At 59.8% G+C, this 115,343-nt stretch carries 109 protein-coding genes (2 of these 109 cut by a window edge); 57 read left to right on the plus strand and 52 right to left on the minus strand.

Annotation, left to right across the window (positions count from 1 at the left end; all coding sequences use genetic code 11):
• Positions 1 to 866 carry the 3' portion of a hypothetical protein gene (locus WC529_01705; GenBank protein MFA5112990.1) on the plus strand. It extends 124 nt beyond the left edge of the window, so 866 of the gene's 990 nt are visible here — the last part of the coding sequence; the start codon falls outside the window, past its left edge; its stop codon occupies positions 864 to 866.
• Here the strand turns inward: WC529_01705 and lnt are convergent.
• The 23 genes from lnt to WC529_01820 form a co-directional block, all read right to left on the minus strand.
• Positions 831 to 2,222 carry an apolipoprotein N-acyltransferase gene (gene lnt, locus WC529_01710; protein MFA5112991.1) on the minus strand — a complete coding sequence of 464 codons (1,392 nt, stop codon included), beginning with the start codon at positions 2,220 to 2,222 and terminating at the stop codon, positions 831 to 833. The two genes, WC529_01705 and lnt, sit on opposite strands and share 36 nt — an antisense overlap.
• Positions 2,201 to 2,812, minus strand: coding sequence for a hypothetical protein (locus WC529_01715; GenBank protein ID MFA5112992.1), 612 nt, complete (start codon positions 2,810 to 2,812; stop codon positions 2,201 to 2,203). The genes lnt and WC529_01715 overlap by 22 nt, the downstream gene beginning before the upstream one ends.
• Positions 2,813 to 2,856: 44 nt before the next feature.
• Positions 2,857 to 5,145, minus strand: coding sequence for a hypothetical protein (locus WC529_01720; GenBank protein MFA5112993.1), 2,289 nt, complete (start codon positions 5,143 to 5,145; stop codon positions 2,857 to 2,859).
• A complete protein-coding gene (locus WC529_01725) occupies positions 5,142 to 7,484 on the minus strand; it encodes a tetratricopeptide repeat protein (protein ID MFA5112994.1) in 2,343 nt (780 codons plus the stop codon). The genes WC529_01720 and WC529_01725 overlap by 4 nt, the downstream gene beginning before the upstream one ends.
• Positions 7,481 to 8,557 (minus strand): LptF/LptG family permease, encoded by a 1,077-nt coding sequence (locus tag WC529_01730; GenBank protein MFA5112995.1) that lies wholly within the window; start codon positions 8,555 to 8,557, stop codon positions 7,481 to 7,483. Before WC529_01730 ends, WC529_01725 begins: the two co-directional genes overlap by 4 nt.
• Positions 8,554 to 8,748 carry a 30S ribosomal protein S21 gene (rpsU, locus tag WC529_01735; GenBank protein ID MFA5112996.1) on the minus strand — a complete coding sequence of 65 codons (195 nt, stop codon included), beginning with the start codon at positions 8,746 to 8,748 and terminating at the stop codon, positions 8,554 to 8,556. The genes WC529_01730 and rpsU overlap by 4 nt, the downstream gene beginning before the upstream one ends.
• 18 nt (positions 8,749 to 8,766) lie before the next feature.
• On the minus strand, positions 8,767 to 9,426 hold the full coding sequence (gene ricT / locus WC529_01740) for a regulatory iron-sulfur-containing complex subunit RicT (protein MFA5112997.1): 660 nt from the start codon (positions 9,424 to 9,426) through the stop codon (positions 8,767 to 8,769).
• Positions 9,423 to 10,118 carry a hypothetical protein gene (locus WC529_01745; GenBank protein MFA5112998.1) on the minus strand — a complete coding sequence of 232 codons (696 nt, stop codon included), beginning with the start codon at positions 10,116 to 10,118 and terminating at the stop codon, positions 9,423 to 9,425. The genes ricT and WC529_01745 overlap by 4 nt, the downstream gene beginning before the upstream one ends.
• Before the next feature lie 12 nt (positions 10,119 to 10,130).
• A complete protein-coding gene (locus WC529_01750) occupies positions 10,131 to 12,083 on the minus strand; it encodes a bifunctional (p)ppGpp synthetase/guanosine-3',5'-bis(diphosphate) 3'-pyrophosphohydrolase (GenBank protein MFA5112999.1) in 1,953 nt (650 codons plus the stop codon).
• A complete protein-coding gene (locus WC529_01755) occupies positions 12,083 to 12,757 on the minus strand; it encodes a class II aldolase/adducin family protein (protein ID MFA5113000.1) in 675 nt (224 codons plus the stop codon). Before WC529_01755 ends, WC529_01750 begins: the two co-directional genes overlap by 1 nt.
• Before the next feature lie 21 nt (positions 12,758 to 12,778).
• The gene (locus WC529_01760) at positions 12,779 to 13,690 is read right to left on the minus strand and encodes a PfkB family carbohydrate kinase (protein MFA5113001.1); all 912 of its coding nucleotides are present in this window, start codon (positions 13,688 to 13,690) and stop codon (positions 12,779 to 12,781) included.
• A 1-nt stretch (position 13,691) separates the two neighbouring features.
• Positions 13,692 to 13,955, minus strand: coding sequence for a YggT family protein (locus WC529_01765; GenBank protein MFA5113002.1), 264 nt, complete (start codon positions 13,953 to 13,955; stop codon positions 13,692 to 13,694).
• Positions 13,943 to 14,764, minus strand: coding sequence for a pyrroline-5-carboxylate reductase (gene proC, locus WC529_01770; protein ID MFA5113003.1), 822 nt, complete (start codon positions 14,762 to 14,764; stop codon positions 13,943 to 13,945). Before proC ends, WC529_01765 begins: the two co-directional genes overlap by 13 nt.
• A complete protein-coding gene (locus tag WC529_01775) occupies positions 14,745 to 16,580 on the minus strand; it encodes an S-layer homology domain-containing protein (protein ID MFA5113004.1) in 1,836 nt (611 codons plus the stop codon). Before WC529_01775 ends, proC begins: the two co-directional genes overlap by 20 nt.
• 57 nt (positions 16,581 to 16,637) lie before the next feature.
• Positions 16,638 to 19,427, minus strand: coding sequence for a tail fiber domain-containing protein (locus tag WC529_01780; GenBank protein ID MFA5113005.1), 2,790 nt, complete (start codon positions 19,425 to 19,427; stop codon positions 16,638 to 16,640).
• A 25-nt stretch (positions 19,428 to 19,452) separates the two neighbouring features.
• Complete coding sequence (locus WC529_01785; GenBank protein MFA5113006.1) at positions 19,453 to 21,357, minus strand: S-layer homology domain-containing protein; 1,905 nt, start codon at positions 21,355 to 21,357, stop codon at positions 19,453 to 19,455.
• 23 nt (positions 21,358 to 21,380) lie between these two features.
• Positions 21,381 to 22,316, minus strand: a complete 936-nt coding sequence (locus tag WC529_01790; GenBank protein MFA5113007.1) for a FlgD immunoglobulin-like domain containing protein — start codon at positions 22,314 to 22,316, stop codon at positions 21,381 to 21,383.
• A 108-nt stretch (positions 22,317 to 22,424) separates the two neighbouring features.
• Complete coding sequence (locus WC529_01795) at positions 22,425 to 27,497, minus strand: DUF1565 domain-containing protein (protein MFA5113008.1); 5,073 nt, start codon at positions 27,495 to 27,497, stop codon at positions 22,425 to 22,427.
• A gap of 63 nt (positions 27,498 to 27,560) precedes the next feature.
• Positions 27,561 to 28,628: a hypothetical protein gene (locus WC529_01800; GenBank protein MFA5113009.1), complete on the minus strand. Its 1,068-nt coding sequence runs from the start codon at positions 28,626 to 28,628 to the stop codon at positions 27,561 to 27,563.
• Positions 28,629 to 28,668: 40 nt separating this feature from the next.
• On the minus strand, positions 28,669 to 29,808 hold the full coding sequence (locus tag WC529_01805) for a hypothetical protein (protein MFA5113010.1): 1,140 nt from the start codon (positions 29,806 to 29,808) through the stop codon (positions 28,669 to 28,671).
• 13 nt (positions 29,809 to 29,821) lie between these two features.
• The gene (locus WC529_01810; protein ID MFA5113011.1) at positions 29,822 to 32,605 is read right to left on the minus strand and encodes a carboxypeptidase-like regulatory domain-containing protein; all 2,784 of its coding nucleotides are present in this window, start codon (positions 32,603 to 32,605) and stop codon (positions 29,822 to 29,824) included.
• Between the two features lie 30 nt (positions 32,606 to 32,635).
• Entirely contained in the window at positions 32,636 to 33,073 is a 438-nt protein-coding gene (locus WC529_01815; protein MFA5113012.1) for a cell division protein SepF, read from the minus strand.
• A complete protein-coding gene (locus WC529_01820; protein ID MFA5113013.1) occupies positions 33,063 to 33,749 on the minus strand; it encodes a YggS family pyridoxal phosphate-dependent enzyme in 687 nt (228 codons plus the stop codon). The genes WC529_01815 and WC529_01820 overlap by 11 nt, the downstream gene beginning before the upstream one ends.
• Before the next feature lie 29 nt (positions 33,750 to 33,778).
• Here WC529_01820 and WC529_01825 point away from each other — a divergent pair, with 29 nt between their 5' ends.
• Genes WC529_01825 through polA form a run of 5 tightly spaced genes read left to right on the plus strand, consistent with a single transcriptional unit; the run spans position 33,779 to position 39,114 of the window.
• On the plus strand, positions 33,779 to 34,114 hold the full coding sequence (locus tag WC529_01825; GenBank protein MFA5113014.1) for a hypothetical protein: 336 nt from the start codon (positions 33,779 to 33,781) through the stop codon (positions 34,112 to 34,114).
• Positions 34,096 to 35,007 (plus strand): hypothetical protein, encoded by a 912-nt coding sequence (locus tag WC529_01830; GenBank protein ID MFA5113015.1) that lies wholly within the window; start codon positions 34,096 to 34,098, stop codon positions 35,005 to 35,007. The genes WC529_01825 and WC529_01830 overlap by 19 nt, the downstream gene beginning before the upstream one ends.
• A 51-nt stretch (positions 35,008 to 35,058) precedes the next feature.
• Entirely contained in the window at positions 35,059 to 35,892 is an 834-nt protein-coding gene (gene rpsB, locus WC529_01835; GenBank protein ID MFA5113016.1) for a 30S ribosomal protein S2, read from the plus strand.
• Positions 35,892 to 36,494 (plus strand): translation elongation factor Ts, encoded by a 603-nt coding sequence (tsf, locus tag WC529_01840; GenBank protein MFA5113017.1) that lies wholly within the window; start codon positions 35,892 to 35,894, stop codon positions 36,492 to 36,494. Before rpsB ends, tsf begins: the two co-directional genes overlap by 1 nt.
• Positions 36,478 to 39,114 (plus strand): DNA polymerase I, encoded by a 2,637-nt coding sequence (gene polA / locus WC529_01845; GenBank protein ID MFA5113018.1) that lies wholly within the window; start codon positions 36,478 to 36,480, stop codon positions 39,112 to 39,114. Before tsf ends, polA begins: the two co-directional genes overlap by 17 nt.
• Here the strand turns inward: polA and WC529_01850 are convergent, their stop codons facing one another.
• From WC529_01850 to trpD, 6 genes are read right to left on the minus strand one after another with little or no spacing between them, the layout of a single operon-like run.
• Entirely contained in the window at positions 39,115 to 41,346 is a 2,232-nt protein-coding gene (locus tag WC529_01850) for an HD domain-containing protein (protein ID MFA5113019.1), read from the minus strand.
• Positions 41,347 to 41,382: 36 nt separating this feature from the next.
• Positions 41,383 to 41,760: a resolvase gene (locus WC529_01855; protein MFA5113020.1), complete on the minus strand. Its 378-nt coding sequence runs from the start codon at positions 41,758 to 41,760 to the stop codon at positions 41,383 to 41,385.
• Positions 41,757 to 42,770: a DUF3084 domain-containing protein gene (locus tag WC529_01860; GenBank protein ID MFA5113021.1), complete on the minus strand. Its 1,014-nt coding sequence runs from the start codon at positions 42,768 to 42,770 to the stop codon at positions 41,757 to 41,759. The genes WC529_01855 and WC529_01860 overlap by 4 nt, the downstream gene beginning before the upstream one ends.
• Positions 42,770 to 43,861: an LptF/LptG family permease gene (locus tag WC529_01865; protein MFA5113022.1), complete on the minus strand. Its 1,092-nt coding sequence runs from the start codon at positions 43,859 to 43,861 to the stop codon at positions 42,770 to 42,772. The genes WC529_01860 and WC529_01865 overlap by 1 nt, the downstream gene beginning before the upstream one ends.
• Positions 43,858 to 44,580 carry an LPS export ABC transporter ATP-binding protein gene (gene lptB, locus WC529_01870; GenBank protein MFA5113023.1) on the minus strand — a complete coding sequence of 241 codons (723 nt, stop codon included), beginning with the start codon at positions 44,578 to 44,580 and terminating at the stop codon, positions 43,858 to 43,860. The genes WC529_01865 and lptB overlap by 4 nt, the downstream gene beginning before the upstream one ends.
• Entirely contained in the window at positions 44,556 to 45,575 is a 1,020-nt protein-coding gene (gene trpD, locus WC529_01875; protein ID MFA5113024.1) for an anthranilate phosphoribosyltransferase, read from the minus strand. The genes lptB and trpD overlap by 25 nt, the downstream gene beginning before the upstream one ends.
• Before the next feature lie 117 nt (positions 45,576 to 45,692).
• Here trpD and WC529_01880 point away from each other — a divergent pair, with 117 nt between their 5' ends.
• Positions 45,693 to 47,822, plus strand: a complete 2,130-nt coding sequence (locus WC529_01880) for a hypothetical protein (GenBank protein MFA5113025.1) — start codon at positions 45,693 to 45,695, stop codon at positions 47,820 to 47,822.
• 35 nt (positions 47,823 to 47,857) lie between these two features.
• Here WC529_01880 and WC529_01885 read toward each other — a convergent pair whose 3' ends face one another.
• Entirely contained in the window at positions 47,858 to 48,274 is a 417-nt protein-coding gene (locus tag WC529_01885) for a hypothetical protein (protein MFA5113026.1), read from the minus strand.
• 78 nt (positions 48,275 to 48,352) lie between these two features.
• Here WC529_01885 and WC529_01890 point away from each other — a divergent pair, with 78 nt between their 5' ends.
• The 10 genes from WC529_01890 to WC529_01935 are packed head-to-tail and all read left to right on the plus strand — an operon-like array spanning position 48,353 to position 53,573.
• Positions 48,353 to 48,565 carry a DUF167 domain-containing protein gene (locus WC529_01890; protein ID MFA5113027.1) on the plus strand — a complete coding sequence of 71 codons (213 nt, stop codon included), beginning with the start codon at positions 48,353 to 48,355 and terminating at the stop codon, positions 48,563 to 48,565.
• A gap of 10 nt (positions 48,566 to 48,575) precedes the next feature.
• A complete protein-coding gene (locus tag WC529_01895) occupies positions 48,576 to 48,989 on the plus strand; it encodes a peptide chain release factor-like protein (GenBank protein MFA5113028.1) in 414 nt (137 codons plus the stop codon).
• 14 nt (positions 48,990 to 49,003) lie between these two features.
• Positions 49,004 to 49,774, plus strand: coding sequence for a hypothetical protein (locus tag WC529_01900; GenBank protein MFA5113029.1), 771 nt, complete (start codon positions 49,004 to 49,006; stop codon positions 49,772 to 49,774).
• Positions 49,775 to 49,793: 19 nt separating this feature from the next.
• Positions 49,794 to 50,189 (plus strand): FMN-binding protein, encoded by a 396-nt coding sequence (locus WC529_01905; protein ID MFA5113030.1) that lies wholly within the window; start codon positions 49,794 to 49,796, stop codon positions 50,187 to 50,189.
• A 3-nt stretch (positions 50,190 to 50,192) separates the two neighbouring features.
• The gene (locus WC529_01910; protein MFA5113031.1) at positions 50,193 to 51,326 is read left to right on the plus strand and encodes a serine hydrolase domain-containing protein; all 1,134 of its coding nucleotides are present in this window, start codon (positions 50,193 to 50,195) and stop codon (positions 51,324 to 51,326) included.
• Positions 51,327 to 51,351: 25 nt separating this feature from the next.
• Positions 51,352 to 51,720, plus strand: a complete 369-nt coding sequence (locus WC529_01915) for a hypothetical protein (protein ID MFA5113032.1) — start codon at positions 51,352 to 51,354, stop codon at positions 51,718 to 51,720.
• A 3-nt stretch (positions 51,721 to 51,723) separates the two neighbouring features.
• Positions 51,724 to 51,867, plus strand: a complete 144-nt coding sequence (locus tag WC529_01920; protein ID MFA5113033.1) for a hypothetical protein — start codon at positions 51,724 to 51,726, stop codon at positions 51,865 to 51,867.
• A gap of 3 nt (positions 51,868 to 51,870) precedes the next feature.
• Positions 51,871 to 52,158, plus strand: coding sequence for a helix-hairpin-helix domain-containing protein (locus tag WC529_01925; GenBank protein ID MFA5113034.1), 288 nt, complete (start codon positions 51,871 to 51,873; stop codon positions 52,156 to 52,158).
• Positions 52,152 to 52,538, plus strand: a complete 387-nt coding sequence (locus WC529_01930; GenBank protein MFA5113035.1) for a DUF3795 domain-containing protein — start codon at positions 52,152 to 52,154, stop codon at positions 52,536 to 52,538. Before WC529_01925 ends, WC529_01930 begins: the two co-directional genes overlap by 7 nt.
• Positions 52,539 to 52,580: 42 nt before the next feature.
• Entirely contained in the window at positions 52,581 to 53,573 is a 993-nt protein-coding gene (locus tag WC529_01935) for a bifunctional methionine sulfoxide reductase B/A protein (protein ID MFA5113036.1), read from the plus strand.
• Positions 53,574 to 53,602: 29 nt separating this feature from the next.
• Here WC529_01935 and WC529_01940 read toward each other — a convergent pair whose 3' ends face one another.
• Positions 53,603 to 53,995: a hypothetical protein gene (locus tag WC529_01940; protein MFA5113037.1), complete on the minus strand. Its 393-nt coding sequence runs from the start codon at positions 53,993 to 53,995 to the stop codon at positions 53,603 to 53,605.
• A gap of 99 nt (positions 53,996 to 54,094) precedes the next feature.
• Here WC529_01940 and WC529_01945 point away from each other — a divergent pair, with 99 nt between their 5' ends.
• The 3 genes from WC529_01945 to WC529_01955 all read left to right on the plus strand — a co-directional run bounded on the left by WC529_01945 (position 54,095) and on the right by WC529_01955 (position 55,830).
• Positions 54,095 to 54,745, plus strand: a complete 651-nt coding sequence (locus WC529_01945; GenBank protein ID MFA5113038.1) for a dihydrofolate reductase family protein — start codon at positions 54,095 to 54,097, stop codon at positions 54,743 to 54,745.
• A 99-nt stretch (positions 54,746 to 54,844) separates the two neighbouring features.
• Positions 54,845 to 55,396, plus strand: a complete 552-nt coding sequence (locus WC529_01950) for a hypothetical protein (protein MFA5113039.1) — start codon at positions 54,845 to 54,847, stop codon at positions 55,394 to 55,396.
• Between the two features lie 38 nt (positions 55,397 to 55,434).
• The gene (locus WC529_01955) at positions 55,435 to 55,830 is read left to right on the plus strand and encodes a pyrimidine dimer DNA glycosylase/endonuclease V (GenBank protein ID MFA5113040.1); all 396 of its coding nucleotides are present in this window, start codon (positions 55,435 to 55,437) and stop codon (positions 55,828 to 55,830) included.
• 28 nt (positions 55,831 to 55,858) lie between these two features.
• Here the strand turns inward: WC529_01955 and WC529_01960 are convergent, their stop codons facing one another.
• The 5 genes from WC529_01960 to WC529_01980 all read right to left on the minus strand — a co-directional run bounded on the left by WC529_01960 (position 55,859) and on the right by WC529_01980 (position 59,491).
• Positions 55,859 to 57,112, minus strand: coding sequence for a metallophosphoesterase (locus tag WC529_01960; protein MFA5113041.1), 1,254 nt, complete (start codon positions 57,110 to 57,112; stop codon positions 55,859 to 55,861).
• An 87-nt stretch (positions 57,113 to 57,199) separates the two neighbouring features.
• On the minus strand, positions 57,200 to 58,042 hold the full coding sequence (locus WC529_01965) for a hypothetical protein (GenBank protein ID MFA5113042.1): 843 nt from the start codon (positions 58,040 to 58,042) through the stop codon (positions 57,200 to 57,202).
• A 78-nt stretch (positions 58,043 to 58,120) separates the two neighbouring features.
• Positions 58,121 to 58,303, minus strand: a complete 183-nt coding sequence (locus WC529_01970) for a hypothetical protein (GenBank protein MFA5113043.1) — start codon at positions 58,301 to 58,303, stop codon at positions 58,121 to 58,123.
• Positions 58,304 to 58,357: 54 nt separating this feature from the next.
• Entirely contained in the window at positions 58,358 to 58,690 is a 333-nt protein-coding gene (locus WC529_01975; protein MFA5113044.1) for a hypothetical protein, read from the minus strand.
• A 15-nt stretch (positions 58,691 to 58,705) separates the two neighbouring features.
• Complete coding sequence (locus tag WC529_01980) at positions 58,706 to 59,491, minus strand: hypothetical protein (GenBank protein ID MFA5113045.1); 786 nt, start codon at positions 59,489 to 59,491, stop codon at positions 58,706 to 58,708.
• 103 nt (positions 59,492 to 59,594) lie between these two features.
• Between WC529_01980 and WC529_01985 the strand changes: the two genes are divergently transcribed.
• Genes WC529_01985 through WC529_02005 form a run of 5 tightly spaced genes read left to right on the plus strand, consistent with a single transcriptional unit; the run spans position 59,595 to position 65,643 of the window.
• Positions 59,595 to 60,446: a glycine--tRNA ligase subunit alpha gene (locus WC529_01985; GenBank protein ID MFA5113046.1), complete on the plus strand. Its 852-nt coding sequence runs from the start codon at positions 59,595 to 59,597 to the stop codon at positions 60,444 to 60,446.
• Positions 60,427 to 62,520 carry a glycine--tRNA ligase subunit beta gene (glyS, locus tag WC529_01990; GenBank protein MFA5113047.1) on the plus strand — a complete coding sequence of 698 codons (2,094 nt, stop codon included), beginning with the start codon at positions 60,427 to 60,429 and terminating at the stop codon, positions 62,518 to 62,520. Before WC529_01985 ends, glyS begins: the two co-directional genes overlap by 20 nt.
• Complete coding sequence (locus WC529_01995; protein MFA5113048.1) at positions 62,517 to 63,299, plus strand: hypothetical protein; 783 nt, start codon at positions 62,517 to 62,519, stop codon at positions 63,297 to 63,299. Before glyS ends, WC529_01995 begins: the two co-directional genes overlap by 4 nt.
• The gene (locus WC529_02000) at positions 63,296 to 64,255 is read left to right on the plus strand and encodes a lysylphosphatidylglycerol synthase transmembrane domain-containing protein (protein ID MFA5113049.1); all 960 of its coding nucleotides are present in this window, start codon (positions 63,296 to 63,298) and stop codon (positions 64,253 to 64,255) included. The genes WC529_01995 and WC529_02000 overlap by 4 nt, the downstream gene beginning before the upstream one ends.
• Positions 64,255 to 65,643: a hypothetical protein gene (locus tag WC529_02005; protein MFA5113050.1), complete on the plus strand. Its 1,389-nt coding sequence runs from the start codon at positions 64,255 to 64,257 to the stop codon at positions 65,641 to 65,643. The genes WC529_02000 and WC529_02005 overlap by 1 nt, the downstream gene beginning before the upstream one ends.
• On the opposite strand, the gene WC529_02010 is transcribed toward WC529_02005, so the two are convergent.
• Positions 65,636 to 66,751 carry a glycosyltransferase family 9 protein gene (locus tag WC529_02010; protein MFA5113051.1) on the minus strand — a complete coding sequence of 372 codons (1,116 nt, stop codon included), beginning with the start codon at positions 66,749 to 66,751 and terminating at the stop codon, positions 65,636 to 65,638. The two genes, WC529_02005 and WC529_02010, sit on opposite strands and share 8 nt — an antisense overlap.
• Positions 66,751 to 69,333 (minus strand): hypothetical protein, encoded by a 2,583-nt coding sequence (locus tag WC529_02015; protein MFA5113052.1) that lies wholly within the window; start codon positions 69,331 to 69,333, stop codon positions 66,751 to 66,753. Before WC529_02015 ends, WC529_02010 begins: the two co-directional genes overlap by 1 nt.
• Positions 69,334 to 69,371: 38 nt before the next feature.
• On the opposite strand from WC529_02015, the gene WC529_02020 reads away from it, so the two are divergent.
• The 6 genes from WC529_02020 to WC529_02045 are packed head-to-tail and all read left to right on the plus strand — an operon-like array spanning position 69,372 to position 74,706.
• Complete coding sequence (locus WC529_02020; GenBank protein MFA5113053.1) at positions 69,372 to 70,805, plus strand: glycosyltransferase family 39 protein; 1,434 nt, start codon at positions 69,372 to 69,374, stop codon at positions 70,803 to 70,805.
• Complete coding sequence (locus WC529_02025) at positions 70,802 to 71,506, plus strand: glycosyltransferase family 2 protein (protein MFA5113054.1); 705 nt, start codon at positions 70,802 to 70,804, stop codon at positions 71,504 to 71,506. The genes WC529_02020 and WC529_02025 overlap by 4 nt, the downstream gene beginning before the upstream one ends.
• A gap of 12 nt (positions 71,507 to 71,518) precedes the next feature.
• Positions 71,519 to 72,523 carry a chitobiase/beta-hexosaminidase C-terminal domain-containing protein gene (locus WC529_02030; protein MFA5113055.1) on the plus strand — a complete coding sequence of 335 codons (1,005 nt, stop codon included), beginning with the start codon at positions 71,519 to 71,521 and terminating at the stop codon, positions 72,521 to 72,523.
• The gene (locus WC529_02035) at positions 72,520 to 72,945 is read left to right on the plus strand and encodes a hypothetical protein (GenBank protein MFA5113056.1); all 426 of its coding nucleotides are present in this window, start codon (positions 72,520 to 72,522) and stop codon (positions 72,943 to 72,945) included. Before WC529_02030 ends, WC529_02035 begins: the two co-directional genes overlap by 4 nt.
• Positions 72,932 to 73,420 (plus strand): prepilin-type N-terminal cleavage/methylation domain-containing protein, encoded by a 489-nt coding sequence (locus WC529_02040; GenBank protein ID MFA5113057.1) that lies wholly within the window; start codon positions 72,932 to 72,934, stop codon positions 73,418 to 73,420. The genes WC529_02035 and WC529_02040 overlap by 14 nt, the downstream gene beginning before the upstream one ends.
• Before the next feature lie 2 nt (positions 73,421 to 73,422).
• Complete coding sequence (locus tag WC529_02045; protein ID MFA5113058.1) at positions 73,423 to 74,706, plus strand: hypothetical protein; 1,284 nt, start codon at positions 73,423 to 73,425, stop codon at positions 74,704 to 74,706.
• Here WC529_02045 and WC529_02050 read toward each other — a convergent pair whose 3' ends face one another.
• Positions 74,707 to 76,008, minus strand: coding sequence for a hypothetical protein (locus WC529_02050; protein ID MFA5113059.1), 1,302 nt, complete (start codon positions 76,006 to 76,008; stop codon positions 74,707 to 74,709). It abuts the gene before it with no gap.
• Between the two features lie 61 nt (positions 76,009 to 76,069).
• On the opposite strand from WC529_02050, the gene WC529_02055 reads away from it, so the two are divergent.
• The 9 genes from WC529_02055 to WC529_02095 are packed head-to-tail and all read left to right on the plus strand — an operon-like array spanning position 76,070 to position 88,726.
• On the plus strand, positions 76,070 to 81,151 hold the full coding sequence (locus tag WC529_02055) for an Ig-like domain-containing protein (GenBank protein MFA5113060.1): 5,082 nt from the start codon (positions 76,070 to 76,072) through the stop codon (positions 81,149 to 81,151).
• A complete protein-coding gene (locus WC529_02060) occupies positions 81,148 to 81,492 on the plus strand; it encodes a T9SS type A sorting domain-containing protein (protein MFA5113061.1) in 345 nt (114 codons plus the stop codon). The genes WC529_02055 and WC529_02060 overlap by 4 nt, the downstream gene beginning before the upstream one ends.
• 4 nt (positions 81,493 to 81,496) lie before the next feature.
• Positions 81,497 to 82,951 carry a PorV/PorQ family protein gene (locus WC529_02065; GenBank protein ID MFA5113062.1) on the plus strand — a complete coding sequence of 485 codons (1,455 nt, stop codon included), beginning with the start codon at positions 81,497 to 81,499 and terminating at the stop codon, positions 82,949 to 82,951.
• Between the two features lie 12 nt (positions 82,952 to 82,963).
• On the plus strand, positions 82,964 to 84,433 hold the full coding sequence (locus WC529_02070; GenBank protein ID MFA5113063.1) for an AAA family ATPase: 1,470 nt from the start codon (positions 82,964 to 82,966) through the stop codon (positions 84,431 to 84,433).
• Complete coding sequence (locus WC529_02075) at positions 84,430 to 84,804, plus strand: response regulator (protein ID MFA5113064.1); 375 nt, start codon at positions 84,430 to 84,432, stop codon at positions 84,802 to 84,804. The genes WC529_02070 and WC529_02075 overlap by 4 nt, the downstream gene beginning before the upstream one ends.
• Positions 84,805 to 84,837: 33 nt before the next feature.
• Positions 84,838 to 86,433 carry a pilus assembly protein PilM gene (gene pilM / locus WC529_02080; protein MFA5113065.1) on the plus strand — a complete coding sequence of 532 codons (1,596 nt, stop codon included), beginning with the start codon at positions 84,838 to 84,840 and terminating at the stop codon, positions 86,431 to 86,433.
• Positions 86,434 to 86,435: 2 nt separating this feature from the next.
• On the plus strand, positions 86,436 to 86,948 hold the full coding sequence (locus tag WC529_02085) for a hypothetical protein (GenBank protein MFA5113066.1): 513 nt from the start codon (positions 86,436 to 86,438) through the stop codon (positions 86,946 to 86,948).
• A gap of 31 nt (positions 86,949 to 86,979) precedes the next feature.
• Positions 86,980 to 87,459 (plus strand): hypothetical protein, encoded by a 480-nt coding sequence (locus WC529_02090; protein MFA5113067.1) that lies wholly within the window; start codon positions 86,980 to 86,982, stop codon positions 87,457 to 87,459.
• Position 87,460: 1 nt separating this feature from the next.
• Complete coding sequence (locus WC529_02095; GenBank protein ID MFA5113068.1) at positions 87,461 to 88,726, plus strand: secretin N-terminal domain-containing protein; 1,266 nt, start codon at positions 87,461 to 87,463, stop codon at positions 88,724 to 88,726.
• On the opposite strand, the gene WC529_02100 is transcribed toward WC529_02095, so the two are convergent.
• Positions 88,716 to 89,702 (minus strand): NAD(P)H-dependent glycerol-3-phosphate dehydrogenase, encoded by a 987-nt coding sequence (locus WC529_02100; GenBank protein MFA5113069.1) that lies wholly within the window; start codon positions 89,700 to 89,702, stop codon positions 88,716 to 88,718. The two genes, WC529_02095 and WC529_02100, sit on opposite strands and share 11 nt — an antisense overlap.
• Positions 89,699 to 90,283, minus strand: a complete 585-nt coding sequence (gene plsY, locus WC529_02105) for a glycerol-3-phosphate 1-O-acyltransferase PlsY (protein ID MFA5113070.1) — start codon at positions 90,281 to 90,283, stop codon at positions 89,699 to 89,701. The genes WC529_02100 and plsY overlap by 4 nt, the downstream gene beginning before the upstream one ends.
• A 55-nt stretch (positions 90,284 to 90,338) precedes the next feature.
• Here plsY and efp point away from each other — a divergent pair, with 55 nt between their 5' ends.
• From efp to WC529_02125, 4 genes are read left to right on the plus strand one after another with little or no spacing between them, the layout of a single operon-like run.
• On the plus strand, positions 90,339 to 90,893 hold the full coding sequence (efp, locus tag WC529_02110; protein MFA5113071.1) for an elongation factor P: 555 nt from the start codon (positions 90,339 to 90,341) through the stop codon (positions 90,891 to 90,893).
• A 6-nt stretch (positions 90,894 to 90,899) separates the two neighbouring features.
• Positions 90,900 to 91,337, plus strand: a complete 438-nt coding sequence (gene accB, locus WC529_02115; protein ID MFA5113072.1) for an acetyl-CoA carboxylase biotin carboxyl carrier protein — start codon at positions 90,900 to 90,902, stop codon at positions 91,335 to 91,337.
• Positions 91,337 to 92,206: a decaprenyl-phosphate phosphoribosyltransferase gene (locus tag WC529_02120; GenBank protein ID MFA5113073.1), complete on the plus strand. Its 870-nt coding sequence runs from the start codon at positions 91,337 to 91,339 to the stop codon at positions 92,204 to 92,206. Before accB ends, WC529_02120 begins: the two co-directional genes overlap by 1 nt.
• On the plus strand, positions 92,203 to 93,240 hold the full coding sequence (locus WC529_02125) for an NAD-dependent epimerase/dehydratase family protein (protein MFA5113074.1): 1,038 nt from the start codon (positions 92,203 to 92,205) through the stop codon (positions 93,238 to 93,240). The genes WC529_02120 and WC529_02125 overlap by 4 nt, the downstream gene beginning before the upstream one ends.
• Here WC529_02125 and WC529_02130 read toward each other — a convergent pair.
• From WC529_02130 to WC529_02140, 3 genes are read right to left on the minus strand one after another with little or no spacing between them, the layout of a single operon-like run.
• Positions 93,232 to 93,594: a sulfite exporter TauE/SafE family protein gene (locus tag WC529_02130; protein ID MFA5113075.1), complete on the minus strand. Its 363-nt coding sequence runs from the start codon at positions 93,592 to 93,594 to the stop codon at positions 93,232 to 93,234. The genes WC529_02125 and WC529_02130 overlap by 9 nt on opposite strands.
• Positions 93,594 to 94,028: a GatB/YqeY domain-containing protein gene (locus WC529_02135; protein MFA5113076.1), complete on the minus strand. Its 435-nt coding sequence runs from the start codon at positions 94,026 to 94,028 to the stop codon at positions 93,594 to 93,596. Before WC529_02135 ends, WC529_02130 begins: the two co-directional genes overlap by 1 nt.
• Before the next feature lies 1 nt (position 94,029).
• Entirely contained in the window at positions 94,030 to 94,209 is a 180-nt protein-coding gene (locus WC529_02140; protein MFA5113077.1) for a 2-hydroxymuconate tautomerase, read from the minus strand.
• A 33-nt stretch (positions 94,210 to 94,242) separates the two neighbouring features.
• Here WC529_02140 and WC529_02145 point away from each other — a divergent pair, with 33 nt between their 5' ends.
• On the plus strand, positions 94,243 to 95,190 hold the full coding sequence (locus tag WC529_02145; GenBank protein ID MFA5113078.1) for a serine hydrolase: 948 nt from the start codon (positions 94,243 to 94,245) through the stop codon (positions 95,188 to 95,190).
• Here the strand turns inward: WC529_02145 and WC529_02150 are convergent.
• Positions 95,084 to 96,163 (minus strand): isocitrate/isopropylmalate dehydrogenase family protein, encoded by a 1,080-nt coding sequence (locus tag WC529_02150; GenBank protein MFA5113079.1) that lies wholly within the window; start codon positions 96,161 to 96,163, stop codon positions 95,084 to 95,086. The two genes, WC529_02145 and WC529_02150, sit on opposite strands and share 107 nt — an antisense overlap.
• A 42-nt stretch (positions 96,164 to 96,205) precedes the next feature.
• On the opposite strand from WC529_02150, the gene WC529_02155 reads away from it, so the two are divergent.
• The 10 genes from WC529_02155 to WC529_02200 all read left to right on the plus strand — a co-directional run bounded on the left by WC529_02155 (position 96,206) and on the right by WC529_02200 (position 105,423).
• Positions 96,206 to 97,141 (plus strand): D-alanine--D-alanine ligase, encoded by a 936-nt coding sequence (locus tag WC529_02155; protein MFA5113080.1) that lies wholly within the window; start codon positions 96,206 to 96,208, stop codon positions 97,139 to 97,141.
• Complete coding sequence (locus WC529_02160) at positions 97,125 to 97,880, plus strand: FtsQ-type POTRA domain-containing protein (protein MFA5113081.1); 756 nt, start codon at positions 97,125 to 97,127, stop codon at positions 97,878 to 97,880. The genes WC529_02155 and WC529_02160 overlap by 17 nt, the downstream gene beginning before the upstream one ends.
• 73 nt (positions 97,881 to 97,953) lie before the next feature.
• Positions 97,954 to 99,027 (plus strand): cell division protein FtsZ, encoded by a 1,074-nt coding sequence (ftsZ, locus tag WC529_02165; GenBank protein ID MFA5113082.1) that lies wholly within the window; start codon positions 97,954 to 97,956, stop codon positions 99,025 to 99,027.
• Positions 99,028 to 99,621, plus strand: a complete 594-nt coding sequence (locus WC529_02170; GenBank protein ID MFA5113083.1) for a MarC family protein — start codon at positions 99,028 to 99,030, stop codon at positions 99,619 to 99,621.
• 154 nt (positions 99,622 to 99,775) lie between these two features.
• A complete protein-coding gene (locus WC529_02175; GenBank protein MFA5113084.1) occupies positions 99,776 to 101,113 on the plus strand; it encodes a sigma-54 dependent transcriptional regulator in 1,338 nt (445 codons plus the stop codon).
• A 121-nt stretch (positions 101,114 to 101,234) separates the two neighbouring features.
• Entirely contained in the window at positions 101,235 to 101,912 is a 678-nt protein-coding gene (locus WC529_02180) for a hypothetical protein (protein MFA5113085.1), read from the plus strand.
• Positions 101,913 to 101,922: 10 nt separating this feature from the next.
• The gene (locus tag WC529_02185; protein ID MFA5113086.1) at positions 101,923 to 102,813 is read left to right on the plus strand and encodes a YiiX/YebB-like N1pC/P60 family cysteine hydrolase; all 891 of its coding nucleotides are present in this window, start codon (positions 101,923 to 101,925) and stop codon (positions 102,811 to 102,813) included.
• On the plus strand, positions 102,810 to 103,955 hold the full coding sequence (locus tag WC529_02190) for a hypothetical protein (GenBank protein MFA5113087.1): 1,146 nt from the start codon (positions 102,810 to 102,812) through the stop codon (positions 103,953 to 103,955). Before WC529_02185 ends, WC529_02190 begins: the two co-directional genes overlap by 4 nt.
• Positions 103,956 to 104,275: 320 nt before the next feature.
• Positions 104,276 to 104,644 carry a hypothetical protein gene (locus WC529_02195; GenBank protein ID MFA5113088.1) on the plus strand — a complete coding sequence of 123 codons (369 nt, stop codon included), beginning with the start codon at positions 104,276 to 104,278 and terminating at the stop codon, positions 104,642 to 104,644.
• A 62-nt stretch (positions 104,645 to 104,706) separates the two neighbouring features.
• Positions 104,707 to 105,423, plus strand: a complete 717-nt coding sequence (locus WC529_02200) for a hypothetical protein (GenBank protein ID MFA5113089.1) — start codon at positions 104,707 to 104,709, stop codon at positions 105,421 to 105,423.
• On the opposite strand, the gene WC529_02205 is transcribed toward WC529_02200, so the two are convergent.
• The 3 genes from WC529_02205 to crtI are packed head-to-tail and all read right to left on the minus strand — an operon-like array spanning position 105,407 to position 108,369.
• Positions 105,407 to 106,075 carry a lycopene cyclase domain-containing protein gene (locus tag WC529_02205; GenBank protein MFA5113090.1) on the minus strand — a complete coding sequence of 223 codons (669 nt, stop codon included), beginning with the start codon at positions 106,073 to 106,075 and terminating at the stop codon, positions 105,407 to 105,409. The two genes, WC529_02200 and WC529_02205, sit on opposite strands and share 17 nt — an antisense overlap.
• Positions 106,053 to 106,901 (minus strand): phytoene/squalene synthase family protein, encoded by an 849-nt coding sequence (locus tag WC529_02210; GenBank protein MFA5113091.1) that lies wholly within the window; start codon positions 106,899 to 106,901, stop codon positions 106,053 to 106,055. The genes WC529_02205 and WC529_02210 overlap by 23 nt, the downstream gene beginning before the upstream one ends.
• Entirely contained in the window at positions 106,891 to 108,369 is a 1,479-nt protein-coding gene (gene crtI, locus WC529_02215; protein ID MFA5113092.1) for a phytoene desaturase family protein, read from the minus strand. Before crtI ends, WC529_02210 begins: the two co-directional genes overlap by 11 nt.
• Positions 108,370 to 108,418: 49 nt before the next feature.
• On the opposite strand from crtI, the gene WC529_02220 reads away from it, so the two are divergent.
• Entirely contained in the window at positions 108,419 to 109,267 is an 849-nt protein-coding gene (locus tag WC529_02220; protein MFA5113093.1) for a 4-hydroxy-3-methylbut-2-enyl diphosphate reductase, read from the plus strand.
• 78 nt (positions 109,268 to 109,345) lie between these two features.
• On the opposite strand, the gene WC529_02225 is transcribed toward WC529_02220, so the two are convergent.
• The gene (locus tag WC529_02225) at positions 109,346 to 110,869 is read right to left on the minus strand and encodes a sodium-dependent transporter (protein ID MFA5113094.1); all 1,524 of its coding nucleotides are present in this window, start codon (positions 110,867 to 110,869) and stop codon (positions 109,346 to 109,348) included.
• A 20-nt stretch (positions 110,870 to 110,889) separates the two neighbouring features.
• Between WC529_02225 and WC529_02230 the strand changes: the two genes are divergently transcribed.
• Positions 110,890 to 112,380: a phosphodiester glycosidase family protein gene (locus WC529_02230; GenBank protein MFA5113095.1), complete on the plus strand. Its 1,491-nt coding sequence runs from the start codon at positions 110,890 to 110,892 to the stop codon at positions 112,378 to 112,380.
• On the opposite strand, the gene WC529_02235 is transcribed toward WC529_02230, so the two are convergent.
• The 3 genes in view from WC529_02235 to nrdD (WC529_02245) are tightly spaced (each overlapping or abutting the next) and all read right to left on the minus strand, a layout consistent with a single transcriptional unit that may run on beyond the window.
• Positions 112,377 to 112,673 (minus strand): hypothetical protein, encoded by a 297-nt coding sequence (locus tag WC529_02235; protein ID MFA5113096.1) that lies wholly within the window; start codon positions 112,671 to 112,673, stop codon positions 112,377 to 112,379. The genes WC529_02230 and WC529_02235 overlap by 4 nt on opposite strands.
• Positions 112,673 to 114,775 carry an anaerobic ribonucleoside-triphosphate reductase gene (gene nrdD, locus WC529_02240; GenBank protein ID MFA5113097.1) on the minus strand — a complete coding sequence of 701 codons (2,103 nt, stop codon included), beginning with the start codon at positions 114,773 to 114,775 and terminating at the stop codon, positions 112,673 to 112,675. Before nrdD (WC529_02240) ends, WC529_02235 begins: the two co-directional genes overlap by 1 nt.
• Positions 114,753 to 115,343 carry the 3' portion of an anaerobic ribonucleoside-triphosphate reductase gene (gene nrdD / locus WC529_02245; GenBank protein MFA5113098.1) on the minus strand. The gene runs 1,461 nt beyond the window's last position, so 591 of the gene's 2,052 nt are visible here — the last part of the coding sequence; its start codon lies off the right edge, out of view; its stop codon occupies positions 114,753 to 114,755. The genes nrdD (WC529_02240) and nrdD (WC529_02245) overlap by 23 nt, the downstream gene beginning before the upstream one ends.

Genomic DNA, 115,343 nt, shown 5'->3' on the forward strand with positions numbered 1-115,343 from the left:
CGCCCGTCACTCACGAACAGGTCACAGAGGTCAAGATCGACCGATTGGCTATGGAGGTTTGGGATACGGCCGAAGCCGACCTGACCGACCCGTCGCTCTGGCAGGCGCTCGGCGTGACCGACGCCAAGGCCGAACTGCTGGCGGCCCTGCAGGCCGGCGACCTCAGCGGCGACGAGCAGACGGCGCTCGAAGAGCGGGCGATCGAAGCTTACCTCGCGGTCTTTGCAACGCTGGCCGAGTGGGAGAACGATTACGGCTGGCTGCCGGGCATGGACGAAAAACTGCAAACGCTCCGCCTCGCCATCCTGAAAGATTTCCAGGATTACGGTTCGCAGCTGCTCGCCGTTTTCGGCGAGCCGGCCAAAGAACTACTGACCGCTCTGGCCGATATGATCGACGGCTGCTGCGGCAAGGTTTTCCTGGAGCCGCCCCCGGTCATCGTCGAACAAAAAGCGGAGAAACCAGCCGCCGCAACCTTGCCGAAAACGGAACCGGCGGACGACAAGCCCGCCATTGCGGCGGAAACCGAAAAACCGGCCCCCCCGCCGCCCGCTCCGTCCGCCCCGCAACCGCAAGCTGAAGAGCAGGAGGAAGAATTCCTCTACAGCGACGCTGAGGAATGGGGAAATAGCTGGTCGCCGGCCGACTACTCCCCTGCCCAAGCCGGGCCGACGGAGTTCCAGGAGTATTTTAGCGGCGAGCGGCGGCAGTTTTCCGCCCTGCAAAAAGAGCTGAACAACCTGGCGCTGAAAGTGGAAACGATGACCGCGCGCTGGGTCCTGGAAGCGACGCTCCGCAAGCTGGCCGACGTCAATAGCGCTTACCGGCGCTTACAGGCCCGGCTCGGTTTTACCCAGCAGCAGTAGTGCCCGGCTCCCCACCTTTGTCCGCTTGACCGCCCGCCCCCACGGATCGATCACCGCCGAGATCCCGCTGTTGCCGCACTGGACGAACCAGCGCCGGTTCTCGATCGCGCGGAAGATCCCGCAGTTATAATGGATGTACGGCGCGGCCGAATCGTCGAACCAGGCATCGTTGGTCAGGATCAGGATGTAGGCCGAGTCCGGCTTGACCCTTTTTTTCATCGCCGCCGGGAAGGTCGATTCAAAGCAGACGCCGGCAGCTACCTGCCGGCCGGCGACCGGCAGCGGGACCGACCGCGGATTGGCGGCAAAGTCCTGGCTGAAGTAGCCGGTCGAACGGAGGAGCGGCAAAAGGAACGGCCGGAACGGGAGATACTCCCCGAACGGGACCAGGTTCTCCTTATCGTATCGCGCCGTCACTTCGCCGGACGGGGTAATGGCGATGATCGAATTGTAGATCAGGCCGTCGTAATCGTAATGGGCGGTGCCGACCACCTGCCACGCCCCGGTCTCGCGCGCCAGCTCCCGGAACCGCTGGAAGATCAGCGGATCGCGGAGGATGTAAGCGTAAAGAGCCGTCTCCGGCCAGACGATGACCTCCGGTTTGCTTTTCGCCGCTTCCCTGGCCATCTCCGCCTGGAGGGCGAAATTCCGGTTCACCAGGCTCTGGTTCATCCGGTCGAACTGGTCAATGTTGGGCTGGAGCAAGGCGATCCTGGGCAAATTATTAGTTAATAATTTAGAATTATTAATTGTTGTTTCTCCGTAGGTCCAGGCAATTAGAATTAAAACAATTGCCAATCCCAAAGTAGCGGCGGGCTTTAGCCCGCCATTTCCGGCTGGCGACCTAAAGGTCGCCACTACGTCAGCCAAGGCGGCGTTGCAGAAAACGACGAGAAAGCTGACGCCGTAGACCTGGGAAAAAGCGGCGATCTGGACCAGCGGCAGCAATTGGACCTGCGAGTAGCCTATTCCGCCGGCCGTGACGCCAAAAGGACCCCAGGCCCGGGCAAGCTCGACCAGCAACACCCAAAGCACCGCTTTCCAGAAGCCGGCTAAGCGGTACGAACAGACGGCGAACAGGACGACAAAAAGGGTTTGGAAAACGATCAGGCAAAGCCAGGCGACATAAGCCCAGAGGCCGACATAGCGGCTGAGCGATGTGACCCAGAAGAGCGTGCAGCCGAAAAAGGGGAGGCCGAACCACAGCGCGGCGCGCGCGGCGGCGCGCGGCTTTTCCGCCCGGTCAAGGACGATAAAAAACGGCACCAGCGCCACCCAGGCAAGCCACCAGAGGTCGAACTTGGGAAAAGCCAGGGCTAACAGCAGCCCCGCGCCTATTGAATAGTAACGGTGCATTTGCTGATGTCCAGGGAGGCGTCCAGCGTCGGATTAGGGTCGTCGGTGATCGTGGTAATGGAGCCGGCGACCTTGGAAATATAGGCGTCGGTGGCGGTTAGGTGGTCGGCCGGCAGCCGGGCCGCGTCGTCCGGCCACGGCACGGTGACCAGGTCAAAATAGATCGTGTCGGGAATGACCGTCCCGAACGCCCGGCTCAGCTCAAAATTGAACTTCAGGCGGGTCGAGACCGTGCCGAGGCTGGCGATCACTTCGCGGGTGATCGGCGCGCCGATCACGAACGGCCCGTCGACCAGGAAGTAGCCGCCCGGATCGACGATGCAGTAGCCTTCCCACGAAGCGTAAAAGTTCGCGTAATAATCGGCCAGCGCGCCGCTGCGCGGCGTCGTCCCCGGCTCGATCATCTCAAAATCGATATTGTCGGGGGGCGGCAGCGGCACGCGGTAAGCCGGCGTCCGCGCCAGGACCAGGAAGTAGCGGTTCGCGTTGGTGTCCATGTTCCCCCGCAGCGTCACGTCAACGACCATTTCCTCGCCGTAGGTCACGTAGGAAGTGACCGTCCGGGCGCAGCCGGTCGTTAAGAACGTCAATAGCAAACAACAAACTATAAAAAATAAACTATAGGTTTTCTTCATCAGTATCGCCTGATCTCCTCTTCGGGCTTGAGCTTGCCGAGCTCGCGTTCAAAACCGTCGTAATAGAAGCCGCGGCCGGAGCCGAAACCGACCGGTTCGCCCGGCAGCGCCTTGAGCGTGTAAACGAAACTGTACTCCTTGCGGTAGTCGGAATAGGTGAACTTCATCTCCCAGCAGTGCAGGTCCTTGACCAGCATTATATCACGGACCTTCAGCTCCTCGGTGGTCGGGTCCAGCACCTGGCTGAAGCGGAGATGCCACTGGTTCGGCGCCCCCTGCAGGAGGTACAGGTCGTGCAGGGCGCTGGCCGCTTTCAGCTCGCCCAGGTTCATGTCCTTGGTAAACCCGGCCTCCAGCCCGTAGAAATCGGTCAGCTGCCAGCGCAGGGAGCTGACCAGGTCTTTGTAGCGGGTGTTCTCGATGTCCCAGCCGGTGTTCAGCGTCAGGCGGAGCCATTTTTCCGGCGCGTAGACCAGGTGGGTCATCACGTCGAAATACTTGCTGGTCTGCCAGTTGTGGCCGCCGTCGAACGACCAGTTGAACTTGTTCAGGTAATAAAAGGTCATCTTTTCCCGGATATCGTGGTAGCGGGTGCCCAGCTGGTCGAAAAAGAACGGCGTGTTCCCCGCCGTGTAGCCCTGGCGGAAGGCGATCTCGTTCTTCCACCAGCGCCGGTTGTCGCTGACCACGTTGGCCGATTCGCGCATGGCGTAGAGCTGGTCGCCGGGGGCGTACAGGTACTGGTCGATCCCGGCGCCGAGCGCGAGGGTTGTCCCCGGGCCGAACGGCAGCGAGCGGTTGGCGTTCAGCGTGGTCCGCCCCCGGTCGGTGGTGAAGTCGCGCTTATGGCCGAGCGCCGCCACGTATTTGACTTCGTGGTACTTGGCCAGGCCGATCGTCGATTGCAGATTGAACAGTTTCAGGTCGATCGGCCGCGGGCTGACTTCCAACTCCGGCTGTTTCTCCAGGAATTCATAGCGCGGCTCGCCGGGCGACAGGTCTTCGCGCAGGTCCACGAACCAGTTCTGGGTCAAGCGCCAGCTAAAATCCTTTTCCCGGCCGCTGAACTCCACCTGCGGGTCCAGCTTCTCTTCGCCGGAGTCGCCCCGCTTGGTCAGGTTGTAGTAATAATTGGTGGTGGTCGCAAAGTTCAGGTGGTTGCCGGGAAGCAGCGCGCGCTGGTGGGCCAGGCGCTGCGAACCGCGCAGCCAGCCGGGATCGTCCTTGGCGCTGTTATAGTCCAAAACGTAGCCGGTCGTTTCCTGGGTCGTCGCCTGGTTGAACGCGAGATTTTGCCGCTCGGTCTTCCCCCAGCGGTCGTCAAGGTAGCTCAGCTTCAGGCTGGCGCTCTCCTTGCTGGCATAGGTCAGCTCCAGGCCGATCGCCGTATTATCGAGCCGGCCCGACGGGATCTGGTAGATGTCGGTGTAGCTGTGGGTCAGACGCAGCTTGGTCTTCTCTCCCAGTTTAGCGGTGTGGTCGAGCTTCTCGATCCAATCGCCCCGGCCGGTATCCGCTTCGTTGTTGTTGTAAAGTTTTAAGGTCCCCAGTCCCCAGCCCCCGGCGTTGTAGGGCGTATCAGTCCCGATGCCGAATCCCTTCTTCGTCATGTAATCGAGCAACAGCAGGCCGCCGGCGTAGGTCCAGCTGCTCTTGACGAAATCCCCTTCGATCTCGTTATGGCCGAATGTCCAGTTCCGCCGCTGCTGGTCCTTCAGGTCGTAATACAGGTACGGCAGCCAGAAGACCGGCAGCTCGCCAACGTACATGGTCGCGCGGCTGGCCGCCAGGTGGTCGTCGGGGAAATATTCCAGCCGGTCCGCCAGCAGATAATAATGGGGGACCGCGTCCTGGCAGGTCGATAGGTCGACGTCCCGGCCGGACATGTCCCGCCCCTCGTCGCGGAACTGGTCGGCGATCAGGTAAAGGTCGCCGCGCAGCGTGCTCGGCCGGAGGACGACCTCAAAGCTGGTGAACCCGGCCTGGTCGGCGTCGGCATCGTAAACCAGCTGTCCGGCGGAACCGGTATAATCGGCGGCGACCAGGCGGACGTGCCCTTCGGCGGTCACCACGTTGGTCGCCGAGTCCATCAGCAGCTGGTCGGCAAAGATCGTCGCGTCCTGCAGGCGCACTTCGACCGAGCCGCTCGCCTCGACCAGGGTGGAATCCTCGTAGAACTTCAGGTATTCGGCCTTGATGTTAACCGGGATCTCGGCGGCGGAGACAAGGGACTGGGACAAGAAAACAGAGAGTAGAAAGTAGAGGGTGGAACGGAGATTTATGCTCACGGCACCTTGTAGAGCAGCCGCTTGCGGGCCAGGTCGGAGAGTGTGTCGTGCGGGCCGATCCGCTTGTAGCAGTCGAGCGCTTTCTGGACCTCCCCCTTGGCGTAATAAACGTCGCCCAGGTTCAGCAAGATCGCGGCGCACTGCGGGTCGAGCGCGTGGCTTTTTTCCAGCGCCGTCAGGGCGGGATCGGCGCGGCCGAGCAGCCAGTTGACCGTCCCCAGGTTGCCGTAATACACCGCGGAGGCCGGATCGAGCTGGACCGTTTCGTTAAAATACTGGCGGGACTCTTCCAGCCGCCCCTGTTTGGCCAGGGTGACCCCCAGATTGTTCAGCGCCGCGCCGAACCGCCGGTCGAGCTGGACGGCCAGGTTCAGCTCCTCTTCCGCCGCCGGGAACATCCCTTTCAGGAAATACTCGACCCCTTCGGCGTTATGCTCCTGGCCAAAGGAGACGCTGACCTCTTCCCGCCGTCCCGTCCGGGCGCCGCTCTTCGCCTCCCCGCCCCACAGGCCGATCACGTCCTTCTGCCCGTATTCGCTGATCGCCAGCTGGAGCGGCCGGTTGCGCATGCTGGCCAGGGTCATCGATTTTAAATATTTGATCCGGCGGCCGAGGTCGGCAAAATCGAGCTCTTCCTGCAATATCCCCTCGTAGATCTTGATCGCTTTCTTCACTTCGCCGCGCGCCTCGTAGGTCGTCCCCAGGTTGAACCGGACGGTATTGGCCAGCTCCGGCAGCGCCATTTCCAGCGCCCGGTTATACTGCGCGGCCGCCAGGTCGAACCGCCCGTCGCTCCGGTAGACGTCGCCCAGCAGGTTGTAGGCCGAAGCGGCGCGGACCGTGTCTTTCTGGGCCAGCTGCAGTTCGCGGATCGCCTCTTCCCGCTCCCCTTTTTCCAGGCGGAGCCGGGCCAGGTCAAAGTGGTTCGTGTTCGCCGCGATCTCGGCGTCCGCTTCTTTCCGTTTGACCAGGCGGTATTTGTCGTGCACCTGGGCGTTGAACGGATCAAGGACCAGCGCGGTGTGGAGCGCCTGCGCCGCCTTGCGCAGGAAATTGAGCCGCTCGAACGCTTCGCCCATGAGCAGATAAGCGGCGGTCAGGTTCCGGTCCAGGGCGATCGCCCCCTCCGCTTCCACCGCCGCCCGCTGGAAATCGCCTTTGGCCAGGTAGGCCTGGCCGAGGACGATGTGCGCCAGCAGCAGCTGCGGGTCCTGGCGCAGGATCTCGCGGCACTTCTTGATCACCGATTCGGCCACGGTCGGGTCCGCCTCGATCATCTTGCTGTATTCGGAGAGCGCTTCCACGACTTTGTTCTGCGTCAGCAGCGCTTCGCCCAGGTAGGCGCGCGCCAGCACCTGTTCCGGGCAATCGGCCAAGACGGCGTGGTAGCCGCGGATCACCTCTTCCAGATATTCCGGTTTCGCCTTGCACAGCAGCTGGTAGGTTTCCGCCGCGGCCGAATACTGCCGCTGCCGGCGGAGCGCCTCGGCCAGCGCCAGCATGGCGGCCGGATGGTTGGGATAGCTCTTGATGATCGTTTTCAGCCGCAGGACGGCCTCGTCCAGTTTGGTCGATTCCAGGCGGATAATTTCTTGCAATTTAACGACCGCCGCGTCGGGGTTAAGCGTCTTCATGTAGATGTCGGCCAGCGTCTCCCTGATCCCGATGTTCCCTTCCACCTTGCGGAGGAGCTCTTCGAGCCGGCCGATCACCTCGCGCACCACTTCCGGGTCGTCGGAAAACATCGCCGCGTACTGGGCCGCCGCCCGGTTGTAGTCCTCGGTCCGGGTGTACAGCTCCCCCAGCACCCGCAGGGTCTGTTTGTCGCCGGGGCGCTGGGCCAGGATCTCTTCGTAGAACTTGAGCGCGTCGCCCAGGCGGCCGCTTTCCAGGTAAGCCCAGGCCAGCGTCTCCGACAGCCGGACGTCCTTGACGCCGGCCGTGATCGAGCGCTCGAGCAGGCCGATCGTCGCCTCGATCTCGCCCCGCTTGATCAGGATCCGCCCCAGGGCGTTGTACGCCTCCACGTTCTGCGGGTTTTCGTCGAGCAGTTCTTCCAGTTCCAGGAGCGCGGGGTCGACCGCGCCGGCCGCCAGCAGGAAACCGGTCAGCGACAACCGGGGCCCGATCTTTTCCGGCCCGGCCGCGATCTGCGCTTCGTAATCGAGGAGGATCTCGGACTCGAGCCGCGGCGCGGCGGCCAGCGCCTGCGAGTAGCATTCCTGCGCCCGCTTAAAGGCGCCGTCGCCGAGGTAATAACTGCCGGCTTGCCGGAGCGCCCAGGCGTCGCCCGGGTCGGCGTTCAGTTTTTTCCGGACCTCCGCCAGGTCGCTGGTCATTTCCGTCTCCCCATGTAGACCAGCATCACGAACCCGACCAGCATGAACGACGCCTGCGGGGTAAAGGCCGCCAGCGCCGGGTCGATCACCCCGCCCCGCCCCAGCGAACGGCAAATCGAGGCGAAAACGTAAAAGGTGAACATGAAAACGATCGTCATGATCACGCCCCAGGTCTGGCCGGAGCGCGGCGACGAGAGCGAAAAGGGAATGCCGGCCAGGGCGAAGACGAAGCAGGTGAGCGGCACCGAGAAGCGCATGTAGAGCTCGGTCAGCAGGGCGGCCGTGTTGCTCCCGCCCTTCTCCAGCACCTTGATCATCTCGGTCAGTTCCCGGCGGTCCATGTCGGTGTACCCTTTTTGCTCGGTAAAGCTCAGCACGTCGTCGGCGACGTTCAGCTTCATGGCGGTAAAATCGGCCTCGTATTTCAGGTAGCCCTGCTGGTCGTACTTGTGGATGACGCCCTGCTGCAGCTCCCAGAGCCGCCCGGCAAAGGTGGCGGACTGCGCCGTGATGACCTGGGGGAACTTTTCGTCGGTCAGCTCGTAGACCATGATCCCTTCCATGGTCCGGACCTTCATGTTCACCCGGCGCGCGTAGTAGTAGCGGTTGCGCGCGTCCTTGAAGAAGACGTTCTCTTTGACCTCCGGCAGCGGCTGCTTGTAGATGATCTGCCGGATAATGTTGTTGGAGACCTGGTTGGCGTACGGCACGATCTTTTCGTTGGTGACGAACGACAGCAGGCTAACCAGCAGGCCGACCAGGAGGATCGGGATGGCGATCCGCCAGAGCGAGACCCCCGAGGTCCGCAGCGCCGCCAGCTCGTTGTCGCGGGAAAAACGGCCGAGCGCCATCGCCGTGCCGAACAGGGTCGAGACCGGGAAGGTCAGGATCATCAGCGACGGCAGCTTGAACAGCATCAGCTTGAGCACCGCGAAGAGCGGGACGCCCTTGTTGATGATCAGGTCGGCCATGGTGAAGAGCAGGTCGACCGCCAGCACCAGGATAAAGCCGACCACTCCGACGAGGAACGGTCCGGCCATTTCCCTGACGACGTAACGGTCCAGGATCTTCATTCAGAGTCTCTTCTTCTCCGATGCTCCCGGCGGACGGCTTCTTCCATCTCGCGGCGCTTCCGCTCCGACGGTTTCTCGTAGGACTCGCGCTTCTTCATCTCGTCCATGACCCCTTCGTGGCGCAGCTTGGTCTTGAACTTGCGCAAAGCGCGTTCGAGATCTTCGCCTTTTCTCAGTTCGATCTTTGGCATGTCAGTAAACCTCCTTCCCTATTTTTTTTGGTGTTCGTATTCCAGGCAGCACATCAGCCGGCCGCAGACGCCGGCCGTCTTGGTCGGCGACATCGCCAACCCCTGTTCCTTGACCATTTTCACCGTCACGTGTTTCGGCTTTTCCAGCCAGACGGAGCAGCAGAGCGAACGGCCGCACGGCCCCATCCCGCCGAACAGGCGGGCCTCGTCGCGCGGCGAGACCTGCCGCATGTCGACCCGCGCGGCGAACAGCGTCGACAGATCGCGGGAAAAATCGCGCAGGTTCAGGGCCTTCTCCCCTTCGCCGACGTGGTAATAGATGATCGCCCGGCTGGCGTCGAACAGATATTCCAGGGCGATGATCTTGACCGGCACTTCGTATTCCTTGGCCTTGGCCGCCGCTTCGGCGGTGGAGCTGGCTTCCCGCGCGGTCAGCTGTTTTTCCTTCTCCACGTCCTCGGCCGTGGCGTAGCGGATGACCTTTTTCAGTTTAACGTCGCGCGAGAGCGCCCGCGGGAAACCCCGGGCGAACGAAATGATCTCCCCGTATTCCACCCCCCGGTCGGTCTGGACGATGACCGGCGAGCCGATCTTGATCGATTCCTCCCGGTAGCCGGTGATCGGGCATACCCGGTTGAACTTGCGCAGCCTGATCCCTAATTTTAAATGTTCGTTCATACCTCTCCCAGCCGCAGGCACATGTTATCCAGCGCCAGCTTGACGCTCGCTTTCTTCTTTAGATGCTTGATCCCGTCGAGCAGCACCCGGACCAGCTTGACGTCTTTCAGCTCTTCCCGGGCGAAGAACGCCAGGTCGTACAGGAGCGCTTCGACCCGGCCGATCCCCTCTTCTGCCGTCTTTTCCTTGCCGAGCCTGGTCGCCAGCTCGAGCTGCTCCAGGATGCCCAGCCGCCGGGCGGACTTGATCGCTTCGTAATACTCGGCGAACTCGGCCTTCCGTTCCCATTGCCGCGGCTGTTCGCCGAACACGATCCGCTGGCAGCGCGAGGCGATCGTCGCCGGCAGGCGGTCGTCCCGTTCCACCAGCAAAATAAAAACGACCCGCGGCGGCGGCTCTTCCAGCGTCTTCAAAAAAGCGGCCGCGGCCTCGGGTGTCAGGCGATCGGCTTCACGGACGATCACTACCAGGTACTCGCCCGCCGCCGGCCCGTAGCGCACGCGCTGCTGCAGCTCGCGGACCTGGTCGATCTTCAGCGTGGCGCCGTCGGGGACGACCTCGACGAGGTCAAGCTTGGCGCAGCCGATCCGCTGCGCGAAAGCGCGGGCGTCGTCGAGCTTGGCGGAGTCCGGGGGACCGGTGAAAATGTAGCCCGCCGCGACGCGTTTTATCCTGGCCAGTACGCGATGCACGGCGCTATTATATCACTTTCGCCGGACATTATAAACATCGTCGATCTTGCGGATCTCGGCGGCGACGCGGGCCAAATGGTCGGCGTCGGTCACGTCAACGACCAGCCGGAGCACGGCCGAACTGCCGCGTTTGGTGGTGACCTTGGCGGCCGAGACGTTGGTCCCGCCGTCGGCGATCTTGGTCAGGATATCCTTGAAGATGCCGACCCGGTCAAAAGCTTCCACTTCGATCTCCACCGGGTAGATCTGCTGGGCCTCGGGGTTCCATTCCACTTTGACCAGCCGTTCCGCGCTCCCGGCCAGCCGGACGGCGTTGGGACAGCTCTGTTTGTGGACCGAAATGCCGCGCCCCTGGGTGACAAAACCGACGATCTCCTCGCCGGGGATCGGGAAGCAGCAGTGGGAAAAGCGGACCATGACGTTCGAAAGGCCGGCGACCTTGACCGCCGATTTCCCCTTGCCGCGCGGCCGGGAAACCGGCGGCTTGCGGACCGGCGGCTCTTCTTTGACGATGACCGGCGGCGGCGGCGCCTCCGGCTCCCCGCCCCGCTGCTCCTTGAACCATTTCTTGATCTTGACCCGGGCGCCGGTCGTCTTGATGAGGCCGAGCCAATCGCGGCTCGGGGCGTCCTTCTTGCCGGTGATGATCTCGACGATATCCCCGTTCTCCAGGGCGTGGTCAAGCGGCACGATCCGGCCGTTGACCTTGGCGCCGACGCAGCGGTGGCCGACCTCGGTGTGGACCCGGTAGGCGAAGTCGACCGGCGTGGCGCCGACCGTCAGGCCGTAAACGTCCCCCTTGGGGGTGAAGACGAAAACCTCTTCCGTCGCCAGGTCGATCTTCAGGCTGTCCATGAAATCCTTGGCGTCCTTCAGTTCGCTCTGCCAGTCGAGCATCTGCCGCAGCCAGGCCATTTTCTGGTCGAGCGCTTTATCGGTCGCCCCTTCCTTGTAACGCCAGTGGGCGGCGACGCCGTACTCGGCGATCCGGTGCATCTCGCGGGTCCGGATCTGGATCTCTACCGGGCGGCCGGCGGCGCTGATCACCGTGGTGTGCAGCGACTGGTAGCCGTTGCTCTTGGGCATGGCGATGTAATCGAAGAACCGGCCCGGGATCGGCTTCCAGGCGTCGTGCACCACGCCCAGCACGTTGTAGCACTCCTTGACCGTTTCGGTAATGATGCGGACCGCCGTCAGGTCGAAGATCTGCTCGAACTCAATCCGCTGGTCGGTCATTTTCCGGTAGATGCTGTAAAAATGCTTGGCGCGGCCGTTGACCTCGGCCGTGATGTGGTACTTGCCGAGCAGCAGCCGGATCTCGGTGATAAAATCGTTGATAAAGCTCTCGCGGTTCCCCCGGCTCTCGGCGACCTTCGCCTTGATCGTTTCGTACGCCGCCGGCTCCAGGTAGACGAACGCCAGGTCCTCCAGCTGCCACTTGAGCCGCCACATCCCCATCCGGTGGGCGAGCGGGGCGAAGATCTCCCGGGTCTCCAGGGAGGTCTCCCGTTGTTTGGCGGCGGAAATATACTGGAGCGTCTGCATGTTGTGGAGGCGGTCCGCCAGCTTGATGACGATGATCCGGAAATCTTCCCCCATGGCCACGAACATCTTGCGGAAGTTCTCGGCCTGCCGCTCCTCGCGGCTGGTAAAGCTCAGCTGGCTCAGCTTGGTCACCCCCTCCACCAGGCGGGCGATCTCGGGGCTGAACTTGGCGGCGATCTCCTCGGCGGTCACTTCGCCGTCCTCGACGGTGTCGTGGAGGAAGGCGGCGGCGATCGTGATCGGGTCCTGCTCCAGGTCCGCCAGGATGTGGGCGACCGCCAGCGGGTGCATGATGTAGGGATCGCCGGACAGGCGCTTGTGCTCGCGGTGGACCTCGGCGGCAAAGTCGTAGGCCCGCTCAACGATGCTTAGATCGGCTTTCGGGTTGTAACTCCTGATCTTCTCAAGGAGTTCCTTCATTATCTTTTATAGCGGCTCCGGTCCATAACGCCGATCCCCGGCGGGATGGCGCTCCGGTGGTGCGGCTGGTGCTGTATACCGCGCGGCATTTCGCGCGGCTTTTCTTTCCGCTCCGGCGGGCGCTGCCCGCCCGAGGCGCGGACGGCCACCAGCACGCGGCAGGAGTTCTCCAGCGCGGAGGCGTACTTGTAGGCCTCTTCCAGCGAGCGGCCGACGGCAAAACTGCCGTGGCCCTTGACCACCGCCACGACGCTCGGCGGCTGCAAGAAGGTCGGCAGCAGCCGGGCCAGCTCGTCGGAAGCGATGGCGTTGTGGGCGCGGACGATGGCCGCCGAGCGGAAGACCGCCAGCCCCTCGGCGTCCTGCGGGATGATCTTGTTGTCGGTCAGGGAAACGGCGATCGCGCTCGCCGAGTGGGTGTGGACGATCGCGTCGGTCTTGCATTCCCGGTAGATCGCCCGGTGGGTCGGGAGCTCTTTCGAGGCTTCCTTGTCCGTCTCCCCCGGCTCCAGGCCGACCTCCATAATATCACCCTCGCGCAGGTCGCCCAGCATCACGTCGCGCCGGGAGATAAAGATCCGGTCCCCCTGCTTGACGCTGAAGTCGCCGCCGTGCGAGTCGACCAAGCCCTCCGTGAACAGCATCCGTCCGATCCGTTTAAACTCGTCTAACATTCATTTCCTCCTTCTTGATCATTAACTCAGCGCCGCGAACTCGGCGCTTTTCCTGACCGCCGCGAACCGCTCCACTATCTCCTTATACTTCAGAGTCTTCATCCGGTCAAGGCTGAAGTCCTCGATGTTGAACGACGCCATGACCGAACCGACGATGACCGCCTGGCGGATGTTCGCGTCGCAGAGGTCGCCGCTCTTGGCCAGGTGCCCGATGAACGCCCCGCCGAAACTGTCGCCCGCCCCGGTCGGGTCGCGCAGCAGCTCCTGCGGGTACGACGGCGCGGTAAAACTCCCCTCCTTGGTGAACATCAGCGCCCCGTGCTCCCCTTTCTTGACGATGACCCCCCGGCAGCCGAGCTCCAGCAGCCGCCGCGCGGCCAGCGGGATGTTGGGCGTCTCCATGAACTGGCGGATCTCGCCGTCGTTCAAGACCAGGAAGTCGACTTGCCTGCTCACTTCGTGGAGCGCGGCCCGCTTGCTCTCGATCCAGAAGTTCATCGTGTCGGCAACCAGCAGCCGCGTCCCCTGGAGCTGGGCGATCACTTTCAGCTGCAGCTCGGGATCGACGTTAGCCAGAAAAACGTACGGCGCCGACCGCAGCGCCGCCGGGACCTGCGGGTCGAACTGCGCCAGGACGTTGAGCCGGGTCGCAAGCGTATGCGCCTGGTTCATGTCGTACTCGTAAAAGCCGCCCCAGCGGAACGTCGGACCGTCCAGCCGCTGCAGGGCGGACAGGTCGATCCCCCGCGAGCGGAGAAAGTCCAGGTGCGCCGGCGGGAAATCTCCGCCGATCGGGCCGATCAGGGCCGGCTTAACAAAGAAACTGGCGGCGACCGACGCGTAAACGCCCGAGCCGCCGAGGATCTCTTTTTTTTCGCCAAACGGGGTCTTGATCGAGTCGAGCGCGATCGTCCCCACGATCAGAACGGACAAATTACCCTCCCAGAATATAGTGGATGATAAACCCCTGCAGCAGCCAGAGTAAAACAATTCCGGCGAACGGGGAAAAATCAAAACCGATCTTGTCGGGCGGCAAGCCGAGCCGGATCGTGACCAGCAGCGGATCGGTCGCCCGGTGCAACACCCTTATTATAGCATTATTTGGCGGCAGGGGGAGCCAGGGAATTACCGCCTCGGCGACCAGCAGCAGGTAGCCGGCCGCGAACAGCACGTTGATCGCCAGTATTACCGTCCCCATTTAGCGCTCAGCACCCCGGATTTTTTCGCCGCCGCCCGGACCGCGCCGGACAACGCGGCGACTAACCGGAATTTTTCCAGGACCGCCAGCCCCTCGATCGTCGTTCCGCCGGGCGAGGTGACCATCCGCCGGAGCTCTTTCAGCGAATGGACGGTCTGTTTGGCCGTCTGCGCCGCACCGATCACCGTCTGGATCGCCAGCTGCTCCGCGACGGCGAACGGCAAACCCTGGGCGACCCCGCCTTCGGTCAATGCTTCCATGATCAGGTAGACAAAAGCCGGGCCCGAACCGGATAAGCCGGTGACCGCGTCCATCCATTTCTCCGGAACCTCGACCACTTCGCCAACTTTATTGAATATCTCTTTGGCGACTCGTGACTCGCGACCCGTGACCCCCTTCCCCTTGGCCAAGGCGGTGATCCCCTGTCCGACCAGCGCTGGGTTATTCGGCATCGTCCGGATGATCCGGCAGCCAGGGAGTTTCTTTTGCAAATAACTAATGGGTATCCCTGCCGCAATTGAAATAATAAGCTTACGCCCCCCAGCCCCTAGTCCCTTAGTCCCCAGCCCCTCAATTGCTTCGGCAATTTGTTGCGGCTTCACCGCCAGGACAACGACATCCGCCCCGGCGAACGCCTCAGCGTTGGACTTTGCGATCGTTATCTTATACTGAGACTTAAGCAGCCGCAACCGTTTAGCGTCGACATCAGAGACGATCACTTGAACCGACTTACCAAGGCCGGCTATAAGCGCTTCGGCCATTTTGCCGCCGCCGAGGAAAGCGATCTTATTAGAAAGTTTTGAGGTCATTGAGTTTCTCCTTGATAACTGCGGTCCGGTAAATTATAGCGGCAGCCTCGCCTCGGGTCAATTTTTCCTCCGGCTGCAGTTCGGTCGTCTTCAGGTAATCAAGCAAGCCGGCTTCCTTGGCCGCGGTCACTTCGGCAACCGCCCAGTGGCGGGCGGGAATGTCGGCATAGGGCGCTTCACTCACCCGCGGCTTGCCCAGTTTGTCGAACCGGCCGACCATTAAGATCCCTTCCAGCCGGCTGATATTATCATTCGGTTTGAACGTCCCGTCCGGATACCCGCTCGCGATAAAGGCCGCAACTGCCTGGTCGATGTAGCCACTGGCCCAGTGCTTGGCCGGAACATCCTCGAACCTTGTCCCGGGTTGCAAGTCGCGGATCGCGGGTCTTGCTTTGATCAACAAAGAACAAAGCTCCGCCCGCGTGATCTTGCCATCAGGCCGGAAGTTGCCGTCCGGATAGCCGGCGATCACGCCCATGGTGGCCAAATACTCGATCGCTTCCTTATTAACATTGCCGTCATTAACGTCGGGGAAAGAGGCCAGCATCAAGACCCGGCGGTCAAGCTGCTGCAAGATCTTCCCGTTCCGGTCGACCGCCAACAGGGGGACCACGTTTTTCGTCCGTTTGAGCTGCTGTTCTGTGCTGAAGCGGCCGTTGTCATCGGGAGTGATCAGCTCGTCGCCGACCTGCACCCGGTGGACGCGGCTGGTCGTCGTCCGGCCGCTGACCGTGATCTTATCGGCGTAAGCAGTCGACCAGCCCGGCGGCTGAGTAACGACCAACAGGTCTTTGGGCAGCGGCAGCTCGCCGACCCCGTAGGAGATGGAGAAATAATGCGTATCGTTATCAGCCAAGTTCGAGTACTGGTGGAAAGCGTAATCAAAGCGGAAATCGCGGAACGTCAAACCCAACCCGGCCGTCAGATTATTAGCTACGCCAGCCGTGCTCCCCGAACCGGTAATGTCCTGGTCAAGGCCGATCCGGAAGGCCAGCATTTTGAGTGGCTGCCATTCAAGGCCAAGCCGGTATTGCGGCGGGATGCTGGTAATAAGGAACGAATATTCGCCGTCGAGCGAGGCGGTCAGCTTTTGCTCGCCGTACTGTTCCAGCCCGTCATCGCCGATCAGCCGGAGGGCACCGCCTAAGCGGAACAGCATCGGCAGGTATTCATTAGTCCCGTCGTTCCAGCTGACTTTGCCGCCGGCCGCGAAGGGAAGCGCGTTATTGAGCGAAGCGCCGAGCCGGAGCGGCTCGCTGACTTGCGCCTGGAGGCCAAGGTCGACGTTCCAGCCGGAGAAGGTCTGCGACATCCCGGGCCCGGTCAGGCCGCCAAAATAAAGCTTGGCTGTCGAACCGGCCGTCACTTTCTTGCTGAGCGGCAGCGCCCAGGCAAGCAGCAGGACGTTGTTGGCATTGGAGAAGGTCGATCCCTCGGTCGTCGTCGGGTAAATGATCCCGCTGCCGGCGTCAACCGTCCCGCCGGAGGTTAAAAAGCTGATCCCGCTGCCGACGTAAGCGATCCCCATGCTCCCCTTAGGGACCGGCCAAGTAGCGGCGAGGTTGAGGTAGTTATATTCATTGAGCAGCTTGCCGCCCATCGAGCTGAGCTTGAGCCGGTCGACGGTCCCGAGACCGGCCGGGTTCATAAAGATGACGGCGGGATCGCCTTCGATCGCGGTAAAAGCCTTCCCCATCCCCAGCGGCCGCGCGCCGACGCCGATCGCGATCGGGTCAACGGCGATGCGGTATTCGGCGGCGGCGGAGAAGACAAAACAACCAATAAAAATAGCGGCTAGTAGTTGCTTTTTTAGCATCTTATCTAGCCGTTATTATACACTGATATTTTAGTGCAAGTAAAGGTAAGCTAGCGCCTATTTTTTCTCTAACGCGTCAACTTTCGCCTTCAGCTCGTTAATCTCTTTTTGCTGGTCTTTAACAACGCCAAGAAGATAAACGGCAACCTTATCATAATTTACTGCTTCTGGTTGACCATTTTTAAGGACGACCAATTCCGGAATGGTTTCATTAACCTCTTCGGCAATTAAACCAATATCCTCTGAACCGCTCTCCTTCCATTTAAATTTTCTGGGCGTGAGGCCTAAAACCCTGGCCGGAATTATTTGTAGATCTTGTATATCTTTTTTATACTTGCGACTGCTGGTAACATGATAAAGCTTTCCCTGTGAGTCAATGCCAACATCGTAATGAGTCCCCGTCGGAGAAGTTGACATATTAGGCATGTATAATTGGTTAGTGATCTCCGTATTACCGGAAATGTAAACATCAGCCGCCGCGCTCGACGGTACTGCCCCCCTGATTCCCACCTTTCCGTTTGAATGAAGCCGGATGTAAGCACTTGACAAAACCGACTGTAACAATAAATCTGTATCGGTGGATGTACGAAGCTGCGCTACAGTATCACTGGCAGTAAATGCGGTTATTAAGGATTTAGTCCCCGCCTTGTTTAAATGATAAAACCCTCCCTCTCCTTGAACTGCTACCGCATAACCGCCAACCGGCCCTCTTTTTACGCCGATCTCTTGATCAAATACCGCGTAACCGCCTGCAACATGTAATTTTTGGGATGGAGCAGTTGTCCCGATCCCGACCCTCCCATTTCCTTTGACCGTCATCACAACAACATTTTGGTCCTTATAACCACTGTTATACATAGAATGGAAGTCGAGATCGACCGTATTTGCTGTACGATCATAATTTGCCCCGAGCCCCGCTACATCGCCACCGCTATCTCTCCAAGTAATGCTTTGCCGCGCATTAGCCGGCAGATTAATCCAGGAATTGTTGTTTTGCAGTACCAAGAATCTTTGCCCATATAATCCATCCGCTCTGATATGTAGATTTCCTAGGTTGGTAGGCGTTGTCCCCACTCCCACATTACCCGCAAAATAAGCCGATCCATCAGCTTTTAACCAGAACTGTTCCCCCCATTGAGGCCGGACGGCATTGATCATAACCACATTAGGATTTGTTCCCTGCGCGGTTTCGATCCGCAGTATTCCGCCGGCAATATCACCCGAAGCTGCGGTGTTCGTTAATTTTAATGAATGGCGCCAGTTTTCACCTCCGGCCGCGTTCACATGAAGAGCGCCGGAAGGCGCTGCCGTCCCGATCCCGACATTGCCGCTGCCGCTCTGCAAGAATAACTGCTCGGGATAACCATTTTGTCTGATCCGCAAACCGGCATCAAGGTCATCGATAAACCACTTTAGTGCTCCGGTTTTGTCGGTTAGCTGGATCTCGCCGCCTTCGACCGCCCCGGCCGCATTGGCGACAGTTGCCGTCAGCACTCTGGCGTTAACAGCATACGCATTAATCGTACCGTTGACGTCCAATTTGGCTTTTGGCTCAGCTGACCCGATCCCGACATTGCCGGTGTTATAAGCGATCCCGCCGGTTGCCGGGGTCCAGGGATTAGTCGGCAGTCCTGTCAGAGCAGAACCGTCACCCACGAATCTGGCTGCTTTCACCAAATCGTTCGCTTCCAACGTGCTGACCAGCACCTTTTTGGCCGCCTGCTTGCCGGCGTTCCCCATACCGATCTTGATTGTTTGGCTAGAATCAATCGCGCTCCCTTCAATATACATGGCGCCGACCCCGGTTCCCAGGGTCTGGAAAGAATTAGCAGAGACCCGGCTAACTTTGTTATCGTTAATATTGCTGCCACCGTTATAAGTAGCATCAACGGTAACTTGGGCAGCCTGAAAACCTTTTAAGCCGGTAATCGTCCCGTCCGCGGTCAGGTTGCCGACCACGTGCAGCTTGGTCGCCGGCTCAGATGTTCCGATGCCGACCCGGGGAATATAATAAATACCACCAGTGGTCGCTTGCCATGGATTGGAAGGCAAACCAGTCAGGGTAGACCCATCGCCGACAAAACTGGTCGCCTTAACGACCCCCCTGACGTCCAGCGTCGCGGTCGGCGTCAGTGTCCCGACGCCAACGCTCCCTCCCGCCGGGTTCAAACCAATAGGTTTCTTGGTAGTATTATCTCCCTGCTGATACGCCTGAATGGTCAAACCGTTCGCCGCCGGCTGCAGAGCGCCGGTCGTTTGGATAGCATTGATCCCATTAACATAGATGCTCCCGTAAAGATTGGTAGTCCCCTCAATATTGACATTACCGATCACGTTCAGCTTGCTGGACGGTTCAGAAGTCCCGATCCCGACCCGGCCGGCGGAATAATAGGTCGTAGTCCCTTTTTTTTGCCAGATCGAACTGACCGAACCGGCCGCCTGGCTGATTATTTCCGTTGTGGTCATGCCGTTCAACCGGTCGGCGTTCAAAGCGTAAGCGGCGGAGTTAAGCTGCACCCGTTCGCCGATCGGCGTTGAACCCAGTTTGACCTCAACCCAGCACGGCTGATTAAAGGTAAACCCGGCGTTAGTAATGGGAATCACGACGTTAAAATAGCCGTTGGGATCAAGCGTCGGACTCGCACTATAATAGCCGACCTGAGTACTGCCACTTGCGCTGTCGTACAGGGTGACCGTGACCGGCTGCGCCCCCGTAACCGGCGTGCCGGCGGCGTCAGTCAGCACCCCCTGGAAGTTTATTTGCCGCGGGACAGCCGCGCCCGCTCCCCCGACCGCCAAACAACCCAACATCCCAACCACCAGGCCAACCAAAATCATCTTTTTCATTTTCTTTTCCCCCTTTATTTCCGACTTAGTAAGAGTCCCAATTTAATAGATCTTTTTTCAGGATAAACTGGACGCGCGCCGTCTTCTGCAGCATTTCCACGGTCTCTGCCCTGGTCAGCAGCTTGTTCGGTTCGAACCGCCGCCCTTTCAGATAATCCAATATCCCTTCGGCGTAAGCGGCACTCGCTAATTTCGCTACCCAGTGGGTGATCGGCAGATCTCCAAACTGGTTCGTGTAAGCTTCTTCCGAGATCTCCGCGAACCGGGCGATCATCGCCAGCCCTTCCGCCCGGGTAATGTTCCCGTTAGGCTTAAAGACATTTCCAGGATAACCTTTAACTATCTCGAGTTCCGCGGCACGATCAATATACCGCACTGCCCAGTGTTTCGAATTTACGTCCTGGAATTTCGAATTTATTTCGGATTTCGGATTTATTGTTTCGGATTTTGCCTTGACGAGGAGAGAGCACATCTCCGCCCTCGTGATATTCCCTTCCGGCTTGAACGCCCCGTCTGGATAGCCGGAGATAATATTAGCCATCGCCAGTAAAGAGATCGGCTTCGCTTCCCAGTACTCAGCCGCCACATCCTTGAACACCCGCAGGCGCAGGACCCGGATATATTCCGTCGCCAGCGGCGAGGTCAGCCGGCCCTGCTGGCTAAAACCTTCCACCATGAGCTTGTTCTTCCCGGGGGCCAGCGCCAGTTTCTTTGCGAAAGCCGGTTTACCGCCGGTCATCAGCTCGCTCCGGTCGACAAAAACCCGTTTAACCTCCGGCTCGCCGATCCGCCCTTTCAGGTCGACGTCGCCGGCAAAGGTCAGCAGTTTGTCCGCCGGCTGGTCGATCACCAAATATTTTTTCACCGCCGGCTGTTCCTTAACCTGGGGGGCAAAAGAGAGCGAGAAATAATGGTTGGCTACGCCGGGCGCCGCCTTGTTCTCCATAAAAGCGTAATCGAACCGGAAGCCGCCGTAGTAGACGCCGGCGCCGGCCGTCATGTTCGAGACCGTCGCCAGGCCGCCGGCCCCGTCGCCGTTGGCGTCCTGGTCCAGACCGAGCCGAAGGGCGATCAGCGAAAGAGGTTTCCATTCAAAACCGCAATGATTGATCAGCGGATAGCTGCCCAGCGACGGATGATAGTCAACGTCATAAACAAAGCTCAGCTCCTGGGGCGCTGACCGGAGCGCGTCTTTCTGGCCGAGCAGCTTGAGCGCCAGGCCGGTCTCCGCTACTGCCGGATAGGTTTCTTCGTGCCCGTTGGCGTAAGACAACTTGCCGCCCATTGAGAACGGCAAGGCGTTCTGCAGGGTAAAACCGGCGCGGAGCCACGGCCAGGGCGCGCGGTACTGCAGCGCCAGGTCAAGCTCGCGGCCGGAGGCGCTCCCGTCGGTGATCCCGTCGCCGGTCATGCCGACGCTGAACAGCTTCAGGTTCAAGCCAAAGTTAAAACTATCCAGGAATCCATTCTGGTATTTGGCCAGCTTCAGCCAGTCCCCCACTTTCGCGCCGTAGGAAAGGACATACAGGTTATTGCTGTTGGAAACCGGCGGCGTGGAATAATCGAGCTCGTAAATCGGGTCGTTCGGGTCCGAGCCCTCCTTGACCTTGGAAACGTAAGCGCCGGAGATCGCCGAACCGGCGAACCCGATGCCGAAAACACCGAGCGGCAGCGGTGAATAACCGGCCATTGAAAAATAATTATACTCGTCCAGGAAATGACCGGACAGGGAGCTGACCTCCCAGGCGGTCCGTTCAGCCAAACCAGCTGGATTGGTGTAGATCGCCGCGCTGTCGTCCGCCAGCCCGACAAAAGCGCGCCCCAAGCCGAGTACCCGGGCGTTCGGCGTGCTGCGGCTCGGGTCCCAGGCGATGAATGTTTCCGCCAGTGCCAAGCCGGCAAAAGCGCTCAGCAAAAACGCGATAGCCAACACTCTCCCTATTTTCAGGGCGCTCATCGAAAGATCACCACTTTCCCTTTCGCCAGGATAGTGGAACCGTCATCGACGGTCACCATGTAGACACCGCTCCGGGCCATGCCGCCTGAGTCATCGCTCCCGTCGAAAGAAACTTCGACATAACCAGGCTGGGTCGGCGTCACGACCAGCGTCTTGACCGGCGACGGCGCCGCGCCGAATAACCTGACCTTGAGCGGCTTGGTGATCGTGCTGTCGATCTTGAACTGGAGGGTCATGGGGTTCGCGGCGGTCGGGTTCTTATTCGGGCTCGCGATGACCGTGCCGGCGGTCGGTTTATCGGGCGGCTGCGGGCTCGCCACTGTAACCAGGCAATCGGTCCGACCCGGTACTCCGGTATCGTCCTCGGCGTAGAGCGTCAGGACGATGTCGCCGGTCGGAGCGATCGTCCCGTGATGATAGAAGTAAGCCAGTTTACCGCTCGCTTCCGGGCTAAGCTGGCTGCTCAGGTTATCAGCAAATATCCCATGGTCGAGCAGCAGTTTGGCATTCCCGTTAGCGATCGAGATGCCGGCATCGGCGGTGATCAAGGCCGACAGGTAAAGGGTTCCCGGATCGATCCGCAGTCCGCTGGCGTAGTCGACAAAACCGGTCGGGGTCGAGAATTTGACCGCGCCGATCCGGACCGTTCCCGGGTTAGTGTTGACGGTCAATGCCCCCGCTAACCGGGCGGTTGTGCCGTCAGGGTTGGTCACAAAAATGTCCCGGGCAACCCCGATCAGGATACCCGGCTGAATATCAATGTAAAGTTCCAGCTTGGTCGCGCTTTTGACCTCGGCGGAAATGACCGGCAGGCCGGTGTTCACATCGATGACCCCGCCCGCTTCAAAGGTGACCGTCGCGCCGCTTTCAAACCCGGCCCCTTCGATCGTCGCGACCGTGATCTTTCCTTCGAAGACGGCACTCGGCGTCATCGTCGTGGCGGTCGGCGCCGCCTGGGCCGCACAAGTCAGAGCATAAAGACTGAATACGAAACACGAAATACGAAACAAACTCGAAATCCTAAATCCGAAACTTCCCATTTATTTCACCACCAAATATCCTTTCCCAATTGCTTTCCCATTCGCGATGATCCGGTAGACGTAGATCCCTTTGCCGGCGATCGCGCCGCTCGGTTCCCGGCCGTCCCATTTTGCTTCACTGTTCGTGCCGGCCAGCCCGCCGTTAGTGTCGGCCGCGAAATGCAGATTGAATGCCATTTTAGCCGTTGGTCCGTAACCGATGATCTGGACATTGGCTGGCGTGGTCAGCGAGTAGAGGATCGTGGCGCTTTCGCCGACGATCGGGTCAAAGGACGGCTTATCGGCAGTCGGCTCGGTGCCAGGGATAAGAATCGTCCCTCCCGTAGCGCTGTAGATCTTGACCTTGACGCGCAAGGTCCCGGTATTACCGAGCGTATCGGTGACCGAGAGGTCGAGCCAGTATTCGCCCGCTTCCATGGTCGACATCAGTCCGTGGTTCCAGCCGATCGCGTAAAGATCGGTCCCTTCCTCGTAGCGAGAATAGGTGCTCACAGAATACGGGCCATATCTTGTCCCGTCTGATATCCTGGTAAAGGTTGCGTTAAAAACACCATCGCGGTCGAAACCGATCGTGCTTTCCACGATCGCCCCGATCAGCGGCCGACTGCTGACCACATCGCCTTCCCTGATCTGGCGCCGGGTGGCCGTAGCGTAGCGAATGATCGGCCCGGCGGTGTAGGCGCCGGTCGTCGCCAGTACCGTTAGCGATGGCGCGGTCATGATCCCGTCGCCGTTAAAAGCGCTGACCCGGTACCAGTATCGCTTGTTCGGCAGCAGGCGACTGTCGGCAAAACTAGTCGCCGTGATAGTTGTCGTGAGGAAAGTAAAGTTCGTCCCATCGAATGAACGTTCGACCTGATAACGGGTGCCGTTGCCCAGCCAGCTCAAGGTCACTTCGGTCGAAGCCCGGCTGGCAATGGCCAGTGCGGTCGGTACGTCGGCCCAGGTGTAACGGGCAGCGGTCGCGTCGGCGCTGCTGGTATTATTGTAAGCTCGAGCGATCCGTTGATAGCGAGTGTTGGCCGTCAACCCGTCCTCGACGGTCGAAACTGACGTTGCCGGGTTAATGATCGCCAGCGTCGCCCCGGATTCGTTCAGCAACCGGAAGCCGAGCAGGTTGGTCGTGTCGTGCTGCCAGCTCCAGCGGATCGAGAAGGTCGATTCGGCACTACCGGAGAACGCGGTCGGCGGGTTGATCGGTCCGGCCGACGGCGGGATAAAATCGTAGGCGCCCATGTCGGTCAGGGCCGGCGTTCCGCTGTCGATGCAAGGCGACTTGGTACCATCTACCGTCGGATAATTCGCCCAGGAGAGATGGAAGTCCTTGGCTGCCTTGTTGACGAAAAGCGGATCGACGGAAATATTGCCCGCTCCCGCGTTAAAAGTCCCGCCGCTGATCGCCGGCGCCGCTTCCCAGGTGTTATTGTAGAAGAAGTTGATCGTGCCGCAGTCTTGCATGACGCCAGAGTTTTCGCAGGAAGCGATGATCGTGTTAGTAATATTATAAGTATTGGTACAGCTATTGACCGCTAATAGACCATTCAAACAACCGACAATAGTATTCTTGTTCAATAATGACGCGGTTGTCCCGGTCTCTTCGGCGAAAACGACCGCCGAGCCGAGGTCACGGACCTCACAGGTCGAAACCAGCAAATTATTAGCGGCTCCCGGTCCACCTATCCCCCCCGCGATTATACCGGCGTTGATCTCCGGCCCGCCGAAATTGGCGAACCGCTCGTTGCCGTAGATCGTCATCTCGCTTATCCGGCAATTATCAGCGCCGGAGACATAAATACCGAGGTAATTCTTGTTCCCGCCGTTCCCAGTCACAAACAAAGTGCACCCCTTGATCGCCGCGCCGTTCGCCAGAGTTACAGCTGAGCCGAACATCCCACTTATCGCCGCTTCGATCGTGACGTAACCCTTTCCTACCCCTTCGAGTGTCACGCCGGCCGGAATGACAATCGGAAAAATCTCATCCACTGCTGTATATTCCCCGGTCCCGACAAGGATCGTATTGCCGGTCCCGACTTGAGTTAGCGCTTTTTTGATCGTTTTGAACGCCGAGCCAAAGCTTAATCCGGTGTTGCTGTCGCTGCCGTTGAGCGAACTGACGTAGCGGTCGCCCGGCGCGGCGGTCACACCAAAAGAGCCGACCCCGGTCACGATTTCCGAACTGCTGACCGTGTTGAGCGTCACGTTGCGGCTGCCCGCCACTGCTCCGGTGGCGATGCTGAGCACCGCCACCAGTCGGCTCTTCCCTTCAACAGTCAAATTCGTCACGGTGACTCCCGCCCCAAAATCTGCCGTGGTGGTTGCGTCAAAGTGAGTGTACAAACAATTTACCCTGACCTGCAGGCCGGTTTGGCCGCCCGTGCCGGTATTTGGGCTAACGCTGCTGACCAAGGCCGGCGGCGACGGAGAGTATATCCCATAGGCGCCCATGACCGTCCCCTCCGGCGTGCCCGCGGTGCAATCTGATGAATCATAGATGCGAAGATCATTGCTGTCGTTAACGAATTGCGGATTGACTTCGAGCGTGCCGGCTCCCGGCGTGACCAGCGAGTAATTCGTCGCGAGCCCGTAAAGATCCGAATAGCGGACCTCGAGCGTGCCGGCCGCCGAGCCAAGCCTGATCCCGTTGGCATTGCTGCCGCTGGAATAAATTATGTTATTGTAGCAGTGCGCTATTCCCTGATAATTACCGAGACCGCCGTCGCTCGAAAGAATGCCGTAGCCGCCCGCCCCGTTCCCGTTATTCACGAAAGTATTATTATTAATGGTCAAGGAATGACCGGCGCCGACCCCAGCGAGCGTTATCCCGATCAAATTATCCCTGATCCCGTTATGAGAGATCATTACCCCGTCGACCGATGCACCGGTCAAGAAATTGGAGACCAAAATGCCGTACGACGTACTCGCCAAGCGGACAATATTTCCCCTTACCAGCACCTGCCCATAACCGACATAAACGCTCCCTCTGCTCGAACCGTTATCAATCACTTCACTGCTGAGCAAAGCTGAACCATAGCCGGCCAGATAAACCACTGTTCGATGAAACCCGACCCCCGCGCTGGAAGCCCTGACCGCGAATCCTTCCAGCGTGGAATTTGCTTCTAACTTGACCAGGTGGTCGATCGTTGTTCCCACCGGCGTCCCTTCGAGCGTCGTCAAACCTCTGCCCGCACCAAGCAGGCGGGTACTGGCAGGAACAGTCAACGGAATCGCCTCACCGCCGGCACTGTTATAGGTCCCCGCCGCCACGTGGACCGCGTAGCCGGCCGTGATCTGGGATAAAGCTTTCGTCACCGTCCGAAATGGGCTGCCAACCGACCCGGTCCCGGTCGTGTCGCTGCCGGTCAACGCCACATAGAGGTCGCTCGGCGCCAGGGCCACCAGCCTGCCAGACGAGAATTGCGAGGTGTCGTTCAGGTTGTTCGTCGCCGTGACGCAGAGCGTCGTCCCAATGCTAAGCCCGGTCAAGGCCAGCGCCCAGCTGCCTGACCCGTTCGACTCGGTCGTCCCCAGAAAGGTTTTTCCTTCCGCGCTGCTGTTATTCGAGCCGGTCGGCGCCAGGAAAACCTCGATCACCGCGTCGGGCGTCGCCGTCCCGCTGAGATAAGTTGCCACTGCTCCGGCTGTCTCCTTGGTCGCCAGGCCGATCACCGGCACCGGTATGCCGTGGTTCGCTCCACTCCCGAGGACGATCCCTTGCGGGGCGCTACTGTTATTGCCATAAAAAGAATTCTTGCTGATCTTGTTGCCATAAACGCTAGCACCGTCCAGCACGAGCCCGGCGGTGGTGTTGCCGGCAATGACGTTCGCTTCGTCTGTCGTCGGTCCGCCCACCTCATTACCGCTGATCGCCGAGCCGCCCGTTAAGGCATGGAGCCCGATCAGGTTCGGCAAAAAGGCGCTCCCGGTCCGGTTTGTCCCGATCCGGTTCCTGACGATCCGGTTGGCTTGGGTGCCGTCTAAAATTCTGAGGCCAAAATTGGTATTGCCGGAGATCAAATTGGCTTCAATGGTGCAATGATAGGCATTGACCGTAGCTATGCCGAAATCATTGGGCAATGCCGCCATCCCCTCGGCCGTGGTCCCGATAAAATTACCGACGACCTGGTTGTAGGGGCCAAAGATAGTGATCCCCTGGTTGCCATTGCCGGAGATGACGTTCCGCTCGCTCTCCAGCGTCCCGCCGATCACTTCGTAGCTGATACCGACGTCAAGATAAATACCGCTTTTCGTATTGCCCTGGTCGGTCGACCCGTCAGCCCCAACTCCGATGTAATTCCCCTGGATAATATTCCCGCCGCCGCTGCCGGAATTGATGCTGATCCCGTGATTAACATTCGCGCCGATCCGGTTGGCAATGATCCGATTGTCGACCGAATTTGAACTATTATCCAGACAGATCCCGTTGCCGCCATTGCCTAAACCGGCATTGCCGCCTGCCTGCAGGCCGATATAATTCCCTTCGATCGTGCAGCCGCTGGCCGATAAGTTGATCCCATTGCCGGTGTTGCCGGCAATGATGTTCCGGTCAGACGCGTTCGGCCCGCCGACATAATGGTTCGTCCCGGCCAGATCGATGCCGTTCCCCCCGTTAGCGTCGGCGCTGAGTCCGTCGTTGGTCCCGAGATAACAGCCGCGGATAATATGCCCGGTGTGAGCGCCATTGGCCTTGATCCCCCAATTAGAGTTGCCGTAGATCCGGCAATTGCTGATCGTCGCCCGATCGACATTATTGAGCAAAATGCCGACAGTGGTAAAACCGGTGATCCTGAGCCCTTTGACCGAACCGTCTGCGGTCACGACGCAGTCATCCGCTCCGATAACCAAGCCGTAAGTCCGGCTCCCACCCCCTTCCAGGGTAACGACCTTTGTCCCGGCGTCAATTATCACTTCTTCAGTGATATCCGGCAAAGCAGAAGAAAGAACGAGATTGAAGTCCGCTTCAAAGGTGATCGTGTCGGGGCCGGCGGTGCTGTTCGCCAGCTCGATCGCCTCGCGCAGCGAACCGGCGCCGCTGTCCGCTTCGCTGGTCACGACAAAGTCGGCAGCCAAAGCCAAGCTAGCTGCGCAGATTAAAACACCTATCGCTATTAACGTTCTTTTCATTAAACTATTAACTAATTAATCAACGATCGAAAACTTGAACTTGGCTAGCAGTTTCCCGTCAAGGCGGGAAACGATCGTCCCAACATAAACACCGTTGCCGGCTTTGGGCCCGAGGTCGGTAGTGCCGTCCCAGCCAACTTTATTGACGCCGGCCGAACCGCCGTCGGTCCCGCTCGGGCAGATAAGTTTCTTCATCGTCTGGCCGCTGCCCGTCAAGAGATAGATCTCGATCTCGGCGTCCTGCGACAGCGTGTACTGGATCTCGCCGCGCCGGTGCTTCGTACTGCTGAACGGCTGCGGGTAGAAAACGACCGGACCGATCACCTTGAGCGGGCCGCCCAGCACGGTTACCGTGCAAGTTTCGCTGGTCGCAGCGGCGCTGTTCGCCGCCGCGATCACCACTTCATTTTCACCCTCGGCCAGTTTATCCGTTTCCGGAATGTTGTAGCTTAGGCTCATGCTCCGGATCCCGCCGGTCTCCGGGCTCTTGGCCATAATATTAGTCCCCGACATGTAATGGGTCTTGGGGGCAGTGCCGGCCAAAAGGCTTGCCGTTCTAATGTAAATGCTGGCCGTGTCGACATCGGAATCGCTGTTGACCCGGGCGGAGATCTTGGGGGTGCTGGAGACAATGAACGGCTCCCCTTTGGCGACCAGGGCTTTCTGGTACAAGCGGTTGCCAAAACGGATGTCGGAAATGACCGGCGGGTTGGCAACGGCACCCGGCCCCGCCCCTTTAGCCAAGACCAGGCGGGAAGAGACCGTATCGATGCCGTGGCCGGTCAAAACGACCGGGACCGGATTGGCGCCGTAACCGTCCGCCCCCTGCGGGATGGCGACCAGATAAGTCTGGCCGACTTCGGCGAACGGTTTTTCGTGGCCATAGGCGTTGAGCAGGAACCGCGCGTTCTGGGCCGAGGCCCCGGTTGGCCCGCTGGTATCGGACGTGTACGAACCGGCCAGCCGGCTGCTTTCGCTTTCATACAGGACAACTTGCCGGCCGTTAACCGACACGGCAGCGTCACTGACGACTTCCCCCTTGACCCAGTAGGTCGGGTAATAAGTCTGCGCTAGCGCCGGCATAACCAGCGTTACTATTAATAAGCCGGTCAGGAGTAGTTGGTTAACGCCCCTCAAAAGTGACCTCCAGATCTTGATTGACGAAAAGCTGATACCCTTCGCCGGCTGCCAGGCTAAAATCTTCGCCGGTCAAGCCGCTGATCGCTCCCTTATCGTCGTAGATCGGCGCGTAGCCTTGCGCCCTGGCCAAAGTCGTGTCCCAGCGGCTGATCGCGATAACGATCGGGCTCTTGGCGCTGCTATTGATCAGGCTGACAAGTTCGCTCGCTTTAGCAACCGTCGCTGTCGTCGGCTTGACCAAATTAAGTCCGGGCAAGGTGACGCTGTTAACGATTAGCTTGCCGGTTTCCGATTTCTTAAGGGCGTAAGTGAAACTGACCGTTCCCGCGGTCACGCCGGCGGCAGAGCCGGCCAGGGTGTGGGCGTAGATATCGCTCCAGGTCGAGCCCCATTCGTTGCTGTCCAGAACGCGGAAGGCGTAAGTCTTGCCGGCGGTAACCTCCGCCGAGCTGAGTTGCAGGGTAGAGCCGGCCGCGCCAGTCACTGTTGCCCCCGGCTCGTCAACGGCCGGGCTGGAGGGGTTAGCCGGCTGCCAGAACTTCCAGGCGTGGCCGGTCACCTCGCGCAGGCCGTCCGCGCCGTTCCCGCCAGCCGCGAAAACCTTTAAAGTGGCGGTCGAGCCGGAGCCGTCGGTCGGGTAAACGGTCGCTTCTTCGAACCGGGAGATCGCCGGCTTGTATGGCGCGTCCGCTTTGTAATCGACGCGCAGGCTGTTCCAGCTCCAGGTCAGCGCGGAATCATCAAAATTGGCCGCGCTCATCGATAGGGCGGTCCGGCCGTAGTAATTGCCCGCCCCGACCGCCGGCGTCCAGACCGTGGCGGACAGACTGTTCCCGATCACGCAATCAACCTGAACGTTGCGGCCGGCTGGGCTGCCCAGCGTCTCCACCGCCCCGGCGTTAATGGCAAAATCACTGATCGGCGTGCTGCCGCCCGGGATGGTCAAGGTCAGCGACGCGCCGTTCTTGAAAAACTGAATATTGTCATTGCCGACCGTCACGTTGCCGCTCGCGCGGGTAATGTTGGTGCCGGTAATGAACAGCGTTTTATCGGCCGCTCGCGCGGGCGAAGCCAGGCCGAGACACAACAACAGCAACCCTCCCGTTAATATAATTTTTCTCATAACCATCTCCTTCTTAAGGCTTGGTCCGGAGCCACTTAAAACCGGCGTCCGTACCATCGCCAAATCTGACATAGATGTAACTGTTCGGCGTTCGCAGCAACGAGATCCGCGGATCGAGCGGCTCGCTCGGATTGGCCGCGTTCTTCCAGGCTCCCTCGCTCACGACCGCGGAAATATAGGCCGGATTAAGCGGGGAAACCTTGAACTGGATCAGGTCACCCGCCCGGGCTCCGTCATTGATCAGCGTGGTCGCGGTCAGGCCCAACGCTTGCGGATAGACCAGGCCGAGCAAGGTTTTCCCGCCGGTCGTTAGGCCGGCGCCGCCGTAAACGTCGACCGCCACGGTCGGGCTGTCATGCAGCACTTCGCCGATCAAGGTCGCCGTCTTGTTCGCTTTGGTAATGAGCCAGTTGCCGAAACGAGGGTCAAGCTCGAAGGCCGGCGCATTCGCCGTATTGGCGGCATCTTTCCAGGCGCCGCCGACATAAACCGCCGTCTTATACGCGGGGGAAGCGGCGAACTTGCTCTGCACCAGGTCCCCCTCGGTCCAGACCGTTTCACTTCCCTCTCCCAGTACACCGGCAACGGTCATCCCCTGCTGGGACTGGAACGGCAGGGCGATCAGGTTTTTCCCTGCGGGATCAGCCGTCCCCTGGAGCGCCGCATTTATTTTGCCGACCGCCCAGGCGGTAGGCAGGATCATCGGCAGGTCAGCGGCGCTGATCTCGGCCTTGACCCCTTTGTAATAAAGTTCCGGCGCGCCGCTGCCGACCTGGCCGCCGTGGACGATCCGGCCGTCACCCAGACCGGCCGCGTCATCAATCTCGCCGTCATGCGCGGCCGCGTAGTCCGTAAGCGGTAGCCAATTGTTATTGTCGATATTGTTGGTGAACTGGCCGCTTCCGTCGCCAGCCAGAACAAAGAGTTGCGGGTTCGGGTAGAGGGCCTTATCCCAGGAGATCATTAACCCCGTTCCCTGCCGGGCGATGTTAAGCGGCACCGTCCCCCAGGGAACATCGCTCCTGGTCAAAAGGAAGTTCAACGTTGTCGTCCGGCCGGCTTCGACCGTTACCGGTTTAGAAGCGTCTAAATAATTGCCGGCTTTCACTTGCGCCAGATAGGTCCCGGCAGGCACGCCGTTCACGGCGTAATAACCGACCGTATCGGTCCGGGCGCTTTGCGCTTCAAGGCTGACGAGCGCGTCAACGACCGCCCGGCCGCTGCTCTCATCGGTAATCAGTCCAGCAACCGCCCCCACCCCGCCGACATTGACCGAGGCATAAGCGGTAAACTCGCGGTTCTTCCCGCTAAAGAGCGCTTTGATCGCTCCGGGGAAAATCCCCAGGGTGGTGCCAGCAGTAAAGACTCCGCTGCCGGCGTCGATCGCTCCGGCGGCCGGATCGGTCACGGTCCAAGTTACGGCAACCTCCGGGATCAAATAACCGTCGACATCCTCACCCCGGGCGGAAAACCGATCGAACTGGTTGCCCGGCGCCACTTCGGTAGTCAGTGGGCTGATCGTTATCATCATTTCAGTCGGCCGCACGCCTCCTTCATAGGCGCCGCGGTTGCCATTGTCGCTGGCAGTCCCGAAACAGGGTGACTCATCGACATAGAGCCGAAAATCTTTATTCATCGGCCTGACAAACCACGGATAGGCCTTTATATTCGTTCCATCATCCAGGAAATAGCCTGAGTTCGGGTCGATCGAATGCTCCAAGTTATAGTAGCAATTGTGCGAATAATTGATCGTCACCATTCTCGGGGTGGCGCCCGAAAGCAGTTCACTCCTGACATCATACGAGTGTGAGGCCCAGCCGCTGGTGATCGGCAAGGCAAAGATGTTGTCTTTAACATTATAGGTCACCGCCCCCCAATGGGCATGCGCCAAAAATCCACCGATGCAATCGATAAAAGTGTTCTTGTTGATCTCGCAAACACCGGTCACCCAGCTGTTCGTCGCAATGCCGAGCATTAAATTCCGCAGTTCATTGCCGGTAAGCCGAAAACCGTTACTGCTCGATACCCACAAACCAACATTCATCGCCCGCGGGCCAGCCGTCATCGGGTTATAAGTCCGTGACGAATAGATCAGACAGTTCCTGACCGCGCAATTAAATTGGGTTACGCTAATCGCTTCCACCGTCGTCGGCGAGGCCACGTCAGACACATAATTCGTGTCAATAATGCAATTATTTATATCTACTGATTGCCCGGCGGTGGTCAGCAGGTTCGATGCAACTCCGGTCAGCGGCGCCCTGATAACGGTCAGGCCTTCCAACGTGCTGTTTCTGCTCAAAATGATCAGCGACGGGAAATTGGACGCTGCCGCGATGATCACGTTCTTGCGGTCGGTACTATAGCCGGCAACTTTCACGCCTGCCGGGACCTGGAAGGGCAGGTTATCGTCACCGTAGATCCCCGGCAGAACATTGATGATATCCCCCGAACGGTTGGCAATCGTCACCGCGTACTTGATCGTTTTCCAGGGCTTTAACGCGGTACCGTTTGCGGGCAGATCGCTGCCGGTTACGCCGTTAACAAAAAACTCGTTGGCGCCGGGCGGGCGGCTCTGCAAGAACATCGTTCGGACAACGCGGCTGCCGTCACTTAGGCGGGCGGCAGCTGGATCAGATGTTGAATAACGAAGCAAATACGTGCTGTTGGCAGCAGAAGCGCCGGCAGCGGAATCTGGATTAGCGTAGAGAGAGTTGGAACCGCTGGTCAGTTTTTCTGCCGGCGCTGCCAGCTGCAAAGCCAGCAACAGGGACAATACGACAAAAACTGACCTTTTCATGGTTGTAGTTTATTTTTGTCCTGATCCAGTCTATTGCCGGCCGAAAAAACCTTCCCTTTTCTCCGCCACGTCCTCGCTGATGGAGGAGCGTTCTTCCGCCGCGACGATGGCGATCGCGCTCGGCGTGAAGAGGAAGATCGTGTCGCCGATCTTCATCATGTGGCCGTCGATGGCGTAAGCGGTGCCGCAGACGAAATCGATCAGCCGGGTCCCCTCCGCCGGGTCCAGGTGTTTGAGATTGACGATGACCGGCGAGCCGGCCCGCAGGTTGGTGGAAATGTTGAGCGAGTCCTCGTAGATCTTCGGCTCATAAATGATGATCTCGGCCCCGGCCGGCGCTTCGCCGCGCGGCTCCCGCTTCCCCTTCAGGATCGTGCTCAGGTCCAGCTGCTGCCCCGACGGCATGTCCGGCCCTTCTTCCTCCAGCCCGATGAACGTCTTCGCCCGCTTGAAAATATTATCGATCATTTTTTTCCTCCCCCTTAAAGATCGCTTGTCCGATCCGGACCAGAGTGGAACCTTCGGCGATCGCCGCCTCGAAATCAGCGCTCATTCCCATGGACAAACAAGTGAGGTCGACGTCGGTCAGGTGCAGAGAATCGCGGAAAGTGCGTAAACCTTGAAAGCTCGGTCTGGCATCGCCGATCGGCGCCATCGTCATTAGCCCCTTGATTTTCAGATTTTTTAGCCCGGCCACGGACCGGACCAGGCCTGCCGCCGCCGCGCCGGAAACCCCGAACTTGCTCGCTTCGCCGGAAACGTTGATCTCGATCAGGACCGGCACGATCCGGCCGGCGGCGCCGGCTTTTTCGTCGAGAGCCGCGGCCAGCCGCTCGCTGTCGACCGACTGGATTATATCAAACAGCTCCAGCGCTTGTCCAACCTTATTTCGCTGGAGATGGCCGATAAAATGGAGGGTCGTGCCGGGGAATTTTTCCCTGATCGCCCGGCAGCGTTCCGCCGCCTCCTGCACCCGGTTCTCGCCCAGGTCGGTGATCCCCGCCTCCAGCGCCCGGTAAACGTCGTCCAGCGGGACGTGCTTGACGACCGCGACCAGCTTGACCGCGGCCGGATCGCGGCCGGCTTTTTCCGCCGCCGCGGCGATCCGCGCCCGGACCTTGCCGATGTTCTCCTTGATTGACACTCCGTCGAGAATTATAGCATAATAGTCCCATGCGCAAATCGGGCTGGGCCTGGCTCCTGCTGCTCCTGACGGTCACGATCATCAATTATCCCAATCCCTTCGACCCGCAAGCCGGCGAATTCGTGACGTTCGAATGCGCCGCGACCGCCTCGCTCGAGACCAGCTTGCTGATCTACGACCTTTCCGCCCGCCTGATCGCCCGCAAGCCGTTCCCCCTCGCGCCGACCAGCTACAACCGGACCACCTGGAACGGCTACAGCGACGGCAACGAGCTTGCCGGCCCGGGCGTTTACCTCTACCGCCTGGTCGCGACCGCCACCAATAAGTCGATCGGCAAAGGGAAGGTATGGATCATAAACCGCTGATCCTGGTCTGCCTGCTGGCGACGCAATGCCTGGCCACTTTTGACCCCCTGGCGCTCGGCGTCGGCGCGCGGTCGCTCGGCGTCGGCGGGGCGAACACGGCGACGGTCTTCGACGCCGACACCCTTTTCGCCAATCCGGCCGGCCTTGGCGAGATCGACCATTTCCAGCTGACCTCCATGGCCGGCAGCCTGCTGGAAGAGGTCAATTACTCGGTGCTCGGCGGCGTCTATCCGCTCGGCCGGCAAGGGGCGATCGGGTTCGGCTATTCGGGAGCGTTCGTCTCCGCGATCGAGCTCCGCGACCGGTACGGCAACCTGACCAGCCGGGCGAACTTCGGCGACAGCGCCCTGCTCTGCTCTTTCGGTAAGAAGCTGAACGAGAACTGGTCGGTCGGCCTCGGCCTGAAACATTATATAAGCGACGGGACCGAGATCGCCGCCGGCGACCGCAGCCGGACCAACCTTGACCTCGGCGTCCTCCAGCACGGCGTGGAGTGGTTAAGCCTCGGCGCGGTCGTCCAGAACCTGCTCGCTTCCGACCTGCCGCGCACCTTCAAGGCCGGCGCGAAAATGGAGCTGTACGATCCGCTCGGCCTCAACTTCGCCTGCGACGCCCGCTTTACCCCCGACGCCGGCAAGACCGTGACCCAGCATTTCGGTCTGGAGATCGCGCCGGTCGAGCAATTGACCGTCCGCTGCGGCTCCGACGCCGGCAGCCTGACCGCCGGCCTCAGCTTCCGCTACGCCGGCCTCGGTTTTCACTACGCTTACCATACTTTTAGCGGTTTTGACGGCAATTACGCCAGCTTCTTCTCGCTTTCTTATGATGAAAAGGGTTGGCCGCCGGAAGCCCCCTCGGACGCTTACCTGGCAAAACGGTTGCAGGGTCATTAAGTTTGTGATAAAATTACCTTTCGTGTGCGTTAATCACCAAGGAGGAGTTAAATGCCTGTAGTTACAATGAAAGAGCTGCTTGAGGCCGGTGTCCATTTTGGCCACCAGAGCAAGCGGTGGAACCCGAAAATGGGGCGGTACATTTACGCCGCCCGGAACGGCATCCATGTCATCGATCTCCACAAAACCATCCCGCTGATCGAAAAAGCGTACGAATTCATCAAGAACGCCGCCGCCAACGGCTCGGTCCTCTTCATCGGCACCAAGAAGCAGGCGATGGAAGCGATCGAGGAAGAAGCCAAGCGCTGCGGCATGTTCTACGTCAACCAGCGCTGGATGGGCGGCACGCTGACCAACTTTAAGACCCTGAAAAAGAACATCGCCCGCCTCAACGATATCGAAAAGATGAAAGAGGACGGCACCTACGGCCTCCTGCCGAAGAAAGAGGTCATCCTGCTCGAGCGCGAGCACCGCAAGCTGATGCGCGGCCTCGGCGGGATCCGCCAGATGGTCGCCCTCCCCTCGGCCGTGTTCATCGTCGACATCCTCAAGGAGCAGACGGCGCTCAAGGAAGCGCGGCGGCTCGGCATCCCGATCGTCGCCATTGTCGACACCAACACCGACCCGGACGAGATCGACTACCCGATCCCGGGCAACGACGACGCCATCCGCTCGATCAAGCTGCTGACCAGCATCGTCGCCTCCGCCGTCCTGGCCGGCCGCGAAATGTCCAAGCCGGTCGAAGAGCAGACGGAAGAGATCGCCGCCCCGCTCGAGGTCGAAGAAGCCGAGACCCTGACCATGGAAGAACACCTGGAGAACACCGTGCTGTCCCAGGTGATCATGCCGAAGGAAGAGGAAGAAGAAAAGAGGGTTGGTTTCTAATGACTGAGATCTCGACCGAAATGGTGAAGCAGCTCCGCGAAAAGACCGGCATCGGCATGATGGATTGCAAGGCGGCCTTGGCGGAAGCAAAAGGCAATTTTGAGGAAGCGATCGACATCCTGCGCAAAAAAGGGTTATCCGCTATCGCCCGCCGGGCCGGCCGCGTCGCCGCCCAGGGGATAGTCGATTCCTACATCCACCTCGGCGGCAAGATCGGCGTCCTGGTCGAAGTGAACTGCGAGACCGATTTCGTCGCCAAGAGCACCGATTTCCAGGCGTTCGTCAAGGACCTCTGCCTGCAGGTCGCCGCGGCCAATCCGCAGTACGTCTCCCGCGACGAAGTGCCGGACGGCATCATCGACCACGAGAAAGAGATCATCTCCACCCAGGCGAAAACCGAAGGGAAACCGGAAAAAGCGATCGCCAAGATCGCCGAAGGCCGGCTGGAGAAGTTCTACTCCGAGGTCTGCCTGCTCGACCAGCCGTTCATCCGCGACCAGAAGATCGTGATCAAGGACCTGCTCGGCGAGCTCTCCGCCAAGATCGGCGAGAACCTGGTCATCCGCCGGTTCGTCCGGTTCCAACTTGGCGAAAAGTCCTAACACTAAAGTCCTCCTGATCGACGGCAACTCCCTCGCCTACCGGGCGTTCTACGCTTTGCCCGACACGATGCGGACCGCCGCGGGGATCACGACCAACGCCGTTTACGGCTTCACCTCCATGCTCCTCAAACTGCTGGACGATAAACCCGACTACGTTGCCATTGCTTTTGACCGGCCGGAGCCGACGTTCCGCCACAAAGAGTACAAGGAGTATAAGGCGACACGGGAAAAAGCGCCGCCCACCCTGCACGAACAGCTGCCGTTCGTCAAAGAGGTGGCGCAGGCGCTCGATATCCCGGTCTACGAGCAGGCCGGCTTCGAGGCCGACGACCTGATCGGCACGCTGGCGATCGCGGCGGAGAAAGCGGGGCACGACGTCGTCATCGTCTCCGGCGACCTGGACGGGCTCCAGCTGGTCAACGACCACATCAAGGTCTTAACGACCCGGAAAGGGATCACTGACACGGTCCTGTACGGGGCAAAAGAAGTGGCCGAACGCTACGATGGGCTCCGGCCCAACCAGCTGATCGATTACAAGGCGCTCAAAGGCGACACCTCGGACAATATCCCCGGCGTCCCCAAGGTCGGCGAAAAGACGGCGATCGAACTGTTGAAAGAGTACGGCACGCTGGAGAACATTTACGCCAACCTGGACAAGATCAAGAAACCGGCGCTCAAGGAAAACCTCAAAAACAACCTGCCGCTCGCCGAAATGAGCCGGCGGCTCGGGACGATCGTGACCAGCGTCCCTCTCCAGATCGACTTCGACCGGCTGAAACGGGGGGCGATCGACTGGCCCAAGGTCGTGCCGCTCCTCCAGAAGCTGGAGTTCAACAGCTTGGTCAAAAAATACGCCGGCGGCCTCCCCGACCTGCAGCCCGCCAAAGTGATCGAGCAGAAACGCGAGGCGATCGCCAAGCTGCACTACAAGTGCGTGCAGACGGAGTCCGACCTGAAAGCGCTGCTGGCCGAACTGGCGAAGGCCGACGCTTTCGCCTTTGACCTGGAAACGACCTCGCTCGACGTCTTTAACGCGCAGATCGTCGGCATTGCTTTCTCGACCGCGGCGCAGACGGCGTATTATTTACCGTATAAGCGGCAGGACCTTACCGCGCTCTTCCAGAGCGCTAAATTAAAGATCGGCCATAACCTGAAATACGATATTGAAGTTTTAAAAGCCAACGGCATCGAGGTCGCCGGGCCCTACTTCGACACGATGGTCGCCGCCTATCTCCTCGATCCGACCGCCGGCAAATATTCGCTCAAATACCTGGCCAAGCAGTTCCTCGGCCGGGAGATGCTCAAGTTCGAGGAAGTCAGCCCGGACCAGAATTTTGCCGACGTGCCGCTTGAGCTGGCGACCGATTACGCCGGCAGCGACGCCGACGCGACCTTTGCCCTTTACGAAATATTCTCCCTGGCGCTGCGCGCGCAGAAAATGGACAAACTGCTGACGGAGATCGAGATGCCGCTGTTGGCCGCGCTGATCGGCATGGAAATGACCGGGATCGCGATCGACGCCCCGCTGCTCGCCAAAATGTCGGGCGAGATCGCCGTCGAGCTCCAGGAGCTGGAGCGGCACATCTTCGCCATTGCCGGCGAGGTCTTCAACCTCAATTCGCCCAAGCAGCTTTCCCAAATACTTTTTACCAAGCTGCTGCTGCCGGTCAAGAAACGGACCAAGTCGGGCCAGTCGACCGACGCCGAAGTGCTGGAGGAGCTGGCCGGCGAGAAGTTCGAGATCGCCGAAAAGCTCCTGAACTACCGCCAGCTGACCAAGCTGAAAAGCACCTACATCGACGTCCTGCCGACGCTGGTCCAGCCGCGCACCGGCCGGCTGCACACTTCGTTCAACCAGACGATCACCGCCACCGGGCGGCTCTCCAGCTCGGACCCGAACTTGCAGAACATCCCGGCCCGCCTGAAGCCCGCCTTCATCCCCGGGGAAAAAGGCTGGGCCCTGGTCGACGCCGATTATTCGCAGATCGAGCTCCGGGTCCTGGCGCATCTCTCCGGCGACCCGGTCTTGCTCAAAGCTTTCCAGGAAGACCGCGATATCCACCAGTCGACGGCCGACGAGCTCGGCATCCCGCGCGCCGCCGCCAAGACCGTCAACTTCGGCGTGATCTACGGCATCTCCGATTTCGGCCTTGCCCGCCAGCTCGGGATCAAGCGGACCGAGGCGGCCAGCTACATCGAGAAATATTTCCGGAAGCACCAGGGGGTCAAGGCGTTCCTCGACCGGACGATCAAGGAAGCGCGCGAGAACGGCTACGTTACGACGCTGCTCGGGCGCAAGCGGCCGCTCCCCGACATCAACAGCCCGCACGGCGGCCTGCGCGCGGCGGCGGAGCGGATGGCGATCAACGCCCCGGTCCAGGGGACGGCGGCGGACCTGATCAAGATCGCCATGGTACGGGTTAACGAACAACTAACAACTTACAACTTACAAGCAAAAATGATCTTACAAGTTCACGATGAATTGCTATTTGAATGCCCCGAGGCAGAGAGAGAAACGGTCAAACAGATCGTGAAAGATGAGATGGAAAAGGCGCTGACGCTAGCGGTACCGGTCAAAGTGACGGTCGGGGCGGGACCGAACTGGTCCGCGGCCAAGTAGTTAGACTTTTTCGCCCAGCCTTTCCATCAACCCGCTAAGCATCCGGCTCAACCGGTCGAACTTGTTATTGGGTATCCGCAAACATTTCTCCAGCTCGCCGAACTTTAACAGGATGTTCCTGACCTGGTCGCGCTGCAGGCTGCTGTAGGCCGACACGGTGAAAAAGAGCGAGCCGCCGTCCTCGCCGCCGCTCGCCAGGTTGATGTCGATGTTCAGTTTCAGCCGGCTGATCTCGGTCGTGATCTCCTTCAGGATGCCGACCCGGTTCTCGGTATGCACGACAAAGATGTAGCGCTGCCGGCTCCTCGTCCCTTCCGCGACCCGCTGCTTAAGCAGTTCCTGGAAAAAGGTCAGGAAATCGGTGATAACCTGTTCCGGATCGATCTCTCCCCGGCCGACGCCGGCGATCAAGTCGGGCGCCGTCTTGTAAGCCAAACTGTATTTCTCGTTCAACCGGGCGATGAACCGGGGCAGCCAGGAAACGGCCGTAATGTTAAGCATGTTCAGGTATTCCCCCTGCGCCGCCCGGTTCAGCGCGTTGAGCGCCAGCGTCCGCCGCTCCTCCGGCGTCTTGGTCTGGAGCAGGCACCTGATCGCTTCGGCGCTCCCGGTCGAGCCGACCCAGGATAACCAGGTCGGGGAGACCTGCATCTCCCGGCCGTGCTCGAGCTCGACCGTCTCGTTGCTCCGGAGCGGCCGGTTCAGCGGAACGCCGACGCCGTTGACCTTGGCGCCGGTGGTAAACTGGGCGAGGATCGGCTCTTCCAAAAAAGCGAAATCGAGCGGGGTCGCGCCGCGCGGCAGTTTCACCCGGCGGCCGTTCTGGGTATAAACGATGATCGGATAGGTCACCTCGCCGATCAGTTCGCGCACTTCGTCGGCCGAGAGGAGGTTGCGGCTGTAGTTGAGCAGCTTGTCCAGCCAGTCGTAGCTCTGCTTGAACCAGTTGGGGCGCGGCGCGGCGTCGGCCCCGGCCGCGGCAAAACCGAGCCGGTTGCTCCGGTTCATCGCCTTGTTGTTAACGGTGATCAGCAGGCTCCCCGGCAATCCCTCCTTGACAAAGTACGACTGCAGGGCGCGGTAGCCGCGGCGCGGGAAGCTGACGAAATCGAGCAGCTTCTCGCCGCGCGGCTGGAAGCCCGAGAGCTGGTTTTCCTTGTGCCGCGGCTGCATATTGGTGTCGCGCAGCGTCGCCATCGCCCGGTAAACGTCCTTGTCCAGCGCGCTGTTGACCTCCACGTTGATGTAGTGGAGGTAAAGCGGGTTCTCGGCCAGCAGGTCTTCCAGCGTCCGGCCGCTCCGCCGCATTTTCCGGAAAACTTCCGAGACCGCCCGCTGGCGCAGCTCGACGCGCGCCCCTTTAAAGCCTTTGGCCGCCAGCACTTCTTTGATCTTGGCTTCCAGCTCCAGGAAAAGCCCCTTGTTCTGCGCCATTACCCGGTCATACAGCGCGATCGTCTCAGGATATTCCGGCAGGTCGCGGTATTTGAGCGCCGAGTCCTCCAGCCGGAGCCGCATCTCCCAGACCCCCATCGCGTCCATGATCGGGACGTAGATCTCCATGGTTTCCCCGGCGTGCTCGAGCTGTTTCTCTTTCGGGAAAACTTCCTGGTCGCGGTTATTGCTCAGGTTGTCGGCCGCCTTGAGCAGGGCAACGCGCGGGTCCTGGCTGATCCCCTTGATCAGTTTTTTCAGATATTCCAGATCTCGTATATCGCGGTCGATCTCCTTGCTCAGTTTGGTCTCCGCGTCGACCAGGTCGGCCACCTCGGCGCCGAATTCCTGTTTCAGCTCCTCATAAGTAACTCCAATATCTTCGATAATATCGTGCAGCAAGCCGGCCGCAAGCAGGACCGGATCGCGGTTCTCCATGACTGTCCGGAGGAGATAGGCGGTATCGACCAGGTGGTCGATGCAGGGCCGGCCCGATAACCGCGTTTTCCCGGCGAACGCTTGCCGCACTTTGTTGTAAGCTTTGAGGACGAGCACGACCCCCGCCTCATCCAGCCCGGCGGTGATGGTCAGGATCTCGTTGAGGTATTGTTTGGGGAAGATCCGGGGAGCGCCGACCGGCCCGGCCAGGAAGACCCGTTCCGACGGCGGCAGGCCGTGCGTCTTGATCATTAATCTTTGCTGGAGCAGGATGTTGCGCCAGACGGCCTTGGTCGGCGCCTGGTAACGCCGCAGGTCTTGCACGCGGACGATCGCCCGGTTGTTACTCACGGTACTCACGGCTGTTTATCGCCCGGCCGCGGCCAAAATTTCAGTCTAAGAAGCTAAATATCGTTCGCCGATGATGACTGCGGACCAGTCGTCGACCGGCACGGGCGGGACGCGGAGCGAGGTCGGCAGCAATTTGCGCCAGCCGGCGGGGGGATTCTCCCGCCAGTAGCGCCGGCGGGCAAGCCAGGTCGAGTCTTTTTCGTTGACATAGATCAGATTCAGGCCGGTCAGCTCCTGGGCGATCCGCCGGCCGTAGTGGCCGCGGCCGATCACCACAGCGGTCGGGCGATAGACCGTAAGCAGCGGCGCGAGCGCGCCGGGCAGGTCGGCGCTGGCGACCACCGCCCGGTGCCGGACCGCGCCGTTCTCCTCGAGAACGGCCAGGCCGCTCTTGGCGCTGCCGGGATCGATCGCCAGGATCACCGGCCGCTCACCTTCAGGTCGACCGCCAGCGGGCCGATCGCGTAAATGTCTTTCTGGGCGACGATCCGCAGGACCGCCTTGCGGCCGAGCCCCCTGATCTTGCGGGCGGTATCGGAGATCTGCGAATACGGGACGCTGCCGATCGAACCGGCCGGATCGGGGACGATCCCCTGATCCCGCGCCGCCTGGTGCGCGCGCCTCAGCAGCTGCATCACCGCCTGCTCTTCCTGCGCCTGGGTCAGGCCGCCGGCGACCTCGCCGCTGACGATCTCCGCCCCCGCCCGGTAGACCAGTTTGTTCTCCGCCAGCGCAAAAAGCGCCGGGACCGGCTCTCCCCAGACCGAATTGCTGTCCGCCACCAGTTTGACGATATAAGGCCGGTTTTCGCCCAGTAGCGAGTAAACGGTCTCGTTGAACTCCTCTTCGTTGACCGTGACGATCGGCACGGCCGACCTGATGCCGAGCTGGCGGAGACTGTCGTCGGCATTGGCGGTGATCAGGTTCAACCCTTCCACGATCTTATCTTTATCGGGCCCGGCCTGGATCAGCGACAGGGAGATGATCTCCCCTTTCTTGAACAGCACTTCCCCCTGGCGGGCGGTCTTGACCTCCCGGCTCAACTGCTGCTTGGCGCGCTGTAGTTGGGAGACCTCTTGTTTGGCGGCGACCAGCTCCTCGGCCAGCTGCCGCTGCTGCCGCCGGACCTCGTCGAGGGACTTGTTGGCCGTCGCCAGCTCCGCCGTTTTTACGCCGATCTCCGTCTGCAGCCGTTCCAGCCCGAGCAGCGCGGTGCGGACGCTCTGCGACAGCGCCAGCATGATACCGACCGTGCCGAGGGCGATCAACATGCCGGAAATGACGGTGATGACCATGGCGGTGTAGCGCGGGCGCAGGCCGAAAATGGTCACCCGCCGCTTGCCGATGTACTTGCCGACCCGGTTGCCGACGAACGCGATCGTGCCGCTGAGCACGGCCAGAAGCAGGAGGATCCTCAGGGTGAAAAGCGACATTACTGTTCGGCCTTCTGGCGCAAAATGAAATAACCGACGGCGCCGGTCAAGATGTTCGGCAGCCAGGCGGCGCCCCCCGGCGGGATGAGCTTCATCTCGCCGACCGCCATGGCGATGAACATGGTGATGTAGTAGAAGAAGATGACGATGATCGAGATCCCCAGGCCGATCGAGCCGGACGCCCGCCGCGGCGACAGGCCGAGCGGCGCCCCGAGCAGGGCGAAGACCAGCGAGGCGAAGGGAATGGCCATTTTCATGTTCAGCTGGATCTTCAGGTCGGTCGTCTCCACCCCCATCTTTTCCTTCAGGGCGATGTAATCGCGCAGCTGGCCGATGGTCATCTCGTCGGGGTTCCGGTCGCCGGTCGAAAAGTCGGCCGGCGTGTATTTGATCGTCACGTACTGCTCGGCGAACTTGATCAGGTGCTTGTACTCGCCGCTCTCGGCCAGCAGGTAGATCGTCCCGTCGCGGAAGAGCCACTGGTTCTTACCCATGACCCACTTGGCCGAGCGGGCGTTGACGATCTGCCCCAGCTTCCCCCCGCTGAACTCCTGCACCACCACGCCGGACATCTCGTCCCCCTGCATCGTCTCGGCGTAAAAGATCCGTTTCAGCGAGCCCCCCTCCATTTCCGGCAGGAAGACGTTCTTCTGCAGTTTCGGCTGGCGCCGGGCGGTGGTCTCGATCAACAGATTTTTGGCCGCCTTGTTCGATTCCGGCACCACGACCTCGGAAAAGCTCATATTGATCAACGAAACGAGCAAGCCGAGCGCCAGGGCCGGCACGATCAGGCGGAACAGCGTGATGCCGGAAGCGCGGAAGGCGATCACCTCGCTGTCGTGCGACAGGCGGGAAAAAGCGAGCAGCGCGGCCAACAGCGTCGCCATCGGGAAGATGTAGACGACGATGCCGGGCAGCCGCAGGACAAAGATCTGCAGGGCGACGAGGAGCGGCATCCCGTTGATCACGACCCGGCGGACCAGCTCGAACATGATCATCGACGAGGAAAGGATGGCGGTAAAGGCGCCGAGGCCGAAGAGGAACGGCTCGAGCAGTTCCTTGAAGATGTACCGGTCGATGATCTTGATCAAAGCTGGAATTCTTCGCCGAGGTAGAATTTCTTGGCGTCTTCGCTCTCGGCCACGGTCTGCGAATTGCCGGAGACCAGGATCGCTCCCTTGTGGATGATGTAGGCGCGGTCAACGATCGCCAGCGTCTCGCGGACGTTATGGTCGGTGATCAGCACGCCGATCCCCTTGTCCTTCAGGTGGCAGATGATCCCCTGCAGGTCGGTGACCGTTTTCGGGTCGATGCCGGTGAACGGCTCGTCGAGCAGGAGGAACGCCGGGTTGGTCGAAAGCGCCCGGGCGATCTCCACCCGCCGCTGTTCGCCGCCCGACAGGGAATAAGCTTTCTGTTTGCGCAGGTGAGTAACGCCGAGCTCGTCGAGCAGCTTGACCAGCCGGGTCTCGTATTCCTTTTTCGGGATCTCCGGCATCAGCTCCCAAAGGATAAAAATATTCTCTTCGACCGACAGCTTGCGGAAGATCGACGGCTCCTGCGGCAGGTAGCCGATCCCCTGCTGGGAGCGCTTATGCATCGGGTAATTGGTGATGTCGTGGTCGCCGAGGAAAACTTTCCCGGCGTTCGGCTTGATCAGGCCGACGACCATGTAAAAAGTGGTCGTCTTCCCCGCCCCGTTCGGGCCGAGCAGGCCGACCACTTCCCCCTGGTTGACCTCGACGGAAACGCCGTTGACCGCGACCTTCTTGCCGTAGTTTTTGACTAACTTGTCTGTTTTGATGTAAATTGGACTAATCCCTCCAGTTTCTTTTTGGCCGCGCCGGAAGCGAGCGACTGCTCCGCCAGGGCCAACCCTTCCTTTAAGTTCTTAGCCAGCCCGCCGACGTAGATCGCCGCCGCCGCGTTAAGCAGCACGACCTGGCGCCGCGCCTCTTTTTCCTCATTAGCTAAAATGCGGATGGCGATCTCGGCGTTCTCCGCCGCGGAGCCGCCGCGCAGCTCTTCGTTGCCGACGCGCAGGAGGCCGAAGTCTTCCGGCTTCAGGTGGTAGGTTTCCAGCTTGCCGTCCCGCAGCTCGGTCACTTTGGTCTGTTCGCAGAGCGAGATCTCGTCGAGGCCGTCGTTGCCGTGGACGACGAGCGCGTGTTTCACTTTCAGGTTCTTGAGCACCGCCGCCATGATCTCGGTCAGCTCCGCGTGGAAGACGCCGAGCACCTGGGCGCCGGCGTTCGCCGGGTTGGAGAGCGGGCCGAGGATATTGAAGACGGTGCTGATGCCGATCTCCCGGCGGGTCGGCGCGGCAAAGCGCATCGCCCGGTGGAACCGGGGGGCGTAGATAAAGCCGATGCCGACCTCGTTGATGCACTCTTCCACCGCTTTCGGCTCGATGTCGATCTTGACGCCGAGCGCTTCGAGCAGGTCCGCCGAGCCGCAGCGGCTGGTGATCGAGCGGTTGCCGTGCTTGGCGATGTTGACCCCGGCCCCGGCCGCGATCAGGGCGGAGATGGTCGAGATATTGAACGTGCCGGCGTGGTCGCCGCCGGTGCCGCAGGTGTCGACCAGGTTCTTGGCGTGCGGGAAGATGTTGACCGCGTGTTCGCGCATCTTCTCGGCAAAGCCGGTGATCTCGTCGACGCTCTCTTTCTTGGTGTGGAGGGCGGTGATAAAGGCGGCGATCTGCGACGGTGTGGCGTTCCCCTGCATGATAGTATCCATGGCGATCGCCGCCTCTTCGCGAGTGAGGTTGTGGCCTTCGACGACTTTACGGATAGCGTCTTTCATGGTTTTTCCCGAAGTAACGCTGTTATTATAGCCTTTTGATCGGGTACGGGCAAGAGTTATTCACCGGCAATAAACGCAAGTTTTTCCCTGTAAAACACGATAATAATATATACGGCTATGGACATTAAAGGGTACTACTATAATAACCAATGCGTCGCGGGAAGCTATTTTCCCCCGTCCGGCCAGAACGGCCTGCAAACCGTTATCCAGGATGAAAATGGGGCCGTTCAGCTAATCGCTCCGCCGCTTTGGCCGCAATCGATCCCGTTGGCCGACAACCTGCAATGCCAAGAGCCCGCGCCGCCAACAGCTGAACCGGAAAATATTTGGCGCCAGGACCTTGAGGCCCTCATCATCAGCAACGACCCTTTTCACAATCAGTACAGCCTGGGACGGTCGATCGAAGCCAAAGAAAAACTGGTTCTGGCCGGTTTAGATCAGGGCCAGGCCCAGGCTTTGGTGCTTTTAATTAACGAAAAATGCGGCGCTGGGATCATTAATGCCATCGCCGGACTGCCGGCCGCGGTCGCGGGGTTAAAACGGTCCGGCTTGAGCAACGCCGCTATTTACGCCCTGCTCGAAGGAACGATCAAAGCGGTTGACTGCTACACGAGCAATGCCCTGATCGCTCTGCCCGGCCTGGTTGACCAGGGGTTAAGCCGGGAGAATATCCTGGCCATTTTTAGCGAGATCAGACAGTCCCCGCTCCAATCGATCGGTTATACTTTACAGCCCCTCCCCGATTTTTTCCGGGCCGGGATCATCGACGGCAAAACGATCGTTGCCCTGGTCAAGGTCTTTGACCGGCTCAATTCCCAGTCTTATCAAGATAGTTTCGCGTATCTTTATTTTCCCAAGCTTTTGGCTTCGCTGAAGATCAAAGACCCGGTAATCCTCGAACGCCGGTTGGGCCAGCTTTCTTCTCTTCTTACTTTAGGCCAGGGCAATTTGAGCAGTCTGATAACGTTCCTTTCCCTGACGGACTTTCAACCGCCGGCCGATAGCAGCAAAGCGGCGCTGGCCCGTGCGCTGGCTGCGGCCATCGATCAGGCCGTGCTCGCCCACGCCGCTGACCCGCAAAAATTGCGGGAGCTCTGCCAGACCGCGGCGATCTCGCTCAATACCATCCACGACAACGACCCGGGCGACCAGATCAGGAAAACGGCCTGCCGGACCATTTCGCCGGCCTCCGCCTATTTCCTTATCGCCCTGGGCGGTGCCGACCTTTACACTTCCACGTTCCTCAAGCTTTGGTCCAATCTTGAGCAGGGGAATATCCTCGAGTTGATCTCCCGGGTCGACCCCGGTAGCGAACAGCTGGGCGGTTTTATCCTGACCGCTTCCAATTATAATAAATTTGCCGCGCTTTTCGACCTTGACCCGGATTATTTCCTCAATAATATTGAGCGCTTGCTGGCAAAAGAAGAAAACCTGGCCGGCAAGGTGTCCGTCCTAACCCCGGCACTGGACACGATCTTTGCCGACGGGCGGTACCTGGACAAGGTTGAATCGCTGCTGGTCGGCCTTTACGAAAAATATGAAAGCGCGGGAAAAGACCGCCAACGCGGAGCGATCGGCTTTTTACTTAAGCTCTATGCCGCCAAGTGGTCGCCCGTCGGGCAGCGGATCGCGGACCGGCTGCCGGCCATCTTAAGTCCGGCAATTCCCATAGAAAAGTATCTGGCTGACGGGGCCATTACGGCCAAGCTCTATTTCTATGAAGATGAGCGCCACTACCTGCTAACCATCGACGATCTTCGCTCCCGGGGCTTTTCCTTAGCGCAAAAAGGGGAAAAGAGCTGGGAGATGGTCGAGACTTTCAATGGCAAAACGCTCAAGGTCATTATCACGCTGGACGCCAGCACGGTCGAACAGGACCTCCACGACGAAGCGCTCGATATCCTGGTCCACCGCGGCCATTCCTATCATTTGACCGATACTTTCGCGCCGGAAAACCAGGCCGCCGGGCTGGGCAAGGTCCTGTTCCTGGGCTCCTGCGGCAGTTTCAGCCATCTGGCCGACTATTTCGCCAATTATCACGGCAACTATTTTATTACCGACGAGAACACCGCTGAAGGCCGCGTCAACAACGCAGCGTTATATCATCTGATGACCAGTCTGGCCCGGGGCGTATCCGATTGGGGCGAGATCAAGATGACCTCTACCCTGGAAGAAAAGGGGCTTATATATCCCCATGACCGTAGTCTTTTGATCATTGATTACCTGCAGAACTTCGAGCAGCACTAAGCGGAATACCGGCGGCTGCGCGGGGCGGCTAACTCTTAATCGATCAGCAGATTGCTGAACCGCCGCAGGGCGAGGGTCGCTTCGTCGGGCTTATGGGCCGATAATCTTTCCAGCGCTTTGATATTTTCCGGATCGCCCATGATGTAGACGGTCGTCTCCGGCTTGCTCCCCCGGCGGACCCGGAGGCCGAGAGCGGTAAAGTCGCGGGAAACGAAAAGCGCTTCGGCCCGGCCCAGGTCGGCGATCCGCTCCGGAGCGAGCGTGTTGAGCAGTTTCCAGGCAGCCAGGTCGACGACGATCTCCCCGATCTCTTTCCCCGCCGGCAGCGCCTTGATCGCCAGCGCCACTATCCCCCGAAAGCTCAGCGCCCCTTTAAAGAGCGCCTTCTGGTCCACGGCGACCGGCGCGGGACGCTGGATATTTCTCCTGGCTGGACGAGCGACTTTGACCATGCTTGGTTATCGCGCGGGGAAAGTTATAATTTCAGGACCGTTGCTGTAGTATAATAAAGCCAGTTAAGGAGGTTCCTCATGTCAGAAATACTGGTGGAGATCAAGGTCGTCCCCGGCGGGGAGCGCAACGAACTGCACGGCACGCGGCTGCACATCACGTCGCCGGAGCACGACGGCCGGACCAACGAAACGGTGATCGATATTTTGGCCGAGCATTACAACGTCAAAAAGAACCGGATCAAGATCATGAAGGGGCACAATTCGCTCCAGAAAACGATCAAGATCATTTAAACGAACGGTCATGACCTACGTAACGCCCCAAAAAATGGCCGAACTGGAAAACCGCTTAAGGGCGCGCGGCATCCGCAAGGCCGACGTGATCGAAAAGTTCCTTCGCTCGTCGGGGGCCGGCGGGCAGAACGTCAACAAAGTTTCCTCCGCGGTCTATTTAAAGCATCTCCCCACCGGGCTCGAGGTCAAGATGCAGCAGGAGCGCTCGCAGGCGGTGAACCGTTTTCTCGCCTGGCGGCTGTTGCTCGAAAAGATCGAAGAACGGATCCTCCATAAGAAGAGCCAGCGGCGGCAGGCGATCGAGAAGATCAGGCGCCAGAAGCGGAAACGCTCGCGGCGGGCCAAGGAAAAGATGCTGGGAGAGAAAAAGCAGCGGTCTGCCCTGAAACAGCAGCGCAAGGTTTCCCCGCACGAGATCGACTGAGCAAGGAGGTCGAAATGAAGCTGGATATCGATAAGCTGACGCGCCGCTCTTGGTTCTTTGTCCTGGTCATTCTTTTGCAGTTTCTCCCCCCTTACGCCGCCAAAGGGCTGCACTCGGTCCCGCAATTTCTGGCGACGCATTTAATGAACGCTCCGATGCACCACCTGGGCGACTGGCAGATCGTCTTCAAGCTCGTCCCCCTTCTATTTGTCCTGGGGATCGTGCTCTTTGGCAACCGCTTTAGCCGGCTCTTCGCCCTCTACGCCGGCTTCGCCTATCTGGCGTTCAACATCTTGCAAAACTTTTCCTTTAGCCAGGAATACGGCCTGGGGATCCTGTTGCAGAACCTGGTCACGATGCTGCTCGTCTCCCTGCTCTGGTTCTGGGAAGCGTCGGCGGGCCGGAACGATTTTTCGCCGGTCAAGCTGACGCCGCTGAAATGGGCCTTTATCGCCCTCGCCTTCTGGGCGTTCTGGGACCCGATCAACGCGGCGACCCGGCTGCCCGACTTCAACCCGCTTTATCTAATTAACAATCCGGGCGGGGTCGCCTTTTGCATGATGACGCCGGTCTTCCTGGCGGTCCTTATCACTTTCTATCCGAAAGTTAATTTCGCCCTGCTCCGGGTCAACTCGCTCGCCGCGGTGATCATCGGCATTTTCAACGTCCTGGTCGTTTTCGCCAACCCGGCGGTCTACTGGTGGTTCGGCCTGCTCCATCTCCCCTTGTTCATCCTGGGGGTTTACGGGCTGGTCATTTCCTGTCAAAATAATAGGGTCGAGTGACCGTGAAGGAGGAGTTAACATGTTAAAAAAGCTCGGGATCGTTCTGGGGATTATCCTGCTGGTGATCATCTGTTTGGCCGGGGTGTTCTATCTCCGCGCTCAGTCAATGGCCAGCAATATTAAACACCAATACGCGAGCATCAAGCCGCTCGACCTGGCCAAAGTAACCGACGGGGTCTATGCGGGGAGCTTCGGCGACTTCCTCGTCTCCGTCAAGGTCCAGGTGACGGTCAAGCGCCACCGGATCGCCGAGGTCAAGATCATGGAGCAGAAATGCGGCCCCGGCTACGAAGCGCTTGACACGACCAACCGGATCGTCAAAGCGCAATCGCCCAAGGTCGACGCCGTGACCGGCGCCTCGGGCAGCAGCATGGCGATCATGATCGCCGTCAATCGGGCGCTGACCGGTAAGTAATGCATGAAAATTAAAACGGCTTTTGCCCTGCTGTTCGTCACCGTTGCCATCGCCGCCGGCTGCACCACTTCCCCCACTCCCGCCTTTGACTCGGCGACCGTCGCGGCCTTCGATAAGATCATGAGCGACATGAAGACTTACGCCAGCGCCGAGGGATTTGTCCTCCTGGTCTCGGTCCCCGGCAAAGGCGATTATCTGGGCGTAAAAGGAACGGACGAGGTCGCCACCGGCTCGGCGATCGACCCCCGCAAGCTATTCCGCGCCGGCAGCATCACCAAGACCTTTACCAACACCGTTACCCTGCAGCTGGTCGACGAAGGGTTGATCAGCCTGGAAGCGACGGTCGACAAATACCTCACCGGCATTCCGAGCGGCGACGTTATCACCATCAAGATGCTGCTCAATCACACCAGCGGCCTGCCCAATTACACCGCTTCGTCCGCCTTCTGGACCGCGATCGCGGCCGACCGGTTCCACAAGTACACTCCCCAGGACCTGCTTAATTTCGCTTTTGCCCTGCCGATGACGGCCGCTCCGGGAACGGAGTATCATTATTCCAATACCAATACCACGATCCTGGGGATGATCATTGAAAAATACAACGCTCAGGGAGAAACGCTGGCACAGGCGGTCAAAAGGCGGGTCATTGACAAGATCGGGCTGATCAATACCACGTTCGCGACCGTCGAGACCTTTCCGGGCGCGTACCTGCACGGCTACATGCCGAATCCCGCCACCGGGACACCGGAAGATTGGAGCCTCGAGGATCCTTCCTGGATGTGGGCGGCGGGCGCGGTCATTTCCAACATTTACGACCTCAAGGCCTACATCAAGGCGATCTATGACAACAGCGCCGGCCTGTTAAGCCCGGCCATGCAGGCCAAAAGGATCAACGATGATTGGGTCAGCATCTCGGCCGAACTGCCGACCTGCAAGTACGGGCTCGGCTGGGTGCAGATCGGCGGGTTCTTTTGCCATGACGGCGCGGTCCCCGGTTATCATTGTATCGCCGCCTACGATCCGGCCACGGGGACGACGGTCGTAGCGATGATGAACACCGAGCCCAACGACATCAGCACTGCGATGGCGACCCTGTTAATGGTCATCAAACAACTTTATCCGACCAGGGCGCTCTAAGAGACAGGTAAAAGGAGGGAATGTCATGTTAAGAAAGATCGGTTACGGTTTTATCGTCTGGGTGGTCCCCTATGTTGCCGCCATCCCCTTGCTCGGGCTCATGCAAACCGACGTCCATTTCTTCAAGACGCTGATGATCGTGATCGGCGGGTTGACCGGCGCGGTCTGCGTCGCTCTTTACTTTATGAAAGTGGACAAGGATTATTTATCGGAAGGGATCTGGCTCGGCGTCGTCTGGCTGGTGCTCAACTGGCTGCTCGATTTCGCCGCTCTTCTCCCCTTGTCCAAGATGCCGTACCTGCAATACTTTAAGGAGATCGGCCTCCGTTATCTGGTGATGCCGGCGATGAGCATCCCGGTCGGGTATGTTCTGCAAAAGAAGCTCGGTAAATAGGCGATGAAATTTAAATTAAAGAAGGCCCATCTGATCCTGGCGGTTGTTGCGGCGCTGGTCGTCGTTGTTTTCGGCGTCTTCATGCTGATCGCGGTCCCCGAGGTCACCACCGAGGAAGGTTTGCCGCCGGCCACGGACAACCGCTAAGTCATGATGAAGAAAGCCGCCGACGACTCGCTCGAATCCCTGCCAAACATCGGCAAGACGATCGCCGGGAAGCTCAGGAAGATCGGGATCAAGGGCAAGAAAGACTTCCTGAAACGCGATCCATTCACGGTTTTCGACACCCTGTTAAAAAAATGCGACCCCACCCTGTGCCGTTGCGCGCTGGCGTCGATCGTCGGCGCCAGCGTCGGCGCGCCCTGGCACGAGATCACCAAAGAGACGGCGCAAGAATATGCCAAGCGCCATCCCCGGCATAAGTGGGGACCGTGCTGATCGCCCCCTGCGGGATGAATTGCGCTATCTGTCTCGGCCATCTCCGGGAGAAGAACAAATGTCCCGGCTGCAACTCCTGGGGCCGCAACAAGCCCAAGTACTGCCGCATCTGCAGTATCAAGTTTTGCACCCACCAAAAGCGCTTCTGTTTCACCTGCCCCATCTTCCCCTGCGCCCGGCTCAAAAAGCTCGACAAACGGTATCGGACGCGGTACGGGATGAGCATGCTCGACAATTTGGCGCTGATCAAAAAGATCGGGGTCAGGAAGTTCGTCAAGCGTGAGGAAAAACGGTGGAAGTGCCCGAAATGCGGTAAAACGCTATGCGTGCATCGGCCGTTCTGCCTTTTCTGTGGAAATAAGGCCCGTAAGGGCCCGTAATAGCCCTTTGACTTTAATAGATAGCGGTGGGAAAATGTTCCCGTGGTCAAAAAACTGTTGACCTTTTATCTGCTTCTTTTCCTAACCGGAGGTGTATTAGCTATGTCGCAACCCCCCAAAGCGAGCGAGAGCGGCAAGGTCCGGCTTTACGACCCCGAACTGGGAACGGTAGTTGTTGTCGACCGGGTGGTCAAGAGCGACCGGGAATGGCAAAAACTGTTGACGCCCGAGCAATATGAAGTGACGGCCAACAAGGGGACGGAGCGGCCGTATACCTGCTCGTTTGAGGAGGTCAAGGGGGACGGCTTTTACCGCTGTGTCCGCTGCGGCACGGCGCTTTTCAAGGCCGGCACCAAGTTCGAATCGGGGACCGGCTGGCCGAGCTTTTACGAGCCGGTCTCGCCGCTCAACATCAAAGAATTGCCGGACAACTCGCTCGGAATAAAGCGGACCGAAGTCGTTTGCGCCCGCTGCGGCGCGCATCTCGGTCATGTTTTTGACGACGGCCCCCGCCCCACGGGAAAACGCTACTGCATCAACGGTGTCGCCCTGAAGTTCGTCCCCTTTGGCGCGGCGTCCAAGCTCAAGCAGGCAACTTTTGGCGCCGGTTGTTTCTGGCACGTGCAGGAGGAGTTTGACAAGGTCAAGGGGGTCAAGGAGACGGCGGTCGGTTTTGCCGGCGGCACGGTCCCCGATCCGAGTTACGAGCTGGTCTGCGGCGGCAATACCGGGCATGCCGAGGTCGTCCATCTGAAATACGATCCGAAGCAGGTCAGCTACGAGGAACTGCTAAAAGTTTTCTGGCGGATCCACGATCCGACTCAACTCGACCGTCAGGGGCCGGACGTCGGCAAGCAGTATCGGTCGGTGATCTTCTATTATGATGACGAGCAAAAAGCCGCGGCGGAGAAGTCGCAGCAAGCCGAGCAGAAAAAGCATAAACAGCCGATCGTCACTGAGCTTATCCCGGCCAGCGACTTTTTCCGCGCCGAGGAATATCACCAGCGGTATCTGGAGAAGCAAAGGGGGAAATGATAAAGCGATCCCGCCGTTAGTGCTGGCGGTTATTCCCCGACCAGGTTGCTGAAGCGGCGGAGGTTGAGAACGGCCTGGTCTGGTTCGGAATTCGACAATCGATCGAGCGCCTTGATATTGGCCGGATCCCCCATGATATAGATGATCTTGAGCGGCATCGTCCCCCAGCAGGCGCGGAGGCCGAGGTCGCGGAAGTAATGGGAGGCCAGGAAAGTCTGGGCCCGCCCGAACTCGGCGACCCGCGCCGGGTCAAGCGTATTGAGCTTGAGCCACGCCGCCGGGTCAACGATCACATCGAGCACATGCGGCATCCCTTTGAGCACCAGCGCTAACCGCCCGCGCAAAGGAACCGCGTTCTTAAAAAGCGTTTTCTGGTCAAAGACCGCTTTCCCGCCATTCGTGATCCGACCGACCCTTGTCATGTCCTGTTATCGAGCCGCCCCCCGGACAATTTCAGCCTTCCCGGTCAAAACCCCTTTGTCCCCATTGTCTCCCGGAGAAAGTGATGATAATATTCCCCCATGCTTCCCAAAGTAATCATCCACAATTCGGTCACTCTTGACGGGGCGCTGACCGGGTTTACTCCCGACATGGCGCTGCACTATAAATTGGCGGGGCAATATCAGCCCGAAGCGACGCTGATCGGCTCAAATACCGCCCGGATCGGATTTGAAATGTTCGGGATGCCGTCGGCGGAAACGAGCGCCGACTTCAGCCAGCCGCAGCGCTCCTCCTCTCTCCCCTACTGGGTGATCCCGGATACCAGGGGGAGCTTAAAGGGCCTGCTCCACGGCTGCCGCCGGTTCGAGTATTGCCGCGACGTCGTCGTTCTGGTCTCGGAGAGCACCCCGCGCGACTATCTGGACTACCTAACGGAGCGGCATTACGACTATCATGTAGTCGGTCAAGACCGCATTGACCTGAAGCAAGCCCTGGCGCTTTTGGCCGAACAATACAAGGCAAAGACCGTACTGGCCGACACCGGGAAGATCTTGAGCAATCTTTTGATAACGCAAGGTTTGGCCGACGAACTCAGCCTGCTGGTCCACCCCCAGATAGACGGCGGGAAAGGATTGAACATTTTCACCGGTCTCCGGCTTGATAAGCTAACGCTCCTCGGCTGCAAAAAATACAAGAACGGCCCGGTCTGGCTTAGATACGGGTTGAAATGATCCCAGCCAACCTGCTCGCCCCGTGCGGGATGAACTGCTAGATTTGTTTTTCTGCGGGACAAAGGCCCTTAATAGCCTTCTTCCCTTTGACATTAAAAGATGACGGTGGGAGAATTAACCATGAGCACTCAAGAAGCATCTTTTGTCAATATGGGCACAGTTTTTATCACCATACTATGGCAGACAATCCCTTATAAAGCTGATTTTCTAGCCTATTTCTTTGCATTATTTATCGGATCAATTATTATAATGTTGATACGTGATAAGCTCTGGAATAAAACAAAAAGAAGCTCAAACAGATATGAGTCGCAATTAGCACAGCTTAGTGGCGCGGTGGAAAGGACCCTTTATATGCTGTCTTATCAGCTACATTATCCTACATTCATTGGCCTTTGGCTTTCCCTTAAATTTGCGGGTCGTTGGGCAACATGGACAAGCGAAAAAAAGAAGGTACCCCAACATTGGCTTAGTAGATTTTTGGTTGGTAATGGATTATCAATCGGTTATGCAATAATAAGCTTAGAAGCTTTAACCCTCTGGAGAAAGGGGAATAATCTCTTAGCTGTCTCCTTGCCAATTATGCTCTTTCTTTCAAGTGTTTTCATCTATTTTTGGATAACTCCGCCTAAAAAAACAAAAGCTAGTAAGTAAATATATTACATTAAGCCTCATACGCTATACTATAAATTATGCGCCTTTGGAGCTTACATCCGCAATATCTTGATCCCCAGGGACTGGTTGCGCTCTGGCGAGAGTCCTTGCTGGCGCAAAAGGTGCTGCAGGGGAAAACAAAAGGATACCGGCACCACCCCCAGCTCGACCGCTTCAAGTCCCACCCCTATCCGCTAAAAGCGATCGCCACTTACCTCGATGTTGTCCAGAAAGAAGCGTGCCGGCGCGGCTACTGCTTTGACCGGCGCAAGATCGGCAAAGGGAGAACACGGAGGCGGATCGCGGTCGGCAAGCGCGAGGTGAAGGAAGAGTTTGCCTGGCTGTTGTCAAAGCTGAAGAAGCGCGACCCGGACAGGTACCACAAGCTGCGCGGATCGAAAAAGATCAGGCGGCACCCGCTGTTTAATTCCTAATTCCTTCCTGCCGGCGATCGGAGCGGGTTCAGATCGTCTCTTCGGCTAACTTGGTCACTTCACCCGTGCCGTTGTATTGATAAAGAGTAACGGTGTTGGACCCGCCGCTGGTGGCCGGATCGATGACCACGTAAGTCCGCGTGGCATAACCGGATTTCACGAATTTGGCGTCGATCCAGGTGCCGGTATTGGCGTAGATCCTGTACAGCGTGAGCAGGTTCTTCTTGATCATCGCCTTGTGCGAATGGCCAAAGACGACGATCTTGGCCCTGCCCGGCAAGAGATATTGCGTAACCGCCGGCTCCTCCAGGTTCCCCCACCAGCCGATCCCCGAGCCGGCCAGGATCGCGCTCGTCTCGCTCATCTTGGAATAGACCTCGTTGCTCGCCTGCCGCTGCTCCCAGTTGCTCCCGATCGTGGCGGCATAGTTGTCCCTGGCCCCGTTGACCGACATGTCGGCCGTGTAACCGTCGATCCCCGTCTTGATGATCTTGGCGTCCTTGTCGAGATCGTGAACGCCGATCGCCGCGATGGCGATCTCCCAGGCGGCGTAAAACTCCAGGTCGGTGGCGCCGGGCGCCGCCGGCTCCACCACCACCCCTTCGGCCGCCGTCTTGGTCGCGTAAACCCGCGAAATGAAGTAGCCCGGCGGGATCAGGCTGCCGGCCCGGGTCAAAGGATCGGGCGCGTTGAAAAAGTCGTAACGATGGCCGTGCTCGATCGCAATATCGCCAGCCGGCCAGTAGGCCCCCATGCCGGCGCCGGTGCCGGCCCAAACAATGTTGGGGATGATCTTTTTCATGATCGCTTCGGTCAGCAGCATGTCGTGGTTGCCGGGAACATAAACGACCTCGATCGAGCCGCCGTCGGCGATAGCGTTGAGCTTGGCGATGATCTCCCGGTTCAAGGGGGCGGCGGCCACCGACAGGAAGTAGCCTTCGTTGGAGGTGACGCCGGATTGGAAAGGCTCGGTCGCCATGGGAACGATCCATTCGTCGAAGAAATCGCCGCCGATCACCAGGGTCTTGACCTGCGCGCTCCCGGCTAATTCGTCGAGAAAACCGGCCAGCAGGCTTGAGTTTTCGGTGAACCAGCAGTAGCCCGCGTCAGCCGCCCGCTCCTCCCCCATGTGAATGTCGCTGATGACCACGGTCATGGTCCGGCTACTGGCCAGCGGGTCGCCAAAAAGCGGTTCTTCGCCGGCCGGGGAACTCACGGTCTGGCAGCCGCTGAGCAGCAGACCGGCCGCGATGATAAAAACCGCTAAAAATACGCGCTTCATTGCCCGTATTATAGCATCTCCGACGTTGTCGGGAACGGCTTCGCCGTGGCGGACGAGATAGACTCCGCTCTGCGGGCGCGGCGCCGGTCAGCGCTTGAGCAGGTCAAAAGCGGCGTTCAACTGCCTGACTGCCAGTAAACCGCTTTCCGTCGTGGTGTGGCGATCGGGATGCATCGCTTTCATTATCTGAAGATACAGGGCTTTCGCCTCTCTCGCCTGTTCTTCCCGGCTGCCGCTGACGCCGAATATCTCCCGCGCCAGCTCCTGGGTCATCCTTTGCCCGCCGATCTCCCGCAGCCGGGCAACGATCGCCTCCGGCTTGGAGACGCCCGGGCCCGTCTCCGGGTCCAACTCCAACAACGGAAGATCATCCAGCGGCGGCGCCGACGGCCAGCCCGGACCGGCGGGAACCCCCAAACCCCAGATCAGGGAATGGCCGGCGCTTTGCCTGGCAATGGCCATGAAGTTCTCCATCATCCCCTGAATTTGCGGCATGAATTTTTTGAACAGACCTTCCCGATACAGGTCCCAGACGCTCTTGTCGCTTTTAAAGATCGTCTCCTCGGTCTTGCGCAGGTCTTCCGCCAGCAGTAAGAACAGTTTGCCGGTAAACGGCTCGATCACCAGGTCATTGCGCACGTAAAAATCAGGCGGCTTGACCGGTTGCAGGTGGAACTCCGCCTGCAGGACTAACACCGTACGGAAAAGCGACTGGCTGGAGACAAGATCGCTGTGGCGCGCGACCGTAAACTCTTGATATTGGCCGATCCGTTCATGCCGGCAGCTCTCCGCCGCGTACTTGCCCTGGCCGATCAGCGACGGGTAAGCGCCGTTGGCTTGCACCGTCTCGTAAAAGCGGTAAAAATCGCGGCCGATCTGTTTCCGCAAAAGCTGTTTGATCAGGATATTGGACGGCGCGGCTACTCTCATGGTTGTTTTTCGTCACGTCTAACGGAAAATTGCAGTTTTTCCCGCCCCTGCCCGCATCGCGGCCGCCCGGGATAAGGATTATTGCGCTTGCGGGGTAAAGACGCCGGCGCCGGACGGGGTGTTCAAGCCCTTATGGGCTTCTTTCTCCCGCTTCATCGCCCGTTTTTCCTTGAGCGAATACTTGGCGACCTTCTTCACGTTCTTCTGTCCGCCTTGCTCTTTGTTTGCCATGATCTCACCTCCGGGATCGATTGATAACATATTATACTCTTTTGAGAAGAGAACCGCGCGTTTCCCTTGCCTGCCGGACGGCGCTTACCCCATTTCGTGCAGGACCAAATTGGTAAAATTGACGAAAACGTATAATAAAATTGACATGACCACGTAAAGGCCCAAAATGACGATCAGGCGCGACAGGCTGCTGCCGGACGCCACGTTCTCCAGCACGAACTTGCAAGCCGCGATCAAAACCACCGCCACCAGTATCGCCAGCACCACCCAGCCGACCAAACTACCGACCAGCACCGCTTCGAGCGGCCGCTTGCCCAGTAAACTGTCGCCGACCAGGACGGCGGTTATCCCGATCTTGCGCGCCAGGAAAAGAACTAAATAAAGCGGCTGCGTTAAGATGCCCAAGGCGATCTTCATGGGCGTATTATAACTTTATCCGGCGAACCCGTCTACCGCGCTAAGCGGCGGCACGGTCCCCGTTCGGCCGGCACTGAGGATGGTTAAAGCATCGAGCAGGGCCAAGCCGTTGGCAACCGAAAAAAGCATTATATAAAAATTGGCCGCTTCGGTCCCTGTCAGCTCTCGTTGCCAGCTGGACCGGTAAACCAAGTCTAAAGGGGTGAATTTGGCCATTTTTTCCGGTTTGTAAGTATCCAAAATGCTTAACAGGGGAAGCGGTTCCCTAAGCAACCAGGTGGACCGGCCGAAAACCGGGGCAAAAGGCTGGGCGTTGACGATCACGTGGGTGAGCGGCTCCGGGCCGGACTTCGTCCCCTCGACCCGTTTGACCGCCGCCTGCTCACGATCGATCACGATCAAAGAATCCCGGCCGCGAATAACCCACCCCGGGAAATGGTTCAAGAATCTGGGGTTGCCGGCTTCCAGGTTTAGGGCAAAATAATTCAGCACGCCAAGGTTGTTGGTCCGGAGCGCGTCTTTGGTCGGGTCCAGCTCGACCGGTATCTCCCAGCAGGCCGAACTGAAATGCAGGCCGATCCGGCGCTCCCCCAGGATACCCAGCAACCGCCGGTCGAATTCATCGACAGTTTTCCGCCAGGGGGCGATCCGTTCATACCAGCTGCCGGTCAATTGGGCGATCGCCTCCGGCCTGGCCGCCAGTACCCGGCCAAATGCTCGCCGGCGCTCTTTGGTCGCCGCCAGATCGGGCATGATCAGGCCCAAAGCCCGGGGAGTTATTCTCATTGCTTGCCGCGCCATACACCAGAGCATCGTGGCTTTTGGGCGATGATTTCAGACGGATAAAGGGAATTACCTACAACCCCCGGTTCCTCCACCCCCGACTTCGTGGTATAATTTCCCCGTGCAGACTCTCAATTTCCAGGATATTGTTGCCGCGCTCAACGGCTACTGGGCCGACCAGGGGTGCGTCATCCGCCAGCCGTACGACGTCGAAAAAGGGGCGGCCACCATGTCGCCGGCCACGTTCTTCGGCGCCCTCGGCCCCAAAGAGCATAATGTCGCCTACATCGACCCGGTCCGCCGGCCGACCGACGGCCGCTACGGGGAGAACCCGAACCGCCTCTTCCACTACTTCCAGTACCAGGTGATCATGAAACCGGCGCCTTTGAATATCCAGGACCTCTACCTCGATTCGCTCCGGGCGATCGGCATCGAACCGGCCAAGCACGACGTCCGCTTTGTCGAGGATAACTGGGAATCCCCCACCCTCGGCGCCTGGGGGACCGGCTGGGAAGTGTGGGCGGAAGGGATGGAGATCACCCAGTTCACCTACTTCCAGCAGTGCGGCGGGTTCGACTGCAAGCCGATCCCGGTCGAGATCACCTACGGCCTGGAGCGGATCGCCATGTTCATCCAGAAAGTGAACAGCGTCTACGAGATCAAATGGAACGACACCGTGAAATACGGCGACATCTACCTGCCGCAGGAACGGGAACAGTCCAAATACAATTTCGAGACCGCCGACATCGAAGCGGTCACCCTCCTCTTCGGCATCTACGAAAAAGAGGCGCTCCGGCTCCTCAAGAACGGCGAGATCATTCCGGCGTACGACTACATTCTCAAATCGTCCCACGCTTTCAACATTCTCGACGCGCGGGGGGCGATCTCCGTCTCCGAGCGAATGGCTTTCATACTAAGGATAAGGAAGATGGCGCGCCAGTGCGCCAAATTATATGTCGAACGTAATACTTGAGCTTGGCTGCGAGGAGATCCCGGCGCGTTTTATGCCCGGGTTCCTCGCCGACTTGAAGAAAAAAACGGAAGAGAAGCTGGTCCGCGACCGGCTGACGTTTAGCGCCGTCGAGACGCTCGGCACCCCGCGCCGGCTGACACTCTACATCGAGAACCTCGCCGCCAAACAGCCCGACGTCACCGAAGAGCTGAAAGGGCCGCTCGCCGACGCAGCGTTCGATCCCTCCGGCAAGCCGACCCCGGCGGCGCAGGGGTTCGCGAAAGCCCACGGCGTGACCCCCGACAAGCTCTTTGTCCGGACGATGGGGCCGAAGAACTTCGTTTTTGCCAAGGTCACCCGCCAGGGAAAAAAGGCGGAAGAAGTATTAAAGACCCTACTGCCGGAGATCATCTCGTCGCTTTACCAACCGCTCTCGATGCGCTGGGGCGAGCTCGACTACAAGTTCATCCGCCCAATTCACAACATCCTCGCTCTCTGCGGCGCCAAAGTCGTCAAATTCGACCTGGCCGGTATCAGCTCCGGCAATAAAACTTTCGGGCATCGCTATACAGCGGCCCGCGCCCCGCAGCTCGTGACCCGCGTCGCCGACCTGCCGGCCTACAAAAAGCAGCTGTTAAAGCTCGGCGTGGTGGTTGACCAGGACGAGCGGAGCGCGTCGATCAAAAAACAGGTCGAGGCGGCGGCCAAGAAGCACGGGGCCGCGGCGCTGATCACGGACGACCTCTTAAGCGAAGTGACTTTCCTGGCGGAAAACCCGGTCGTCTATGTCGGTTCGTTCAAACAGGAGTTTCTCGACATCCCGCAGGAAGTCTTGATCACCTCGATGAAAAAGAACCAGAAGTATTTCCCGCTGGTCGACGCCGGCGGCAAGCTCCAGGCGAAATTCGCCGTGGTGACCGACGGCTGTACCAACGCCAAAGTGGTCGAGGGGAACGAAAAGGTCCTGACCGCCCGCCTCTCCGACGCCCGCTTCTTCTTCGAAGAAGACAAGCGCGAACCGCTTCAGATGCGGATCGCCGACCTCGAAAAAGTCGCCTTCTTCGAAAAGCTCGGCACTATTTACCAGAAGACCGAAAGAATGGCCAAGCTCGGCGAGTGGCTCGGCAAACGGCTCGGCCTCGACGAAACCGGCCTTAAGCAGGTTAAACGGATCACCCAGCTCTGCAAAGCCGACCTGACGACCAAAATGGTCTTTGAATTCCCCGAACTGCAGGGGGTCATGGGGCGCGAGTACGCCAAACTCTCCGGGGAAGACCCGGCGGTCGCCCTCGGCATCTTCGAGCATTACCTCCCCCGCTCGGCCGACGACGAACTGCCCAAGTCGCTGCCGGGAACGGTCGCCGCGCTGGCGGACCGGCTTGATTCGATCGTCGGCTCCTTCTCCGCCGGCAACATCCCGACCGGCTCGGAAGACCCGTACGGGATCCGCCGCGCCGTCCAGGGGATCATCAAGATCGTCATCGATAAAAAACTCGACCTGCTCCTCGACGAGGCGTTCCAGCACTCCCATAAACTGTACGAAACGCTCCTCCCCGGCAGCCGCGATTATCCCAAAATTAAAGCGGCCATCCTCGACTTCTTCGTCGCCCGGCTCCGCCCGCTCCTCCTCGACCGGGGGATCCGCCACGACGTGGCCGAAGCGGCGCTCGGCGATTTCAACGACATCCTCGACGTCGTTGAAAAGGCGGACGCCTTGAACGCCGTCGCCTCCGAACCGTGGTTCGCCGGCGTCATCGCCTCGGCCGACCGTCTCTCCCGGATCGCCGGCCACGCCACCCGCGAGAACGTTTTGGAGCACGACCTGGCCGACCCGGAAGAAAAAAACCTCTACCAGCTTTACCTCAAGGTCAACGTCGCGGTCGCCGAGCTCTGCCAGAAGGAAAAATGGGCGGAAGCGGCCAAGACGCTCGCCCAGCTCACCGACCCGATCGAGCTCTTCTTCGACAAGATCCTCGTCATGCATAACGACGAGCGGCTCAAGACGAACCGGCTGGCCTTGCTGAAGTCGCTGGAGAAATGTTACCTGGCGGTCGCCGACCTCAAAAAGATCGTGATCGAGGGAGAAAAACCATGAAAAAGCTCGCGACCGTGCTTGCCGCCCTGCTCTTCGGCACCCTGGCCTGCCAGGCCTCGTTCATCAGTCTCAACACGACGCTGACCTCCAAGCTGGAAAGGGGCAAGCTCCGGGTCATGGTCCAGGTCGTCAACAAGGGGGACGAGTCGGCGTTCGGCGTCCAGGCGGAGCTCCGGGTCGGCGGCCGGACGATCCTGGCCGAAAAGAAACAGGAACTGCCGGTCAACGCCGCTTACCAGGTCAAGGCGCTGGTCCCGCTCGATCTCCAGACGCCGGGGAGCTACCCGCTGATCCTCGTCATGCACTACACCGATGCCAACCAGTACCCGTTCTCGGCCCTCACCGGCCAGGCGTTCGTCTACCAGCGGGAAGGGGTCCCGCCCCTTTTCGGCCAGGTCAAACCGGCGACCTTCGCCAAGGAAGGCCGGATCGACCTCCTTCTGAAAAATTCGGGCGACCGCGAGATCAAGGCGACGACCCGGCTGGTCATCCCGCGCGAGCTGACGGTGGCGGGCGACGCCCAGCCGCTGACGGTCCCGGCCCGCGGCCAAAAGTCGGCCAGTTTCTCGCTCAGCAATTTCTCCGCCCTCTCGGGGAGCACCTACCAGGTCTTTGCCGTCGCCGAGTTCGAGGATAACGGCCTCCACTACACCTGCCTCGCCCCGGGGACGGTCAAGATCAACGAGTCGAACGTGCTGGTCAACTACCAGGCGTATTTCATCGCCCTGATTGTTATCCTGGCCCTCGGCTTCGTCGCCCTGCAGTTCGTTAGGGAATGAAAAAGCTCGGCTTGCTCCTCGGCCTCCTGGTCAGCGCGCTCCTGCTCGGGCTCCTCTTTTACCGGCTCGACCTCCCCCGCTTCGCCGCCGCCTGCCGCTCGGCGAACTACTGGCTGCTCATCCCGTCGCTGGCCGCCTCCCTTTTTGTCCTTTGGCTCCGGGCGGTCCGCTGGCAGTGGCTGGTCCGGCCGCTAAAAACGGCCAAACTGTCCAACCTGTTCGCCGCCGCCGCCATCGGCTATTTTTTCAACACGATCATGCCGGGCCGGGTCGGCGAGTTCGCCCGCGCCCATTACCTCGGTAAAACGGAGAACATCAGCCGCGCCGCGGCGTTCGCCACCGTCGTCGTTGAGCGGCTGTTCGACGGGCTCTCGATCCTTGTTATCCTGGCCTTGCTCCCGTTCTGGCTCCGGCTCCCGGCGCGAACCGCGCTGGCGGCCGCCAGTTGGTCGGCGCTCGCCCTCTATCTTTTTATCAGCGGCCTGATCGCTCTGGCCGTTTACCGGCCGGAGCTTGCCGCCCGGCTCAGCGGCCGGCTCCCTGCCGCCTGGCGGGCAAAAGCGGAACAAACCTTCAACTCCCTGGTCGCCGGTTTTAAAACGATCCTCGACCCGCGGGTCCTCTTTTATTCAGCTCTCTACTCGTTCCTGATCTGGGGCGTGTCCGCTTACAGCATCTACCTGGCTGTCATGGCGTTCCACCAGCCGGTCTCCTTTGCCGCCGCCCTGTTCATCCTCGTCCTGCTAACCTTTACCGTCATCATCCCCTCCTCGCCCGGTTACCTGGGGACGTTCGACGTCGGCATGGCCTGGGGGTTGATGTTCTTTGGCCTGGCGCGGGAGAACGCGCTCGGCGTCACCATCGTCTACCACGGGATGGGCATGATCAGCACTATCCTGCTCGGCGCTTATTATTTGATCAAGAGCGGGTTTGACTGGCGGGGGGAGCTTAGCTGATGACGGTCGGCCGGCGCGCGGCGCTCATCTGCCTGGCGATCTACCTTCTCTCTTTCGGCCTGCTCTATTACGCCCATTCGGTCCGGGTCGAGAAAGACCCCGGCTTAACCGGAGAGGAGCTGGCGATCGCCTACCGCGACGTTTACCTCCTGCCGACGCGGAGCCAGCATAATTACTACGCCACCACCTTCTCTTCCGCCGTCTACTACTGGGTTGGCAGCTACCTGCTGCCGATCACCGTCAATTCCCAGCGGCTCTTCAAGATCGCCGGGATGGCGTTCCTGCCGCTCCTGATCGTCCTTTTAATGCGGACGATCCGCCCGCCTACTTCCTGGCTGGCGGCGTCAAGCGCCGCCCTTCTCTTCTGCGCCATGCCGCCGGTCATCTGGTTCTCGATCATGGTCCAGGATTTTCCGACCGACTGCGTTTTTTCCTTTTTAGCTTTGCTCCTGGCGTTCCGCTTTTCCTGGCGCGACCAACCGCTCCGGGTCGCGGGCGGCCTGACGGCGATCGGCCTCCTGATCGTCTGGTTCGTCCACTTTTACGGCGGCTCCTTTGTCCTGGCGCTGATCATTCCGCTCCTGCTCGGCTGGAAGGCGCTGACCGGCGAGCCGGCCGACCGGCCGCGCGATTTTTTCCACTGGTCGCTCTTCGCGCTGCTGACTTTCGTCCTTCTCTGGTGGCCGAAATTATACTTCGGCCCCGCCGTCGTCATGTTCAACGGCGGCCGGCATTTGACCTTGAGCTGGCCGGCGGTCGCCGGCAGTTTCGCGGTGATCTGCCGCGACCTCTTGGTCGCTTCCGACAGTTACCTGCTCCGCCCCTGGCTGCTGTACGCCTGCCTGCCCGGCCTCTGGTACCAGCTTCTCTTCGCCGGCCTGCTGCTGGCCGGGCTCCGGCTCCTCTGGCGGGAAAAGAACCGTTACTTGTTCTGGCTGCTGGCGCTCGCCGTCGGCAGCTTTCTCCTCGGCGGCCTCTTCGGAGACGTTCCCGGGATCAGGCGGATCTTCCCCTGTCTGATCGTCTGTTCCTGTTGGGCGGGCTACGGGGTGGAAGCGGTCGGCCGTCTGGCCGGCGGCAAGCTCTGGCAGGGAATACTGGTCGCCCTCCTGGTCGGCTACTCCCTCTTCATTTTCCACGGCACCTACCGTTTCGTCTCGCTCGATTACCGGAACTGGCTGCAGCGGGAGTTCACTTACCTGCCGGGGAAGAACTATGAAGGAACGATCGAGGGATTAATTGCCGAATCGCAAAAGCGGCCGGTCAAGATGAGCCAATACCCCAAGTCGCCCGACGTGATCTGCCACCACCACGACACTTATCTGCTGCTGAAGTTGTTCTGCGCCCGCCGCGGCTTGAGCGATAAGGGGTTGATCTGGGTTAACTAAGCGCCCGGTCGACCGCCGCGCCGACGCGGTCGGCGCTGATCCCCGCCAGGCAATCGATGTTCCGGCACAATTTGTGGCTGCCGAAGTGGTAGCACGGCGCGCACGGCAGGTCGCTGTTGATCACCGTTTGGGTTTGCCCGGGGGCCGCCCACTTCCGGTGGTCGGTCGCCCCGAAGATCGTTACGCTCTTTTGCCCCAGGACGTTGGCGAGGACGGCGAGGCCGGAGTCGGCGCCGATAAAAAGATCGCTATCGGCGATGATCCGGCAGAGCGCCGGCAGTTCCGTTTGGCCGACCAGGGAAAGCAAACGCTCGCCGGTCACGGCGAGCGCCGCGGCTAACTTCGCTTCCTGTTTCCCGCCGACGATCACGACGCCGTGCGCCGGGTTAACTAAAAGCCGGGTGACGACCTGCCGGTACTTGTCCGCTCCCCACTCCCGGTACTTGTCGCCGCCGCGCGGGGCGATCACGATCAGCTTTTGGCAGCGCTGCCGGAGCGCCGTGAACGCCGCCGGCAAAGCGGCGCCCTGGTACGTCGCCCGGTCGATCGCGCCGGTCAGGTCGACCCGGCCGGACGTTTCGATCCCCAGCGGTGCAAGCAGCCCGGCGAACTCCCCCGCTTCAAAGCCGGTCAGCGAGTAGTCGACCAAATGGGTGTAAAGATGGTTGCGGAACGGGACCGTCTTGAAACCGATCCGGGCCGGCGCCCCGGTCAGGTAGGCGAAGAGGGCGGAAAAGTTGTGGAACTGTTCGCTGTCGATCACCAGGTCGTATTTGCCCGACCGCAGGGCGGCCAGCGTCGCCAGCGGATGCGCGTCGTAAAGCAGAAGCCGGCCGATCGCCCCGCTCAAGCCCTGGACGGCCCGGTTCCGGCTCTCGGCCAGAACGTCGAGCCGCGCCTGCGGATATTTCCGGCGCAGCAGCTGCAGCGCCGGCAGGAGATAGAGAAAATCGCCCATCCCGCCGGGGCGGATGACCAGGATCTTCCGCGGCTCGGGGATGGTCCGCTCTTTGTTCGGGCAGTTAAAGAGATAATCCCAGTAGCCGACCAGCCAGCAGAGCGGCTTGCCGACCAGCGTATCGGTCAGTTTTAGCAGTTTTAGTTTCATTATCTTTTCCTGCCCAGCAGCAGGCCGGCGAAAATGAGCGCGCCGGCCAGCGTCAACAGCCGGCCGAGGACGTCGACCGGCAGCGAGCCGTAGTAGAGAACGACTTCCGCCTGCTCCGGATAGACGAGCAGGTAGTTCGGCGTCACGTGGTAAACGCGCTTCGCCCCCCGCACCTGCCAGTTCGGAAAATAAGAAACCTTGATGATGTGCGGCTGGTGGAGCGCTCGGGTCCGGAACCGGATCTCGTTCCCGGAAACGTGTTCCTCCGTGATCGCGGAGGTGCCGGCCTGCTCCGTCGCCCGGGCGCCGAGCGGCCGGGAATCCTGGCCGATAAAATAGCTGATCCCCGAAAGCGGTTGGTCGCTCCGGTCGGTCAACCGGGCCTGGAAAAAGACCCCGCCGACGCTCTGCTCCAGCTTGTAAACGAGATGATTGACGCCCCGGCGGAGGGTGACCTCAACCGTCCGCGCGCTGTTCAGGCCGGTGATCGAATCGCGGACGATCTGCCGGCCGTTCAGGTAGATCCGGCAATGGTCGTCGTTGCTGTAGTGCAGGCGGGCCGGCAGCTCCCTGTCGGCGTTGATGCCGACGTAGCTGTAACAGACGAAATTATATTTCGGCTGGTAGAGCGAATCGAGGAAGATCGGCCCCTGCCGCAGGATCGGCTGCCAGGCCTTGCCCGCCTGGCGGGCGCCGGCCGCCGGCCGCAGCTCGCTGATCTTAACGAACTCCAGGTCGGCCGCCCGCTCGTCGCCGATGCCGGCCGGGAAATAGAACGGGCCGAGCACCAGCCAGAGCGGGATCCCGTCGCTCCCCCGCGTCCGGTGGGAAAGATAAGCAAGGTATTCCTCTTCCGAAACGACCGGGACCTCCGGGCTGGCCCCGCCGTAATAAAGGATGAACGGTTGGTCGATGGCGTCGATCGTGTAAAGCCACTCCATCGACCGCTCTTTCCACTGCTTCGTCTTGACGGCCAGCGGCGCGCTCGCCGGCACGTAAACGTAGCGCCCGTCGTTGCTCGTCAGCTCGAACAGGTCATACTGCCCGGCGCTCTTCAACAATTTCCACTCCGGGTGGCGGCGGAGCGCCTGGCGGGTCTGGTCCCAGTGGGCGATAAAATGTTTGACGTTGGCCAATTTTAAATGCCGGGTCCCGCGCCCCGGGTCAAAGCTCGCCGGATTGACGACCGTCGGGAAGCCGGCGGAGTTCTGCGACATCTCCCCCTGGATGTAGTAGGAGAACATCGAGCCGGTCGCCGAGTTGACGATCCCCCCCTCCAGGATCGGTTTGTCGATCAGCGCCGGGACCGTCTCAAAGACACGGGTCGAGCCAAGGTGATCGTTGTACGGGTGCAGGTCGTTGGCCAACCGCCCCGGGGTCTTGTCGAGCGGCAAGACCAGGTCGCGGAACGAAGGGTAATCGGCCTTGTTCTCCAGCCCTTCGTAATTCCATTTGACCCAGCCGCGGACATTGTTCCGGGAATTGGCGATCACCAGCAGCATCGCCAAAAGGAGCGCGCCGACCAGCAGCTCCCGCCCCTTCAGGCCGCGGAGGAGAAAACCGGCGCCGACGGCGGTCAGCATGACCAGCGCGTAATAAATGAACGGCCAGAACCGGATATTGGTGAAGCTGGCGTTGATCTTGCCGCCGGTATAAAAAGCGGCGACGGTCGTCAGTAAAAGGACCAGCAGGAGGAGGACGTTCGCTTTTTTCCGCGTGATCCCTTTCCAGAGGGCGTAGAGGACCAGCGGCAGGAAACCGAGGACGTACGGCGGGAACGTCTGCCAGAGGACCTTGTCCCAGTCGCCGCCGAACTCCATCGAATAAGCGCTCTTGGCGACGAGCGGCACGGCCCACCAGGCGATCAGCAGGAACGTCAGGCCGTTGGTCTTGAGGTAAACGACCAACCGCTCCCTAAAGCGGTCGAAGCCGAAGAGAAAAAGGAGAGCGAACGAAACGACCCCGGCGATGACCGAGGTGAAGAAATGCGTGTAGAACATCAGCGTGAACAAGAAGACCGTCCGCAGGCGGAACCGGACGCTCTTCATGTCGCCGTAGAATGAGCCGAGGAACAGGACAAAGAAGAGGAAGCTGATGCTGTTGGAGATCTCGCCAGCCAGCGTGCTGTAAATGTTGACCCCCCACATCGTGTGCGTCTCTACGAAGAGGAACGGCACCGCCATGATCGCCCCGATCAGCGGGACCGGCTCCCCAAAGTCGAGCCACTTCAGGGAAAAATAGACGGCGGCCGGCAGCAGCAGGATGCCGAGGATCGAGATGATCTTGAAAGCGATGTTGAGCGGGATGACCGCGCCGAGCAGCGCCATGACCCAGTAGGGAAAAAAGAAATAGTACTGGTACATCGGGAAACCGCACCACCACCCAGGCGCCCAGCTGATGACCGCCCCCCGGCTAAAGAAAGTCTCCGCCAGGTGCCGGACCAGGTAGTTGTGGGCCGGCGTGTCGCCGCCGGTCGGCGTCGTGTCGAGCAGAATGTAGCGCAGGTCAAAATAACTGAGCAGGAACGCTGTCAGGATTATCAGGACCGCGGCGGCCAGCAGCCGCCTGGCGTATTTATCCATCGGTAGAATTATATCATTAAGTACGATAAAATTGGATCATGTCGCGTCGTGCCGTCATCATTACATTGCTTATCATCCTGCTCGGGCAGTTCCTTTTGCGGCTTCACTTCGTCGCCCTGCCGCTCGACCGGGACGAAGGGATGTACGCCTACCTCGCCCAGCGGATCGTCGCCGGCGAGCTCCCCTACCGCGACGTCTTCGACCATAAACCGCCGGCCGTCTACTATATATATGCCGGCGTGGTCGCCCTGGGCGGCAATTCCCTGCAGGCGATCCGGGTCTTCACCGCCGGTTATTCCCTGCTGACCACGCTCGCCCTCTTCGGCGTCGGGCTCCGGCTACTCGGCCCCGGCGGCGCCCTGGCGGCGGCCGCGCTCTACGCCTTTTTCGGCGCCGGTCCGGCCGTCCAGGGGATCGCCGCCAATACCGAAACGTTCATGGTCCTGCCGCTCGTCCTTGCCCTCCTCGCCTTTCTGATCGCCAAAGAGCGGGGGCGCCCCGGTTGGTATCTCCTGGCCGGCCTGCTGTCCGGCCTGGCGGTAATGATGAAGCCGGTCGCCGGGTTTAATTTTCTCCCGCTCCTCCTTTTTTCTCTGAACCTGAACGCGCTCTGGCTTTTGCTCGGCTTGGCCGTCGTCCCGCTCCTCTTCACGCTCTACTTTACCCTGCAGGGGGCGCTCGGCCCCTTTCTTTTTTGCAACCTGGCGGTTAACCGCCTATATCTGGCTTCTTCGCCCTGTCCCAACTTCCTGCTCGATCCGTCGTTCGGCCTGACTGTCATCCTGAAACAGGCGCGGCTGGACAACGGGCTGCTCTGGGTGTTCGCCCTGCTCGCTCTCCTCCTCATCCTCTTGCGGGAAAAGCTGCCCGCCTGGCGGCTCACCGCGCTCTGGACCGTTTTTGCTTTTAGCGGCGTCGCCGCCAGCTCGCTCTTTTTCCCGCACTACTTTATCCAGCTGGTCCCCGGGCTGGCGCTGTTGACCGCCTACGCGTTCCTCTGGCTCTACCGCTCCCGGGAGTTCCTGCTGAAACTGCTCGCCGGGCTGCTCGCCGTTTGGCTGGTCGCCATCACCCTCCCATATCAAGTCCCGTTCTACCTGACCACCGATCCCTACCAAATGGTGCTGACGCTCTACGGCAACCGGACCTTCGGTCTCTCCCACTGGTTCGCGCTGGTCCTTAAGGAGCGGCTGGCGCCGGGCGACACCGTCTTTGTCTTTGCCGCGGAGCCGGAGCTCTATTTTTATCTCCATAAAAAAGCGCCGACCAAATACCCGAATTACCTCGGCTGGATGGTCCCGTTCGTCTCGACCAAAATGATCCTGGCCGAGGTCCGGCCGCAGCGCCCCCGTTTTGTCCTGTTGACCGACTACGCGCCGCGCGGCGGCGAACTTGCCGCCTGGCTGCGGGGCGATTATAATCAAAAGATGAGCTATTGCGGCTGGGCCCTGTACGAAAGGAAAACCCGTTGAGCCGGGTCATCGTCATCATGCCGGCGTATAACGCGGAGAAAACGCTGGCGAAAACGGTCAACGATATCCCCCGGGGGAGCGTCGCCGAGATCATCCTCGGCGACGACTGCTCGCGCGACCGGACCGTCGAGATCGGCCGGTCGCTCGGGCTGACGGTCATGCGCACGCCGCGCAACCTCGGCTACGGCGGCAACCAGAAGATGCTCTACCGCGCCGCGCTCGACCACGGCGCCGACGTCATCGTCATGGTCCACCCCGACTGGCAGTACGACGCGACCAAGTTGCCGGCCATGGTTGAGCCGATCGCGGCTGGACGATTTGACATGATGATGGGCTCCCGGATCCTGAGCGGGGCGGAAACGATGCCGTGGTACAAGTTCGTCTCGAACCGCTTCCTGACCTGGGTGGAGAACCTGGTCTTCCGGCTGGGCCTCTCGGAATATCACACCGGTTTCCGCGCCTTCAGCCGCCGGGCGCTCGAGGCGATCCCGTTCGAGCGCAATTCCAACGATTTTGTCTTTGACTCCGAGGTCCTGGCCGAGATCGCGGCCAACGGCCTCCGCGCCGGCGAGATCGCCGTCCCCTGCCGCTACTTCCCGGAAGCGTCGGAAATAAACTTCCGGCGGAGCACCGTCTACGGCCTGCAAACGCTCCTGGTTTGCGCCAAATATTTGCTTGCTAAGCAGGGCTATAAGCGGTAAAATTTCTGGCAGATGAGAAGGTCGGCTTACACCATCATCGAACTGGTCGTCGTTATTGTCGTGATCGGCATCATGGCGATCTTTGCCGGCGTCGCGGTCAATAACGCTTTGCGCAGCATCCAGCTCAGCAGCGCCGCCGATAAGATCGCCTCCGATCTCCGTTTCGCCCAATCGATGGCTTCTTCCTACTATCAATGGTATGGGGTCCGGTTCACGGTCGGCAGCCTGGCGTCGGAAGCCGAGGTCGCCGGCGGTTTCCATATTCCCATCCTCGAATCGCCGGCCTACGCCGCCAAGGTCGCCACGCCGACCATGAGCCCGGTCGGGGGAACCTATTCCACCGATCAGAGCGTCTCGATCAGTTGTTCCACCTCCGGCGCGACGATCCGTTACACCACCAATGGCACCACACCGACCTCTTCTTCGCCGATTTATTCGACGCCGATCTCGGTCAGCGGCAACGGCACGGTCATGACGATCAGGGCCAAGGCCTGGAAATCAGGCTGGACAACCAGCAACATGCGGTCCGAGACCTACACGATCACTTATCCGGCGACGACAACGACTACTACCACAACAACGACAACCACCACGGTCACGACCACTACAACATCAGCCGTCACGACCACTACTGTGGTCACAACGACGACCACCACAACCTTGCCGCCGCCCACTACAACGACGACGACCACCACCAGCACCACGACCACTACGGTCATGGGCGCGAACCAGTACTCGGTCTTCTCTTACACCGGCACGTTCGAAACGGCCGTCACCGACCCGGCCAACGCCAACCGGTCGATGACCTACGCCCTGGACGCGGTTCACCCGGGCATCACGATCACCAGCGTTAATATCGCCGGCGGCGATACCGTCGTTTTCAATCCGGCCGGCACTCCTTATAACGCGAAGAACGGCACGGCGCTCGTCAGCGAAGGGGTCATTACGCTGAGCGACGGGTCGACCACCAAGACGATCCGGATCGTCCCCAACACCGGCCGGATCTACGTACAATGAACCGGCGGGCCCTGCCTGCCGGCAGGCAGGGTTTTTCGCTGATCGAAGCGACCGTCGGCCTGGTGGTGATCGGGATCGCCTTTTACCTGCTCGCCGCTATCTTCATCAACCTCGCCCCCCGGACCGCCAGGGTCGAAACGATCGACAAAAAAGCTTATCTGGCCCACGCCAAAATGGAAGAATATACGGCCCGGACCTTCGTCCAGGCGACGACCGGCGAGACCTCCGGCTCTTTCAGCGGCGCTTTCGCCGGCTATCAGTACCGGATCATCGTCACCCGGGTGGCGACCAGCGACCTGAACACCCCGGTCAGCTACAACACCCCGTTCAAGAATATCAAGGTCCGCGTCTGGGGCGGGCCGCTCGATCGCGCGTCGACCGTGGAGATCACCGCCCTGCTGGCGACCTATGAAGTCCATTAACGACAAAAAAGGTTTTACCCTGGTCGAGGCGATCATCGTTTTCACGCTGGTCGCCATCCTCTCTTTCGGCATGGCGAACTTCATCGTCACACTGATGCGCGGCTGGGTCCTGATCTCCAGCCGCGACGCCGCCGCCGGCAAGGCGCGCGCGGCGATGAACCGGATGCTGACCGAGATCCGCCGGACCAAGAAGCCGCAGAACATCACGACGTATACGACCGCCGAGCTCCAGTTCCTCGACTTGAGCAGCCAGACGATCGACTATAAACAGACCGGCACAAATCTAATGCGCAACAGCGACATCCTGGCCACCAACCTGGTCACCCCCGAGGGGCTGCGTTTCACTTACCTCGGTTCGACCGGTGAAGTGACCGCGGTCAAGAACAACATCCGCACCATCCGGATCTGGCTGTCCCTCTACGGCGGGACCGAACGGATCACCCTGGAATCGGCGGCCAGGATAAGGAATCTCTGAAGATGAAACTAAGGAACGGCCAGATCGCGATCATCTCCGTCTTTGTCCTGGTGACATTCGCTTTTCTCGGCCTGATTATCGCCTCCCTGCTCTCCTCCGGCGGCGTCTCCGCGCTCAAGAACCTGCACGGCATCCAGGCGCTCAACGTAGCGGAGGCCGGCACCCGCTTTACGATCGCCACTTCGCTCGCCGCCGACAGCGACTGGTCGAACAACGCCGATTACGGCCCGATCAGCTTCGGCCCCGGCACCTTTACGGTCCATTACGTCAACAAAGCGGTCCGGGGCTGCACTATGGAAGTGACCGGCACGGTCCAGGGGGTCAGCCGCACGGTCCGGACCGGTTTAAGAAAACCGCTCTCCAGCGCGGGCGGCTTGCCCGGCGTTTTCGACTACGGCATGTACATCGCGCCGCCCGGCGGCGGCGATACTCTATACATTGAGGGGGACGCCAGGGTTTACGGGGATTTTTATTATTACGGCCCGATCGCGATGGGAGGAAGCGCGCACCAGCTGGACGGCACTGTTTACAGCACCAGCATTTCCTTCTCCGGCACCTCGAGCTGCGCTTCCTGGGAACCGATCTCGTCCGGCGAGATCCCACCCTGGGATAACACTTATTACGCCGCTATTACCCGGGAGGCCATGACCTCGACCAGCGAGACTTTAACCCTCGGCTGGGGACAAACGCTCGACCTGGCCGGCCGGACGCTCTATTACCGGAACATCGCCATCAATTGGGGATCGACGGTCATCGGGCCGGGGACACTCTGCGCCACCGCCACCCCTTCCGGCAACGGCGACATTACCATCAACTACGGCGAAGGGATCGGGCGCAACGTCCGCTTCATCGCCCAGCGCGACTTTATCTACCAGGGGGGATCGAGCTTCGTCAATACCTTCGAAGCGTATTGCAACCGCCAGCTCCGCATTCTCAGCAACCTCACCATCCCAAGCAGCGTCCTCTATTCCGGTTACACCGGCGACAACGCGATCGAGATCGATCCGGCCCAGGTCTACCGCTCGGTCATGCTCTGCCCCTACGGCGAATTTACCTTCGGCGGCGGCCAGCAGATCGAGGGCTTGGTCTACGCGGACAGTATCGGCGCCAGCTCCAGCGGCACTTTCCGGGGCGCGATCGTTTCGTACGGCACTTCCACCCTGGGCGGCAGCCTGCATATTTATTTTGACGCGTCCTATCTCCCCGACTCCGTGATCGGTTTTGGCGGCGGCACGGGAACTTCGTCCGGCGAGCTCGAGGTCAACGACTGGGACGAGGTTTACTGATCACTGTTCGACGGCGTATTTAAGCAGATAGTTGGTCGCATCGTGGTAGCAAATATGGGCTTTCCCCGCCGTGTCGATCGCCAGCGTGCTGTCTTCCCCGACGTTGCCGGTGCTGTCCAGCGTGCCGCTCGTCCAGCTCCCACCGTCCAGGCGGGCGTATTTTAACGCGGTGTTGGTCGAATCGTAGTAGGTGACGCGCGGGGCGCCGGCGCTGTTCAAAGCCAGGGAGCTCCGCTGGCCGACGTTACCGCTGGCGTCGACCGTCGTTTGCGTCCAGTATCCCTCCGCCTTCTTGGCGTAGCGGAGCCGCAGGCTCTGCGTGTCGTAGTAAGTGATGTGAACCTGGCCGAGCGCGTCGACCTTGATCGAGGTGAACGCCCCCTTGATCGGCACGTCGACGATGTCAAAGTTCCAGCTCCCCAGGCCGCCGTAAGCGTGCCGGACCCGTTCGTTCGTTTCGTCAATGTAGCTGATGTGCGGCACGTCGGACCCGTCGATAGTGATAGCGCAATCCTTGCCGGCCGTGATCCCCGCCCCGTCCACCACCTCCGTCTGCCAGCCCCCGTCCTTATCGGTGGCGTATTTCAGGTCGTGGTTCGTCACGTCGTAATAGCAGATATGGACCTTGTCCCGGGAATCGACCGCGATCGAAGTGTAAAAACCGACGTCGGCGCCGCTCGGGTCGTCGATCAGGGTGAACTGCCAGTCGCCGCCGGCGTCCGAGGCGTAGCCGAGCGCCCCCAGCGTCCGGTCATAGTAGCTGATCCGGTTCTTACCCCGGCTGTCCAGGGCGATCGAGGAATATTGGCCGACGCTGTCGGCGCTCTTGACCGTTTCGATCGCCCAGGTCTCGAAACTGCCGAATGCGAATTTCAGGTCTTCGCTGAACTGGTAGTAATAACTGATGTGGGCGAGGTTCCGGCTATCAAGCGCCAGTGAGGCGTAGATGTCCCAGGCGGCGGTCCCGGTGTTGTCGATGTTCTGGAGCGAAAAGGTGCCGGCCGGGGTCACGATCGTCACCGTGGTGGTGCTGAAAGTGACGGTGGTTGTCGACGTCCCCGAACCGCCGGTTGTCGTCGTCATAGTAGTGGTAGTGGTGGAGCCCGGCGCGGTCGTCGTTGGCATTGTCCCCGGGTTTTTCACCATCGCGGCAAAAAGCCCGCCGACAACGAGCCCGGTCCCGATCGCCGCGCCGGTCTGCTGCGCGTTCTGGCCGCAGGCGGAAAGGTTCGCGGCCGCCGTTGCCAGCAGCGCCGCTAACAAGAGAAGAACGAGCGCTTTGCGCGCTTTGCCATTTCCCACGGGCAGGATTATACCATACTTCAATTGACATCCCTCTTACATTAGTTATAATAAACGCTGAATGAAAAAAGCGGCCGTCTTCTTCGGCGTTTTCCTTTTATTAACGAGCTGCGCCTTTGCTTTCCAGATGCAAAGCGGCTATTTTATCGGCACCGGCCTTGCCCGTTCCATCACCGGCGTCGGCTTCCAGCCCGACCTCGTCATCATCAATTGCGACACCGCCACCGGCCGCTCCGTCTGGCGGAGCAGCGCGATGAGCGGCGATTCCACCGCTTACTTCGAGAACGCCGTCGTCAACGAGACCGGCCTGATCCGCTCGCTCGACAGCGACGGCTTCTCGCTCGGCACCAACGCCTACGTCAACGCCCGCAACGTCCGCTACACCTGGTCGGCTTACAAGGGGACCGGCGGCGGCGACTTTTACGTCGGCTCCTACACCGGCAACGGCGTCGATCTCCGCAACATCACCGCTCCCGGCTTCGACCCCGCCCTCGTCTGGATCAAGCGAGACGGCGCTTCGGTCGGCGTCTGGTACACGTCGGCCATGCCGGCCGACAGCACCCAGTATTTTTCCGCCACCGCGCCCGCCGCCGACCGGGTCCAGAGCATGATCGCCGGCGGCTTCCAGATCGGGGCGAACGCCGAGGTGAACCAGAGCGGCGACACTTACTACTATATCGCATTCAAGGCGACGTCCGAGGCGTCTTGCGGCCTCGCCGTCGGCTCCTACACCGGCGACGGGGTCTTTGCCCGGTCGATCACCGGCGTCGGTTTTGCGCCCGACCGGGTCATGATCAAGCGGAACGCCGCCAGCAACGCCGTGCTCCGCAACGGCAACCACTACGGCGATGAGACCACCAACTTCACCCTGGCCGCCAACTCCACCAACTGCGTCCGGGCGCTGGAGAACGACGGTTTTCAGGTCGGCACCGACGCCCGGGTCAACGTCAACGCCGGTATTTATTATTATGCCGCGTTCCACGGCTCCACCGCCGAAGCGCCGACCGGGGGGTTCCGGATGACCGCCGGTTATTACACCGGCAACGGGACCAGCCAGCCGATCAGCGGCCTCGGTTTCCATCCCGACCTCGTCATCATCAAGGGAGATTCGACCCAGCTGGCGGTTTTCACTACTTCGCTGATGGCCCCCAATACGACCGCCTATCTCGGCAGCGCGACCGCCAGCCTCGCCGACGGGATCGTCTCGCTCGACGGCGACGGTTTTTCTCTCGGCAGCAACGCGACGGTCAACACCGCGCTGGCCAATTACCGCTATTACGCTTTTACCGGCGCCCCCTGCGCCAATTTCAACATCGGCGCCTATACCGGGTTGGGAGTCACCTCCAACGACCGATCGATAACCGGGCTCGGCTTCGCGCCCGACCTGGTCGCCGTTAAACGGGACGGCGCTTCTTTCGGCGTCTTCAAGACCTCGGCGATCGCCGGCGATAATACCGCCTATTTCTCCGCCACCGCCGACACCGCCGACCGGGTCCAGACGCTGGAGGCCGACGGTTTCCAGGTCGGCGCCAACGCCGAGGTCAATACCGCGGCCGCGACCAATTTCTATTTTGCCTTCAAGAACACGGCCGGGCAGTTCTCCGTCGAGGCCTACACCGGCGACGGCAACAACGATCGGGCAGTCGACGGCCTCGGTTTCCGTCCCGGTTACGTCTGGGTCAAGCGGCCGGAAGTGACCAACGCGGCCGTCCAGCGCGGCTATAACTTGTCCAGTGATCTCTCCCAGTATTTTACCGCCACCGCCAACGGGAGCGGCCTGGTCAAATCGCTCGGGGCCGACGGCTTTACCCTCGGCACCCATGCCGCGGTCAACGGCAGCGGCGTCGCTTACCGCTTCGCCGCCTGGAAAGCGAATTCGACCAAGCTTGTTTATACTCAGCAGCCGACCGCGGCCACCGCGGGGACCAGCATCTCCCCGGCGATCACGGTCGCCGTCAGGGATAACGACGGCAACACCGACACGGCCGATAACGTTTCGCAGGTCATGCTCCGCTTCAAGGATAATCCGGGGGGGGGCGTCCTCTCCGGTACGACGATCGAAACGGCCGTGGCCGGCACCGCCACGTTCAGCGATATCAGCATCAATAAGGCCGCCGCCGGCTACACCCTGGAAGCGGTCTCCGCCAACCTGGCCACCGCGACCTCCGAACCGTTCACCATCTCCGCCGCCGCGGCCAGCAAGCTCGGCTTCACCGTTCAGCCGAGCCAGGTCAAGTCGCGCGCGATCATTACTCCCGAGGTGCAAGTCGCGGTGCAGGACCAGTACGGCAATACCGTCAACGATACCGCGACCATCCACCTGTCGCTCAAAAGCGGCACCGGTCCTTTGCTCGGCACCACCAGTAAAGCGGCGGTCGCCGGGGTCGCCGCTTTCAACGACCTGACCATCGAGGCCACCGGCGCCAACTACGCCCTGCACGCGACCAGCGATAGCTACGCGCTGGCCACCTCGGAAACCTTCAGCGTCATCCCCGCCGACGCGACCACCCTCCGGCTGGTGTCGGCCGCCGTGGCCAACGCGCAGGCCGGCGCCGCGCTCTCCGCGCTGACCGTCGAAGTGACCGACGGGGCAAACCTGATCAGCGGCGACAATTCGACCCAGGTCACGATCGCGATCCGCGATAACCCGGGCGGCGGGACCCTGTCCGGCACGCTGACCAGGACGGTCGCGGGCGGCGTCGCGACTTTCGAAGGTCTGAGCATCAATAAGACCGGCGCCGGTTACACCCTGGAGGTCTCGGCCGCCTCGCTGGTCCCGGCCACGACCGAACCGTTCGCCATTACTCCGGCCGCCGCCCACCACCTCGCCTACTCCGTCCAGCCGACCGATGAAGCGGCCGGGGCGATCATGGCGCCGGCGATCAAGGTCCGGGTCCTCGACGTTTACGGCAACCTGACCGCGACGACGGAGACGATCACGCTGGCGATCCGTAATAACGCCGGCGGCGGCACGCTCGCCGGCAACACGAACAAGGCCGCGGTCCTGGGCGAGGCGACCTTCGACGACCTGAACATCAACAAGATCGGCGTCGGTTACACGCTGATCGCCGCTTCGGCGGCGACCGCCAGCAAGATTTCCGATGCGTTCAACATTACCGTCGCCCCGACCGACAAGGTCGCGTTCTACGTCCAGCCGGCCAACACCGCGGCCGGCGCCATAATCACCCCGCCGGTCCAGGTCGCCATCGAGGACCAGTACGGCAACATTATCAGCACCGATAATTCGAGCGAGGTCACGGTAGCGATCAGCGCTAATCCGGGGAGCGGCGCGCTAACCGGCACGGCAACCCGGACCGCGGCCGCCGGCATCGCCACTTTCGACGACCTCTCGATCGATAAGGTTGGCACCGGCTACACCCTGGCGGCAACTTCCGCCGGCAAGAACGCCGGAACATCCGCCGCTTTTAATATCACTTCCGGCCCGGCCAGCAAGCTCGTTTTTTCCGTCCAGCCGTCCCGGACGACCGCCGGGGCCGCCGTTACGCCGGAGGTCAAGGTCGCCGTTCAGGACGCTTCCGGCAACACGGTGGCCGGCGATAACACCACGCCGGTGACCGTCGCCCTGGGGAACAATCCGGGGAGCGGTACTCTGTCAGGGACTAAAACGGTTACCGCCGCCGCCGGCATCGCCACCTTCAGCGGCTTAAGCGTTAATAAATCCGTCGGCGGCTACACTTTGACCGCGACCTCAACCGGCCTGGCGACCGCCACGTCCGACGCTTTTACGGTCGATCCGGCGGCTGCCGCCGCCCTCGCCTTCCAGGTCCAGCCATCCACGGCCCGGGCGGGTATCGTCATTTCGCCCGAGGTCAAAGTCGCCCTCTTCGACGCGTACGGCAATTTGGCCGTGCTCGACAACAGTACCGGCGTTGCCGTGGCGATCAGGGATAATCCGGGCGGCGGCACCTTGTTTGGGACAAAAACGCGGACCGCCGCGGGCGGCGTCGCCAGTTTCAACGATCTGCGGATCAATAAAAAAGGCGACGGCTACACGCTGGAGGCGACCGCCCTGATCCTGAGCCCGGCCACTTCCGAACCGTTCAATATCACCGGCGAAGCGCCCGCGCCGCTCGTCCTGTCGCTCTCCCCTAGCCGTGACGCGGCCAACGTCCCGGTCGCCGCTCAGGTCATGATCGCTTTCGACTCGCCGATGGACCAGGCGTCGGTCGCCGCCGCTTTCACTCTTAAGGCAACTATGGACAACAACGGCACTTCGCTCGAGGCGATCGGCGTCAGCGGAACCACGACCTGGGACGCCGCCGGCCAGCTCTTCAGCTTTATCCCGTCGGCGCTTAACAAAGGTTACCAGTACCGGGCCGATCTGGCCGCCACCGCCCAAAGCGCCGACCAGGTCAAGGTCGCTTCGGCCGAGAGCTGGCTGTTCACCGTCATTTACGACCACAGCAAGGAGAACACGACCTACAGCACCGACCGCCGGGCCAGTGTCCGGACCGGCAGCGGCACCTTGCCGACCGACGGATATATTTTGATCAATCGCGACCCGCAAAACGCGCCGACCGTAGTCGACCCGGCCGCGATCGCCGCCGCCATCGCCAAGGTGCTGGCCCTGGGCGATCCCCATCATTACCCGCTCCCGGCGACGATCACCGAGTTCAACCTGTTCGACGCCAGCGGCACCCGGGTAGCCACCACTTTTGCCGAAGCCGCCATCATCGCCCTCTACTACACCGCCGAGGCCAACGAGAAGAACCTGGTCCTCTACCGGCTCGACGAAGCGCACGGTCTCTTTGTCAAAGTGCCGGGCTCAGCGGTCAATACCGTCGACAATTACGTTTCCGCCCCGGTCCGGAGCTTCTCGGTCTACACCATTATGGCGGTCCCGGCCCTGAATGTCGCCGGGGCTTACGCCTTCCCCAATCCGTTCCAGCCGTCGGCCGGGCACGCGACCGTCACTTTTACCAATCTCGCTTCGCAGTGCACGATCAAGATCTACACGCTGACGGGGGACTTGGTCAAGACGATCAACGAGAGTTCCGGCACCGGCCAGAACGCCTGGGACGTCAAGAACGAATCGGGCGAGCTTCTCGCCTCCGGCACTTATTTCTACTTCATCAAGAGCAGCGGCGATACCAAGAGCGGCAAACTGGTGGTGATCAGATGAGCAAATCGGCGGCCTTAATACTGATCGGCGCGACGGTCGGCCTCCTGCTGACCGGTTGTACCGCGCAAACGAACACGGCTAATCCGGAAATGCCGAACCCGTACCTGGCGGTGACCGGCACGAGCGAGGTCGTCTTTAACGACCTGGCGGCGACCTGCACGATCGAGATCTATACCCTGGCCGGGGAACCGGTCCGGACGATCACCGTCACGAACGGCAACGGCCAGGCCATTTGGGACCTGAAGAACAGCGCGGGGAACCTGCTCGTCAGCGGCACCTACGATTATGTGATCAAAAATATCGACAGCCAAAAGAAAGGGAAAGTTGTTATAATAAGGTGAACAAATGAAAAAATGGAATTTGGGATCGGTAATTTGTTTAGTATTTAGTCTTTCGTGCTTAGTATTTCCAGCGGCCGCAGGAACCGGGGCTAGTTCAGGCGTCGAGTTCTTGAAGCTGGGCGCGGGCGCCCGGCCGCTGGCCATGGGCGACGCCTACACCGGGCTTGCCGACGACTCCGCCGCCATCTTCTACAATCCCGCCGGCCTGGCCAACCTCAACTTCCCCGAAGTGATGACGATGTACAACAAGTACCTGGTCGATTCGCTGCAGCAGGCGGCCGGCATCGTTTACCCGACCCGCTACGGCATCATCGGCGTCGGCTATTCCGGCTTCAACTCGGGCGACATCCAGGGTTACGACCAGAATGGCGCGGCGACCACGGTCTTCACGACCGGTTCTTCCTGCCTTACCCTTGCGCTCGGCCGCCAGTTCAATCCCGCCCTCTCCTACGGGATCAGTTTGAAACAGGTCAGCGAAAAACTGGCGGACAACAGCGCCTCCGCCCTGGCCGCCGACGCCGGCCTGTTCTACCGGATCAATCAGAACGTTACTGCCGGCCTGGCCGCCACCAATCTGGGGGCCGGGCTCAAGTTCATCAGCGACAACACCCCTTTCCCAACCGCCTACCGCGGCGGGCTTGCCTTCTCCGGCCGGCTCTACGGCGACGCGGTCAACTTGACCGGCGACCTGGTCTCCTATGCCGACGGGACTAAAATGAACTTCGGCGCGGAATATGTCCTGCGCAACCTGCTCTCCCTGCGCGCCGGCCTGTCGGGAAACTCTCTGCGCGCCGGCCTCGGCGTGTCGGCCAATCTCTTCTCGCTCGATTACGCCTATCTCGGCCACCAGGACCTGGGCGCCGCCCACCAGGTCAGCGTCAGCCTGCTGTTCGGCGCGCCGGACCAGGCGAAAAAACTGATCCTCGAGAACCTGGCTTACGGCAAGGCCTTTATCAAGGAAGAAAAATATGCCGACGCCATCGTCAGCCTCGACCGGGTGCTGGCTGTCGATCCGCAGAACGAAGAAGCGAATTTATTGGTGAAAAAAGCGCAGAACGAGCTGGATAACCAGGCCCTGGCCCAGGTCTTTACCCAAAAAGAGGTGGAGATCAAGCGGAGCGCCGGCGAGATCATCGCCTCCGGCAAGAAATTCTACGACCAGGGCAAATACATCGAAGCGGTCGGCGAGTTCGGCAACGCGCTAAAGATCGACCCGACCAACGCCGAAGCGCTCCGCCTGCAAAACCAGGCGCAGAACAAGATGGAAACCCAGCTGATCGAACAGAGCCGGACCGAGGCCAAGGAATACCTGGGCGAAGCGATGAAGCTGGTCATTACCGGCAAGTACGCGGAAGCGCTCGCGCCGCTCAACAAGGCGCTGGAAAAAGACCCGAAGAACAAACAGGCCCTGGAACTGAAGAAAAAGCTCGAGTTGATCCAGAAGATCCAAACCAAGTAAAAAGGAGCAACGATGAAATCACGAGTCACGAGTCACGGGTCGCGGGTCTTTCTCTGTGTTTTGTTGAGCCTGTTCACTTTTACGCTGGTCTCACCTGCCCTGGCGCAAACCTCGGATGAATATTACAACAAGGCGGTCAACAAGTATTTTCTCGGCGATAACAGCGGCGCGATCCGCGACCTGAACGAAGCGCTCCGGCTCGACCCGGCCAACGCCCAGGCCCGGGACCTGCTCCAGGAGATCAGGAAGGACAGCGGCGCGCCGGCCGCGCCCGCCCCGGCCGTGACCGCCCCCGCCCCCGCTCCGGCCAAAACGGAACGGACCGAGATCGAGGAACTGACCAAGGCGATCAAAAAAGCGATCGAAACGGCGCCGGAAAAACGGCCGACCCGGGAAAAAGAGCAGGAAACGGTCAAGCCGAAGGGTTATCCCAGCACTTACACTTATTATAAACCGTCCGCCTCGCCGGTCCTCCGCTTGACCGGGTGGGACCTGGCCTGGATCCTGACCGCCCTCCTGACCCTGCTCTACGTCGCCCTGCGCTACGCCTACGCCTACGTCCAGCTGGTGATCGAAAAGCGGTCGATCCAGGTCTGCACGGAGTGCCATTACGCCAATTCCCGCCTGGCGGAGTTCTGCATCAAGTGCGGCGGCCGCCTCAAGCCGTGGGTCGGGATCACGGCCAACCAGCGCAAGTGGTACGCCAAGTTCAACTGGCAGAAGAACCCGTTCACCCTCGACATCATGCCGAAGCTCTTCACCGGCTACCAGACCCAGGTCAATACGATCTTCGACAAGGTCTATCTCAAGACCGGCCACCTGCTCGTCATGGGGAACAAGGGGGTCGGCAAGACCACCCTGCTCAAGTGGCTGGCGGAGACGCTCGCCAAAGAATTCCATACCGTCTATATCCCCCGGCCGACCGACAATTTTGACGACCTGCTGCAGTACCTGGCCCAGTCGCTCAAGATCAAGAAGGGGCGCGGGGAAAAGATCTCGATCTACGACATGGAAGAGCTGGTCAGCAAGACCAGCCGCAGCATCCTGCTGCTGCTCGACGAGGCGCACGAGTTCGGGCCCGACTTCGAGCGGTCGCTCCGGACGCTCGGCGACCTGAACGGCGTCACCTTCGTCCTCGGCGGCCTGATGGAGACCCGCGAAAAGATCAAGCGCGATTCGCCGCCGTTCTTCGACCGGATCATCCAGGAAGTGGTGCTCCACCACCTGTCGCTGGAAGAAACCAGCGAGCTGATCCGGAAAAGGATCGAGGACGCCGGCGGCACCGGGTTCGGCCCCTTCACCGCCGACGCGATCGAGAACATCTACAAGATGACCAATGGGGTGCCCCGGCTGATCTTGAAAGTCTGCGACTGGGTCATCACCGAAGCGATCCATAACAACCTGGAAACGATCGAAGTCGGCCACACCGCCAATTTCCCGCAGGAAACGACCACCGAGACCAAAGAGGAGGCCAAATCATGAAAAAAGTCGTAATGATCGTCGATGACGAACCGACCATTGTCACTATCGTCGAGGACCTGCTCCAGCTCAAGGGCTTTGACGCCCTGTCCGCCAGCGACGCCCTGGAGGCGGAGCAGGCGATCAAGCTGCACCGGCCGGACCTGATCCTGCTCGACGTCATGATGCCCCGGGTCAGCGGTTTTGACTTCTGCAAAAAGCTGAAAAGCCTGCCGGACTACAAGGACATCCCGGTCATTTTCCTCTCGGTCATGAACAAGAAAGAGGACCTGGAAAAAGGGCTGCAGGCCGGCGCGGTCGATTACATCCCCAAGCCGTTCGATCCGAACGACCTGATCGCCCGGGTCAGAAAGCACCTGCCCGATTCCAATTGACAATAGCGTCGTATTGGCTATAATTGTTCGTAAATGCTGAGCGCGCGATCGGTCCTGGGAATCGACTTGCGGATCACCTCGGTCAAGCTGGTCGAGATCGACCGGAAAGACCAGGGTTTTATTTTGAAGAACTGGGGGATGACCGAGGTCCCCTACCAGCTTATCGATAAACATCCCCAGCTCGAGGACGCCAAGGCCGACGCCCTGAAAAAGCTCCTCCAGACCAACAAGATCAAGGCCCGCGAAGCGGTCGTGGTCGTCGGGGGGAGCGACACCTTCGTCAAGCTCTACACCCTGGCCGACATGCCTCGTTCGGAAGCCGCCCAGGCCATCCGCTGGAAACTGGCCGAGGAGATCCCCTACCCGATCGAGGAAGCGATCTTCGATTTTTACCCGGTCCCCCGCGGCGAGGTCTTTACCGAAAAGATCGATTACGTCGCCGCCTGCACCAGCCGCAAGAATTACCTGGAAGCGCTTTACATCCTGGGCAAGGCCGGCGTCAAGCTGGGCGGCATCACCATCCTGCCGGAAGCGCTGCAGGAGCTGTTCAAGGCGGAGCTCACCAAGCCCGACGACAAGATCACCTCCATCCTCTACATGGGAAAACGGACGACCAACATCAGCATCTTTCGCCACGGCGTCTTCGAGTTCAACCGGGAGCTGCCGATCGGCGGCGAGAACATCACCCGCGCCATGTCGGGCATCCTGGTCTCCCCCGAAGGGCGGATCGAGGTCAGCCCCGAGGAGGCTGAGCGGATCAAGGTCGAGTACGGGGTGCCGACAAATCTGGAAACATTCCCCAAGCTCGGCGAGATCCCCATTTCCCAGCTCCAGGCGATGGTCCGGCCGGCGCTGGAAAAAATGCAGAGCGAGGTCGCCCGGACCTTCGAATACTACAAGGGGCAAACCGGCGAAGGGGGGATCAACAAGATCGTCCTGACGGGCGGCAGTTCCCTGACCCCGAACCTGAGCCAGTTCATCAGCGAGGGGCTTGGCGTCCCGGTCATCACGCCGGAACCGCTCCCCAAGCTCAATCCCCGCCTGGCGGCCGCCCTGGGGGCCGCCCTCTCCGGCGCGCGCCAGATCAATCTCCTGCCGGAAGACGTCAAATACCGCTGGAAACTCTTTGCCCGGCGCTTCCTGCAGCCGCAGTTCCTGGTCTCGACTTTTTCCGGCGTGCTGGCCGTCGTTTACCTCATCTTCTGGCTGCAAGCGTTCGGCCTGCAGTCCGAATTAAGCCGGATCAAGCAAAAGCTGGACGAATACAAGCCGCGGATCTCCCGCCTGGACGCGATCGAAAGAACGACCAAGGAAGAGGAAAAACGCAAATTGACGATCAGGACCTTTGAGCAAAAGCGCAACAAGGTGCCGCAGATCCTGCAAGAGATCAGCCGCTTGATCCCGGAAAGCGCGGCGATCAACACGCTGCACCTGAGCGCGACCGACTTCCATTTATGGGGGATCGTCTTCAAGCGGGGCGAGGCCGCCGAAACCCTGCTCTCCCGTTTCGTCCTGAAACTCTCGATTTCGCCGCTGTTCGACGGGGTCCAGATGGTCCAGGCGATCAAGAACAGCGACTACGCGACCGAAGCGTTCAATTTTGAGATCACGGGAAAGATCAAGGAATAAACATGGCGCCGCTAAAACTATCGGACCGGGAAAGGAACTTGCTGATCGTCACGATCGGCTTCGTGGTCTTCTACGTCTTTTTCCAGTTCCTGCTCACCCCCAAGTGGGACGAGATCGCCCGCCTCAAGGACACGGCGCGCGGCCTGCGGCTGGACCTGAAGGTCGCCGAGGGCAAGGTCAAGATCCTCGACGCGATCGAGCAATCGGTCGGCATGGTCCCGGAAAAATCGATCCTCCCCCGCGACGAAAGGGCGCTGGAAGTGCTCAAGCTCCTCTCCCAGGCGACCGTCCGGTCCGGCCTGACCCTGAACTTTATCAAGCCGAACCTGGAAGAAGAAGGGGAAGGATTAAAGTTCAATCTCTCCTGCTCCGGCCGGTTCCGGAGCCTGTATACTTTCTTCAGCATCCTGTACCGGCTCCGGATCCTGGTGCTGATCGATTCGATGGAGATCATCTCCAGTGGCGGCGCCGCGCCCGACCTGGGGATCAAGATCAACCTGACGGCTTATTATTGATATGGCCAGACAAATCATAATTATCCTAATATTGTTCGCGTCGCTCGGCTACGCCGTCTTCACCTACTGGCCGGCAGTCGCTCCCCTGCTGCCGATCGTCCCCCTGGCTAAACCGGCGCCGTCTGCGCCGGCCGCCTTGCCGGTCGTCGTTCCGACCCGGGAAGCCGCGGCCGCGGAAAAGGAGGAGATCGACGAGATCGTCCTGCCGACCTACGAGGCGAAGATGATCGATCCTTTTGCCCTGCGGATCGAGGTCAAAACCCGGGCCGAAGAGCCGCTGCCGGTCGTCAAGGAGCCGGGACATGCTCCGGAAGGGCCGGTCGTCAAGCCGGCGGAACCGCAGCTCGAAGGCGTCTGGATCGACTCCGACATGCGGGTCGCTTTCATTTCCGGCCAGTCGCTGTCGGTCGGCGGCACGGTTATGGGCTGGAAGGTGACCTCGATCGGCAAAGAACGTGTTATACTGCAAAAAGGTTCATTGACCAAGACCCTAAAAGTGGAGGGAAAATAAAATGAAAAAGACCTTATTCTGCCTGGGCCTCTGCCTCGTGCTCGGCGCGGCGGCGCTGGCTGCGCCAAAAGAGATGGTTAACGTCAGCATCGCCAAGGGGAAAGTCTACCTGAACCTGAAGGACGCCGACATCAAGTCGGTCCTGCAGATTTTCGCCAAGGCAACGGGCGTTAACATCGTCGCCGGCGACGACGTGACCGGCAAGGTCACGGTCACTTTCTCCGGCATCGAAGCGAAGGCCGGGCTGGAAGCCGTGCTGCGCGCCAAAGGGCTGGACTGGTTCGACGAAGCCGGCACGATCTTCGTTTCCACCAAAAAGATCATGCGCACTTATTACCTGGCCAACGCCAAGCCGAGCGACATGCAGGCGACCCTGGCCGCCATCCTCCCCGCCGGCAGCGTCGTGACCGCCGACGACAGCTACAACGTCCTGGTGATCCAGACCTCTTCCGATTACCTCCCCCGCCTGGAGAAACTGATCAAGGAACTCGACGTCCAGCCGATCCAGGTGATGGTGGAGGTCAAGATGATCCAGATCGCCGACGGCGACGGCGGCACGCTCGGCCTGAACGTCAACTATACCCGCAACGGCCCCAACAACAATTACGTCAAGACCAGCGGTCTTGCCGGCCTGGGCTCGCTGGAAGCGGCCGGCCTGTACGCTCATGCCCTTTCGATCTTTTCCAACGCCAGCCTGGAGGCGTTCTTCCAGGCCTTGTCAGCCGTCGCCCGATACGACATTGTCGCCACGCCGCGGCTAACAACCTTGAATAACAAGCAAGCGTCGCTCCTGATCGGCCAGAAGCTCGGCTACAAGACCAGCATCATCTCCCAGACCTCGACCACCCAGCAGGTCAATTTCCTCAACGTCGGCACTTCGCTGGTCCTGACCCCCAACGTCAACAAGAACGGGATGATCCGGCTGAAGGTGGAGCCGAAACTGAGCGACGGCCGGATCGAGAACGAATTGCCGCAGGAGGATACGACCGAAACGCATAATGAGGTGATCGTCAAGGACGGCCAAACCTTCGTCATCGGCGGCCTGGTCCGCGATAAAGACATCGTGACCGATATCGGCGTCCCGATCCTCTCGGCGATCCCCTATATCGGCACTTTGTTCCGGCGTTCGGTCACGGAGAAAGCCAAAGTGGAATTGATGGTCTTTGCCACGCCGCACATCATCACCAACGAATACCTGGAATCGATGGAACCGACCATCAAGAAGTTAACTGAGAAGTCGGCCCGGGACGCGGTCCTTATTCACTAGTGGCCGACCGGGTCATCAGTTCGCTGATCGCCCGGTAAGGGTCTTTCCCTTCATAGAGGACCTGGTAAACCTGGTCGGCGATCGGCAGGGATACTCCCTGCTTCTTCCCCAATTCGCGGGCCGCGACGGCGGTCGGCACCCCTTCCGCGACCTCTTTCATCCCGGCCAGTATCTCTTTCAGCTTGCGTCCTTTCGCGAGCTGTTCGCCGACGGTATGGTTGCGCGACAGTCGGCTGGCGCAGGTGGTGATCAGGTCCCCCATGCCGGATAGCCCGGCAAAGGTCTCCGGTTTGGCGCCGAGCGCCGAGCCAAGCCGGGTGATCTCCACTATGCCGCGGATCAGCAGGGCGGATTTGGCGTTGTCGCCCAGGCCCAGGCCGTCGACGACCCCGGCCGCGATCGCGATCACGTTCTTCAGAGCGCCGCCCAGCTGGACGCCGGTCGGGTCGTCGTTGGTGTAGACCCGGAAACGGTCGAGCATCAGCGCCGCCTGGACCTTTTGGGCGGTCGCCTTATCGCGGGAGGCGGCCACCGCCGCCGCCGGCAGCCCCCGGGCGATCTCATGGGAAAGATTGGGGCCGGATAAAGCCGCCGCGTTCCCCACACCCAGCTCTTCGGCCAGGATCTGCAGCGGGAGTTTTAAAGTACCCCCTTCGATCCCCTTGCTGGCCGCCACGATCACCGCGCCCGGAGCGAACACCCCCTGAAAGCGCCGGGCGGCCTGCCGGAGGAATTGCGTCGGCACGACAAAGAAAACGAGCTCGGCCGCCCGCAGGTCGTTTACTTCATTGGTAATCGCGATGGTTTGCGGCAGAGGGAAACCGGGGAGGAACCGCTTATTTTCCCGGAATTCCCTGACCTCCGGGACCAGATCCGCTTCATAAGCCCATAAGGAAACCTGCGCCCCTTTTTCCGCCAGCAGGATCGCCAGGGTTGTTCCCCAGGCGCCGGCGCCGACCACGGCGACCCGGCTCATCCTTTCTCTCCGAGGCGGCGCTCCGTCCCCTGGAAAAGCCGCTTAATGTTCGGGATATGGCGCAGGATAATGACCAGGGAGATCGCGGCCGCCGCCAGAGAGTACGGCAGGGGCCGGCCGAAAGCAAAAAAGGCGAGCGTGACCGCCAGGGCGGTCAGGACCGAGCCGAGCGAGACGTAGCGGGTCAAGCCGACGATCAGGGTAAAAAGGACCACGGCGAACAAAAAAAGGTCTGGCGCCACGCCAAGCAGCACTCCGAGCCCCGTCGCCGCCCCTCGTCCTCCCTGGAACCGCAAAAAGAGGGAAAAAGTGTGCCCCAGCACCGCCGCCAGGCCGCAACCGACGATCACCAGCGGGTCGGAAAGATAATAAGCTGCCAGCATGACCGCCGCGGTCCCTTTTAACATATCTAAGGCAAAGACCAGCCCCCCCGGCACGATCCCCAATGTCCGCAGGACGTTGGTCGCGCCGATGTTGCCCGAACCGTACTTTCTGATGTCGATTCGCCAAAAAGCGGCCACGATCAGGCCAAAAGGGACCGAACCGAGCAAATAACCGGCCAGGAACAGCCAAAAAACCATACCTGCATTCTACTGTAGTTGAAAATCATCGTCAAGATTGATATACTTGGTCGTCATGGCGATACCAATTAACGAGGTCAAAGCGGGGATGGCGGTCGAATTCGACGGCCAGCTCTTCCGCTGCGTCGAGTACCACCACCAGCGGGCCGCCCAGCAGAGCTGGATCAAGATCAAGCTCAAGAACATGCGGACCGGGGCGATCGTGGAACGCTCCTTTAAGCCCGGGGAAAGGGCGGAAACGGCCCACATCGATTATAAACCGATGCAATTCCTCTATTCGGACGGGGACGCCTTCCATTTCATGGACCAAAAGACCTTTGAGCAGATCGCCGTGCCGGTCAAAAAGGTCGGCGAAGCGGCCAATTACCTGAAAGACGGGTTCATAGCCAACCTCACCTTCTACGGCGAGGAGCTTTTGGACCTGGACCTGCCGTCCTCGGTCGACCTTAAAGTCACCGATACCTCCCCCGGCTTTAAGGGAGATACCGTCTCCGGCGGCAAGCCAGCGACCATGGAGACCGGCCTGGTGGTCCAGGTCCCTTTTTTCGTTAATGTCGGCGACACGTTGAAAGTTGATACTCGCGAGGGTAAATACCTCGGAAGGGCGTGATCAAATATGGATTTTGAGGTCTTGAAAAAACTGATCCAGCTCGTTAAGGACGAGGACATTTCCGGGGTAGCGGTCGAGGAAAAAGGGGTCAAATACGAAGTACGCCGGGAAAAGAGCGGGCACGTTATCAGCGCCCCGGCCCCTCAAGCCTCCGGCGCCCCCGCCCATCATGAGCCCAAAGCCAAGGAAAAGACCGAGGAAGACGGCCTGACCGCCATTACCAGCCCGATGGTCGGCACGTTCTATCGCTCGCCTTCGCCGGAATCGGCCCCCTTTGTCGAAGCGGGCGACGAGGTCGAGCCGGGCAAGGTCGTCTGCATCATCGAGGCGATGAAGCTGTTCAACGAGATCGAATCCGAAGTTCGCGGCAAGATCGTCAAGGTCCTGGTCGAGAACGGGAAACCGGTCGAGTTCGGCCAGAAACTATTCCTCGTTAAAAAGTGATGGGCGCCCTTGTCCGTTCGCTGCGGATCAACCAGTGGACCAAGAACTTCTTCGTCTTCGCGGCGATCGTCTTCTCGGTCAAGTTCTTCGATCTCCCCCTGCTTTATAAGGTAATTGAAGCTTTTGCCGTCTTCTGCCTGCTCAGCAGCGCCGTTTATCTCATTAATGACGTCCGGGACGCCGATAGCGACCGGAAACACCCGACCAAGAAGCGCCGCCCGATCGCGGCCGGGGAGATCAAGCCGTTCCTGGCGATCGCCGTTGCCTGCCTGCTGGCCCTGATCGGCCTGGGCGCCGCTTATGCCCTCGATCTGCCGTTCGCGCTGACGGCGACCGCTTATTTCGTCCTGATGGTCGTCTACACCTTCCTGCTGCGCGACCTGGTGATCCTGGACACCTTCACGATCGCCGCCGGCTTTGTCCTGCGGGCAATCGCCGGCGTGGTGGTGATCGGCGTCGCCATGTCCCCCTGGCTGATCATCTGCACGATCCTCCTGTCGCTCTTTATCGCCCTGGGCAAAAGGCGCCACGAGCTGCTTACCCTTTCGCAGGGGGCGGTGGAGCACCGGCGGATCCTGGACGAATACAACCCGCAACTGCTCGATCAGATGATCTCGGCGGTGGCCGGCTCGACCGTGATGGCCTATTCCCTGTATACCCTCTGGCCGGAAACGGTCGCCAAGTTCGGCACCCACAACCTGGTCTACTCCGTCCCCTTCGTTCTGTACGGCATTTTCCGTTATCTCTACCTGATCTACCAGAAGGGCAAGGGAGGAAAACCGGAAGAGATCCTGCTGACCGATCTCCCGCTCCTCGCTGACATCGTCCTCTGGCTGGCGTCCCTGATGGCCATTATCTACCTGAAATGAGAACCCTGGTCACCGGCGGCGCCGGCTTTTTAGGCATCAACCTGATCCGCCACTTAATGAAACAGGGGATCACCGACATCGTTTCGCTCGACCTGGCGGAATTCGATTACCCGGAACGCGACCGGGTCACCGTCATCCGGGGCGATATCCGCGACCCGCAGACCGTTGCCAAAGCAATGGCCGGAGTGAAACTGGTCATCCACACCGCGGCCGCCCTCCCCCTCTACAAGAAAGAGGAGATCTTCTCGACCGACATCGACGGGACGCGGATCCTGCTCGCAGCGGCGGCCAAGGAAAAAGTTGAACGCTTTGTTCATGTCTCTTCCACCGCCGTTTACGGCATCCCCGACCATCACCCGCTGCGGGAGACCGATAAACTGGACGGCGTCGGCCCTTACGGCATCGCCAAGATCAAGGCCGAAGAGGTTTGTCTGGAATTCCGGAAGCGGGGGATGTGCGTCCCGATCATCCGGCCCAAGTCGTTCATCGGGCCGGAGCGGCTTGGCGTCTTTGCCCTCTTCTACGACTGGGCCAAGGACGGCAAGAACTTCCCGATGATCGGCAGCGGGAACAACCGCTACCAGCTGCTCGACGTGGAAGACCTCTGCGCGGCGATCTGGCTCTGCCTGACGCTCGACAAGAAGACCGTCAACGACACTTTCAACGTCGGCGCCAAGGATTTCACGACGATGAAAGAAGACTACCAGGCGGTGCTCGACCGGGCCGGTTTCGGCAAGCGGATCATCGGTTTCCCCGCCGAACCGGTCATCTGGGCGCTGCGGGCCCTGGAGTTCTTCAAGCTCTCCCCGCTTTACAAGTGGGTTTACGAGACCGCCTCAAAAGACTCGTTCGTTTCGATCGAGAAAGCGGAAAAGATCATCGGTTTCAAGCCCAAGTTCTCTAATAAAGACGCGCTGGTCCGGAATTACGAATGGTATCTGGCTAACTTGAAAAACTTCGAACACTCAAGCGGCGTCTCCCACCGCGTTCCCTGGAAACAAGGCATTCTGGGCCTGGTGAAAGCGCTATTTTGAGAAGAACAACATCTGCAGGGCGATGACGAGCAGATAGCCGGCGAATAACCGTTTTAATAATATATCCGGGACCGGTTGCGCGTAAACCGCCCCAAAGTAAGCCCCGATAAAGAACCCCAGCGCGATCAGGAAGGCGAAAGTCAGGTTAACGTTCCCCGTTTGCCAGTATTTGACCACCGCCAGGATGCCGACCGGGAGAAGTAAAGCGGCGATCGAGGTCCCCTGCGCCAGATGCTGGGAAGTGCCGTAGATAAAGACCAGCGCCGGGATCATGATTGTCGCGCCGCCGACGCCGAGAAGACCGCTGAGCGCCCCGGCCGCGATACCGACAAGGACCAACCCGACGAGGTTCATTATTTGAGGAGTTCCCGGACGAACTGGCTGACGATCTTGCCGTCGGCGCTGGGAGCTTTAGCCAAGACGGCCTTCATCACCAGGCCCATATCCTTGGGGGTCGCGGCGCCGGTCTCGGCAATCGCCTGCTTGACCAGGTTTTTAAGCTCGTCCGGGGATAGCTCTTTAGGCAAGTATGACTGGACGATCGCCAGCTCTTTCTCCGCCTGGGCGACTTCGGCCGCGCGGCCGACCTTATTATACTCTTCGATCGTCTCTTTGATATCCTTACCGTATTTATTGACGATCTTGGTAACTTCCGCCTCCGGCAGGTCGCCGCGGGCGTTAACGTAAAGCACTTTGCTCTTCATCATCCGGAGGACGCTCAGTTTCAACTCGTCCTTAGCCCTCATCGCTTCCTTAATATCGTTATTGATCTGTTCGAACAGTGTCACGTTAGCCTCCCTGTTTCCCGTCTTGGCCCCAGTTCTCTTTGGGAATGTCTTCGATAATGACGATCACGGCCTGCGCCGGGCAGCCGGTCGTTTCGCAGATCGTCTTGGTGACGTTCTCGATCAGTTTTTTCTTGGTCTCTTTGTCCCGGCCCGCCCACATTCCGATCTTCACGACTGGCATGACCAAATTATAGCATATGGTATAATAAAAAATATGCGCGCGTTAGTCGTCGTCCTGGTCTTTTGCCTTTCAACGGCAGCCAGTGCCAACCTCCAAAACAAACTCGAGCGCCTGGCCGCGACGGCCGAGGGGAAGGTCGGCATCGCCTTTATCGACCTCCAGAACAGCCGGGAAGCATCGGTCAACGGCAACCTCCCCATGCCGGCGGCGTCGGTCGGCAAAGTGCCGGTCATGTGCGCCGCCTTCCACCTGGCGGACTCGGGCAAGCTTAACTTGCAAAAACGGATCGTCTTCCGGGAAAGCGATAAGCTTGACGGCGCCGGCGTCCTCCGCTGGATGAAGGCCGGCCAGGAATACACCCTCTGGAACCTGATGCGGTTGATGATCACTCTCTCCGACAACACGGCGACCCGGCTGGTCGTTAACACGGTCGGTTTACCGTCGATCGAAGCTTATATGAAAGGGATCGGCCTCACTAACACCCGGATCAGCGACCCGACCATGCTGGTCGAACCGCCGGCGAAGAACAACAACCTGACCTCGGCCAACGACATGGCCAAACAGCTGGTCCTGGTTCATAACTGCCGCGGCTTCTCGAAAAAGTCGGCCAAGCAGATGATCGCCTGGATGAATTACCAGCGTTACCGCTGGGGGATCTGGCGCGGGGTGCCGCCGGGGACCTATGTCGCTAATAAGACCGGCCACCTCGCAGGGATATTGAACGATGTCGGTCTGGTTTATACCAAAAAGGGGACTTACGCCCTGGCGGTCTTCACTTCGGGGTTTAAAAACAAGAGCCGCGCCCGCCAGTTGATCAACGATATTTCGCGGACCGTTTACGAGGATTATACCGGCGAGAAAGTCGCGAAGCCTGTTATAAAGCGGCGATCACCGCGTCGGCCATCTGTGAAGTCCCGACGGCGGTCGGGTCGTTCCGGTCTGGTTTTAAGTCATAAGTCACGGCTTTCCCCTCGGCGATAACCTTGGCAACCGCTTTGTCTAATCGCTTGGCCGCCTCTTTTTCCCCCAGGTAATCGAGCATCAGGACCGCGGAAAGGATCATCGCGACCGGGTTGACCTTGTTCTGGCCGGTATATTTCGGGGCGGAGCCGTGGATCGCTTCAAAGACCGCGATCCCCTCGCCCAGGTTCGCCCCGGGCGCAATGCCTAACCCGCCGATCAGCCCGGCGCAGAGGTCGGAGAGGATATCGCCGTACAGGTTCGGCAGGCAGAGAACGTCATACAGCTCCGGTTTTTGTACCAGCTGCATGCACATGTTGTCGATCAGCCGCTCTTCGTACTCGATCTTACCGGCGTATTCCTTGGCCACTTCCTGGGCGGCCTTAAAGAAGAGCCCGTCGGTGAACTTCATGATGTTCGCTTTGGAGATCGCCGTGACTTTCTTCCGGCCGTGCTTAACGGCGTATTCGAAAGCATATTTAACGATCCGTTTCGAGCCGGAAACCGAGATCGGCTTGATCGAGATCCCGGAATCGGCGGCGATCTTCTTCTTGGCGAGCTTCTCGATCTCCGCGATCAAGGTTTTGGTCTCCGGCTTCCCTTCTTCGAACTCAATGCCGGCGTAGAGGTCTTCGGTATTCTCACGAACGATGACCAGATCGATGTTTTCGTACCGGGAGCGGACCCCTTTATACGACCGGGTCGGGCGGAGGCAGGCGTAAAGGTCGAGTTCTTTGCGGATGGCGACGTTGACCGAGCGGAACCCGGTCCCGATCGGCGTGGTAAGAGGCCCTTTAAGGGCGACCTTGTTCTTCCGGATCGAAGCGAGGGTCGAATCGGGGAGCGGCGTCCCGTATTTCTTGATGATATCGGCGCCCGCTTCGGCGATCTCCCAGTCGATCTTGACGCCGGTCGCGTCGACGCAGCGCCGCGCCGCGGTCGAGACTTCCGGCCCGATCCCGTCGCCGGGGATTAAGGTGATCTTGTAAGCCATGCTAAATTGATTATAAAGGTTTTCGGTGCTAAAATCAATTCAGTGAAAAACCTCAAAAACAAGAAGATCGCGGTCCTCTGCGGCGGGCGGTCCGGCGAGCGCGAGGTCTCCCTCCGCTCCGGCAAACGAGTGTTCGACTCGCTGAAAAAGCAGAAGTTCAACGTCGCCATGTTCGACCTGTCCGACGACCTGATCGCCCAGCTTAAAAAGAAGAAGATCGACCTGGTCTACATCGCCCTGCACGGCCGCTGGGGCGAGGACGGCTGCGTCCAGGGAATGCTGGAGGTCGCCAACATCCCTTACACCGGCTCCAAGGTCCTGGCCTCCGCCCTGGCGATGAACAAGCTCGCCGCCAAGCGGATCTTCGATACCTGCAATATCCCGACGCCGCGCTACCTGGCGATCGACCCCGGCAGCGATCTGAAAAAGGAGGCCGAGAAGCTCCGCCGGATCTTCCCCTTCCCGCTCGTCATCAAGCCGACCAGCGAAGGGTCCAGCCTCGGCGTTTCGATCGTCAAGGAAAACGACGACCTGGAACGGATCTTAGCCAAAACGGTCAAGGAATATCAGGATGTCTTTATCGAAGAGTTCATCAAGGGTCGCGAAGTAACAGTCGGGATCATCGGCACGGGGGATGACGTACAAGCCTTGCCAATCCTCGAGCTCGTCCCGCGCAAGGAATTTTACGATTTCGAAGCCAAATACACCTCGGGGATGACCGAGTTCATCCTCCCGGCCCGACTCCCCAAGGCCTTGTATAAGAGGACCCAGGCAGTCGCCCTTGCCGCCCACCGGGCCCTCGGCTGCTACGGCGTTTCCCGGGTCGACATCATCGTCGCCGGCGACCATACCCCCTACGTCCACGAGGTCAACTCGATCCCCGGCATGACGGAGCACTCCGACCTGCCGGCCGAAGCCGAGAGCGCCGGCCTTTCTTTCGACGAGCTGGTGGTAAAAATCCTTGAGAGCGCGTTCTAAACGGAAAAAGCTCCCTTTCCGCCTGCGGCTTTATATCGCTATTTTGCTGCTGATCCCGCTCGGGATCGGGACCTATTTTCTCCTTTCCCTGCCGATCTGGCGGATCCAGGACGTCGTCGTTTCCGGGGCCCGGCTCCTCTCCGCGGAAGAGGTCAAAGACCTGTCCGGCGTGCCGCTCAATGAGAACCTCTTCCTGACCAGCTTCAGCCGGGTCAGGAAAAACTTAACAGGCATCACGGCGATCAAGTCGTTCCGCATTTACCGGATCCCGCCGGCCACGGTCTACATCAAGATCGAGGAGCGCCGGCCGGCCGCCGTCGTCGTCCTGCGGGGCAGATCGGCGATCATCGACGAGGCCGGGTACGTCCTCAACCGGAACCCGGGGCTTACCATCAACGTCACCGATATGGCGGACCTGCCGGTCGTGTCGGGCGTCGCTTCGACCGACGTTTCCGTCGAGGGGCGGATCAACCCGCAGATCTCCCGCCTGATCTCCGACATCATCATCGACCTGGCCAAGCGGCTCGGCTCTCCCCGCATCCAGCTGGAGACCGGCGGCTTTGAGCGGATCACTTTCATGCTCGACGACTTATTGAAGGTCAAGCTGGGGCGCGACGAGGAGATCAAGCGGAAAATGGAGGTCTTTCAGCGCCTGCTCAAAGTGATCGAAGGGAAGTGGGGCTCGGTCGAATATGTCGACGTCCGCTACCCCGACAACCCGGTGATAAAATACAAATAATATGCTAAAATGAGTGCGGCCGGAATCCCTCGCCCCCGGCGGTAAAGCGGGCGGCAAAGGAGCGGGATAACAGATGCCAGCAGCAAGCAACGGACAGGGCTTCGCGACGATCAAGGTTTTCGGGGTCGGCGGCGGCGGGACCAACGCGGTTAACCGGATGATCAGCGGCGGGGTCAAGGGGGTCGAGTTCTGGGGTTGTAACACCGACCTGCAGGCGCTCAACGTCTCCCTGCCCGACCACAAGCTCCAGCTCGGGATGAAACTGACCCGCGGCCTTGGCGCCGGCTCCAACCCGGAAGTCGGCCAGAAAGCGGCCGAAGAATCGCGCGACGATATCCGTCTCGCCCTGGAAGGGGCCGATATGGTCTTTATCACCGCCGGCATGGGGGGCGGGACCGGCACCGGCGCTTCCCCAATTATCGCGGAAGTCGCCAAAGAGCTGGGTTGTCTCGCCGTCGGCGTCGTTACCAAGCCGTTCCGTTTTGAAGGCCCGGTCCGCATCTCCCAGGCGGAATCGGGGATCGCCCTCCTCAAGGAAAAAGTCGACGCCCTGATCGTCATCCCCAACGACAAGCTGCTGCAGGTGGTGGAAAGAAAGACCTCGATCATCGAGGCGTTCAAGATCGCCGACGACGTCCTGCGCCAGGGGGTCAAAGGCATCTCCGACATGATCACCGTCCCCGGCCTGATCAACCTCGACTTTGCCGACGTCCGCACCATCATGTTCGAGGCCGGCTCGGCGATGATGGGGATCGGCACCGGCTCGGGCGAGAACCGCGCCGTGGAAGCGGCCGAAGCGGCCATCTCCTCCCCGCTGCTCGAAGATACGATCACCGGCGCCAAGGGGATCATTTTCAACGTCTCCGGCGGCGCCGATCTCGCCCTCACCGAGGTCACCGAAGCGGCCGAAGTTATTTATAACGCCGGCGATCCCGACGCCAACATCATTTTCGGCGCCACGATCGACGAAAAGCTCCAGGGCGACGTCGTGGTCACCGTTATCGCCACCGGCTTCCGGCCGTCGGCCAAGAAAGAGAAGGAAGCCCTGCCTTTCCTGCGGCCGCGGACGGTCGGGGCGGCAGCGGGCGGCGGGCATGCCGCCAGCGCCAGCAAAGAGAATATCGAGCTGCCGCCGTTCATGCGCTAAATGGAAGCCTTTTTCTATCCGTTCATTAAATCGGTCATCGCGCTCTTTATTATCACCGATTCGCCGGGCAATCTGCCGTTCTTTCTCGGCCTGACCGAGGGGGAGACCCAGGAGTCGCGGCGGAAGATGTTCGGGACCGCGATCCTGACCGGCCTGATCCTCCTGCTGGTCTTTCTCTTCGCCGGGTTGGCTATTCTCGACCTGTTCAACGTTACCCTCAACGACTTTAAGATCGCCGGGGGAATATTATTGCTCTGGATCTCGATCGAGATCATGCTGCGGGGACGGTTGAACCTGGAGCGGAAAGAAGATGCGGGGGTCGTTCCTTTGGGCTGTCCCCTGCTCGTCGGCCCCGGGGCAATTACTACGGCGATCGTCCTGCTGAAGCTGTACGGCTACGTGGTCGTTCTGAGCGCGATCGCCGCCTGTTTCTTCCTGATCTGGCTGGTCCTCTATTTTGCCGATCACATCCACCGGATCCTCGGCCACAACGGCTCGATCCTGTTAACCAAGGTTGCCGCCATCCTGATCGCCGCCATCGCCGTCCAGTTCATCCGGGAAGGGATAATGGCGATCGTTCTCCTAAAACCCTAAAATCCCAACAAAAAACCCCTGAACAGGCTCAGGGGTTCGTTTGTCTCGACAAAGAGTGACTCAGGTATGAGTTCCTAATATATTATCGTCACTTTTTGGGAGAAATTTCACTCCGTTTGCATTTTCCAAAACGATGTGCCATAATCGCTCCCCTGTGAAACCGGTCATCCTGATCATCGACGATGAAGAGAGCATGCTGACGACGTTCAAGTCGGTCCTGAAGAACGACTACGAGCTGGTGCTTTTAAGCAATGGCGCCGACACGCTCCCCGCTTTACGGGATAATAATATCGCGCTGATCCTGCTCGATGTCATGATGCCCGGGCAGAATGGGCTTGATGTGCTGCGGACGATCAAAGACTTTGATAAAAACCTAGCCGTGATCATGGTCACTGCCGCCCATGACATCAAACTGGCGGTCAAAGCGATCAAGCTGGGGGCCGAAGATTACGTCACCAAGCCCTTCGAAGCGGAATCCTTGCTTGCCACCATCGCCCAGGCGCTGGCCAAACGTTCGTTGGTCAGGGAAAACATCTATCTCAAGCAGGTCCTGGCGGAAAAAGGGTATCAATGGGACCTGATCGGCCGGTCGGCCCCCGCTAAAAAGACGTTCGAACTGATCGCCAAGGCGGCCAAGGTCAACAGCACCGTGCTGATCACCGGCGAATCCGGGACCGGCAAAGAGCTGGTCGCGCACGCTATCCATAAGAGCAGTGCCCGGGCAGCTCAACCGTTTGTCGTAGTCAACTGCGCCTCGCTCCCCGAGTCGCTGATCGAAGCGGAGCTCTTTGGCCATGAAAAAGGGGCTTTTACCGGCGCCCTGGAACGTAAAGAAGGGAAGTTCGAGCTGGCCGATAACGGGACGATCTTCCTGGACGAGATCGGCTGTATGCCGCTCAACCTGCAATCCCGGCTGCTGCGGGTCCTGCAGGACAACAGCGTAGAAAAGCTTGGCGGGACGAAACCGATCAAAGTCGACGTTCGGGTCATCGCCGCCACCAACCTCGCGCTGGAAGAAGCGATCAAAAAGAACGAATTCCGCAGCGATCTTTTTTATCGTTTGAACGTGATCAGGGTCCAACTCGCCCCGCTCCGGGAACGAAAAGAAGACATCCCCCTATACGCCGAATATTTCGTGGAAAAATACAGCCGGGAATTCAACAAGGGGTTAAAAGGCCTGAGCCAGGAAGCGATCCGGTTATTGATCAATTACGATTGGCCGGGCAATGTCCGGGAGCTGCAGAACCTCATGGAAAGGATCGTCGCCCTGACCGAAAACACCGAATCTGTCCAGGCGGACGACATACCGCTGGAAGCGGCCGCCAAGAACGTTGTCCAGGAAGGTTTAAAAGAAGCTCTGCTGGATTTTGAGCGGCGCTATATAAAGAACGCCTTAGCGGAAGCGGCCGGCAACCAGACCAAGGCCGCCGAGCTCCTGAATATCCACCGCACCACTTTGATCTCCAAAATGGACCAATTAGGGCTTAAATAGTCGAGTTCCGCTACTCTCCCCTGTCGAAAATCCCTACATTTTTCCGCGCCTGAGCGTGGCAATAAGATTGCTGCAGGTCAATTGTCATTTTACTTGGGAGGTTAAACAGCTAGGTCGGTCAATGATCCACAAGGGGGTTTATATGAACAATAAGCATCTTTCTTTTCTGTTGCTCCTGCTGCTTCTCCTCCCCGCCCTCGGCTGCGGTTCGGCCGACCAACATAATAGCGATGTCACCCTGGCCGACAAACCGGTCCCGCCCAAGGCAAATAACCAGCAGGTCCGTGAATTTAACCAACAATTGGGGGAGATTAATGACCAACCAAGCGCGGAAAAGGCGGTCGACAGTTTTGTCAATTATGTCGATTCCCGGCTCGATAAATCAGGAAACGGGGTTTCCGCGCAATCTCTGCGCGCCCTGATGACGAACGACCTGATCAAGGAAGTCGCCAGACAGGAACTTTTTTCCCGCCAGGGGGAGCCGGTCACTTTCCTGGCCGCTGACGGCACAGAGATCGCCAAACCGCCAATCGACATTGGCACGGTCACCGATACAATCAACAAGCTCGGCGCCGAAGCCGGGATCTGGGTCGATGACGATACCGTTAAGACCGCCAAAGATTCGGTAGAAGCCTCGATCCCCAATCTCAACCCGGGTAAAAAGGCAGAGATGACGCCGCTCAATGCCATGGTTGTCGGTTACGCTATCGGCTCGCGGGACGATGGCTCGGCGCCGGCCGGTTCGGTCAAGCTGCCGGCCAACAAGATCGGTTCCTATATCTCTACCGTCTGCGATTAAGGAGCAGAAGATGAAAACCATTAAATTCGCCGTTTTTGCCTTCGCCGCCCTCTTGCTAACAGCCGGCTGCGTTACCAAGCCCTCTTACTACGGCTTCGAGGACCTGCGCAACGGTTTAAAGGACCAGAGCTTCTACTTTGCCAATAGTTCTAAGCCGACCAATGCCCGAGTTGACCTGGGGTTTATTCCCATCTACCCCGCCAGCGGGCAAAAAAGGATGAGCGTCTGTTACACGATCTGGCCTAATCCCTCGCGATTCCGGGTAAAATCGAGTCGGGCGTTCGTCCAATGGAGCGATAGTTCCGCCTATAATTTTGATTGGCCCAGGTTTACGCGGGAAAGCGGCCAGAGAGGAGACCTGATCTTCATCCGGGCTAACGGCAAATGCCATGATCTGGTCAAGATCTTTTCCAGCTGGACCCATGTCGCCATTGCCGACGATCCTTTCCGCAGCTATGTTTTTGAGGCCATGCTCGACGGCGGGGTTAGATCTAATTATACGCCGGACAAATGGGGCGCTCTCTCGTACTACAGCTGCAAGAAAATAACGGTCATGAGCCGCGGCCAGATCGAGTCGGCCCTCAACCAGGCCAAAAGCCGGCTCACCGGGCTCCCTTATCTGCCAAACGTCAAAACGACAGCGGATATGCTAACATTCCTCGCCCGCTGGAGCGACAAGAACAATCTCGAATCGATGTACTGCTCCAAGCTGGTGTATAATACTTTCAAATCCTATGTCAATCTTGACACCAATAATACCTCAGTTTTCTGGGATTCCTTGTGTGACAAGCGCCCTGGCGTCCCGGCTTTCAGCTGGATCGGTGTTTCCCCGGATGACATTTATTATTCGGAGGCGCTTGGGCCCGACTTTTGTTACTCGTCGAACCTTAGCCGGTTATGATTTGGCCTAAAGCATTATTGATCTCATTCTGCCTGATCGTGATGGCGGCCAGCGCTCCGGCCTTGCCGGGGCGCTCCGCCTACGTTATGCGGTTCGATCAGGCCAGGGTCTATCTTGACCATTTCGATCTGACCAACGACTCGGTCAGCGCCCGGGCCAGCATCCCCCGGGATGCTGGCTACAATAATTTCGTAGTCGATGAAGCCGGCGGTTGTTATTTGGCCAAATATCGGCACGATCCCTGGTACGGTCGGGAGATATCATATTATGATCCCCAAGCCAAAAAGATCTCCCGCTTCATTAAGTTCAAAGATATTTTCGGGCCGCGCTATATGATCCTGACCAAGGACGAGCTAATCGTGGAAGTTTGCGGCAATGACCGGACCAGAATGAAAAGCGGGCTCATCTTCATTGACCGCCGGAGCGGGAAGATAGTTCGGGAACTGTTCATTCAAGAGGACAATACTGCGCTGCTCCAGGCCAATATTAATGATCTGTCTTACGACGGTGCCGGTCAAATCCTCTTCACCTCTTTCTATATCGACCGGTATTACGACGATGCAGCTAGGAACAAAGCTCGCAACGAGGACGGTTACGGGGATGTCTATATCGTTGACATTGCGAAGAAAGCGGTCATCAAACAAATCCCGGTCCCGCGCGACTATACCCCGGTCGACGGCGTCTGCCGGGTCGGGAACAAGATCTACGTTGCCGCGCTGAGCAAGGGAAGGACAAGGGATGCCCGCGGTAGTACGCCGCTCAACAAAGAGCTCCTGGTTTTCTCCTTCAGCAGTGGCCGGTTGATCAAAAAGATCCCTGTTTCCCCCCACCCGATCAAGCTGGTCTATGACCGCTCGGTCAACAAGATTTTTGTCCGGCATCTGCCCGACTATGCGCCGCGGGATATCATTGAGGTCCTCGACCCGAAAAACGACCGGATAATAAATAGGATAAAGATCGGCACCCCGCTTCTTATGTTCGCCCTGGTTAAGCCAGGCAAACTCTACCTTTCCGCAGATAAAGGATGGCCTCCTGATTCAACAAAACCGCGGTTGGTCGTTATTGACACGAAAACCGATAAGATCATCAAGCAGATCCCCGGCAACTACACCGGTATCTCCCAGGGCTCGTTCGTAGATTAATTCCCCTTATCCCCCTTCGTGCCCTTAGTGCTCTTGGTGGTAATTCCGGAAAGGGAATAACCACTAAGGGCACAAAGAACACTAAGATCACAAAGGGGGAAAATCCCAACAAAAAACCCCAGAACAGGCTCTGGGGTTCGTTTGTCTCGACAAAGAGTGAACGGTATGAGTTCCTAATATATTATCGTCACTTTCCACTGGAAATTTCACTCAAAACAAAAATAGGCAAAAAGGCCCATAAGGGCCTTTATTGTTAAAAATAGCCTGAAATCGCCGCAGCCGACGGTCGAAAAAGATCCGGACCGCTAAAGGAGAGAATAATGTCAAAAATCAGGTTTTCAACAAGAGCTTTCAATATTCCGATCCCGGGGAGAGTGCTGGCCCAGGCCCAAAGACTCGATCATGCCGTGCTGAATGCCTTGGTCAAAAAACAACGTCTTGACTTACCCCATCTGGCGAAGAAGACCGGCGTTCCTTATGAAAGCCTGGAAAAATTATTGGCCGGTGAGGCTGCCCCGCTCGGCACTCGGGGAAGCTGGACCAAAGCTGCCATTGCTCTTTCCAGGGCATTGTGGCTCGAGCCGGGGGTTTTATTTCAAGACACCTTTGACCGGGTTCAGTCTGAACTGGGTGTTCCGGAAGACGCAACCCTCCGGTTAACGATCTATAACGAGTACTACCGAAGATAATCCCTCAAACGGCTGAAATTTCTCCGCATTTTTCTCGATATACGATCAGGAGATGATGGCTAGTGCCGGAGATCAGAGCGATCAGCCACGTTAGACTCTTGCCGCTCAGCGCGGCCAGGCCCCGCCTGCTGGGGATCGGCCAGCTGCGCGCGCTGCACGGCAAAAACCACCCGACCGAACCCAACCTCGCCTTGACCTGGCGCCAGCTCGACCGCGGCACCGTCCAAATGGGGACCTATTTCTTCTACCAGTGGGTCGGCTTCTCCCGGCCGCGCCCGCTCCCGACCGACGTCGACCTGGTCCGTCTCGGCACGGTGGACTATAAGCCGCTGGCCGCCGTTGCCGCCCAACATTTGGAAAACACCTTTGGCCGGATCGAAGAGGTCTTTGTCACCGACTGGGCGCCGCTGGCGCCGGCCATCGCCCAAAGGGACGGCTACGCCCACTTTATCGCTTACGACCCCGAAACCGACTGTGTCATCGCCAAAACCACGACCGGCTTGACCCTTTCGCTCCAGGGTTCCAATTTGGTCGAAGCCGCCATCTGGCTCCCCCGGATCGAGAACCAGGTCAGGCAAAACCTCCCCTGGATCGCGGCGGGGGTGCAATCGGTCAGCGTCGGCATCGGCCAGGGGGGCGAATGGTCGCGCGAAGCGAGTCCCTTGAAGATGTCGGTTCAGGTCGACGATTTCCGGCGGCATAACCCGCTGCAATCTGCGGAGTTCGACCGGATCGCGGCCGAGACCTTTCAGCGAGCGCTCTTCAACCGGGTCGCCTGAACCGGCGATAAACGGCCAGATAAAGCGTCAGCATGGTGAAGTTGTAAAAGAAGTCTTCCAGCGGGATCGTCCCCACTCTCACCCCCAGCACGGCCGCCGGAGCGTAACTGATGACCGGTAAAGCGGTCAAAATATAATTAAAACCGTAAAAAAGGAGCATGCAGATCGCCATCCACCACCAGAATAACCGCGAGGCAAAGACCCGTTCGTGGTAGATCCGGGCGCTTAAAAAGATCAGGCCGGTCAGCGCCAGGACCAGGCAGGTGTAGCCGCGATCGGTATTGAGCAAGGCGCCGGTGAAACAAGCCAGGGCTAGCCAGAAATAAAGCCGCGCATTGATCTCAACCGTCGCGTCCCGCAAATAGGTGGCCATCTGTTCATAAAGAAAAAGGCAGCTGTAAGGGACGGTCACAAAAAACAGCCACTCCTCGACCGGCAAACCGAGTAGCTTAAGGCCGCTAATGTATTGCGGGTTAAATGCCCAGTCCCCCCGCCAAGTGACCAAAACGTCCCAGCCAATGAATAAAGCCCCGACCGCGGCCAACGCTGCCAGCACGGCCGGCCAGCGGCGGTAAAAACGGAACCAAGGGAGAAAGGATAAACCGAACGGCCCGGCAATGATCGCCAGGTTAATCAGTAGATACGTGCCCATTGCCCAATACCGCGTTATAGATCACCCGGCAGATTATCCGGGTCCGCGACGGCTTAACGATCCGCTGGTAAACGACCAGCGGGTCCTGCCTGATCTTGGCCGCCGTCCACTGGTACATATCCGCCGCCGTTTTGATCGGGACCAGATAACGGCGCGGGATGAACCTGTACCCTTCAGCCGCCCTGGCCTGCCACTTCTGATAGCGGACGATTTGCAGGTTAATGAACTCCCGGAACTTATGCGTATGCTGCCGGACCTGGTCGAAACGGAGCGAAGGCAACCCGAACTGCTCCAGCTCGTCCTGCGGCAGGTAAACCCGCCCCAGCTTCAGGTCTTCGTTAATGTCGCGGATGAAATTTATGTACTGCATCGCCTTGCCAAGATATTTGGCCGGCTCCAGCGCTGCGTCCGGCAGATTAAGGACCCGCGCCATCATCAGGCCAACGACCTCGGCCGAGCCATAGATATACTCCTCCGTCTCCTTGATAGTCTGGTACTGTTTCTTGTAGGTGTCGAGCTCCATCGAATAGAGGAACGCTTCAACCCAGCGGGGATCGAATTTCCGCCTTTTGGCCAGGGCGACAAAGCTGTCGATGATCGGATCGCCCGATAGCTCGCCAGTGGACGCCGCCCGCCCGTAACGCTCGGCGAACGCGGCAAAGCCTTCCCTATCCTGGGGAACGGAATCAACATAGTTGTCGGCCTGCCTGACAAAAGCGTAAAGGATGGAAACGTCGTCCCTGACCGCTTTAGGAAAAAAGAGCGAACTGTAATAATATGTCCGGCTCCCCGCTTTAAAAACGGCCCGGTGCTGGTCAGAGAACATGGTTTTTCCTGATCTCCTCCCGCGCGATCTGCGCGGAGATAATGACCATCGGCACCCCGATCCCTGGGTGCGTGTAGCTGCCGGCATAATAAAGATTTTTGACCTTTTTGCTCCGGAGCGACGGCCGAAAGAGCGCGGTCTGGAAAAGAGTGTGGGCAAGGCCAAGGGCCGTCCCTTTGTAAGCGTTATAGGCCTGGGTGAAAGCCCTTTGCGCAAAGATCTGCCGGTAAACAATGCTGTTCTTGATCTCCTCCCCCAGCAGCTTTTCCAGGTGGGCGATCGTCCGGTCGAACATTTTTTCCCTGACAGCGGGAGTATCATCCAGCCCGGCCGCGACCGGGACCAAAATAAAAATCGTCTCTCCGCCGGGCGGTGCGACCGCCTCGTCGGTCTTGGAGGGGCAGCTGACGTAATACGAATAGGCGTCCGGCCAGGCCGGTCGGTCGAAGATCGACTTAAAATGTTCGTCCCAGGAAGGGTCGAGGTACAGGTTGTGATGAAGCAATCCCTTAAGCTTCTTATTAAGGCCAAGATAGATCAGGAAAGCGGAGGGCCCCATCTTCCGGCTCGCCCAATACTGCGGCGGGTAAGAGACGTCGCCGGGCGCCAGCAGGGTGGTTTCCGCGTGATGGTAATCGGTGTTGACCAGGACGATATCGGCCTCAAATGCTCCTTTGTCGGTCACGACCCGTTTCGCGCTCCCGTTCTCGGTCTCGATCCGCGTAACGGTATGCCCGGTCAGGATTTTAACCCCTTGCTCTTTCCCTAACCGGCAGAGCGCACTGACGACCGATCCTATCCCCTGGTCCGGATACCAGACGCCGAGATCAAAGTCGACGTGCGACATGATCGAGTACAGGGCGGGCGTGTTGTCCGGCGAACCGCCGAGGAAGACGACCGTATATTCCAGGATCTTCCTGATCTTGCCGCTCTGGAAAAACCGGCGGGCATAACGGTCAAGCCCCTCAAAGATATGGAGACGCGAACCCTTGGTGATTATCTCCCAGTTAAAGAAATCAAAGAAGGTCCGGTAAGCACGGTAGATAAAGCTTTTCATCGCCGTCTTGTACTGGAACTCGGCGCTCTTCATGTAACGGGTGAATTTTTCCCGCCCGCCCGGTTCCAAGCTGGCGAACAGGTCGCCGGTCTTCTGCCGGTCGGCCGGGATATCTACCTGGTCACCGCCGCCAAAAAAGACCCGGTAATTAGGATCGAGCCGTTTTAACCGATAATAATCGCTGACTTTCTTGCCGAACAGAGCAAAGTAACCTTCAAAAACTTTGGGCATCAGGTACCAGGAGGGGCCAAGGTCGAAGGTAAAACCGTGGGTTTTCATGATCCGCGCCCGGCCGCCCGGCTCGGCATTCTTCTCCAGAACAGTGACTGTATATCCGTCCCGGGCCAACAAAGCCGCGGCCGCTAATCCGCCACAGCCGGCGCCGACAACGATCACTTTTTTGGCGCTCATGTCCATATTTTATAACCTTACCGGCGCAAGTCAATGATATAATAAGGCCATGGAAACGATCGTCGCCCGCTACTCCGGTTTTTGCGAAGGGGTGGAACGCGCTTTCCAGATCGCGCTGGAGAGTGAAAAGGCCGGCCAATCGGTCTATATGCTTGGCAACCTGGTCCACAATAAACAGGTGGTCGAAAAGCTGAAGGCCGGCGGGATCAGATCGGTCGCCTCGTTAAATGAAGTGCCGGAAAACGCCCCGGGCGCCCTCCTTATCTCCGCGCACGGCGTCCCCCCCGAGATCTACGAAGAGGCCAAGGCCAAGGGCCTCAAGATCATCGATACCACCTGCCCCTGGGTCAAGAAAGCGCAAAACCTGGCGAATAAATTGGCCGGCAAAGGGTGCACGGTAGTGATCGTCGGCGACAAGGGGCACGCGGAGGTCAAAGGACTGGTCGGCTGGAGCCGCGGGCAGGCAAAGGTGGTACAAACGCTCGCCGACATCGAACAGCTCTCTCTGCCGCCGGGCCAATGCGTCGGGCTGATCGCCCAAACCACCCAGGCGGAAGAGCATTTCCGGCGGATGGCCGAAGCGTTGCAGCGCAAAGCGCCCGCGGTCGAGATCCACGATACGATCTGCGGCGCCACCAACAAAAGGCAGTCGGCGGCGGTCGAAGTGGCCCGGCAGGTCGACCTGATGCTGGTGATCGGCGATAAAATGAGCGCCAACACGAAGCGGTTAACAGAGTTGTGCGCCGCCACCGGGGCCGAGACCCACCAGATCGAAACGGCGGCGGATTTAGACTATAAGTGGCTGACCGGCAAGAAAAAGGTCGGCGTCACCGGCGGCGCCTCCACCCCGGAATGGGTCATTGCGCAAGTGCTTAAAGCTCTTCGGTCGGCTCCTTAAGGACACGCCAGAAGCAGTAGATGTTCAGGGCAATGATCAGCCCGCAGGAAACCGCCATAAATATCCAGCCGTACAGGTTCATTCCACCAACCCCAATGATTTTTTCCGGTACCAGGCTTTTCTGACCAGCCAGGCGATCGCCAGAAAAAGGGCGATCAAGCCGAGGCGGGTCCCGAGTACCCACGGCCGCGCGGCCGGCGCGATCCCCTGCATTAAGATGACCGGCAGCCCCTGTTGGACGAACCAGGAGCCGAGGATGGCAAAGAGAAAGAGCGGTGTGACATATTTGATGACCGGCTTATAAAAAGCGGGGATCGTCATTTCCGCGCCGCGGTGCATCTCGTCCCAGGCCTTGTCCATCCCAAAGACCCAGACGAACAAGACCGTCTCGATCGTGCCGAACAGGACCAGGGCAAACGTTCCGCCCCAGAAATCCAGTTCATCGACCACCCCCTGCCCCAGGAAAAAGATCGGGAACTGGCAGAGCAAAAAAAGGACCAGGGCCAGGCGCAAAACGGCCCGTTTACGGTCCAGGTCGAACTCGTCGGCGATAAAGGCGACCGCCGGCTCCGCCAGCGAGACCGACGAGGTAATGCCGGCCAAAAAAAGAAGCAGGAACCAAAGCAAGGCGAAAAATGGGCCAAAAGAGATCTGGCCGAAGATCAGCGGCATCGTCACGAACCCAAGGTTAAAGGCGCCGCTGGCCGCCGCCTGCGCCGCCCCCGCCGCGCCCAAAAAGACAAAAGCCGCCGGGATGACGATCGAGCCGCCGAGGACGACCTCGGCCAGTTCATTGGTCGCGCCGGCGGTCAATCCGGAGAGGACCACGTCGTCACCGTGCTTCAGATAGCTGGCATAGGTCAGGATCACGCCGATGCCGACGCTTAACGTAAAGAAGATCTGGCCGGCGGCCGCCATCCAGACCCGCGCGCTGGTTAACACGGAAAAATCAGGGTTCCACAGGAAACCAAGCCCGTTAACGATGTTCGGCATCATCAAAACCCGGACGGCCAAAATAAAGCCGCAGATAAAAAGGACCGGCATGGCGACCTTGCAAAGGAGCTCGATCCCCCCCTGCACGCCGCGGTAGAGAAAATAGAAATTGAGGGCAAAGGTGATCAGGAAAAAGAGATAGGCGGTCCCCAGGTTGCTGCCGGGCGCTAAACCCTGGTAAGCGGACAAAAAGCCCTTCATCGCCTCCGGCGTAACCGTGGCGAACAGTTGTCCGGTCAGCGCGAAAAAGGCGTAGCCGAGCAGCCATGATTCAATGTAGGTGTAATAGATAAAGATCACGACCGGGCCGAAGATCCCGATCACGCCGAGGTATTTAACGATCCGGTGCTGGAAAAGCCGGTTCAGGATAAAGGGGGCGCTGCCGTGCCCGAACAGGCCGCCGTGCCGGCCGATCGCCCACTCGATCCACATCAGCGGGATACCAAGCAGCAGGAAAGAGACGAAATACGGGATCATGAAGGCGCCGCCGCCGTTCTGGGCCGCCTGGACCGGGAAACGGAGGAAATTGCCCAGGCCGACCGCCGAACCGGCCACCGCCAGGATTATCCCCAGCTTGGTCCCCCATTGTTGTCTCGATTCTCGCGCCATCCGGGTGTTATAATACTACCGTGAAAAAATTAATGCAATTCGCCGCCCTGGCGCTGCTCTGCCTCCTGGCCGCCGCCCCGGCCGACGCCGCTAAACTTTACAAGGTCCGTTTCGGTTATTTCCCGGACAAGATCCGGGCGGTGCTAGATTTCGACTCGGCTTTCGCCTACACCATGGAGGAATCCCGGGAACGGATCACCCTCCACCTGCAAAACGTCGAGGCGGCCCCGGAGATCCAGAATTATATCGAGCTCAGCGACCTGATCGTCCGCTACCTGGAGGTCGAAAAAGAGGACGAAGGCCTGAAGGTTACGATCCCCTTGAGCGAGCCGATCCCCTACAACGTTTTTTCCCTGAGCGACCCGCCCCGGCTGGTCATCGACTTTAACCGGGACTTCACCAACATCATCTCCGGCGGCACGATCGTCAGCGGCGTGGAACACCTCAAGGTCTCCAAGGGGACGACCAACGGCCGGATCACCGCCGACGTCCTGAAGGTCGATATGGCCAAAGCCGACGTCGCGCCCGCCCTCGCCCTCAAGCGCAAGGCCAACGTCGTGGAATCGTTCATCAACGTCATCAATCCGTGGCGTCCGCCGGAAAACGACCAGCATTTTTTCCGCGCCCGGGTCAGCACGATCGCCGAACAGCAGGGGGCGGTGGCGGCGGTCAACGGCACCTATTTCGCCTACACCGGCAAGCCGCTCGGCACCCTCCTGGTCGACAAGGAGCTGGTCGCCACCCCGATCTACGACCGGACCGCGCTGATCCTGACCGACGACCGGCAAGCCTTCATCGACAACATCCTGATCGATTGTTATTTCAAGACGGCCGGCGGGATCCGTTATGAGATCACCGGGGTCAATCAGGGGCGCCGGCAGGAAGCGATCGTCCTCTACACCCCGGCCTGGGGCGAAAAGACCGGGACCGACAATTCGGGGATCGAGCTGGTCATCTCCGGCCAGGTGGTCAAGGAGATCAGGACCGGCAACTCCGTCATCCCGCCCGACGGCTACGTTCTCTCGCTCAGCGGCCCGGCCGCCCAGTTCATCACCGACAACGCCAAGGTCGGCGACAAGCTCGACGTCCACATCAAGATCATCCCCTACACCACCCAGCTGACCAGCGTCACCCACCTGATCTCCGGCGGGCCGCGGCTGATCAAGGACGGGGTGGTTTACGTTTCCAAGCACGGGGAGCGTTTCAAGTCCGACATCGCCCGCGGCCGGGCGGCCCGGACCGCGGTCGGGATAACGAAAGAAGGGAGTTTATTGCTGGTCACGGTCGACGGCCTGCCGCGGCAAAAAGAGAACCGGAGCGACCGGAGCAGCATCGGCCTGACGCTGGAAGAACTGGCGGAAATGATGCTCAGCCTGGGCGCGGTGTCCGCGATGAATTTGGACGGCGGCAGCTCCACCACCATGTGGATCGACGGGCGGGTGGTGAACCGGCCGGTCGGCGGCTACGAACAGAGCGTCAGCAACGCGATCGTGATCCGGCCCCGCAATTAATCGTTGACCGGCCCGGAGAACTCCGCGAAATACTGTTTAAAATCCTCGGACAGCGGCACGACGCCGTCCCAGCGCTGGAGAATTTTGCTGTTCCTTTCGATCACGGTCGCCGGGATCTTCTGGACCTCGTAAAACGCCCCTTCCGCCAACCCGTCCGGCGACGTCTCCATGTCAAAGAAAGACAGTTTGACCTTGCTCTGGTCGATGTTCCACCGCCCGAGAAAAGTCTCGAACTTCTTCATCGTCGTCTTGCAATATTCGCAACCCGGCTTCCCGAACACTTTTACTTCCATCATTGAACCTCCTCAAATTTGTGGCGATCGCGCAGCTCCGCGATCTTCCCTTTGTTCCAGCCCGGGATCCGGGAAAAATAACCGGTGATCCGGGTGATCCCTTCGATGTTGGTGGAGCTGCAGGCCGGGCAGGCGCTGTGCAGCCCCCGGGCGGTGCGCCCGCAATCGGAGCAGGCGGTGAATTCCGGGGAAAAGGCGATCTGCCCGTTCTGGGTGGTGCGGAACGTCTTGATCACGAAATTGGCGATCGAGTCGGCGTTCGGCCGCGCTTCGCCGAGCCAGAGGTGGGTCAGCGCGCCGGCGTCGATCAGCGGGTGGAAGATCCCTTCCTGCTTGACCCGGTCGATCGGGCTCATCGGATTGCTGACGTTAAAATAGGTCGAGTTGGTGTAATAGATCTCGTCCGTCCCCTTGTTCCCCTTCAGGACCTGGTTCGCCTGCTCCGGGAAATGCTCCCGGTCGAGCCGGGCGAAGCGGTAAGCGGTCGATTCGGCCGGCGTCTGCTCCAGGACAAAATGGAGCTCGAATTTTTCGGACAGCTCCTGGCACTTCAACTTCATGAAAGAGATGACCTTGAGGCCCAGCTTGAGTGCTTCCGGCGATTCGTGCAGTTCCTGGCCCAGGTGGTACTGGACCAGCTCGTTCAAGCCGAGGATGCCGACCAGGTGGGTAACGCGCCGCAGGCGGAGGTACATCTCCCCGTCCCGTTTCGTGGCCAGGAGCGAGAGCGGGCCCTCGGCCCCTTCTTTCAACAATTCTTCAATGAAGCGCCGTTTCTCGCGGTGCGCCTGGGCGACGATGGTTAGTTTCTTTTCGATCTCCTGGAACAGCCGGGCGTCGTCATGCTCCGCCAGGTAAGCGATCCGCGGCAGGTTGACGGTCACGTTCTGAATGGCCGAATAGCGCATCCGCCACGGCTCCTTGGCGTCTTGCAGATCGGAATATTCCAGCTTGAACGCCAGGCGGCAGCATTCGGAGATCTTGGCGGTCTCACCCCGGTCAAAAACAAAATAGGTGTTCCCTTTTTCCGCCGCAACCTCGGAGATCAGCCGGAGGAATTCCTCGTGGCCGGGCGTAACAAAGAATTTTTCGGTCATGTGGACCAGCGGCTTGGGAAAGAAGAACGGCCGTCCCGCCCCGTCCCCTTCCAAATAAACTTCGAACATCGCCTTGGCGAATTGCTGGGCCAGCTCATTGTAGTCGGCGTAGGTCTTGCCGGTATACTTGCCCCCCGCCCCCATCGCCGGAACGGACTCAAAATGCTTGGGCGTCTCCCAATAGATGTTCAGGTCGGAGAACAGCCCTTGCCCGCCGCGGGAGACCGCCACGGTAGCGAACTCGTAGATCAGCTTGCGGGCGAGTTTCTTGATCTGGTCGTAGCTCAAGCCTTCCAGCAGCGGCGACAGGAACATGTTGACCGCATCCCAGCCGATCGCCCCGGCAAAATGGCCGTGCAGCGCGATCGAGAACTTGACGATCTGGGAGATCAGTTCGTCGGCATCCTCGGCCGGTTTTTCCGACTTGCCGGCGTCGGGCAGGTCGAGGCCGAACTTCTTAACGAACTCGATCGACTGGCCGCTGCAGTACGGCCGGTCGATAAAACCGAGGTCGTGCAGGTGGATCTCCCCCGACATGTGGGCGTCGGCGACCGGCAGGGAAAAAACACTGAGCAGCGCGTACTCTTTCTTGATGTTCTCCGCCAGCGTCAAGTTGGTCGCCTCCGGCGAATGCGGCGTATTGGCGTTCTCCTTGTTCTTGTGGAAGATGATCCGGTTGACGTCGTAGACCGGCACGCCGAGGCGGGTGTGCTTGCGGCGGGCGTCTTCCAGCCCGTACTCCAGCAGTTTGACGTCGACCAGCTCGCGGATCAGCGGCGCGGTGATGTTCTTGACCGCCATCGCCTTGACCTGTTTTTCCACTTCAATGGCGATGATCCCGGCGATCTCGCCGTTCAGCCCGGTTTCCTTGACCAGCGCCGCGCTGATCTTCTCCTTGTCCCAGGCGATAATGTCATCGGTCGAGGTCCGGACGAAGACCGACAGGTCGGTCGCTTCCTCCAGCTTATTGTCCGCCGGGCGGTTAATTGTCGTTAAGTTGCCCACCGCTCCGATACCTGTCTTTCAGTTCGCCGGTTTTCCCCCGGTTCCAGCCGGTGACCCGGGAGAAATAGCCGGTGATCCGGGTGATCCCTTCGATGTTGGCCGATTGGCAGTGCGGGCACGCCTCTTTCAGCCCACGCGTGATCTTGCCGCACGCGTTGCAGGAGGTGAACTCCGGCGAAAAGGCGATCTGGCCGTTCTGCGTGCTGCGGAACGTCTTGATCACGAAATTGGCGATCGATTCCGGGTTCGGCTTGCTTTCGCCGAGCCAGACGTGGGTCAGCGCGCCGGCGTCGATCAGCGGGTGGAACAGCCCTTCCTGGCGGACCCGGTCGATCGGGTTCATCGGCACCGAGACGTTGAAGTAGGTCGAGTTCGTATAGTAGATCTCGTTCGTCTCCTTGTGTCCCTTGACGACCCGGTCGGCAAAGCGCGGGAAATGCTCCTTGTCGAGCTTGGCAAAGCGGTAGGCGGTCGATTCCGCCGGCGTCTGCTCCAGGACGAAGTGCATGCCGTAGCGCTTGGAGAGCTCTTCGCATTTGAGCTTCATGAACGAGATCACCTTGAGACC

It is taken from the genome of Candidatus Margulisiibacteriota bacterium (assembly GCA_041650855.1).
In the GTDB taxonomy this organism is placed as follows: Bacteria; Margulisbacteria; WOR-1; order O2-12-FULL-45-9; family XYB2-FULL-48-7; genus JALOPZ01.

Bases quoted from the DNA above. Each gene is read 5' to 3' on its own strand.
- WC529_02010 (MFA5113051.1), bottom strand. From the start codon at position 66,751: ATGAAACTAAAACTGCTAAAACTGACCGATACGCTGGTCGGCAAGCCG.
- WC529_02150 (MFA5113079.1), bottom strand. From the start codon at position 96,163: ATGGCTTACAAGATCACCTTAATCCCCGGCGACGGGATCGGGCCGGAA.
- WC529_02190 (MFA5113087.1), top strand. From the start codon at position 102,810: ATGATTTGGCCTAAAGCATTATTGATCTCATTCTGCCTGATCGTGATG.
- WC529_02145 (MFA5113078.1), top strand. From the start codon at position 94,243: ATGCGCGCGTTAGTCGTCGTCCTGGTCTTTTGCCTTTCAACGGCAGCC.
- rpsB (MFA5113016.1), top strand. From the start codon at position 35,059: ATGCCTGTAGTTACAATGAAAGAGCTGCTTGAGGCCGGTGTCCATTTT.
- WC529_02120 (MFA5113073.1), top strand. From the start codon at position 91,337: ATGGGCGCCCTTGTCCGTTCGCTGCGGATCAACCAGTGGACCAAGAAC.
- WC529_02030 (MFA5113055.1), top strand. From the start codon at position 71,519: ATGAGAAGGTCGGCTTACACCATCATCGAACTGGTCGTCGTTATTGTC.
- WC529_02095 (MFA5113068.1), top strand. From the start codon at position 87,461: ATGAAAAAGACCTTATTCTGCCTGGGCCTCTGCCTCGTGCTCGGCGCG.
- WC529_02185 (MFA5113086.1), top strand. From the start codon at position 101,923: ATGAAAACCATTAAATTCGCCGTTTTTGCCTTCGCCGCCCTCTTGCTA.
- WC529_02220 (MFA5113093.1), top strand. From the start codon at position 108,419: ATGGAAACGATCGTCGCCCGCTACTCCGGTTTTTGCGAAGGGGTGGAA.
- WC529_01755 (MFA5113000.1), bottom strand. From the start codon at position 12,757: ATGTTAGACGAGTTTAAACGGATCGGACGGATGCTGTTCACGGAGGGC.
- WC529_02235 (MFA5113096.1), bottom strand. From the start codon at position 112,673: ATGGAAGTAAAAGTGTTCGGGAAGCCGGGTTGCGAATATTGCAAGACG.
- WC529_01750 (MFA5112999.1), bottom strand. From the start codon at position 12,083: ATGAAGGAACTCCTTGAGAAGATCAGGAGTTACAACCCGAAAGCCGAT.
- WC529_02020 (MFA5113053.1), top strand. From the start codon at position 69,372: ATGTCGCGTCGTGCCGTCATCATTACATTGCTTATCATCCTGCTCGGG.
- ftsZ (MFA5113082.1), top strand. From the start codon at position 97,954: ATGCCAGCAGCAAGCAACGGACAGGGCTTCGCGACGATCAAGGTTTTC.
- WC529_01825 (MFA5113014.1), top strand. From the start codon at position 33,779: ATGCGCAAATCGGGCTGGGCCTGGCTCCTGCTGCTCCTGACGGTCACG.
- WC529_02055 (MFA5113060.1), top strand. From the start codon at position 76,070: ATGAAAAAAGCGGCCGTCTTCTTCGGCGTTTTCCTTTTATTAACGAGC.
- WC529_01765 (MFA5113002.1), bottom strand. From the start codon at position 13,955: ATGGGGACGGTAATACTGGCGATCAACGTGCTGTTCGCGGCCGGCTAC.
- WC529_01805 (MFA5113010.1), bottom strand. From the start codon at position 29,808: ATGAGAAAAATTATATTAACGGGAGGGTTGCTGTTGTTGTGTCTCGGC.
- proC (MFA5113003.1), bottom strand. From the start codon at position 14,764: ATGACCTCAAAACTTTCTAATAAGATCGCTTTCCTCGGCGGCGGCAAA.
- WC529_01885 (MFA5113026.1), bottom strand. From the start codon at position 48,274: ATGGTCAAAGTCGCTCGTCCAGCCAGGAGAAATATCCAGCGTCCCGCG.
- WC529_01945 (MFA5113038.1), top strand. From the start codon at position 54,095: ATGCTTCCCAAAGTAATCATCCACAATTCGGTCACTCTTGACGGGGCG.
- WC529_01780 (MFA5113005.1), bottom strand. From the start codon at position 19,427: ATGAAAAAGATGATTTTGGTTGGCCTGGTGGTTGGGATGTTGGGTTGT.
- trpD (MFA5113024.1), bottom strand. From the start codon at position 45,575: ATGAAAGACGCTATCCGTAAAGTCGTCGAAGGCCACAACCTCACTCGC.
- WC529_01730 (MFA5112995.1), bottom strand. From the start codon at position 8,557: ATGAAGATCCTGGACCGTTACGTCGTCAGGGAAATGGCCGGACCGTTC.
- WC529_02035 (MFA5113056.1), top strand. From the start codon at position 72,520: ATGAACCGGCGGGCCCTGCCTGCCGGCAGGCAGGGTTTTTCGCTGATC.
- WC529_02140 (MFA5113077.1), bottom strand. From the start codon at position 94,209: ATGCCAGTCGTGAAGATCGGAATGTGGGCGGGCCGGGACAAAGAGACC.
- pilM (MFA5113065.1), top strand. From the start codon at position 84,838: ATGCTGAGCGCGCGATCGGTCCTGGGAATCGACTTGCGGATCACCTCG.
- WC529_02000 (MFA5113049.1), top strand. From the start codon at position 63,296: ATGAAAAAGCTCGGCTTGCTCCTCGGCCTCCTGGTCAGCGCGCTCCTG.
- WC529_02195 (MFA5113088.1), top strand. From the start codon at position 104,276: ATGTCAAAAATCAGGTTTTCAACAAGAGCTTTCAATATTCCGATCCCG.
- tsf (MFA5113017.1), top strand. From the start codon at position 35,892: ATGACTGAGATCTCGACCGAAATGGTGAAGCAGCTCCGCGAAAAGACC.
- WC529_01905 (MFA5113030.1), top strand. From the start codon at position 49,794: ATGTTAAAAAAGCTCGGGATCGTTCTGGGGATTATCCTGCTGGTGATC.
- WC529_02210 (MFA5113091.1), bottom strand. From the start codon at position 106,901: ATGTTCTCTGACCAGCACCGGGCCGTTTTTAAAGCGGGGAGCCGGACA.
- WC529_02065 (MFA5113062.1), top strand. From the start codon at position 81,497: ATGAAAAAATGGAATTTGGGATCGGTAATTTGTTTAGTATTTAGTCTT.
- WC529_01970 (MFA5113043.1), bottom strand. From the start codon at position 58,303: ATGTTATCAATCGATCCCGGAGGTGAGATCATGGCAAACAAAGAGCAA.
- WC529_02100 (MFA5113069.1), bottom strand. From the start codon at position 89,702: ATGAGCCGGGTCGCCGTGGTCGGCGCCGGCGCCTGGGGAACAACCCTG.
- WC529_01815 (MFA5113012.1), bottom strand. From the start codon at position 33,073: ATGATCGATAATATTTTCAAGCGGGCGAAGACGTTCATCGGGCTGGAG.
- WC529_01900 (MFA5113029.1), top strand. From the start codon at position 49,004: ATGAAGCTGGATATCGATAAGCTGACGCGCCGCTCTTGGTTCTTTGTC.
- WC529_01810 (MFA5113011.1), bottom strand. From the start codon at position 32,605: ATGAAAAGGTCAGTTTTTGTCGTATTGTCCCTGTTGCTGGCTTTGCAG.
- WC529_01955 (MFA5113040.1), top strand. From the start codon at position 55,435: ATGCGCCTTTGGAGCTTACATCCGCAATATCTTGATCCCCAGGGACTG.
- WC529_02075 (MFA5113064.1), top strand. From the start codon at position 84,430: ATGAAAAAAGTCGTAATGATCGTCGATGACGAACCGACCATTGTCACT.
- WC529_02180 (MFA5113085.1), top strand. From the start codon at position 101,235: ATGATCCACAAGGGGGTTTATATGAACAATAAGCATCTTTCTTTTCTG.
- WC529_01965 (MFA5113042.1), bottom strand. From the start codon at position 58,042: ATGAGAGTAGCCGCGCCGTCCAATATCCTGATCAAACAGCTTTTGCGG.
- WC529_01880 (MFA5113025.1), top strand. From the start codon at position 45,693: ATGGACATTAAAGGGTACTACTATAATAACCAATGCGTCGCGGGAAGC.
- ricT (MFA5112997.1), bottom strand. From the start codon at position 9,426: ATGAACGAACATTTAAAATTAGGGATCAGGCTGCGCAAGTTCAACCGG.
- plsY (MFA5113070.1), bottom strand. From the start codon at position 90,283: ATGGTTTTTTGGCTGTTCCTGGCCGGTTATTTGCTCGGTTCGGTCCCT.
- WC529_02040 (MFA5113057.1), top strand. From the start codon at position 72,932: ATGAAGTCCATTAACGACAAAAAAGGTTTTACCCTGGTCGAGGCGATC.
- WC529_01775 (MFA5113004.1), bottom strand. From the start codon at position 16,580: ATGCTAAAAAAGCAACTACTAGCCGCTATTTTTATTGGTTGTTTTGTC.
- WC529_02125 (MFA5113074.1), top strand. From the start codon at position 92,203: ATGAGAACCCTGGTCACCGGCGGCGCCGGCTTTTTAGGCATCAACCTG.
- rpsU (MFA5112996.1), bottom strand. From the start codon at position 8,748: ATGCCAAAGATCGAACTGAGAAAAGGCGAAGATCTCGAACGCGCTTTG.
- WC529_01860 (MFA5113021.1), bottom strand. From the start codon at position 42,770: ATGTCGCTTTTCACCCTGAGGATCCTCCTGCTTCTGGCCGTGCTCAGC.
- WC529_01980 (MFA5113045.1), bottom strand. From the start codon at position 59,491: ATGGCGCGGCAAGCAATGAGAATAACTCCCCGGGCTTTGGGCCTGATC.
- WC529_01920 (MFA5113033.1), top strand. From the start codon at position 51,724: ATGAAATTTAAATTAAAGAAGGCCCATCTGATCCTGGCGGTTGTTGCG.
- WC529_02070 (MFA5113063.1), top strand. From the start codon at position 82,964: ATGAAATCACGAGTCACGAGTCACGGGTCGCGGGTCTTTCTCTGTGTT.
- WC529_02015 (MFA5113052.1), bottom strand. From the start codon at position 69,333: ATGGATAAATACGCCAGGCGGCTGCTGGCCGCCGCGGTCCTGATAATC.
- WC529_01995 (MFA5113048.1), top strand. From the start codon at position 62,517: ATGAAAAAGCTCGCGACCGTGCTTGCCGCCCTGCTCTTCGGCACCCTG.
- WC529_01975 (MFA5113044.1), bottom strand. From the start codon at position 58,690: ATGAAGATCGCCTTGGGCATCTTAACGCAGCCGCTTTATTTAGTTCTT.
- WC529_01915 (MFA5113032.1), top strand. From the start codon at position 51,352: ATGTTAAGAAAGATCGGTTACGGTTTTATCGTCTGGGTGGTCCCCTAT.
- WC529_01895 (MFA5113028.1), top strand. From the start codon at position 48,576: ATGACCTACGTAACGCCCCAAAAAATGGCCGAACTGGAAAACCGCTTA.
- efp (MFA5113071.1), top strand. From the start codon at position 90,339: ATGGCGATACCAATTAACGAGGTCAAAGCGGGGATGGCGGTCGAATTC.
- WC529_01725 (MFA5112994.1), bottom strand. From the start codon at position 7,484: ATGACCAGCGACCTGGCGGAGGTCCGGAAAAAACTGAACGCCGACCCG.
- WC529_02225 (MFA5113094.1), bottom strand. From the start codon at position 110,869: ATGGCGCGAGAATCGAGACAACAATGGGGGACCAAGCTGGGGATAATC.
- WC529_01790 (MFA5113007.1), bottom strand. From the start codon at position 22,316: ATGACGCCGAGTGCCGTCTTCGAAGGAAAGATCACGGTCGCGACGATC.
- accB (MFA5113072.1), top strand. From the start codon at position 90,900: ATGGATTTTGAGGTCTTGAAAAAACTGATCCAGCTCGTTAAGGACGAG.
- WC529_01800 (MFA5113009.1), bottom strand. From the start codon at position 28,628: ATGCCGGCGCTAGCGCAGACTTATTACCCGACCTACTGGGTCAAGGGG.
- lnt (MFA5112991.1), bottom strand. From the start codon at position 2,222: ATGCACCGTTACTATTCAATAGGCGCGGGGCTGCTGTTAGCCCTGGCT.
- WC529_02130 (MFA5113075.1), bottom strand. From the start codon at position 93,594: ATGAACCTCGTCGGGTTGGTCCTTGTCGGTATCGCGGCCGGGGCGCTC.
- WC529_01950 (MFA5113039.1), top strand. From the start codon at position 54,845: ATGACGGTGGGAGAATTAACCATGAGCACTCAAGAAGCATCTTTTGTC.
- WC529_02085 (MFA5113066.1), top strand. From the start codon at position 86,436: ATGGCGCCGCTAAAACTATCGGACCGGGAAAGGAACTTGCTGATCGTC.
- WC529_01940 (MFA5113037.1), bottom strand. From the start codon at position 53,995: ATGACAAGGGTCGGTCGGATCACGAATGGCGGGAAAGCGGTCTTTGAC.
- WC529_01890 (MFA5113027.1), top strand. From the start codon at position 48,353: ATGTCAGAAATACTGGTGGAGATCAAGGTCGTCCCCGGCGGGGAGCGC.
- WC529_01830 (MFA5113015.1), top strand. From the start codon at position 34,096: ATGGATCATAAACCGCTGATCCTGGTCTGCCTGCTGGCGACGCAATGC.
- WC529_02170 (MFA5113083.1), top strand. From the start codon at position 99,028: ATGGAAGCCTTTTTCTATCCGTTCATTAAATCGGTCATCGCGCTCTTT.
- WC529_02005 (MFA5113050.1), top strand. From the start codon at position 64,255: ATGACGGTCGGCCGGCGCGCGGCGCTCATCTGCCTGGCGATCTACCTT.
- WC529_01925 (MFA5113034.1), top strand. From the start codon at position 51,871: ATGATGAAGAAAGCCGCCGACGACTCGCTCGAATCCCTGCCAAACATC.
- WC529_02045 (MFA5113058.1), top strand. From the start codon at position 73,423: ATGAAACTAAGGAACGGCCAGATCGCGATCATCTCCGTCTTTGTCCTG.
- WC529_01910 (MFA5113031.1), top strand. From the start codon at position 50,193: ATGAAAATTAAAACGGCTTTTGCCCTGCTGTTCGTCACCGTTGCCATC.
- WC529_02060 (MFA5113061.1), top strand. From the start codon at position 81,148: ATGAGCAAATCGGCGGCCTTAATACTGATCGGCGCGACGGTCGGCCTC.
- glyS (MFA5113047.1), top strand. From the start codon at position 60,427: ATGTCGAACGTAATACTTGAGCTTGGCTGCGAGGAGATCCCGGCGCGT.
- crtI (MFA5113092.1), bottom strand. From the start codon at position 108,369: ATGAGCGCCAAAAAAGTGATCGTTGTCGGCGCCGGCTGTGGCGGATTA.
- WC529_02205 (MFA5113090.1), bottom strand. From the start codon at position 106,075: ATGGGCACGTATCTACTGATTAACCTGGCGATCATTGCCGGGCCGTTC.
- WC529_01960 (MFA5113041.1), bottom strand. From the start codon at position 57,112: ATGAAGCGCGTATTTTTAGCGGTTTTTATCATCGCGGCCGGTCTGCTG.